At 74.3% G+C, this 113,968-nt stretch carries 94 protein-coding genes and 4 pseudogenes (1 of these 98 cut by a window edge); 50 read left to right on the forward strand and 48 right to left on the reverse strand.

Going from position 1 to position 113,968, the window contains the following annotated elements; genetic code table 11:
• Window positions 1-150 precede the first annotated feature (150 nt).
• On the reverse strand, window positions 151-1,215 hold the full coding sequence (locus tag ACIOFR_RS15780; RefSeq protein ID WP_400996977.1) for a LacI family DNA-binding transcriptional regulator: 1,065 nt from the start codon (window positions 1,213-1,215) through the stop codon (window positions 151-153).
• 261 nt (window positions 1,216-1,476) lie between these two features.
• Here ACIOFR_RS15780 and ACIOFR_RS15785 point away from each other — a divergent pair, with 261 nt between their 5' ends.
• From ACIOFR_RS15785 to ACIOFR_RS15815, 7 genes are all read left to right on the forward strand, one after another.
• Window positions 1,477-2,808: a hypothetical protein gene (locus tag ACIOFR_RS15785; RefSeq protein ID WP_400996979.1), complete on the forward strand. Its 1,332-nt coding sequence runs from the start codon at window positions 1,477-1,479 to the stop codon at window positions 2,806-2,808.
• A gap of 7 nt (window positions 2,809-2,815) precedes the next feature.
• On the forward strand, window positions 2,816-4,207 hold the full coding sequence (locus ACIOFR_RS15790; RefSeq protein WP_400996981.1) for a hypothetical protein: 1,392 nt from the start codon (window positions 2,816-2,818) through the stop codon (window positions 4,205-4,207).
• Window positions 4,204-5,715: a CHAT domain-containing protein gene (locus tag ACIOFR_RS15795; protein WP_400996984.1), complete on the forward strand. Its 1,512-nt coding sequence runs from the start codon at window positions 4,204-4,206 to the stop codon at window positions 5,713-5,715. Before ACIOFR_RS15790 ends, ACIOFR_RS15795 begins: the two co-directional genes overlap by 4 nt.
• Window positions 5,712-7,160, forward strand: coding sequence for a hypothetical protein (locus ACIOFR_RS15800; RefSeq protein ID WP_400996987.1), 1,449 nt, complete (start codon window positions 5,712-5,714; stop codon window positions 7,158-7,160). Before ACIOFR_RS15795 ends, ACIOFR_RS15800 begins: the two co-directional genes overlap by 4 nt.
• A 101-nt stretch (window positions 7,161-7,261) precedes the next feature.
• Complete coding sequence (locus tag ACIOFR_RS15805; protein WP_400996989.1) at window positions 7,262-7,558, forward strand: hypothetical protein; 297 nt, start codon at window positions 7,262-7,264, stop codon at window positions 7,556-7,558.
• A gap of 70 nt (window positions 7,559-7,628) precedes the next feature.
• Window positions 7,629-7,850 carry a hypothetical protein gene (locus tag ACIOFR_RS15810; protein ID WP_400996991.1) on the forward strand — a complete coding sequence of 74 codons (222 nt, stop codon included), beginning with the start codon at window positions 7,629-7,631 and terminating at the stop codon, window positions 7,848-7,850.
• A gap of 98 nt (window positions 7,851-7,948) precedes the next feature.
• Window positions 7,949-8,401: a DUF6234 family protein gene (locus tag ACIOFR_RS15815; protein WP_400996993.1), complete on the forward strand. Its 453-nt coding sequence runs from the start codon at window positions 7,949-7,951 to the stop codon at window positions 8,399-8,401.
• Window positions 8,402-8,486: 85 nt separating this feature from the next.
• On the opposite strand, the gene ACIOFR_RS15820 is transcribed toward ACIOFR_RS15815, so the two are convergent.
• On the reverse strand, window positions 8,487-9,848 hold the full coding sequence (locus ACIOFR_RS15820) for a hypothetical protein (protein WP_400996996.1): 1,362 nt from the start codon (window positions 9,846-9,848) through the stop codon (window positions 8,487-8,489).
• A 666-nt stretch (window positions 9,849-10,514) separates the two neighbouring features.
• Here ACIOFR_RS15820 and ACIOFR_RS15825 point away from each other — a divergent pair.
• A complete protein-coding gene (locus ACIOFR_RS15825; RefSeq protein WP_400996998.1) occupies window positions 10,515-11,459 on the forward strand; it encodes a hypothetical protein in 945 nt (314 codons plus the stop codon).
• A 290-nt stretch (window positions 11,460-11,749) separates the two neighbouring features.
• Here ACIOFR_RS15825 and ACIOFR_RS15830 read toward each other — a convergent pair whose 3' ends face one another.
• The 5 genes from ACIOFR_RS15830 to ACIOFR_RS15850 all read right to left on the reverse strand — a co-directional run bounded on the left by ACIOFR_RS15830 (window position 11,750) and on the right by ACIOFR_RS15850 (window position 17,515).
• Entirely contained in the window at window positions 11,750-13,240 is a 1,491-nt protein-coding gene (locus ACIOFR_RS15830; protein WP_400997000.1) for an NCS1 family nucleobase:cation symporter-1, read from the reverse strand.
• 74 nt (window positions 13,241-13,314) lie between these two features.
• The gene (locus tag ACIOFR_RS15835; RefSeq protein WP_400997002.1) at window positions 13,315-14,331 is read right to left on the reverse strand and encodes a TIGR03842 family LLM class F420-dependent oxidoreductase; all 1,017 of its coding nucleotides are present in this window, start codon (window positions 14,329-14,331) and stop codon (window positions 13,315-13,317) included.
• A gap of 20 nt (window positions 14,332-14,351) precedes the next feature.
• Window positions 14,352-15,752 (reverse strand): dihydropyrimidinase, encoded by a 1,401-nt coding sequence (hydA, locus tag ACIOFR_RS15840; RefSeq protein ID WP_400997004.1) that lies wholly within the window; start codon window positions 15,750-15,752, stop codon window positions 14,352-14,354.
• Between the two features lie 11 nt (window positions 15,753-15,763).
• Window positions 15,764-16,606 carry a nitrilase-related carbon-nitrogen hydrolase gene (locus ACIOFR_RS15845; RefSeq protein WP_400997007.1) on the reverse strand — a complete coding sequence of 281 codons (843 nt, stop codon included), beginning with the start codon at window positions 16,604-16,606 and terminating at the stop codon, window positions 15,764-15,766.
• A gap of 138 nt (window positions 16,607-16,744) precedes the next feature.
• A complete protein-coding gene (locus ACIOFR_RS15850) occupies window positions 16,745-17,515 on the reverse strand; it encodes a hypothetical protein (RefSeq protein ID WP_400997010.1) in 771 nt (256 codons plus the stop codon).
• Between the two features lie 128 nt (window positions 17,516-17,643).
• Here ACIOFR_RS15850 and ACIOFR_RS15855 point away from each other — a divergent pair.
• Together ACIOFR_RS15855 and ACIOFR_RS15860 are read left to right on the forward strand one after the other, a co-directional pair.
• Window positions 17,644-18,027: pseudogene (locus ACIOFR_RS15855) on the forward strand (serine hydrolase); the annotation flags it as partial.
• Between the two features lie 109 nt (window positions 18,028-18,136).
• Window positions 18,137-20,635, forward strand: coding sequence for a DEAD/DEAH box helicase (locus ACIOFR_RS15860; RefSeq protein WP_400997410.1), 2,499 nt, complete (start codon window positions 18,137-18,139; stop codon window positions 20,633-20,635).
• 232 nt (window positions 20,636-20,867) lie between these two features.
• Here ACIOFR_RS15860 and ACIOFR_RS15865 read toward each other — a convergent pair whose 3' ends face one another.
• Window positions 20,868-21,629, reverse strand: a complete 762-nt coding sequence (locus tag ACIOFR_RS15865) for a hypothetical protein (RefSeq protein WP_400997012.1) — start codon at window positions 21,627-21,629, stop codon at window positions 20,868-20,870.
• A gap of 221 nt (window positions 21,630-21,850) precedes the next feature.
• On the opposite strand from ACIOFR_RS15865, the gene bioB reads away from it, so the two are divergent.
• The 6 genes from bioB to ACIOFR_RS15895 all read left to right on the forward strand — a co-directional run bounded on the left by bioB (window position 21,851) and on the right by ACIOFR_RS15895 (window position 28,062).
• Window positions 21,851-23,065, forward strand: a complete 1,215-nt coding sequence (bioB, locus tag ACIOFR_RS15870) for a biotin synthase BioB (protein ID WP_400997014.1) — start codon at window positions 21,851-21,853, stop codon at window positions 23,063-23,065.
• Window positions 23,066-23,076: 11 nt separating this feature from the next.
• On the forward strand, window positions 23,077-24,372 hold the full coding sequence (locus ACIOFR_RS15875) for an adenosylmethionine--8-amino-7-oxononanoate transaminase (RefSeq protein WP_400997016.1): 1,296 nt from the start codon (window positions 23,077-23,079) through the stop codon (window positions 24,370-24,372).
• Complete coding sequence (gene bioD, locus ACIOFR_RS15880) at window positions 24,369-25,103, forward strand: dethiobiotin synthase (RefSeq protein WP_400997018.1); 735 nt, start codon at window positions 24,369-24,371, stop codon at window positions 25,101-25,103. Before ACIOFR_RS15875 ends, bioD begins: the two co-directional genes overlap by 4 nt.
• Window positions 25,104-25,295: 192 nt before the next feature.
• Window positions 25,296-25,775 (forward strand): cupredoxin domain-containing protein, encoded by a 480-nt coding sequence (locus ACIOFR_RS15885; RefSeq protein ID WP_400997021.1) that lies wholly within the window; start codon window positions 25,296-25,298, stop codon window positions 25,773-25,775.
• Between the two features lie 163 nt (window positions 25,776-25,938).
• Complete coding sequence (locus ACIOFR_RS15890) at window positions 25,939-26,595, forward strand: class I SAM-dependent methyltransferase (RefSeq protein ID WP_400997023.1); 657 nt, start codon at window positions 25,939-25,941, stop codon at window positions 26,593-26,595.
• 306 nt (window positions 26,596-26,901) lie between these two features.
• On the forward strand, window positions 26,902-28,062 hold the full coding sequence (locus ACIOFR_RS15895; RefSeq protein ID WP_400997025.1) for an ROK family protein: 1,161 nt from the start codon (window positions 26,902-26,904) through the stop codon (window positions 28,060-28,062).
• A gap of 163 nt (window positions 28,063-28,225) precedes the next feature.
• On the opposite strand, the gene ACIOFR_RS15900 is transcribed toward ACIOFR_RS15895, so the two are convergent.
• Entirely contained in the window at window positions 28,226-29,014 is a 789-nt protein-coding gene (locus ACIOFR_RS15900; protein ID WP_400997028.1) for a GntR family transcriptional regulator, read from the reverse strand.
• A gap of 233 nt (window positions 29,015-29,247) precedes the next feature.
• On the opposite strand from ACIOFR_RS15900, the gene ACIOFR_RS15905 reads away from it, so the two are divergent.
• Window positions 29,248-30,051 carry an exodeoxyribonuclease III gene (locus ACIOFR_RS15905; protein WP_400997031.1) on the forward strand — a complete coding sequence of 268 codons (804 nt, stop codon included), beginning with the start codon at window positions 29,248-29,250 and terminating at the stop codon, window positions 30,049-30,051.
• A gap of 68 nt (window positions 30,052-30,119) precedes the next feature.
• On the opposite strand, the gene ACIOFR_RS15910 is transcribed toward ACIOFR_RS15905, so the two are convergent.
• From ACIOFR_RS15910 to ACIOFR_RS15925, 4 genes are all read right to left on the reverse strand, one after another.
• On the reverse strand, window positions 30,120-30,659 hold the full coding sequence (locus ACIOFR_RS15910) for a DUF6368 family protein (protein WP_400997034.1): 540 nt from the start codon (window positions 30,657-30,659) through the stop codon (window positions 30,120-30,122).
• Window positions 30,660-30,928: 269 nt separating this feature from the next.
• On the reverse strand, window positions 30,929-31,474 hold the full coding sequence (locus ACIOFR_RS15915) for a hypothetical protein (RefSeq protein ID WP_400997037.1): 546 nt from the start codon (window positions 31,472-31,474) through the stop codon (window positions 30,929-30,931).
• A 134-nt stretch (window positions 31,475-31,608) separates the two neighbouring features.
• Window positions 31,609-32,184 carry a DUF6529 family protein gene (locus ACIOFR_RS15920; RefSeq protein ID WP_400997040.1) on the reverse strand — a complete coding sequence of 192 codons (576 nt, stop codon included), beginning with the start codon at window positions 32,182-32,184 and terminating at the stop codon, window positions 31,609-31,611.
• Between the two features lie 355 nt (window positions 32,185-32,539).
• Window positions 32,540-32,761 carry an ATP-binding protein gene (locus tag ACIOFR_RS15925; protein WP_400997043.1) on the reverse strand — a complete coding sequence of 74 codons (222 nt, stop codon included), beginning with the start codon at window positions 32,759-32,761 and terminating at the stop codon, window positions 32,540-32,542.
• Between the two features lie 53 nt (window positions 32,762-32,814).
• On the opposite strand from ACIOFR_RS15925, the gene ACIOFR_RS15930 reads away from it, so the two are divergent.
• A complete protein-coding gene (locus tag ACIOFR_RS15930) occupies window positions 32,815-32,961 on the forward strand; it encodes a response regulator transcription factor (RefSeq protein ID WP_400997046.1) in 147 nt (48 codons plus the stop codon).
• Between the two features lie 404 nt (window positions 32,962-33,365).
• Here ACIOFR_RS15930 and ACIOFR_RS15935 read toward each other — a convergent pair whose 3' ends face one another.
• The gene (locus ACIOFR_RS15935; RefSeq protein ID WP_400997048.1) at window positions 33,366-33,716 is read right to left on the reverse strand and encodes a phosphotransferase; all 351 of its coding nucleotides are present in this window, start codon (window positions 33,714-33,716) and stop codon (window positions 33,366-33,368) included.
• Between the two features lie 266 nt (window positions 33,717-33,982).
• Here ACIOFR_RS15935 and ACIOFR_RS15940 point away from each other — a divergent pair, with 266 nt between their 5' ends.
• Complete coding sequence (locus ACIOFR_RS15940) at window positions 33,983-34,177, forward strand: hypothetical protein (RefSeq protein ID WP_400997050.1); 195 nt, start codon at window positions 33,983-33,985, stop codon at window positions 34,175-34,177.
• A gap of 117 nt (window positions 34,178-34,294) precedes the next feature.
• Here ACIOFR_RS15940 and ACIOFR_RS15945 read toward each other — a convergent pair whose 3' ends face one another.
• From ACIOFR_RS15945 to ACIOFR_RS15955, 3 genes and pseudogenes are all read right to left on the reverse strand, one after another.
• The gene (locus ACIOFR_RS15945) at window positions 34,295-35,518 is read right to left on the reverse strand and encodes a GDSL-type esterase/lipase family protein (RefSeq protein ID WP_400997052.1); all 1,224 of its coding nucleotides are present in this window, start codon (window positions 35,516-35,518) and stop codon (window positions 34,295-34,297) included.
• Between the two features lie 275 nt (window positions 35,519-35,793).
• Window positions 35,794-36,045: pseudogene (locus ACIOFR_RS15950) on the reverse strand (beta-galactosidase); the annotation flags it as partial.
• 283 nt (window positions 36,046-36,328) lie between these two features.
• A pseudogene (locus ACIOFR_RS15955) lies at window positions 36,329-36,825 on the reverse strand (beta-galactosidase); the annotation flags it as partial.
• Here ACIOFR_RS15955 and ACIOFR_RS15960 point away from each other — a divergent pair.
• The 4 genes and pseudogenes from ACIOFR_RS15960 to ACIOFR_RS15975 all read left to right on the forward strand — a co-directional run.
• Window positions 36,748-37,056, forward strand: a pseudogene (locus ACIOFR_RS15960) (alpha-galactosidase); the annotation flags it as partial. The pseudogenes ACIOFR_RS15955 and ACIOFR_RS15960 overlap by 78 nt on opposite strands.
• Before the next feature lie 103 nt (window positions 37,057-37,159).
• Window positions 37,160-37,930 carry a hypothetical protein gene (locus ACIOFR_RS15965; RefSeq protein ID WP_400997054.1) on the forward strand — a complete coding sequence of 257 codons (771 nt, stop codon included), beginning with the start codon at window positions 37,160-37,162 and terminating at the stop codon, window positions 37,928-37,930.
• Window positions 37,931-38,245: 315 nt separating this feature from the next.
• Window positions 38,246-38,659, forward strand: coding sequence for a hypothetical protein (locus ACIOFR_RS15970; protein ID WP_400997056.1), 414 nt, complete (start codon window positions 38,246-38,248; stop codon window positions 38,657-38,659).
• Entirely contained in the window at window positions 38,602-39,693 is a 1,092-nt protein-coding gene (locus ACIOFR_RS15975) for a hypothetical protein (RefSeq protein ID WP_400997058.1), read from the forward strand. Before ACIOFR_RS15970 ends, ACIOFR_RS15975 begins: the two co-directional genes overlap by 58 nt.
• A 116-nt stretch (window positions 39,694-39,809) precedes the next feature.
• On the opposite strand, the gene ACIOFR_RS15980 is transcribed toward ACIOFR_RS15975, so the two are convergent.
• Window positions 39,810-41,696: a copper resistance CopC/CopD family protein gene (locus ACIOFR_RS15980; protein ID WP_400997060.1), complete on the reverse strand. Its 1,887-nt coding sequence runs from the start codon at window positions 41,694-41,696 to the stop codon at window positions 39,810-39,812.
• 319 nt (window positions 41,697-42,015) lie between these two features.
• Here ACIOFR_RS15980 and ACIOFR_RS15985 point away from each other — a divergent pair, with 319 nt between their 5' ends.
• From ACIOFR_RS15985 to ACIOFR_RS15995, 3 genes are all read left to right on the forward strand, one after another.
• Window positions 42,016-42,570 carry a TetR/AcrR family transcriptional regulator gene (locus tag ACIOFR_RS15985; protein ID WP_400997062.1) on the forward strand — a complete coding sequence of 185 codons (555 nt, stop codon included), beginning with the start codon at window positions 42,016-42,018 and terminating at the stop codon, window positions 42,568-42,570.
• Between the two features lie 5 nt (window positions 42,571-42,575).
• On the forward strand, window positions 42,576-43,460 hold the full coding sequence (locus tag ACIOFR_RS15990) for an SDR family oxidoreductase (RefSeq protein ID WP_400997064.1): 885 nt from the start codon (window positions 42,576-42,578) through the stop codon (window positions 43,458-43,460).
• Between the two features lie 145 nt (window positions 43,461-43,605).
• Complete coding sequence (locus tag ACIOFR_RS15995) at window positions 43,606-44,454, forward strand: methionyl-tRNA formyltransferase (RefSeq protein ID WP_400997065.1); 849 nt, start codon at window positions 43,606-43,608, stop codon at window positions 44,452-44,454.
• Window position 44,455: 1 nt separating this feature from the next.
• On the opposite strand, the gene ACIOFR_RS16000 is transcribed toward ACIOFR_RS15995, so the two are convergent.
• Genes ACIOFR_RS16000 through ACIOFR_RS16010 form a run of 3 tightly spaced genes read right to left on the reverse strand, consistent with a single transcriptional unit; the run spans window position 44,456 to window position 47,687 of the window.
• Window positions 44,456-46,801, reverse strand: a complete 2,346-nt coding sequence (locus tag ACIOFR_RS16000) for an ATP-binding protein (protein WP_400997067.1) — start codon at window positions 46,799-46,801, stop codon at window positions 44,456-44,458.
• Between the two features lie 3 nt (window positions 46,802-46,804).
• Window positions 46,805-47,425, reverse strand: coding sequence for a DUF6879 family protein (locus ACIOFR_RS16005; RefSeq protein WP_400997069.1), 621 nt, complete (start codon window positions 47,423-47,425; stop codon window positions 46,805-46,807).
• Window positions 47,418-47,687 carry a hypothetical protein gene (locus tag ACIOFR_RS16010; protein ID WP_400997071.1) on the reverse strand — a complete coding sequence of 90 codons (270 nt, stop codon included), beginning with the start codon at window positions 47,685-47,687 and terminating at the stop codon, window positions 47,418-47,420. The genes ACIOFR_RS16005 and ACIOFR_RS16010 overlap by 8 nt, the downstream gene beginning before the upstream one ends.
• Window positions 47,688-47,897: 210 nt before the next feature.
• Here ACIOFR_RS16010 and ACIOFR_RS16015 point away from each other — a divergent pair, with 210 nt between their 5' ends.
• A complete protein-coding gene (locus tag ACIOFR_RS16015; RefSeq protein ID WP_400997073.1) occupies window positions 47,898-49,016 on the forward strand; it encodes a hypothetical protein in 1,119 nt (372 codons plus the stop codon).
• A 306-nt stretch (window positions 49,017-49,322) separates the two neighbouring features.
• On the opposite strand, the gene ACIOFR_RS16020 is transcribed toward ACIOFR_RS16015, so the two are convergent.
• The 3 genes from ACIOFR_RS16020 to ACIOFR_RS16030 form a co-directional block, all read right to left on the reverse strand.
• Entirely contained in the window at window positions 49,323-51,278 is a 1,956-nt protein-coding gene (locus ACIOFR_RS16020; protein WP_400997075.1) for a glycoside hydrolase family 3 protein, read from the reverse strand.
• A 121-nt stretch (window positions 51,279-51,399) separates the two neighbouring features.
• Entirely contained in the window at window positions 51,400-52,587 is a 1,188-nt protein-coding gene (locus ACIOFR_RS16025; protein ID WP_400997077.1) for an RICIN domain-containing protein, read from the reverse strand.
• Between the two features lie 560 nt (window positions 52,588-53,147).
• Window positions 53,148-56,033 (reverse strand): ATP-binding protein, encoded by a 2,886-nt coding sequence (locus ACIOFR_RS16030; RefSeq protein WP_400997079.1) that lies wholly within the window; start codon window positions 56,031-56,033, stop codon window positions 53,148-53,150.
• A 743-nt stretch (window positions 56,034-56,776) separates the two neighbouring features.
• Here ACIOFR_RS16030 and ACIOFR_RS16035 point away from each other — a divergent pair.
• The 5 genes from ACIOFR_RS16035 (at window position 56,777) to ACIOFR_RS16055 (ending at window position 63,015) form a co-directional block, all read left to right on the forward strand.
• On the forward strand, window positions 56,777-58,021 hold the full coding sequence (locus ACIOFR_RS16035; protein ID WP_400997412.1) for a peptidoglycan DD-metalloendopeptidase family protein: 1,245 nt from the start codon (window positions 56,777-56,779) through the stop codon (window positions 58,019-58,021).
• A gap of 20 nt (window positions 58,022-58,041) precedes the next feature.
• Window positions 58,042-59,502 (forward strand): glycosyl hydrolase family 32, encoded by a 1,461-nt coding sequence (locus ACIOFR_RS16040; RefSeq protein ID WP_400997081.1) that lies wholly within the window; start codon window positions 58,042-58,044, stop codon window positions 59,500-59,502.
• A gap of 144 nt (window positions 59,503-59,646) precedes the next feature.
• Window positions 59,647-60,411: a serine/threonine protein kinase gene (locus ACIOFR_RS16045; protein WP_400997083.1), complete on the forward strand. Its 765-nt coding sequence runs from the start codon at window positions 59,647-59,649 to the stop codon at window positions 60,409-60,411.
• A 12-nt stretch (window positions 60,412-60,423) separates the two neighbouring features.
• Window positions 60,424-61,812 (forward strand): serine/threonine-protein kinase, encoded by a 1,389-nt coding sequence (locus tag ACIOFR_RS16050; RefSeq protein WP_400997085.1) that lies wholly within the window; start codon window positions 60,424-60,426, stop codon window positions 61,810-61,812.
• A 141-nt stretch (window positions 61,813-61,953) separates the two neighbouring features.
• On the forward strand, window positions 61,954-63,015 hold the full coding sequence (locus tag ACIOFR_RS16055) for a BTAD domain-containing putative transcriptional regulator (RefSeq protein WP_400997087.1): 1,062 nt from the start codon (window positions 61,954-61,956) through the stop codon (window positions 63,013-63,015).
• 135 nt (window positions 63,016-63,150) lie between these two features.
• Here ACIOFR_RS16055 and ACIOFR_RS16060 read toward each other — a convergent pair whose 3' ends face one another.
• From ACIOFR_RS16060 to ACIOFR_RS16070, 3 genes are all read right to left on the reverse strand, one after another.
• Entirely contained in the window at window positions 63,151-64,239 is a 1,089-nt protein-coding gene (locus ACIOFR_RS16060) for an alpha/beta hydrolase (protein WP_400997090.1), read from the reverse strand.
• 122 nt (window positions 64,240-64,361) lie between these two features.
• Window positions 64,362-66,872, reverse strand: coding sequence for a penicillin acylase family protein (locus ACIOFR_RS16065; RefSeq protein ID WP_400997092.1), 2,511 nt, complete (start codon window positions 66,870-66,872; stop codon window positions 64,362-64,364).
• A gap of 32 nt (window positions 66,873-66,904) precedes the next feature.
• Entirely contained in the window at window positions 66,905-67,573 is a 669-nt protein-coding gene (locus ACIOFR_RS16070; RefSeq protein ID WP_400997095.1) for a cutinase family protein, read from the reverse strand.
• 228 nt (window positions 67,574-67,801) lie between these two features.
• On the opposite strand from ACIOFR_RS16070, the gene ACIOFR_RS16075 reads away from it, so the two are divergent.
• Window positions 67,802-69,535 carry a SulP family inorganic anion transporter gene (locus ACIOFR_RS16075; protein WP_400997097.1) on the forward strand — a complete coding sequence of 578 codons (1,734 nt, stop codon included), beginning with the start codon at window positions 67,802-67,804 and terminating at the stop codon, window positions 69,533-69,535.
• Window positions 69,536-69,603: 68 nt separating this feature from the next.
• On the opposite strand, the gene ACIOFR_RS16080 is transcribed toward ACIOFR_RS16075, so the two are convergent.
• The 5 genes from ACIOFR_RS16080 to ACIOFR_RS16100 all read right to left on the reverse strand — a co-directional run bounded on the left by ACIOFR_RS16080 (window position 69,604) and on the right by ACIOFR_RS16100 (window position 73,068).
• On the reverse strand, window positions 69,604-70,458 hold the full coding sequence (locus ACIOFR_RS16080) for a universal stress protein (RefSeq protein ID WP_400997100.1): 855 nt from the start codon (window positions 70,456-70,458) through the stop codon (window positions 69,604-69,606).
• Window positions 70,459-70,469: 11 nt separating this feature from the next.
• Window positions 70,470-70,742 carry a DUF1918 domain-containing protein gene (locus ACIOFR_RS16085; RefSeq protein ID WP_400997102.1) on the reverse strand — a complete coding sequence of 91 codons (273 nt, stop codon included), beginning with the start codon at window positions 70,740-70,742 and terminating at the stop codon, window positions 70,470-70,472.
• Between the two features lie 84 nt (window positions 70,743-70,826).
• A complete protein-coding gene (locus ACIOFR_RS16090) occupies window positions 70,827-71,858 on the reverse strand; it encodes an Acg family FMN-binding oxidoreductase (RefSeq protein ID WP_400997104.1) in 1,032 nt (343 codons plus the stop codon).
• Between the two features lie 24 nt (window positions 71,859-71,882).
• Window positions 71,883-72,173 (reverse strand): SHOCT domain-containing protein, encoded by a 291-nt coding sequence (locus ACIOFR_RS16095; protein WP_400997107.1) that lies wholly within the window; start codon window positions 72,171-72,173, stop codon window positions 71,883-71,885.
• A gap of 199 nt (window positions 72,174-72,372) precedes the next feature.
• Window positions 72,373-73,068 carry a CBS domain-containing protein gene (locus tag ACIOFR_RS16100; RefSeq protein ID WP_400997110.1) on the reverse strand — a complete coding sequence of 232 codons (696 nt, stop codon included), beginning with the start codon at window positions 73,066-73,068 and terminating at the stop codon, window positions 72,373-72,375.
• A 391-nt stretch (window positions 73,069-73,459) separates the two neighbouring features.
• On the opposite strand from ACIOFR_RS16100, the gene ACIOFR_RS16105 reads away from it, so the two are divergent.
• Both ACIOFR_RS16105 and ACIOFR_RS16110 read left to right on the forward strand, forming a co-directional pair.
• Window positions 73,460-74,164, forward strand: coding sequence for a helix-turn-helix domain-containing protein (locus ACIOFR_RS16105; RefSeq protein WP_400997112.1), 705 nt, complete (start codon window positions 73,460-73,462; stop codon window positions 74,162-74,164).
• Complete coding sequence (locus ACIOFR_RS16110; protein WP_400997114.1) at window positions 74,161-76,575, forward strand: glycoside hydrolase family 65 protein; 2,415 nt, start codon at window positions 74,161-74,163, stop codon at window positions 76,573-76,575. The genes ACIOFR_RS16105 and ACIOFR_RS16110 overlap by 4 nt, the downstream gene beginning before the upstream one ends.
• Before the next feature lie 26 nt (window positions 76,576-76,601).
• Here the strand turns inward: ACIOFR_RS16110 and ACIOFR_RS16115 are convergent, their stop codons facing one another.
• Complete coding sequence (locus ACIOFR_RS16115; protein WP_400997414.1) at window positions 76,602-76,958, reverse strand: universal stress protein; 357 nt, start codon at window positions 76,956-76,958, stop codon at window positions 76,602-76,604.
• Window positions 76,959-77,244: 286 nt separating this feature from the next.
• Here ACIOFR_RS16115 and ACIOFR_RS16120 point away from each other — a divergent pair, with 286 nt between their 5' ends.
• A complete protein-coding gene (locus tag ACIOFR_RS16120) occupies window positions 77,245-78,123 on the forward strand; it encodes a universal stress protein (RefSeq protein ID WP_400997117.1) in 879 nt (292 codons plus the stop codon).
• Window positions 78,124-78,148: 25 nt separating this feature from the next.
• Here the strand turns inward: ACIOFR_RS16120 and ACIOFR_RS16125 are convergent, their stop codons facing one another.
• From ACIOFR_RS16125 to ACIOFR_RS16145, 5 genes are read right to left on the reverse strand one after another with little or no spacing between them, the layout of a single operon-like run.
• Window positions 78,149-79,528 carry a Ni/Fe hydrogenase subunit alpha gene (locus tag ACIOFR_RS16125; RefSeq protein WP_400997120.1) on the reverse strand — a complete coding sequence of 460 codons (1,380 nt, stop codon included), beginning with the start codon at window positions 79,526-79,528 and terminating at the stop codon, window positions 78,149-78,151.
• Window positions 79,525-80,313: an oxidoreductase gene (locus ACIOFR_RS16130; RefSeq protein WP_400997123.1), complete on the reverse strand. Its 789-nt coding sequence runs from the start codon at window positions 80,311-80,313 to the stop codon at window positions 79,525-79,527. The genes ACIOFR_RS16125 and ACIOFR_RS16130 overlap by 4 nt, the downstream gene beginning before the upstream one ends.
• 1 nt (window position 80,314) lies before the next feature.
• Complete coding sequence (locus tag ACIOFR_RS16135; RefSeq protein ID WP_400997125.1) at window positions 80,315-81,148, reverse strand: FAD/NAD(P)-binding protein; 834 nt, start codon at window positions 81,146-81,148, stop codon at window positions 80,315-80,317.
• Window positions 81,145-81,615, reverse strand: coding sequence for a cyclic nucleotide-binding domain-containing protein (locus tag ACIOFR_RS16140; protein ID WP_400997128.1), 471 nt, complete (start codon window positions 81,613-81,615; stop codon window positions 81,145-81,147). Before ACIOFR_RS16140 ends, ACIOFR_RS16135 begins: the two co-directional genes overlap by 4 nt.
• Window positions 81,612-82,775, reverse strand: coding sequence for a 4Fe-4S dicluster domain-containing protein (locus ACIOFR_RS16145; RefSeq protein WP_400997130.1), 1,164 nt, complete (start codon window positions 82,773-82,775; stop codon window positions 81,612-81,614). Before ACIOFR_RS16145 ends, ACIOFR_RS16140 begins: the two co-directional genes overlap by 4 nt.
• A 169-nt stretch (window positions 82,776-82,944) precedes the next feature.
• Between ACIOFR_RS16145 and ACIOFR_RS16150 the strand changes: the two genes are divergently transcribed.
• Together ACIOFR_RS16150 and ACIOFR_RS16155 are read left to right on the forward strand one after the other, a co-directional pair.
• Window positions 82,945-83,451: a hydrogenase maturation protease gene (locus ACIOFR_RS16150; protein WP_400997132.1), complete on the forward strand. Its 507-nt coding sequence runs from the start codon at window positions 82,945-82,947 to the stop codon at window positions 83,449-83,451.
• Window positions 83,452-83,732: 281 nt separating this feature from the next.
• Window positions 83,733-84,389 carry a CBS domain-containing protein gene (locus ACIOFR_RS16155; protein WP_400997417.1) on the forward strand — a complete coding sequence of 219 codons (657 nt, stop codon included), beginning with the start codon at window positions 83,733-83,735 and terminating at the stop codon, window positions 84,387-84,389.
• A gap of 85 nt (window positions 84,390-84,474) precedes the next feature.
• On the opposite strand, the gene ACIOFR_RS16160 is transcribed toward ACIOFR_RS16155, so the two are convergent.
• Complete coding sequence (locus ACIOFR_RS16160; RefSeq protein WP_400997134.1) at window positions 84,475-84,990, reverse strand: flavodoxin family protein; 516 nt, start codon at window positions 84,988-84,990, stop codon at window positions 84,475-84,477.
• A gap of 337 nt (window positions 84,991-85,327) precedes the next feature.
• The gene (locus ACIOFR_RS16165; protein WP_400997137.1) at window positions 85,328-85,627 is read right to left on the reverse strand and encodes a DUF6069 family protein; all 300 of its coding nucleotides are present in this window, start codon (window positions 85,625-85,627) and stop codon (window positions 85,328-85,330) included.
• On the opposite strand from ACIOFR_RS16165, the gene ACIOFR_RS16170 reads away from it, so the two are divergent.
• The 5 genes from ACIOFR_RS16170 to ACIOFR_RS16190 all read left to right on the forward strand — a co-directional run bounded on the left by ACIOFR_RS16170 (window position 85,514) and on the right by ACIOFR_RS16190 (window position 90,375).
• Window positions 85,514-85,801: a hypothetical protein gene (locus ACIOFR_RS16170; RefSeq protein ID WP_400997140.1), complete on the forward strand. Its 288-nt coding sequence runs from the start codon at window positions 85,514-85,516 to the stop codon at window positions 85,799-85,801. The genes ACIOFR_RS16165 and ACIOFR_RS16170 overlap by 114 nt on opposite strands.
• Before the next feature lie 191 nt (window positions 85,802-85,992).
• On the forward strand, window positions 85,993-87,573 hold the full coding sequence (locus ACIOFR_RS16175; RefSeq protein ID WP_400997143.1) for an MFS transporter: 1,581 nt from the start codon (window positions 85,993-85,995) through the stop codon (window positions 87,571-87,573).
• Window positions 87,574-87,597: 24 nt separating this feature from the next.
• On the forward strand, window positions 87,598-88,038 hold the full coding sequence (locus ACIOFR_RS16180) for an SRPBCC family protein (protein ID WP_400997146.1): 441 nt from the start codon (window positions 87,598-87,600) through the stop codon (window positions 88,036-88,038).
• 61 nt (window positions 88,039-88,099) lie between these two features.
• Window positions 88,100-89,467 carry a carotenoid oxygenase family protein gene (locus ACIOFR_RS16185; RefSeq protein ID WP_400997149.1) on the forward strand — a complete coding sequence of 456 codons (1,368 nt, stop codon included), beginning with the start codon at window positions 88,100-88,102 and terminating at the stop codon, window positions 89,465-89,467.
• Between the two features lie 503 nt (window positions 89,468-89,970).
• Complete coding sequence (locus tag ACIOFR_RS16190) at window positions 89,971-90,375, forward strand: SHOCT domain-containing protein (protein WP_400997152.1); 405 nt, start codon at window positions 89,971-89,973, stop codon at window positions 90,373-90,375.
• Window positions 90,376-90,534: 159 nt separating this feature from the next.
• Here ACIOFR_RS16190 and ACIOFR_RS16195 read toward each other — a convergent pair whose 3' ends face one another.
• Together ACIOFR_RS16195 and ACIOFR_RS16200 are read right to left on the reverse strand one after the other, a co-directional pair.
• A complete protein-coding gene (locus ACIOFR_RS16195) occupies window positions 90,535-92,247 on the reverse strand; it encodes an alpha-galactosidase (protein ID WP_400997155.1) in 1,713 nt (570 codons plus the stop codon).
• A 161-nt stretch (window positions 92,248-92,408) separates the two neighbouring features.
• Window positions 92,409-92,615, reverse strand: coding sequence for a hypothetical protein (locus tag ACIOFR_RS16200; protein ID WP_400997157.1), 207 nt, complete (start codon window positions 92,613-92,615; stop codon window positions 92,409-92,411).
• Window positions 92,616-93,376: 761 nt separating this feature from the next.
• On the opposite strand from ACIOFR_RS16200, the gene ACIOFR_RS16205 reads away from it, so the two are divergent.
• The gene (locus ACIOFR_RS16205) at window positions 93,377-93,985 is read left to right on the forward strand and encodes a hypothetical protein (RefSeq protein WP_400997160.1); all 609 of its coding nucleotides are present in this window, start codon (window positions 93,377-93,379) and stop codon (window positions 93,983-93,985) included.
• A 288-nt stretch (window positions 93,986-94,273) separates the two neighbouring features.
• Window positions 94,274-94,930, forward strand: a complete 657-nt coding sequence (locus tag ACIOFR_RS16210) for a hypothetical protein (RefSeq protein WP_400997163.1) — start codon at window positions 94,274-94,276, stop codon at window positions 94,928-94,930.
• A gap of 630 nt (window positions 94,931-95,560) precedes the next feature.
• On the opposite strand, the gene ACIOFR_RS16215 is transcribed toward ACIOFR_RS16210, so the two are convergent.
• From ACIOFR_RS16215 to ACIOFR_RS16225, 3 genes are all read right to left on the reverse strand, one after another.
• Window positions 95,561-96,109 carry an isochorismatase family protein gene (locus tag ACIOFR_RS16215; RefSeq protein ID WP_400997166.1) on the reverse strand — a complete coding sequence of 183 codons (549 nt, stop codon included), beginning with the start codon at window positions 96,107-96,109 and terminating at the stop codon, window positions 95,561-95,563.
• Window positions 96,110-96,215: 106 nt separating this feature from the next.
• Window positions 96,216-96,821 (reverse strand): TetR family transcriptional regulator, encoded by a 606-nt coding sequence (locus ACIOFR_RS16220; protein WP_400997169.1) that lies wholly within the window; start codon window positions 96,819-96,821, stop codon window positions 96,216-96,218.
• 121 nt (window positions 96,822-96,942) lie between these two features.
• Entirely contained in the window at window positions 96,943-98,349 is a 1,407-nt protein-coding gene (locus tag ACIOFR_RS16225) for an MFS transporter (protein WP_400997171.1), read from the reverse strand.
• Between ACIOFR_RS16225 and ACIOFR_RS16230 the strand changes: the two genes are divergently transcribed.
• The gene (locus ACIOFR_RS16230) at window positions 98,349-99,728 is read left to right on the forward strand and encodes a PLP-dependent aminotransferase family protein (RefSeq protein ID WP_400997173.1); all 1,380 of its coding nucleotides are present in this window, start codon (window positions 98,349-98,351) and stop codon (window positions 99,726-99,728) included. The two genes, ACIOFR_RS16225 and ACIOFR_RS16230, sit on opposite strands and share 1 nt — an antisense overlap.
• Window positions 99,729-99,793: 65 nt before the next feature.
• Here ACIOFR_RS16230 and ACIOFR_RS16235 read toward each other — a convergent pair whose 3' ends face one another.
• Complete coding sequence (locus ACIOFR_RS16235) at window positions 99,794-100,105, reverse strand: NIPSNAP family protein (protein WP_400997175.1); 312 nt, start codon at window positions 100,103-100,105, stop codon at window positions 99,794-99,796.
• Between the two features lie 224 nt (window positions 100,106-100,329).
• Here ACIOFR_RS16235 and ACIOFR_RS16240 point away from each other — a divergent pair, with 224 nt between their 5' ends.
• On the forward strand, window positions 100,330-101,457 hold the full coding sequence (locus ACIOFR_RS16240; protein WP_400997177.1) for a nucleotide disphospho-sugar-binding domain-containing protein: 1,128 nt from the start codon (window positions 100,330-100,332) through the stop codon (window positions 101,455-101,457).
• Window positions 101,458-101,515: 58 nt separating this feature from the next.
• Here the strand turns inward: ACIOFR_RS16240 and ACIOFR_RS16245 are convergent, their stop codons facing one another.
• Window positions 101,516-102,199 carry a macro domain-containing protein gene (locus tag ACIOFR_RS16245; protein ID WP_400997180.1) on the reverse strand — a complete coding sequence of 228 codons (684 nt, stop codon included), beginning with the start codon at window positions 102,197-102,199 and terminating at the stop codon, window positions 101,516-101,518.
• Window positions 102,200-102,396: 197 nt separating this feature from the next.
• Between ACIOFR_RS16245 and ACIOFR_RS16250 the strand changes: the two genes are divergently transcribed.
• On the forward strand, window positions 102,397-104,013 hold the full coding sequence (locus ACIOFR_RS16250) for an ADP-ribosyltransferase domain-containing protein (RefSeq protein WP_400997183.1): 1,617 nt from the start codon (window positions 102,397-102,399) through the stop codon (window positions 104,011-104,013).
• A gap of 138 nt (window positions 104,014-104,151) precedes the next feature.
• Here ACIOFR_RS16250 and ACIOFR_RS16255 read toward each other — a convergent pair whose 3' ends face one another.
• Complete coding sequence (locus ACIOFR_RS16255) at window positions 104,152-104,592, reverse strand: GNAT family N-acetyltransferase (protein WP_400997185.1); 441 nt, start codon at window positions 104,590-104,592, stop codon at window positions 104,152-104,154.
• Window positions 104,593-104,966: 374 nt separating this feature from the next.
• On the opposite strand from ACIOFR_RS16255, the gene ACIOFR_RS16260 reads away from it, so the two are divergent.
• Together ACIOFR_RS16260 and ACIOFR_RS16265 are read left to right on the forward strand one after the other, a co-directional pair.
• Entirely contained in the window at window positions 104,967-111,770 is a 6,804-nt protein-coding gene (locus tag ACIOFR_RS16260) for an SDR family oxidoreductase (RefSeq protein WP_400997187.1), read from the forward strand.
• Window positions 111,767-113,968: the 5' portion of a beta-ketoacyl synthase N-terminal-like domain-containing protein gene (locus ACIOFR_RS16265; RefSeq protein ID WP_400997189.1), read on the forward strand. It continues 2,409 nt past the right edge of the window; only the first 2,202 of its 4,611 coding nucleotides appear in the window; it begins with the start codon at window positions 111,767-111,769; its stop codon lies beyond the right edge, outside the window. Before ACIOFR_RS16260 ends, ACIOFR_RS16265 begins: the two co-directional genes overlap by 4 nt.

Raw genomic sequence — 113,968 nt, forward strand, 5'->3', positions numbered from 1 at the left:
TCTCCCCGGCCCATTCCCCCATTGCCACAAGAAGCAGTCTGGCCCCGCCGCTCACGCGGCGGGGCCAGAACCCAAGATCTTCACGAGCCTTCTAGCACCCCGGTGGGCCTTTCGGCCGCCGACCTGCGGCTCCCGGCACCACCGGACCGGTCAGGCCGACTCGCGGACCACCAGCTCGGTCGCCAGCACCACCTGGCGGTGGGCCCGACCGGGCGCGGCGATCTCCTCCAGCAGCAGCCGGGCCATGGTGCGGCCCATCTCCTCGATCGGCTGCCGGACGCTGGTCATCGGCGGCTCGGTGTGCCGGGCCACGATCGAGTCGTCGAAGCCGATCACCGCGACGTCCTGCGGCACCCACCGGCCCGCGGCCCGCAGCACCTGCATCGCGCCGGCCGCCATCACGTCGGAGGCGCAGAACACCGCGTCCAGCTCCGGGCCCCGCGCCAGCAGCTCCCGCATCGCCACCCGGCCGCCCTCCTCGGTGAAGTCGCCGAGCCCGACCAGGTCGTCCCGGTACGGCCGGCCGGCCTCCTCCAGGGCCGTGCGGTAGCCGCTCAGCCGGGCCCGGGCGCCCTCCATGTCCAGCGGGCCGGTGATCGTCGCGATGGCCCCGCAGCCGCGCCGCAGCAGGTGCCGGACGGCCATCCGGGCGCCGCCGGCGTTGTCCGCGAGCACGTAGCTGAGCGGTTCGCCGTCCTCGCGCCGGCCGGCCAGGACGGAGGGGATCTCCAGGCTCTCCAGCAGGGCCGGCAGGGGGTCGTCCTGATGGACCGACACCAGCAGGACGCCGTCCACCCGCTGGGCGGTCAGATAGGCCGCCAGCCGGTCCCGCTCGCGCTGGTTGCGGACCAGGATCAGCAGCAACTGCATGTCGGTCTCGGCGAGTTCGGCCGAGACGCCGCTGATGATGTCGGAGAAGTACGGTTCCGAGAAGAGCCGGGTCTCCGCCTCGGGGACGACCAGCGCGATCGAGTCGGTCCGCGAGGTGACCAGGGTCCGGGCCGCCCGGTTGGGGACGTAGCCGAGCTCCGCGACGGCCGCCAGCACGGCCTCCCTGGCCTTCTCGCTGACCCGGGGCGAACCGTTGACCACCCGGGACACCGTGCCGCGTCCCACGCCGGCCAGCGCCGCCACCTCCTCCAGGGTCGGGCGCGCCGTCCCCCGGGGGGTGCCACCGGCCGCAGCGCCGTCCGAACCGCCCACCGCCTGTGCCATCGCCTCGCCTCTCCCGCCCGACCCGGTCAGGCAACCTTCCCACACCCCCGCGGGGGGTGTGCCCGGCGCCGTGGCCGCCACCGCCGGTCACCGGGGTGACCCACCGTGACGTGCGGCCCGCTCGCCCCCAGCCGCCACGCCCGGTCACCGATGTGACCCACCGTGAGCGGATCCGGTGCCAGGTCCGGTGCCGATTGCCACGCTCACCCGATCGGCGCAAGCTGGGAGCACAGCCGTCGTCGGTCACCCGAGGTGGTAGAGATGGCGCATGCACCCGAGGTGGTGCCGTGGAGGTCGGACGTGGGCGGGGACGGCACCGATACGGCCGCGTACATCGTCCCCTTCGACCGCGACGGCACCTGCACCGGCCCGCGGACGGCCGACGCGGTGGTCGCCGGGTCCGCCCGGGCCACCGACGTCTTCCTGTTCTCGCACGGCTGGAACAACGACTGGGCCGCCGCCACCGGCCGCTACGACGCCTTCATCCACCACTACCTCGACCTGCGACGACAGTGGTGGAGCCGGCCCGACCGCGACTACCGGCCGCTGCTCGCCGGGGTGTTCTGGCCGAGTACGGTCCTGGTGGCCCCCGGGGAGCGGGCCCCCGCGATCGCCGGGGGCGTCCCCGCGCCGGATCCGCCCGACGGCTCCGACCCGGTGGCGCCGCTCACCGAGCACCTCGCGCCGGACCGGGCCGAGCGGCTGCGCCGGCTCGCCGCGCAGGACCGGCTCGACCGGACGCAGGCCGCCGAGCTCGCCGCCCTGGTGGCGCCCGCCCTCGCCGGCGGGGACGAGCTCCGCCCGGACTCCGGCCCGCCCACCGCCGACCAACTGGTCGAGCTGTGGTCCCGGCTGCCCGACGACCGGGGCCGGGGCCGCGCCCGCGGCCGCCCGGGCGGCTTCGTCGACGAGGCGGCGAGCGCACCCGCCGAGACGGCCGGCGGGCTCGGCCTGTTCGATCCGCGCACGCTCGTCCGCACCGCCACGGTGCTGCTGATGAAGGACCGGGCCGGCCGGGTCGGCGGCCGCGGCGTGGCCCTGCTGCTGCGCGCCCTGCTGGACGCCGCGCCCGGCGTCCGGGTGCACCTGGTCGGCCACTCCTACGGCTGCCGGGTGGTGCTGTCGGCGCTGTGCAACGGCCCGGCGCCCGCGCGGCCGGTCGAGTCGGTGCTGCTGCTGCAGCCCGCCGTGTCGGCCCTGTGCTTCGGCGCGGACGTGGACGGCGCCGGCACGCCGGGCGGCTACCGGCCCGCGCTGACCCGGACCGCCCAGCCAGTCATGACCACCTTCAGCCGGCACGACGTCCCGCTGACCACCGTCTTCCACTGGGCCGTCCGCCGGCCCGCCGACCTCGGTGAGGTGGTGATCGCCGGCGCCCCGCCCTCCCGGTACGCGGCGCTCGGCGGGTACGGCCCGCAGGGCGTCGACGGCCAGACGGTCACCGTCGCCGTCAAGGACCCGCCGGACCGCTACGCGCTGGGCCCCGACGGGCCGCGGATCATGGCCGTCGACGGCGACCGCTCGATCGCCGGTCACGGCGACGTGACCAACCCGGCGACCGGCTGGGCCCTGCTCTGCCAGGTGATGGGGTGAGCCGGCGGTGGCCGTGCACCTGCGTGCCGAGCACGACCTGCCGGCACTGAGAATCCGGCTCGCGGGCGCCGGACGCGCCCGGCCGGCCCGGGTCGGGTTCCAGGCCGTCCGCGGGCTGAAGGCCCCGATCGCGGCTGTCACCTGCACGGCCGCCGAGCTGGGTCTGCCGTCCACCCTGGCCCCGACCGACCAGCTCCCGGACGAGGGGTTCCGGCTCCCCGACACCGTGGTGCACGCCCTGCGGCCGGCCCTCGACGCGCTCGGGCCGGCGGCCGGCCCGCCGCAGAACGCGGTGTGGCTGGAGGTGGCCAACCCGCGCGGCTACCTCCACCTGGCGCCCTGGGAACGGATGCTGGCCCCGCTCGACCGGCCGGTGCTCAGGCTGCCGCACCACGTGCTGCGGGCGCAGCCGCCGTCGGACACCCTGGAGATCGCGATCTGCGCCGGCTCGCCGCCGGCCGGCCACGCCACCTTCCTCACCACCGCGGACCTCCTGGAGCAGCTGACCGGACTGTGGATCAGGCACTCGGGCCACCACGTCCGGATCCACCTCTTCACCGACCTGGCCTGCCACGCGGAGGTGGCCGGGTGGGCGACCTGCATGAGCCCGTACCTGGTGGTGCACGACCCGCACGACGCGGTCCGTTTCATGGGGCCGCGGGGAGCCTCCCTGACCGCGGACCCGGGCGAGCTGGTCAACCCGTGGCTGCGGTGGATCCGGGACGCGCTCCAGCACCGGGCCCTGGACGTGATCCACATCGTGAGCGACGGCTACCTCACCGCCGGCCGCGGGGCGATGGCGATCGCCGGGACCCCGCTGCTCGGCCCGGACCGCGCTCCCTCGACGTTCGTCGGCAGCGCCCAGCTGTGCACGCTGCTGGCGCAGGTCGGCGCATGGTGCCTGGTGGTGAGCGGCGCCCCCGGCAACCCGTCCGGCGCGGGGCTGCGGGAGCTGGCCGACGCGGTCGCGGCGGCGCGTCCGGGCCTGGTGATCGTGGACGAGCACGACCGGGACAGGGACGGCGGCCAGCTGGCGGCGACGGTGGACATGGTGGTCGGCGGCGGTCCCGCGGTCACCGGGGCGATGCCCGGGGTGGTCTGCTGGGCGCACCCCCGGTTCGTCGACTCCCCCGGCTCCCCGGCGCTGCTGCTGACCGAGGACCGGCGGTCGACACTGATCGGCGGCGCCACCCAGAACTCGCTGGTGGGTGACAGCACCCCCGCCTGGGTGGCCTCCGGCACCCGGTACCTGGAGGCGCAGCAGTCCGCCTGGATGCCCGACTCCCCGGACGCCGCCGAGGTCGACCCGGACGCCGCCGCGGCGCTCAAGTCGGTCTCCTCGCTGCTGGAGCGGCACGTACGCCGGCATCTGGACTCCGAACCCGGAGGTGCGACATGAGCCGACTGGTCTTCCAACTCTCCGGCTCGGTCGGGCTCGACAACCTGACGCACGTGCAGATCTCGCTGTCCGAGCCGCCGGTCTTCGGCGTCCCCGCCCACCCGTTCCACTGCACCGGGGACGAGAAGGCGCTCACCGCGCTCCGCGACACCCGGACGCCGGTCGACGACGCGACCAGGAACGCGGGCCTGTTCCTCTACGAGGAGGTGATGCGCCACCCCGGGGTCGCGACGCACCTGCCGGCCGCGCTGAGCACCCAGCGCCCGCAGCGCTACCCGGTGTTCGTGGAGCTGGCCACCGGCGCCGAGATCGAGGCCCTGCCCTGGGAGTCGCTCTGCTCGCCCGACGGCGACTTCCTGGGCCTGGACGAGCGCTGGGCGGTGGGCCGCATCGTCAGCAGTCCGATCGTCGGCGAGCCGTACTGGTACTTCGCCCCGCCGCTGCGGATCGCCGCCGTGCTGTCCTGCCTCGGGATCCCGGCGGCCGACGAGTGGCAGGCCTTCCAGGACGCCCTGGCGGCCGTCCCGGGCGCCGCGGTCGAGCTGCTGGTGGTGGTGAGCGAGCACGCGCTGTACGAGCAGCTGAGCGGCGAGGGCGGCCCCGCGCACCTGGAGATGATGCCGGAGGACCTGGCCGACCTCCAGCGGCTGGTCGCCGGCTTCCGGCCGCACCTGCTGCACTTCTTCTGCCACGGCTCGGTGCGGGGCGGCCCGCACCTGGAGCTCGCCTTCGGCACCGACTGGACCACCGAACGCCCGGAGCGCAGCCTCACCGTCGAGGCCAGGGAGTTCCGGGACTTCGTGGAGGGCGCCTGTGACCCGCCCTGGATGACCGTGCTGAACTGCTGCCAGAGCGCCGCCTGCGGCGACGGCCCGGAGAACCTCCAGTCGATGGCGCTCCAACTGGTCTACGAGGGCGGCCTGCCCGCCGTCATCGGGATGCGCGAGTCCGTCCCCCAGGACGACGCCGTGCTGTTCACCCGGGCCTTCTACGAACGGCTGCTGCGCGAGCTCGAAGGCCGCGCGGACGCCCCGCCCGACACCGACGAACCGATCGACTGGGCGATGCTGCTGGTCGCCGTCCGCACCCGGCTGGCCCACAAGCACAAGGGGATGACCCTCTCGCAGGCCGCCTCCTCCACCAAGGAGTGGACCATCCCCGCCGTGTACCTGCGGCCCACCCCGACCTCCGTACGGCCCGCGCCGCCCGCCCCGCCCGTGCCGCCCGCCCCGCCCACGCCGGCCCCCGAGCCGCAGCCGGCCGACGGGCCGCCCCCCGGTACCTTGTCGGGCACCGGCACCCTGTCGGTCACCGGCGGATCGAGCGTCGGCGGATCGGGCGTCGCCGAGCGGCCCGGGGACGCGCCGCGCTCGCGACGGGCCGCCCGCAAGGAGATCGAGGTGCTGAAGGGGCTGCTCGCACAGCTGCCGGCGAGCATGCCCGCCGCGCTGCGGCAGGACGCCGAGGCCCGGCTGGGCGAACTGACCAGGCTCCTGGAGCGCCGGTGACTCCCCCGGCCACCGGCGCACCCGCCGCGCCCGACCCGGCCGGCCTGCCGGTCGCCACCGACGCGTTCACCGGCGGGGCCCCGGTCACCGGCCGCTTCGCCACCGACCACGCGCGCTGGACACTGGCCTCCGCCACGGTCGGTGAGCACCCCATGCTGGTCCCCGCCGAGGCCGACCCCTGGGAGTGGCGGGACGAGCGGATCGGCTGGGGCGTGGTGCTGCCCGACGTGCCCGGCCTCGACCCGGCGGCCCTGGCCCGGGCCGAGGACGCGCCGGAACCGATCCACCGGCTGGTCCAGGACCGGCACGGCCGGGTGCTGCGCTACCGCGCCGACAGCGGGTACGCGGACTGGACCCTGCGCGACTACGCGGGCGGCGGCGACCTGCTGACGGCCGCCTCGCCACCCGGGTCCGGGCCGCTCCAGCTCCCGATGTACCTGCTGATCTACGGCACGCCCGCCGAGATCCCCTGGCAGATCCAGTACGCGCTCAACCCGGTCCGCCTGGTCGGCCGGCTCGACCTGACCGGCGAGCCGCTCGCCCGGTACGTCGACGCGCTGCTGAACGACTGGGCCGGCTCCGGCGCGCGCTACGAGGCGCCGGTCATCTGGTCCGTCGACCACGGTGGCGGCGAGCAGGACATCACCACCCTGATGCGCGACTCGATCGCCGCGCCGCTCCACGCGCTGTTCACCGAGGAGGGCGAACAGGACATCACGGCACCGGAGTTCGTCGACGGCTCGGCCGTGGAGGCCACCGGCGCCGCACTCGCCGACGCGCTGGCCCGCAACTCGCCCGCGCTGGTCGTCACCACCAGCCACGGCATGACCGGGCCGCTGGACGACCCGGAGAAGCTGCGCGCCGGCCTCGGCCTGCCGGTCGGCCAGGACCTGGCACCGGTGGGCCCCGGCGAACTGCTCGCCCGCTGGCAGCCGGACGGCGCGATCTGGTTCGCGCGGGCCTGCTGCTCGGCCGGCGCGGACAGCCCCAGCGCGTACCACGGGCTGTTCGAGGCCGAGTCCCCGGTGGCCCGGGTGCTGGACGGCGTCGCCGCCGCCGGTGCCGGCGTGGCACCGCTGCCCCGCGCGCTGCTCGGCGCCGACCGCCCGCTGCGCGCCTTCGTCGGCCAGGTCGAGCCGACCTTCAACTGGACGATGTCCTTCCCGCCCAACCGGCAGGAGCTCACCGGCGCCATCGGTACGGCGCTGCGCGACCGGCTCTGCAACGGCCGGCCGGTCGGGCTGGCGATGGCCCCGTACTTCGACCCGATCGGCAGCCTGCTGCTGCGGTACACCCGCGCGGTGGGCACCTACGGCAGCAGCGTCCGGGAGGCCGCCCGGACCGCCCTCGACCTGGCGCTGTACAGCAAGGTGACCGCCTACGACCGGGCCGCGACGGTGATCCTCGGCGACCCGACGGCGGCGGTGCCGCGCCCGGCGCGCTGACCGGACGGGCCGGACGGCCCGGAGCGGGCGGGCCGGAGCGGACCGCCCGTCGGACGCCGTCCGGCGTGGCCGACCGGCCCCGGTCGGCCTAGCCTGGAGCGATGAGCAGCTACCACGGGACGGCGACCGTGATCGCCAGTGGTGTGGCGATCTCCGTCGAGGCCGACCTGCACGCCGACCACCCCGCCGACGGCCTCGCCAGCTGGCGGGGCACCCTCCGGGCGGACCCGAAGACCAGCGGCCGCGCCGCCCCGGACACCGACTTCTGGCAGGTCGCCGGGAACCGCTGGGGCAAGCTGCGGCTCCCGGAGGGCCGGGAGGGCGACTTCGTCACCACCTGCCACGCCGCCGGCGCCCTGCAGATGGAGATCAAGGGCAACGGTTCCGAGCCGTTCTGAGCCCTTTCGAGCCGGTCGCCGCGGGCCGGGTCGGCGCGCGGTGCCGGGCCGTCGGGCGGACGATTGAATCATGGACGCGACAGAGAGATGGTGGCCCTGCCCGGGGTGCCGCAGCAAGGACCGCGAGAAGGTCGTGTGGAGCGACTGGCGGATGATCGAGACCACCACGGCACCCACGGCGGAGCGCCCCGACCCGACCTTCCACCTGCACTTCCAGGAGACGATGGCCTGGCACTGCTCGGCCTGCGGGCTGTCCGGCCGCGAGGTGGTGGCCGTCGGCGCGAAGCGGTGAGCGGCCCGGACGCCGTGCGGCGCCCTGAGCCGATCCGCGGGGCCGGTGAGTACGCGTACTCAGGCGGCGGCCCTCCGGGTTCGGCCAGAGTGTCGGCCATGACACTGGTCTCCACTCCCGCGCCACGCCGTTCCACCGCCGGTTCCGTCCTCGGCGATCTCTCGCTGGCCTTCGCCGTCCTGCTGCTGGAGGCCGTGGTGGTGGCCGCCGTCGGCTTCTCGGCCATCCTGTCGCAGTGGGCGGCGCAGTCCGACCGGTCGGAGCCCCTGCCCGTGCCGGTGGGCCACGCCGTGGTCCTCGGCCTGGTCGCGGCGGGCGCCGCGCTGCTGGCGTTCAGCCTGCTGCGGCGGGCGAGCAGCCCGGTCACCGCATACAGCCAGGTTCTGGTGGCGGTCCTGGTGGGCCTGCTGACGCTGGCCGTCGCCTTCCCGAACACCCCGGCCCGGCAGCCGGCCCCCGCGCCCGGGGTCTCGTCCGAACCGGCCGTCCCCGGTGCCGGGGTGTGCCGCAGCGGCGGCGGCAACGAGGAGTGCCTCCGCTCGGGCGGCTGACCCGGACGCACCGGCCCGGGAAGGGCGCTGCGCCCACCCGGACGGGCGGGCGCAGCGGGCAACGACCGTGTGCGTCGAGCCGGTGTCAGGACACCTTGGCGTCGGCGAGCCGGCCGCTCTTGGTCAGGCAGTCGCGGAACTCGTACCAGGGGGCGGTGCCCGGCCAGCGCAGGAGGCCGCTGGCGCCGGTCCCCGCCGTCACGCTGCTGAACCGGCAGCCGTCGTAGAGCAGCTTGCCCGCCGTGGTGGCGGTGGCCGCCGTCACCTGGTGGGAGCCCATCAGCGCGCAGTCCTGGTAGCGCACCATCGGCCCGCGGGAGGGGTTGACGGCGTCGAAGCGGTACGCGTGGGTGACCGCGTTCGCGCCCCAGGCCTGGAAGGAGAGCGCGGTGTCGTCGCAGGAGACGAAGGTGATCGAGCCCTTGTACCAGGCGGAGTCGATGACCTTGTGGCCCGCGCCGCGCAGCTCGAAGCGGATCCCCTGCGCGTACAGCCGCATCGTCGAGTCGGCGCGGCCGGTGGCGGCGGAGCCGAGCTGGAAGAACGTCCCGGTGGAGGCCGCGTCGGTGAGGATGTACGAGCCGCCGGTGAAGTTCATCGAGCCGCCGCGCTCGTTGCGCACGAACGAGCCGGACTTGAACTCGACTTTGCAGTCACGGAACCAGTAGTTCAGGAACTGGTCCTGCTGCGGCTCCGCCGGCGTCATGCCGATCACCAGGAAGGCGTCGGTGTAGGAGCCGCCGATCTGGCAGTGGTCCCAGCCCATCTCACTGTTGAGGTCGGAGGTGGACGCCGGCCCGTCCAGTCCGATGCCGACCTTCCACGCCCCGCGCCACTCGACGTCCGTGTACCAGGTGTCCTGCACGCCGCCGGAGTCCGAGGAGTACGCGTAGTTGAAGGTGGAGGTGGCGTCCTGGCTGTCGAAGGTGAGGCCGCTGACGCGGATGTTCTTGTACCGCTGGCGGTTGGTCCACAGCGTGGTGTTCCGGGCCGTCGGCGCGTACGTGATGCGGGACAGCCGCTTGCCGTAGCCGGTGATCGAGATGCCGTCGACGATGCCGCCGTGTCCGACGCCGTCCTCCCCCGGCAGCAGCGAGTCCGGCTGCGTGAGCAGGTAGTTGCCGGGCGGGATCAGCAGCACCTTCTTCGGGATGGCGCCCGACACCGGGCCCTGCTGGAAGGAGCCGAGCAGCTCCGCCGCCGCGGCCCGGAACGCGGTGTCGCTGGGCGTCTGGCCCGTCGGGTCGGCGCCCTTGGCGACGACGTCGACGACGTAGGCGTCCGTGCCGGTGGTGGCCGCGGAGGCGCTGCCGCCGCCGAGGACGACGCTGCCCGCGAGGGCGCCCGCCCCGGTGAGGCCGGCGAGCAGGGCGCGGCGCCCGGGCCCGCGGCCGGCGACGCCGTCGGCCGGTCGTGGTGCGCCCGGTCGCTGTGCGTGAGTGGACATCTGTACCCCCGTGGTGTGCAGGCCGGCTCGGCCGGCCCGGATCAGGATGGATCATGGCGATGAGCCGACACGATCTTCATACACACCCTCGCCCCGCCACAAGACTCGATCGCCCACCGCCCGCCGCCGGACCCGTTCCGGCCCCCCGAAGCACCGTGAGTTCGGGTGCCACGACGGGCGGTTGCGGATGGCGTCCCGTCGCACCGGCCGGGCGGGGACCACGCCCCGGGGCTACCGCTTCGGCGACGTCCTGGAGTTGACCCGTCCCGCCCCGGCACCCGGCCGACCCCGGGAGCGGGGGGGCGGAGCGGCCCGCCCGCAACACCTTCCTTCACACTCTTCTGACGGTACGTCAACAAGTGGACGAGCGGCTCCCGGTACGCCGCGACCAGCGGCTCCCCGACCGCCCCACGCCGCATTGACCCCCCTCGGGCCGCTGAGTAGCATCAGCGCGCACCAGCAGCGGACGTCCGGGGCACGGGGCGCACCGGCGTGCCCGCCGTGACGCCCGCACCACCCGGCCGGCACCGTCGCCGACACCCCCCACCACCGAGGTTCCGCCGGCAGTGCCGGCGCCCCCGCCCCGCCCTCCCGCTGCCCCGCGGCGGCGGCCCGCAAGGCCCCGCACCGACGAGTCCGCGCGCCGCCGATCGAGGAGGTCCACGTATGCCGGGACGGTACTGCCCGACCTGCGGCTCGCTCCGGGCCTCCACCGCCTGCCACGAGAACCTGGGCCGCACCGACCCCGCGCCGCCGGCCGACCGGCACCGGCCTCCCCCGCCCTTCACGCCCCTCACCGCCGTCACCGGGCCGAGCCGGGCCCCCGCCCCCGCACCGATCCCCGTCCCGCGCCCGAACCCGCCGACGAGCCCGGCCCCGGACCTGGGCACCTTCACCGTCCGCCCGCACCGCGGCCGCGGCAGCCACCGCCGGATCCGCCACCCGCGGCTGCACCGGGCCCGCCGCGGCGCCCTGCTGGCAGGCACCGGCCTCGCCGTCCTGGGCGGCGGCCTGGTGTTCGCGTTCACCTCCACCCCCGACGGCCAGGTGGACCGCGCGCTCCTCGCGCCACCCGTCGAGCGCGTGGATGTCGCGCCGACCGCCGGCAGCTCCCCGTCACCCGCGCCGACGCGGCCGCGCACCCCGTCCGGAAGACCGTCCGGAGCGGCCGCCTCCGGCTCGCCGGCCACCGGTCCGACCGGCGGCACCACCGGCGATCCGGCCCCCGCCCCGAGCCTGCCGCCGACCACCGACCCGGCACCCACCGGCACCGACGGCACCACCGCCACGACGGGCACCACCTCGACCGACCGGCCGTCGCCCCCGGCCTCGCCCTCGCCACCGGGCCCGACCTCCCCCGCGCCGACCAACAACATCGCGCCGACCGTCCTGCAGCCGGGCGCCCGCGGTCCCGCCGTCCAGCGGATGAAGAAGCTGCTGCAGCGCATCGGCTGCACCCACGTCACCAGCGGCGACAGCTTCGACGCCGCGACCAGGGAGCTGATCGTCAGGTACCAGACGACCCGCAAGGTCAACGACGGCCCGCTGGGCGTCTACGGCCCGCACACCAGGGCGACCCTGGAGTCCGAGGGCGGCTTCGCCTGCGGCTGAGCCCGGGCCCGCGGCGCGGACTTCACGCGGGCAATTGGCAGGCCCGGCAGATTTCGTGGCGGCCCTCGGGCGTGACGACGGTGCCCCAGGCGCGGCACTCCTGGCAGTCACGGGCGGCGATGACGTCGGCACGGGGGGCGGGAGCATGGGGGTGGGCTCCGCAGGTCCTGCTCTGATGCACCTCGGTAGAGTTCTGCATACGTTTGATTATGCCATATTCCGAATAGATATGCACACCTCTCGATCGGCGGGAGCCTCCGGGGAGGAAGCCCCGGAAGCCCCCGCCCGGATCAGCGCCGGGCCGCCTCCCGGACGCCGGGGCTGATCAGCACGTAGAGCAGCGTCGCCGAGCCGAAGCCCACGGCCCAGCCGTAGTCGGCGAGCGGCCGGAGGACGGGGATCAGGCCGTCGGCGGGGAACGGCCCGCCGTACGAGCCGCCGACGGCGAGGAGGCCGCCCACCACCAGGGCCGTGACGGCCCGCCAGTTCCAGCCGGCGGCGTACCAGTAGCGGCCGCCGGGGCGGTAGAGGTCGGCCAGGTCGAGGCGGGTGCGGCGCAGCAGCCAGTAGTCGGCGATCAGGACGCCGGCGACGGTGCCGAGCAGGCCGCCGACGACGCCGAGCCAGGTGAAGATGTAGATCTGCGGATCGGTGATCAGCTTCCACGGCATGATCACGATGCCGACGACGCCGGTGACGAGCGCTCCGGTGCGGAAGTTCACGAACCGCGGCAGCAGGTGGGCGAGGTCGTACGCGGGGCTGACGACGTTGGCGGCGATGTTCACCGAGAGGGTGGCGACCAGCACCACCAGCAGCGCGAAGAGCGTCCCGGTGACGCTGTCCATCTTGGCGGCGAGCGCGATCGGGTCCCAGAGGGGTTCGCCGTAGACGGCCTGCGAGCCGGAGGTGACCAGGACGGAGAGCAGCGCGAACAGGGTCATGGTGGTGGGCAGGCCGAGGGCCTGGCCGCGGATCTGGGCGCGCTGGCTGCCGCCGAAGCGCGTGAAGTCGGGGATGTTGAGGGCGAGCGTCGACCAGAAGCCGATCATGCCCATCAGGGCCGGGAAGAAGACCTTCCAGAACTCGCTGCCCCAGCCGAGCTTCGACGGCTGGTCGAGGAGCGGCCCCAGCCCGCCCGCCTTCGCGGTGATCCAGGCCAGCAGCGCGAGCGCGCCGACGATCACGAACGGCGCGGCCCAGTTCTCGAACCGCCGCAGGGTCTCCATCCCCCGGGCGATGATGGCCATCTCGATCAGCCAGAAGACACCGAACGCCAGCCACTGCGTCCAGGGCTCACCGCCGATCTCCGCGGCCTCCTGCCACCAGGGGCCGAACAGTTTCCCGGCGAGCAGGAAGATCCCCTCGCCGCCGATCCAGGTCTGGATGCCGAACCACGCGCAGGCCACCGCGGCCCGCAGCATCGCCGGCAGGTTGGCGCCCCGCAGCCCGAAGGAGGCGCGGGCGAGGACCGGGAACGGGATGCCGTACTTCGTACCGGCGTGGCCGGTGAGGATCATGGGGATCAGCACCACGAGGTTGCCCAGCGCGATGGTGAGCACCGCCTGCTTCCAGTCCATGCCGAGGGCGACCAGCCCGGAGGCCAGCGTCCAGGACGGGATGTTGTGGGCCATGCCCACCCAGAGCGCGAGGAAGTTGTAGGTGGTCCAGCTCCGCCGGGCGACCGGGACGGGGTTGAGGTCCGGGCTGGCGAACCGGGGGTCGGAGGGGTCCGCGGCGAGTTCGACTCTGCCGTCGGCGTGGGTGGTCTGGTCTATGGACACGGGCGGCCGCCTCCGGATGTGGGGGCGGCGGCCGCCCCCGCATCCGGAGGCGGCCGCCGGGGAGGACGTCGGGGTCAGGTCAGGGTCGGGATGATCTGCTCGCCGTAGGCGTCGATGGTGCTCTCGACGGCGTCGTGCATGGCGTACACGGCGAACTGGTCGACGCCGAGCTCGCGCAGCTGGGCGAGCTTGGCACGCTGGGCCTCGGCCGGTCCGATCAGGCAGAAGCGGTCGACGATCTCGTCGGGGACGAAGGTGGTGTCGGGGTTCCCGGCGCGGCCGTGGTGGCTGTAGTCGTAGCCGTGGCGCTCCTTGATGTAGGCGGTCAGCTCCTCGGGGACCATGCCGGAGTGCTCGCCGTAGCGGGAGACCAGGTCGGCGACGTGGTTGCCGACCATCCCGCCGAACCAGCGGCACTGCTCGCGGGCGTGGGCGAGGGCCTGCGGCGAGTCGTCGGCGGTGACGTACGCGGGGGCGGCGACGCAGATGGTGACCTTCGCCGGGTCGCGTCCCGCCTCGGCCGCGGCGGCGCGGACGGCCTTGACCATCCACTCCGTCAGGAACGGGTCGGCGAGCTGCAGGATGAAGCCGTCCGCCTGCCGGCCGGTGAGGGCGAGCGCCTTGGGTCCGTACGCGCCCATCCAGACGGGCAGTGAGGCACCGGGCTTGACCCACGGGATGTGCATCTCGGTGCCGTCGACCTCGACCGTGCGCCCCTCGGCGAGTTCCTTGATGGCGTGCATCGCCTGGCTGAGCCGGGCCAGGGTGGCGGGGCTGCGGCCGGCGACCCGCATCGCGGAGTCGCCGCGGCCGATGCCGCAGACGGTGCGGTTGCCGTACATGTCGTTGAGGGTGGCGAACAGCGAGGCGGTGACCTCCCAGGTGCGGGTGGAGGGGTTGGTCACCATCGGGCCGACGGTCAGCCGCCGGGTCTCGGCGAGGATGCGGCTGTAGATGACGAAGGGCTCCTGCCAGAGCACCGCCGAGTCGAAGGTCCAGCCGTGGCTGAAGCCCGCCTCCTCGGCGCGTTTCATCCGGTCGATCAGCAGCCGGGCGGGCGGGTCCGTCTGGAGGACGAGTCCGATGTCCACTCTTCTTCTCCTGGGGTTGGTCAGCCGAGGTACTGGCAGGTGGCGCGGGGCTGGAAGCGGCCGTGGCCGGCCCGGCCGAGCCAGACGCCGCCGTCCAGCACGACGGTGCCGCGGGAGAGCACGGTCCGTACCTTCCCGGTGATCTCACGCCCCTCGTACGCCGAGTAGTCGACGTTCATGTGGTGGGTGGCGGCCGAGATGGTCTGGCGGGCGGCCGGGTCGTAGATCACCACGTCGGCGTCGGCGCCGGGGGCGATGGTCCCCTTGCGGGGGTAGAGGCCGAACATCCGGGCGGGGGCGGCGCAGGCGATCTCGATCCAGCGGCGGCGGGTGAGGTGCCCGTCGACGACGGCCTGGTGCAGCAGGTCCATCCGGTTCTCCACGCCGGGCAGGCCGTTGGGGATCTTGGAGAAGTCGCCGCGGCCGAGCTCCTTCTGGCCGACGAAGCAGAACGGGCAGTGGTCGGTGGAGACCACCTGAAGGTCGTCGGTGCGCAGGCCGCGCCAGAGCGCCGCCTGGTGCTCGCGCGGGCGCAGCGGCGTCGAGCAGACGTACTTGGCGCCCTCGAAGTCCGGCTCGGCCAGGTTGTCGGTGGACAGGAACAGGTACTGCGGACAGGTCTCGCCGAAGACCGGCAGGCCCTGGTCGCGGGCGGCGGCGAGTTCGGCGACGGCCGAGGCCGCGGAGACGTGGACCACGTACAGCGGGGAGCCGGCCACCTGGGCCAGCTTGATGGCCCGGTGGGTGGCCTCCGCCTCCAGCAGTTCGCGGCGGACCTCGCCGTGGTAGCGGGGGTCGGTCTTGCCCGCGGCCAGCGCCTGTTCGACCAGGACGTCGATGGCGATGCCGTTCTCCGCGTGCATCATGATCAGGCCGCCGTTGTCGGCGCCGCGCTGCATGGCCCGCAGGATGCGTCCGTCGTCGCTGTAGAAGACGCCGGGGTAGGCCATGAACAGCTTGAAGGAGGTGACGCCCTCCTCGACGAGCAGGTCCATCTCCTTGAGGGTGGACTCGTTGACGTCGGACATGATCATGTGGAACGCGTAGTCGATCGAGCAGCGGCCCTCGGCCTTGTCGTGCCAGGTGTCCAGGCCGGCCCGCAGGGTGGCGCCGACCGACTGGACGGCGAAGTCGACGATGGTGGTGGTGCCGCCCCAGGCCGCGGCGCGGGTGCCGGTCTCGAAGGTGTCGGAGGCGGCGGTGCCGCCGAACGGCAGCTCCATGTGGGTGTGCACGTCGACGCCGCCCGGGATGACGTACATCCCGGCGGCGTCGATGGTGCGGTCGGCGGTCCAGCCGTCGGCGACGGAGCTGCCGGTCGCGGCGAGCGCGACCACCTGCTCGCCCTCGATCAGCACGTCGGCGCGCAGCTCCTCGGCGGCGGTGACCACCAGGCCGCCCTGGATCACGGTGCGGGTCATGGCGCCTCCTCTCAGGCCTCGGTGAGCGGGCCGTACGCGTCGGGACGGCGGTCGCGGTAGAAGGCCCACTGCTGGCGGACCTCCTCGATCAGGTCGAGGTCGAGGTCGCGGACGACCAGCTCCTCGTCCTTGTCGGAGGCCGGCTCGCCGACGAACTGCCCGCGCGGGTCGACGAAGTAGGAGGTGCCGTAGAAGTCGTTGTCCCCGTACTCCTCGACGCCCACCCGGTTGATCGCGGCGATGTAGTACTCGTTGGCGACGGCGGCGGCCGGCTGCTCCAGCTGCCAGAGGTAGGCGGACAGCCCCCGGCTGGTCGCCGAGGGGTTGTAGACGATCTCGGCGCCGCCGAGGCCCAGGGCCCGCCAGCCCTCCGGGAAATGCCGGTCGTAGCAGATGTAGACGCCGACCTTGCCGACGGCGGTGTCGAAGACCGGCCAGCCGACGTTTCCGGGCTTGAAGTAGTACTTCTCCCAGAATCCCTTCACCTGCGGGATGTGGTGCTTGCGGTACTTGCCGAGGTACGAGCCGTCTGCGTCGATCACGGCGGCGGTGTTGTAGTAGAAGCCGGACTGCTCGATCTCGTACACCGGCACGACGATCACCATGTGCAGTTCGCGGGCCAGGTCCTGCATCCGCCGGACGGTCGGCCCGTCCGGTACCGGCTCCGCCCAGGCGTAGTGCTCCGGCTCCTGCACCTGGCAGAAGTACGGCGCGTTGAAGACCTCCTGGAAGCCGATGATCTGCGCCCCGTCGGCGGCCGCCGCCCGGGCGGCCCGCTCGTGGGCCGCGATCATCGTCTCCTTGTCACCCGTCCACGCGGTCTGGAACAGGGCCGCGCGCACCACTCGACTCATCGGTCTTCTCCTTCGACGAAGGCGCTGTAGACCGTCGAGCGTAGAAGTTCCGGGCCGTCCTGTGCAGTGCCACGCTGTAACGCCACGCGGGTCAATTCGTTGCGCGGCGAAATACCGACCGCCCGATGATCGGACAGGTCAGAAGAGCGTCCCCGCCAGCGCCGCCACCCCGCCCAGGACCAGCCCCGCCCGGATCGCCCGGCCGAGCGCCGCCAGGTCGCCCGGTGCGGGCGCGGGTTCCTCGGGCGGGAGCACGGCCAGCAGGACCCGGCGCTCGCCGTGAGCCGCGCGCCGCCAGGGGTACGTGGTCGGGTGCCCGCCGGGGTTGGCCCACCACGGGCCCGCCGGGCCGGCGATCGCGGTGATCCGCCCGTCCGTCGTGTGCACCGTCCAGCCGGGCAGCTCCCGCGCCGGGACCACCCCGGTCAGGTCCAGCGGCACCAGGCCCTCGGTGAAGCGGTCCGCGAGGTGCCCGAGCAGACCGCCCGGGTAGGGCGCCCCCGGGTGGAACAGCAGCGACGGCAGCTCCTCGCCCGGGCCGCCGGACATCCCGGGCTCCAGCCGGTCCGCGCCGCGGGGCCGGTCGTCCGGCCGCCAGGCCGCCGCCTCCGGCAGGCCCAGCCGCACCCGGGCCGCGGCGATCTGGGCCGGCGCCCACACCCGGGACGGTCCGCACCCGGTGTGCGTGCGCACGGCGGTGTGCAGCTCGGCACCCGGCCCGTCGATCCGTACCCCGTCGACCGCCGCCGGGCCGGACGCGTCCACCGGCCGGTCGCACAACGGGCAGGGCGCGCCGTCGGGCCCCGCCGCCGCGCCCGCGAGCAGCCGCCGGACCCCCGGGTTCGCCCCGCCCGCGCCGGGCTCGCTCCACTGCTCGTTCAGGACGGCCTCCTCGGTCGGGCGGGCCACCGCGCCTGGACGGCGTACCGGGGCGGCACACACCTTAGGGCTCGACCGAACCGGCGGGGCCGGAATCGGGTCCCCTCACTCGCCGGGCGGCCGGAAAATGCGGCCGCCCTCGCCGGGCGGTCTCCTAGGTCGCGACCGTGGCCGAGCACGAACCGCGGCTGCCCCGCCCCTGGCGTCCGCTGGCCGAGGTGGACGAGTCCCTGCTGGCCCTCACCGGCCCCTGGTACTGGGGAGCGCAGGCCTTCGCGCTGCGGCTGCGGGAGGGGCGGGCGCTGGAGCTCGCGCCGCTGGGCGCGTCCGCCGGCCGGGTCTCGCGCTTCCGGGCCGAGGCGGACGGCAGCTGGACCGGCCTGGACGGGTACTACGCCGGCGAGAGCCTGCGGGTGGTCCGGACGGACGGCGGCCCGGGCGTCCACCTCGACCTCGGCTCGTTCGTGCTGACCCGGGAGCCGTACGGGCCGGCCGGGGCGGTGCCGGGCGGCGTCGACCCGGGCGGCTGGCGGGCGTTCTGAGCCCGCCGGGCCCCGCCCTCCGCGGGGCGGGGCCCGGCGGCCGCCGTGCACGCCTTTGCCCGCGGTGATCCCGAGCAGGCAAGATAGGCCGGTGACCCTCCTGGACCTGATGCCGAAGCCCGCCACCCCCGACGCCCTCTACGAGACCTTCGCCGAATGGACGGCCGAGCGCGGCATCACGCTGTACCCGGCCCAGGAGGAGGCCCTGATCGAGCTGGTCTCCGGGAACAACGTCATCCTGGCGACCCCCACCGGCTCCGGCAAGAGCCTGGTGGCGGCCGGCGCGCACTTCGCCGCGCTCGCCGAGGGCAAGCGGACCTTCTACACCGCGCCGATCAAGGCCCTGGTCTCGGAGAAGTTCTTCGACCTGTGCAAGATCTTCGGCACCGACCAGGTCGGCATGATGACGGGCGACGCCAGCGTCAACCCGACGGCGCCGATCATCTGCTGCACCGCGGAGGTGCTGGCCAACATCGCGCTGCGCGACGGCGACCGGGCCGACGTCGGCCAGGTGGTGATGGACGAGTTCCACTTCTACGCGGAGCCGGACCGCGGCTGGGCGTGGCAGATCCCGATCCTGGAACTGCCGCACGTGCAGTTCCTGCTGATGTCCGCCACCCTCGGCGACGTCCGCCGCTTCGAGGAGGACCTGACCCGCCGCACCGGCCGCCCGACCACGGTGGTGCGCTCGGCCACCCGCCCGGTGCCGCTGTTCTACGAGTACCGCCGCACCACCATGCACGACACCCTGGAGGAGCTGCTGAAGACCGGCCAGGCTCCGGTCTACGTCGTGCACTTCACGCAGAAGGAGGCGGTGGAGCGGGCGCAGTCGCTGATGAGCATCAACATGTGCTCGAAGGCGGAGAAGGACGCCATCGCCGACCTGATCGGCGGGTTCCGCTTCACCACCAAGTTCGGCCGCAACCTCTCCCGGTACGTGCGGCACGGCATCGGCGTTCACCACGCCGGCATGCTGCCGAAGTACCGGCGGCTGGTCGAGCGGCTCGCCCAGGCCGGACTGCTGAAGGTCATCTGCGGGACGGACACCCTGGGCGTCGGCGTCAACGTGCCGATCCGCACGGTGCTGTTCACCGCGCTGTCCAAGTACGACGGCATCCGGGTGCGCACCCTGCGGGCGCGGGAGTTCCACCAGATCGCCGGGCGCGCGGGCCGGGCCGGCTTCGACACCGTCGGCCAGGTGGTCGCGCAGGCCCCCGAGCACGTGATCGAGAACGAGAAGGCCGTCGCCAAGGCCGGGGACGACCCGAAGAAGAAGCGCAAGGTGGTCCGGAAGAAGGCGCCGGAAGGTTTCGTCGGATGGACGGAGGAGGGCTTCGAGAAGCTCATCGCCGCCGACCCGGAGCCGCTGGTCTCCCGCTTCAAGGTCAGCCACGCGATGCTGCTCTCGGTGATCGGCCGCCCGGGCAACGCCTTCGAGGCGATGCGCAAGCTGCTCACCGACAACCACGAGGAGCGCGCGGCCCAGCGCCGCCACATCCGCAACGCGATCGCGATCTACCGCTCGCTGCTGGACGGCGGCGTGGTCGAGCGGCTGCCGGAGCCGGACGCCGAGGGCCGGATCGTCCGCCTGACCATGGACCTCCAGGAGAACTTCGCGCTCAACCAGGCGCTGTCCACCTTCGCGCTGGCCGCCTTCGAGCTGCTCGACCCGACCTCGCCCTCGTACGCGATGGACGTGGTCTCGGTGGTCGAGGCGACCCTCGACGACCCGCGGCAGATCCTCGCCTCGCAGCAGAACAAGGCCCGCGGGGAGGCCATCGGCGAGATGAAGCGGGACGGCATCGAGTACGAGGAGCGGATGGAACGGCTCCAGGAGATCACCTACCCGAAGCCGCAGGAGGAGCTCCTCTCGCACGCCTACGACGTCTACCGGCGCGCGCACCCGTGGATCGGCGACCACCCGCTGCAGCCGAAGTCCGTGGTCCGCGACCTGTACGAGCGGGCGATGACCTTCAGCGACTACGTCGGCCACTACGACCTGGCGCGCACCGAGGGCATCGTGCTGCGCTACCTGGCCGGCGCGTTCAAGGCGCTGGAGCAGACCGTCCCCGAGGACGTCAAGACGGACGACCTGAAGGACGTCATCGCCTGGCTGGGCGAGCTGGTCCGGCAGGTCGACTCCAGCCTGCTGGACGAGTGGGAGCAACTGGCCAACCCGACCGACCCGCAGGCCCCCGAGGTGCGCCTCGACGACAAGCCGGCGCCGGTCACCGCGAACGCACGGGCCTTCCGGGTGCTGGTGCGCAACGAGATGTTCCGCCGGGTCGAGCTCGCCGCGCTGGAGAACTACCGGGAACTCGGCGAGCTGGACGGCGAGTACGGCTGGGACGCCGACCGCTGGGCGGACGCGATGGACGCGTACTGGGAGGAGTTCGACGACCTGGGCACCGGCCCGGACGCGCGCGGACCGAAGATGCTGCTCATCGAGGAGGACGAGGAGGAGGGCTCCTGGCGGGTCCGGCAGATCTTCCACGACCCCGAGGGGCACCAGGACTGGGGCATCAGCGCGGAGGTCGACCTCTACGGCTCGGACGAGGAGGGCCGCGCGGTGCTGCGGGTCACCGCGGTCAACCGGCTGGACGGCTGAGGACGGGGCCGGGGGGGGGGGGGGGCCCCCCCCCCCCCCCCCCCCCCCCCGGGCCCCCCCCCACCCCCCCCCCCCCCCCCCGCGGGGGGGGCCCCCCCCGCGGGGGGGCCCCCCCCCCCCGGGGGGGGGGGGGGGGGCCCGCGGGGGGGGGGGGCCCCCCGGGGGGGGGGGGGGGGGGGGCCGGGGGGGGGGGGGGGGGGCCCCCCCCCCCCCCCCCCCGGCCCCGGGGCGGTCACATCCAGATGAACGGCAGGCCGGCCGTGTTGGCGACGACCCGGGTGGCGTCGTCGAGACCGTGCTCGGTGTCGGGCGCCGTGCTGCGCAGGTCGGCGAAGCGCGAGACGGTGACGGTCAGGTAGTGACCGACCGCGGCGACCCGGTGGGTGGTCAGCGGCTGCTTGCCGGCCGGCGGCGTGCTCGGGGCGGGGACGCCCTCGGGCTGGACGAACTGCAGGGCGGGCGTGGCCTCGCGCAGCACCTCCTCGGCCTTGAGGGCGGCGGCGTCGTCCGCGAAGCGCAGCACCGTGACGCTGCTCTGGACCTGCTGGTCGAGCCGGGTGAAGGAGACCCCCAGGTAGCCCTGGCAGCCGGCCTCGTGCAGCGGGTCGTGGGCCCGGTCCTGGAGGATCTCGGTGCAGTCCGCGCCCTGGCGGGCGCCGGTGCGGCGTCCCTTGTAGCCGTCCTGGTCGATGCCGCGCTGGGCGGGGAAGTACCGCTCGGCGAGGAACGCCTGGGCCTCGGTCAGCGGTTGGGCCGGGGCCGCGCCGGGCACGGGGGTGCCCACGGCGGGTCTGTCGCTGGTGGGGCCGAGGCCGGGGAGCAGGTCGCCGGGGTTGGGCCGGGTCACCACCCAGCCGACGGCGACGGCCGTCCCGGCCAGTGCCGTCCACAGGGCGAGGCGACCGGCGGTCACCCGGCGTCCCCGGCCGTGCGCGGGCGCCGCGTGGTGCTGGTGGTCGGCCGGTGACGAGGTGCTGTCCCCCTGCGTGGTCATGGCGGAGATTCTAAGCAGCAGGTCATACCGGTCCGATGATGGGCCCGGATTGGCCGCGCGAAGCAGCCGTGCACGCCCTCCGCGTACGCCGTGCGCCGGGAGTGCGTGACCCGCACCACTACCCGCGGCATCCGTACTGTGACAACTCGCACACCCCGGAGCGGATCTTCTGGCGGGTTCCCTCTGGCGAAACGCGAGCTCCCCCAGGCAGGATCAGGCGCATGGATCTGCTCGACACCCTCACCGCCAAGGGCCTGCGCCGGGAACTCCCCACCCGCGAGGAAGCCCTGGCCGTTCTCGCCACCACCGACGACGAGCTGATGGACGTGGTCGCGGCCGCCGGGCGGGTCCGCCGGCAGTGGTTCGGCCGCCGGGTCAAGCTCAACTACCTGGTGAACCTCAAGAGCGGTCTCTGCCCCGAGGACTGTTCCTACTGCTCGCAGCGGCTCGGTTCCAAGGCCGAGATCCTCAAGTACACCTGGCTGAAGCCCGACCAGGCCGCCGAGGCGGCGGCAGCGGGCCTGGCCGGCGGCGCCAAGCGGGTCTGCCTGGTCGCCAGTGGCCGCGGCCCGACCGACCGGGACGTGGAGCGGGTCGCCGACACCATCTCGGCCATCAAGGACGCCCACGAGAACGTCGAGATCTGCGCCTGTCTGGGCCTGCTCTCCGACAACCAGGCCGAGCGGCTGCGCGCGGCCGGCGCCGACGCGTACAACCACAACCTGAACACCTCCGAGGGCACGTACGGCGACATCACCACCACCCACACCTACGCGGACCGGGTGGACACCGTGAACAAGGCGCACGGCGCGGGCCTGTCGGCCTGCTCCGGCCTGATCGCGGGCATGGGCGAGAGCGACGAGGACCTGGTCGACGTGGTCTTCGCGCTGCGCGAGCTGGACCCGGACTCGGTGCCGGTCAACTTCCTGATCCCGTTCGAGGGCACCCCGCTGGCCAAGGAGTGGCACCTCACCCCCCAGCGCTGCCTGCGGATCCTGGCGATGGTCCGGTTCGTCTGCCCGGACATCGAGGTGCGGATCGCCGGCGGCCGCGAGGTGCACCTGCGCACGATGCAGCCGCTCGGCCTGCACATCGCCAACTCGATCTTCCTCGGCGACTACCTGACCAGCGAGGGCCAGGCCGGCCAGGCCGACCTCGAAATGATCAAGGACGCCGGCTTCACCGTCGAGGGCGCCGAGGAGGTGACGCTGCCGCAGCACCGTGCGCACGTCACCGGCGGCTGCGGCTCGGCCCCGGCCGCCGCCGACGCCTGCGGCACGGGCGGCGGCTGCGGCCCCTGCGGCGGCCACGGCGAGCCGGCCGCGGCCACGACGCCGGACCTGACGGCGGAGCCGGCCGACGGCGACGAGCTGCGCAGCGACCTGGTGAAGGTCCGCCGCCGCGGCGCGGGCACCGAGCTGGCCCCGAACGCCTGAGGTCCGTACCCGTGACACACGCACAGCACCTGCTCGGCCTCGACCGCGCGCACGTCTGGCACCCGTACGGCCCGATGCCGGGCACCAGCACCCCGTACCTGGTGGAGTCCGCCTCGGGCGTCCGGCTGCGGCTGGCCGAGGAGGTCTGCGGGCAGCGGGAACTGATCGACGGGATGTCCTCCTGGTGGGCGGCGATCCACGGCTACCGGCACCCGGTGCTGGACGAGGCCGTGCGTGACCAGCTCGGCCGGATGAGCCACGTGATGTTCGGCGGGCTCACCCACGAGCCCGCCGTCCGGCTCGCCGCCCGGCTGGTGGAGATCACCCCGGAGCCGCTGCACCACGTCTTCCTCGCCGACTCCGGCTCGGTGGCGGTCGAGGTCGCCATGAAGATGTGCCTGCAGTACTGGCAGTCGCTCGGCCGCCCGGCCAAGCACCGGCTGCTGACCTGGCGCGGCGGCTACCACGGCGACACCTTCCACCCGATGTCGGTGTGCGACCCCCAGGGCGGGATGCACCACCTGTGGGGCGGGGTGCTGCCCGGCCAGGTCTTCGCGGGCGAGCCGCCGGCCGGTTCCGACGCGCCGCTCGACCAGGCGTACGCCGCCGAACTCGCCGACCTGATCGAGCGCCACGCCGACGAGCTGGCCGCCGTCATCGTCGAGCCGGTGGTGCAGGGCGCCGGCGGGATGCGCTTCCACTCCCCCGCGTACCTGCGACTGCTGCGCGACCTGTGCGACCGGCACGACGTCCTGCTGGTCTTCGACGAGATCGCCACCGGCTTCGGCCGCACCGGCGAACTGTTCGCCGCCGACCACGCGCAGGTCTCCCCGGACGTGCTCTGCCTGGGCAAGGCCCTCACCGGCGGCTACCTGACGATGGCCGCCACGCTGTGCACCGCGCGGGTCGCCGACGGCATCAGCCGCGGCGAGATGCCGGTGCTGGCGCACGGCCCGACCTTCATGGGCAACCCGCTGGCCGCCGCCGTGGCCAACGCCTCGGTCGACCTGCTGCTCGGCCAGGACTGGCGGGTCGAGGTCAAGCGGATCGAGGCCGGCCTGACCGCCGGGCTGGCCGGCGCCGCCGCGGCCCCGGGCGTCCGGGACGTCCGGGTGCTCGGCGCGATCGGCGTCGTCCAGCTCGACCACCCGGTCGACATGCGGGCCGCGACCGAGGCGGCCGCCCGCGAGGGCGTCTGGCTGCGGCCGTTCCGCGACCTGATCTACACCATGCCGCCGTACGTCACGGACGACGCCGACCTGGCCCGGATCACGGCCGCCGTCACGGCCGCGGCGGTGGCCGGATGAGCGTCCTCTTCGTCACCGGTACCGGCACCGAGGTCGGCAAGACCGTCGCCACCGCCGCCGTCGCGGCCCTGGCCGGCCACCGCGTCGCCGTCCTGAAACCCGGCCAGACCGGCGTCGCCGCCGGCGAGCCCGGCGACGCCGCCGAGGTGCTCCGGCTGGCCGGCCCCGCGGTCACCACCCGCGAGCTGGCCCGCTACCCCGAACCGCTGGCGCCCGACACCGCCGCCCACCGCTCGGGCCGGCCGACCCTCGGCCCCGGCCGGGTCGCCGAGGCCGTCGCCGCCCTGGCCGCGGAGCACCACCCCGTCCTGGTCGAAGGCGCCGGCGGCCTGCTGGTCCGCTACGACGAGGCCGGGCACACCCTCGCCGACATGGCCCGAGCCACCGCCGCCCTCGGGCTGGACGTGGAGGTCCTGCTGGTCGCCGCCGCCGGGCTCGGCACCCTCAACACCACCGCGCTCACCGCGGAGGCCCTGCGCGCCCGCGGCCTCACCCTGCGCGGGGTGGTGGTCGGTTCCTGGCCCGCCGAACCGGACCTGGCGGCCCGCTGCAACCTCGCCGACCTGCCGGCCGTGGCCGGTGCCCCCCTGCTCGGTGCCCTGCCGCAGGGCGCGGCGGCCGAGGGCGGCGAGGCCTTCCACGCCCTGGCCCGGGCCTCGCTGGGCCCGGCGCTCGGCGGCGAGTGGGACGCGGCCGCCTTCACCGCCCGGTTCAGCCCGCCGCTGCCGTAGCGCCGGGGCGCGATGCCCTGCGCGGGTCACCGCTCAGGTCACCGCGCGGGTCACCACTCGCGTCCCCGCTCGGCCGTCCCGGTGACCCGCCGGGCCCGCCGGGTGTGTACGGCTGACTCCGGGGCCCGCCCTGGCCGACGCTGGCCGTCTGCCGCCCGTTCCGGTCGGGCGGCCGGACGAGACGAGGCCCTGATGAACGAGGAACTGCTCCCCACCCGGCGGCACGCGCTGCTCGGCACCGCCGGCGCGGCCGTCACGCTGCTGCTGGCCGCCTGTTCCAGCAGCACCAGCGGATCGGTGACCACCACGACGGCGACGCCCTCGGCGAGCCCCTCCCCGTCCGGGAGCGCGGAGTCCCCTTCGGGCTCCGCCTCCGCCTCGGCCTCGGCCTCCGCCTCGGGCTCGGAGTCCGCTGCCGCGACGGCGTCCATCTCCATCAAGGACTTCGCCTTCCACCCGGACACGCTCACCGTCGCCCCCGGCGCCACCGTCACGGTGACCAACCAGGACACCACCGCGCACACCCTGACCTCCTCCACCCCGGGCGCGTTCAACACCGGAACCCTGAACCCCGGCCAGTCCGCCACCATCACCGTTCCGAAGGAGCCGGCCGGCTACCAGTACACCTGCACCATCCACCCCAACATGCAGGGCGTCATCGCCGTGCAGTGACGGCTGCGGCCACGACTGCGGGTGCGGCCACGGGCGCGGGTGCGGCAGCCCGCGCGCCGGGGTGGCCGGGGCGGCCGGGGCGGGTTGCGACTGACGGACCGTCAGGTCGCATAGAGTCTGCTGGACCGGCCCGTCGGGCCGGACGCCCCCGAGGAGGACCACCGTGTCGGCCACCACCGCATCGGTCGCGGAGTTCATCGCATCGCAGACCCGCCTCGCCGCCGTCCCGTTCGTCCCCGAGGTGCGGCTGCACCTGGCCGACGAGGCGATCGCCCTGTGGGAGCGCACCGAGTCCGAGAAGGGCGAGATCGGACTGCCACCGCCGTTCTGGGCGTTCGCCTGGGCCGGCGGGCAGGCCGTCGCCCGCTACGTCCTCGACCAGCCCGGCACGGTGGCCGGCCGCCGGGTCCTCGACCTGGCCGCCGGCTCCGGCCTGGTCTCGATCGCCGCCGCCCTGAGCGGCGCCGCCTCGGTCACCGCCGCCGAGATCGACGAGTACGCCGTCACCGCGATCACCCTCAACGCGGCGGCCAACCGGGTCACCGTCGACGCCCGCTGCGTCGACCTGCTGGACGGCGACGGGGCCCCCGCCGACGTGGTGCTCGCCGGGGACGTGTTCTACGAACGCGGCATGGCGCAGCGCGTCCTGCCGTTCCTCCAGCGGGCCGCCGCGCGCGGCGCCCTGGTGCTCGTCGGGGACCCGGGACGGGCCTACCTGCCGCGCGAACGGTTCACCGAGATCGCCTCCTACCGGGTGCCGGTGGTCGCCGACCTGGAGGACAGCGCGGTCAAGACCTCGGTGGTCTGGCAGCTGGGCTGACCCCGGCCCGCCGGCTCCCGCCCCACCCCGCGCACCGTTCACGCTGAGTCCCGCCGACCTCACGGTGCGATCACGGGATACCTACCGTTTCGATACCGAAGCCGTTATGAGCTGCGGAAACGCTCGCGGGCCACGGCCGCCCCCGAGTAGGCTCCGGCTGAGCCTCCGGGTGTGTCACGCCGCCGTGCGGCGGCACGCGGGGGCGGACTCCGGCGGCAGCCCCGGCAGCGGCACCACCGCGGCGGGGCGGGCCGCGCACTCGGCACCGCGCGCCAGAGCTGTCGCGCGAAGCGGAAGGGCAGCGACTTGGCGGATCGGCTCACCGGAGGGGACTCCTCGCTGCTGCGGCGGATCAACGCGGCGGTCACCCTGAGGGCGTTGCGGGACGGGCGGTCCGTGACCCTCACCCAGCTGGTCGGCGACACCGGGCTGTCCCGGCCGACGGTCGAAGGCGTGATCGAGGGGCTGCTGGAGTCGGGCCTGGTCGCCGAGGTGGACCACAGTCAGGAGAACGGCCGTCAGCGGGGACGCCCGGCCCGCTGGTTCCGGTTCCGGGCCGAGGCCGGACACGTGCTGGGCGTCGAGATCGGCGTGCACGACATCCGGATCGTCCTGGCCGACCTCGCCGGCGAACTGGTCGGCACCCACTCCCGGCCGGTCGACGAGACGCTGGAGGCCGAGGAGCGCCTCGGGCTGGTCCGCTCGATGGTGGCCGAGGTGCTGCGCAAGGCCGGCATCTCGCGCGACAGCCTCTGGGCGGTGGCCGTCGGCACCCCCGGCATCGTCGACCGCGAGGGCACCGTGCAACTCGGCACCGCGATGCCCGGCTGGACCGGCCTGGACATCGGGGCGCGGCTGCGCCGCTCGTTCCGCTGCCCCGTCGTGATCGAGAACGACGCCAACCTGGCCGCCATCGCCGAGCACTGGAAGGGCGCGGCCGTCGGCAAGGGCGACGTGGTCTTCGTGATGGCGGGACTGAGCCCCGGCGCCGGCTCCCTGATCGGCGGCCGGCTGCACCGCGGCTTCGGCGGCGCCGCCGGCGAGATCGGCGCGCTGCACCTGCTCGGCCGTCAGGCGACGCCGGAGCGACTGCTGTCGACCACCGGAAAACCGCTGGACCCGCTGGACGAGGCGGCGGTCGCCCGGGTACTGCGGCTGGCCCGGGAGGGCGACGAGGTGGCCCGGGGGGCCACCGACCGCTTCCTCCAACGGCTGGTGCACGACGTCGCGGCACTGGTCCTGGCCCTGGACCCGCAACTGGTGGTGGTCGGCGGCTGGGCCGCCGGCCTGGACGGCGTGCTGGAGCCGCTGCGCGAGCAGCTGGCGCTGTTCACGCTGCGGGCGCCGGAGGTGGCACCGGCCGCGCTCGGCTCGGAGGTGGTCGCGATGGGCGCCCTGCGGGTGGCGCTGGACCACGTCGAGGAGCAGCTGTTCGCGCTCGACCCGCCGGCGGCGACGGGGCGCTGAGGCGTGCCGTGTCCGGGCGGCGGGCGTGGGCGGGGGGTGACGGTGGCCGGGAACGGCTGACCGGGTGGCAGCCTCCCGGTGGAGGCCGCCACCCGGTCGGCAGCGCGTTCGGTGGTGCGTTCGGTCGTGGGTTCGGTGGTGCGTCGTGTGCGGGTGGCTCGACTCAGGAGGCCGAGCGGGCCGGCGTACCGCCCTGGACGGGGGTGACCTCGACCAGGCCCGTCTCGCCGAAGGTGAGCCTGCAGGTGTCGGCGCGGTAGGTGGAGACCGCGAGCGCGACCAGGCGGCCGGCGGCGGCGTACTGCGCGGTGACGACCAGGACGGGGGTGCCCGGCGGGCGCTCCAACAGGGACGCCTGCTCGGCCTCGGCGACACCCAGCTCGACCGAGCGGGACTCGCCGTCGACCCCGAGCCGCTCCAGCTGGCGCAGCACCGAGCGGGCGCGGTCGGCCTGGCCGTCGGCGCCGACCAGGTGCGGCAGCGCGGGCAGCCGCGGCACCGCGGAGTCCGGGACGTGCAGCGACTCGGTGGCGACGGCCACACCCTGGAGCATCCGAACCCGGCGCACGGTGTGCACGGTGGCGCCCTCGGCGATGCCGAGCGCCCCCGCGAGCTGTGTACCGGCCGGGGCGCTGACGCAGTCGATCACGCGCCAGGCCTGGCTGCGGGCGGTGCCGGGCCAGCCCTCCTCGCGACTGTTGACCGGGACGCCGACGCGCGGGGCGGCGATCAGCGTGCCGATCCCCCGGCGGCGGACCAGCCGGCCCTCCAGCTCCAGCTGGTCGAGCGCCTGGCGCAGGGTCGCCCGGGCCACGCCGAAGCGGGCGGCGAGCTCACGCTCGTTGGGCAGGATCTGGCCGGTGGAGAACTCCGCGTCGATGGTGCGGACCAGCACCGTACGCAGGTGCCAGTACTTCGGCTCCGGCACCGCCGCGAGCTTTTCCTGAGCCACCGCTTGAGTCACCGTGTCCTCCACCCTGAAGGAGTGCCGCCAAGGCCTCCCCGGCGTTTCGGCAGGTGGGGCGGCCGGGCTTTATCCGTCCTTCTTTATTAAAGGTCCTTGCAGTAAGCGACCCTAGGGCTTGCTCCGCGAGATGGTCAAGACCAATGACCGCACCCGGCGGGCGCCCGCCCGCACCCCGGACGCCGCCCGGATCGTTCGCGCCGGTCCGGTACCCTCTCGGGGTGATCGTGGTTTCGACAGTGAACGTGAACGGCATCCGGGCCGCCGCCAAGAAGGGCCTGGTCGAGTGGCTCGCGGCCACCAAGGCGGACGTGGTCTGCCTCCAGGAGGTCCGCGCCGAGCCCGGCCAGATCCCCGCCGAGCTGCTGGAACTCGACGGCTGGCACGCCGTGTGGGCGCCCGCCACCGCCAAGGGCCGGGCCGGGGTCGCCGTGCTGTCCCGTCGGGCACCGGAGCGGACCGTGATCGGCTTCGGCTCCGACGAGTTCGACGATGCGGGCAGATACGTCGAGATCGACCTGCCGGGGCTGACCGTCGCCAGCCTCTACCTCCCGTCCGGCGAGGTCGGCACCGACCGCCAGGACGAGAAGGAACGCTTCATGGCGGAGTTCATCGTCCACCTCGACCGGCTCCGCACCAGCGCCGCCGCCGAGGGCCGCGAGGTCCTGGTCTGCGGCGACTGGAACATCGCCCACCGCCAGGACGACCTCAAGAACTGGAAGTCCAACCAGAAGAACGCCGGCTTCCTCCCCGAGGAGCGCGCCTGGCTGACCCGCGTCCTCGACGAGACCGGCTACGTCGACGTGGTCCGCGGCCAACACCCCGACCAGCCCGGCCCGTACTCCTGGTGGTCCTACCGCGGCCGCGCCTTCGACAACGACGCCGGCTGGCGGATCGACTACCAGATGGCCACCCCGGGGCTCGCGGCCAGGTGCGTCGAGGCGTACGTCGAGCGCGCCGCCACCCACGCCGAGCGCTGGTCCGACCACGCTCCGGTCACCGTGGTGTACGACCAGGGGTACTGACCGCACCTTCCGTGGTCTCCGTGGCCGGCGCGTCGAGGCCGGGTGCGGAGACGGCCGCGCGGCGCGGGCTAGCCCAGGCGGAACCCGGGGTGCAGCGCCCAGGACCGGAGCATCTCCTGCGAGCCGAACACCCGCCCCCACCCGTCCGCGTGGCCGAGGAAGCCCGGCAGAGCCCGGACGGCGGGCAACTGGCGCTCGGAGACCTCGATGTTGACCACCCCTCCCACGATGTCCATCACCGAGGCGGTCAGCATGGCCGCGGTGACGTGGTCGACCTGACGGTTGCAGGTGCCGATGACGTGGAGGTCGTAGGCCGGGGTGAAGCCGATCAGCCCGCCCAGGTCCAGGTCCGGGTAGTCGTGATCGCCTGCGAAGACATCCTCGTAGGCGTAGCCCGGTCCGCCGAACGAGACACAGAACGGCCTGGAGTGGTCCGGATCGTCAGCTGTCGCGATGCCCAGACGCTGCGGCACGACCCCCATGAAGTAACTGTCGGGCCGCTCCTGCGTGAAGTGATCCGACAGCTCCACCAGCAACTCGCGTAGCCGCTCCTCCGTCTCGCCGGGGATCCGTCCGGCCAACTCGATCGAAACCCCTGGTCCACTCATGGTGATGCTCCCCGCGGCTTCGGTGTGATGTCGAGGTCCCGCTGCTCGCCCCCGTCGAGCTCCTCACGGGGTCGGGCAGCGTCAGGACAGTACCGCGACCTCCCGGCCGAGTCCCACCCCCAGCCGACCACCCGGGCCCGGCCCCGCGACCAACCCGCAGACCTGTGACGGGGGCAGCGCCGGCGCCCCCGTCAGCTGACGTATCGTCATGTCGGGTCGCAGCAGAGCTCTTTGGGGCGCCGGAAGGCCGGCTGGCGATCGGCGGCGGCTCAGTCGTTGTCGATCTTGCTGCCGGCGGGGTCGAGAACGTACCAGCCGGCGCCGAAGGCGGTCGAGCCCTCACCGGTCGTGTCACCCGGTTGGTGATCCCCGGCGAAGTAGTAGAGCGGGTGGCCGTGGTACGTGACCTCCAGGCTGTGGTCGGCGCGGGTGATCGTGCCGAGGTCGGCGGCGCTGACCCCCGTACCCGCGTGCGGCGTGCCGGTCGTCGTCAGCGGTGGCCAGGCCGCGGCACAGGCGCCGTCGCAGGCGGACATCGTCGGGCTGTCCTTCTCGAAGAGGTACAGCGTGCGGCCCTGCCCGTCGGTCAGGATCATGCCGAGCTTCGAGCCGTTCGCCGCGACCACGGCCCCGGCCGCCCCTGCCTGGCCGGAGGACTGGGTGCCAGGGGCCTGGGAGGCGGGAGCCGGGGAGGAGGCCGGCGGGGAGGAATAGGCCGGTGCCGGTGCGGCCTTCGAACCGCCACCACCACCGCAGGCCGCTGCTCCCAGCGCGAGGGCGGGCAGCACCGCGGCTGCCCAGGCGAGACGTCGCATGATCGACGCTCCTTCCAGTGGACCGTCGGCCCCGGTGCCGTGGCCTGGCGAGCGGCCCACCCCTCAGTACGTGGAGAACACCCCGACCGTTCATCCGCGCACGCGGAAAGTCCCTGTGTACCGTCCCGGCGCGATCACAGCCCGGGGACCTGGTAGCCGTTCAGGAACCAGAGCGCGCCCGAGTACCACATCAGGCCGATCGCGCAGACCAGCGCCCCGCCCGTGGCCGGAAGCATCCAACCGGGCAGCCGGCGGTGCCGTACCACGATCACCTTGGCCACGAAGGCGCCGTACAGCACGCACCCGGTGACCGAGTGGAGCGCCACCCGGGGGCTGCCGAACTGCACACCGTAGGTGACCAGGCAGTGCTCGGCGATCGGCAGCGAGAGCAGGAAGGCGAGCAGCCCGAGCAGCCGGTGGACGGTCGGCACGGGCCCCGGCGCGGGACGGGGCGCGCCCGGCAGCCGCCCGTACATCCACAACGCCAGCACCAGCTGGACCAGCGCCAGGCCGAACAGGGCGCTGCCCAGCTGGCCCTTCAGCCGGTTGGCGTCATCGCCGCGCTGACCGAAGAGCGCGCTGGTGTAGTCGGGCGTGTGGGCGCGGCCGAACCAGTACAGGCCGAGCGTGACCGCCACCGGCAGGAGCGCCCACAGCAACACCTGCCACGGCCGGATCCGGGGCAGGTCATCGGGAACGGTCGGTCGCATCGGCACTCCTCGGACGATCAGCGTTGCCCTCACCATCTGCCACCGGCGGCGGCCCACGTCCATCAGGCGCGCCGACAACGCCCCCGGCGCGGGGCACCTTCGGTGGCCGCTGAAGTTCTGACCGGCGGGCTTGGCGGCGATCAGGCCCAGGCACCGGCCGTGGGGCCAACCGGCCGGAGGGGTCGGGGTGGAAGGACGCGTCCTCGGTGCCCTGGGTGACGCCGGTCGTCAGGAACCGGGCCCACTCCGCGGGGCGGCGGACGGCGCCCGCGAGGGTGGCCGCGAGGGTGGCCGCCACCCAGCCTTCCCCTGAGAAAGCCGTTGTCGTACCGATCGTGCTGGACCGCGGTTCGGCTCAACTGCTCGACGGGGTGACCTCGCCGGACGGCGTGACGCGCAACGGGTGACAGAAACCGGCCAGCACCGGTCGCCCCTCCCGGGCCAGCACGGCGCTCGCCTCGGCGATCAGCCGGGACTTGCCGATCCCGGCCTCGCCCTCCACCAGTACCACCGCAGGCGGCCGCCGCACCGCGCTGAGCAGCAGATCGAGCTCACGTTCCCGGCCGACGAACCGCAACGGCCCGGCCGACCCGGCGCGAGCTGCAGGTCGCGAAGCTGGTCGCGCGGGGAATGAGCACCAAGGAGATCGCCGCGCACCTGGTGATCTCGCTGCGGGCCGCCGAGAACCACGTCGAGCACCTCCTCGCCAAGCTCGGCTTCTCCTCCCGGACCCAGATCGCGGTGTGGGTGCCGCAACACCCGGCGGGCCGTTCGTAGCACCCGGTGTCCACCGTCGGTGGCGCCTGGCGGGTCGGGTACCACGGCAACGCGGCCGCCCTGCCCCACCAGCCGGAGGCACTCCGACGCTTCGCCGCCCGCCTCGCGTCCCCCCGCCCGTCTTCTACGAAGACCGCATCCGCCCGGACACCGACCCGACCCGGAGCCCGCCCCGCTTCGAGGACCTCACCGTCGCCGTCATGGGCGGCGCCCACCGCCTGCTGCTCGTTCCCGGTCCCTGGGCCCTGGCCGGCACCGAAGCCCGGATCCGCATCGCCGTCGGCCTCCTCACCGCCGCCGGTTGCGCCCGCATCATCACGCTCCCCGCTTCCCTGAGGCCGGTCCGGCGTCGCCCTCCGGTCTGACACACGCCTGGGGGGACGTCGCCCGCCGGGGCGGGATGCTCAGTCCGACAGTTCCCACAGCAGCCGGTAGTAGGTGGTCCGTTCCGGGTCCGGCTCGACTCCGTAGGCTTCGAGCAGTGGCTCCTCCCATCCCGGACCGTAGTTCCACCGCGTGCTCCAGGTGGCGACAGCGAGGTCGGCCCAGCGGTCGACGTGTCCCGTGCACGTACCGTCGTCACCGAGCAGGGTGTTGGGAGCGCAGGCGTCGCCGTGGCAGACGACGAGCCGGTCGACGGGCGGGATGTCGGTGAGCGCACCGAGCGCGCGCTCGACGGTGCCGAAGTGCTGAAGGTCCTGGGCCCGGCGCCCTCGCCGAGTACCCGTGGCACCACGGTGAACCTCGCCGCCCACCGCAGGCGGGCCACCTCGGCCGCAAGGTCGATACCGCTGCCGACCGGCGCCCACTTCACGAACTGCCGTGTCCCGCCCGAGCCGACCTGGAACGTCAACCCGCCGAGCTCGTTCTTCCACACGGCCCGGAGCGGGCGCCCCGCCGCGAGCTCGGCAGCGGCACACGGAGGTTGGACGGGCCCCTGGGGCGAAGCGGCGATCATCCGTTCATTCTCACCGGGGCGGCCGCCGGCCGACCAACCGTTTCGGCGGCGTTCGACGGCGCCGTGGTGACGGTCGAGGTCAGGGACTCGGGGATGTGGCACGGCCGCCGCTCCGCCCGCCGCATCGCGGAGGACGGCGTCACCGGCGGGCGGGGCCTGGCCCTGGTCGAGCGCTCCAGCACCTGGTGGCGCACCTTCCTGTCCCCGGTCGGCACCCGCGTCGTCGCCTGCCTCGCCGTTCACCCGCAGACCGCCTGAGGCGAGGACGGACCCCTGCGGATCACCCGCCCGCCCGCGGGGCTCCGGGCCGCACCGCCGCAGGCGGACGAACGTCCTCCTGCGGCGGTGGGCCGCCCGGCTCGGGGCACCGCCGCGCTACGGCCGGCGCCCTGGGCTCAGCGGGGAGCGTGCTCGATCAGCGGCGGAACCACCCGTCGTGTCAGCCCAGTTCATCGAGGTAGACGCCGGAGGTGTCCTCCCCGGGGTGTTGTGGCAGGTGTAGTTCCGGCCGGCGGGCCGGGCGTTGATCAGGGAGAGGCAGCGGCCGAGTGCCAACTGGCCGTAGTAGTTGGGGTGCATGGACTCCTGACGGGTGCCCTGGCTCAGCCCGGTGGTGAGGAAGCGGGCCCATTCGCTGCCGCTCTCCGAGGGGCCGTGGCTCGACGTGGCCAGGGAGGCGCCCGAGGAGCACACCTCGTGTCCCTGCAGCAGGTCCTGCAGGTCGAGGAACTGGACGCCGCGGTCGGCGGCGACGTCCGCCAGCCGGCCGGACATCTGCGGGACCAGGCTGTCACGGGCCCAGTTCGCATCGCCGTCGCCGACCGGGCAGCCGCCGTCGTTGGTGCGGCGCCAGCCGGACGCCGGGTAGCGGTTCTCGGCGGCCCGCGGGATCGGGGACGGGTACGACTGGAGCACGATCCGGTAGGCGGACCGCCGGTACCCGGCGCGGTCCATGACGGCGCGGATCTCGTCGATGGACTTGCCGACGTTCTCCATCGCGGCGTCGATCCGGGAGTCGACCGCCTCCTGCTGATCGTCCCGACACGAGGACCAGGTCTCGTAGGACTTGACGCAGCCGGCGATGATGTCGGAGAAACCCAGGTCGTTGCCGCCCACGGACAGCACGACGAGGCCGACGGTCCGCTTGGCGGCGACGGCGGCGAGCTGGTCGGCCTGCGGCTTCTCCCCCTTGAAGGCGCGGCCGCCGTGGTCGGCCCGGAAGACGTTGGTGGTCTTCGCGCCGGAACAGGCGAGGTTCACCGCCTTGGCCGTGCCGAACGCGCTGGTCACCTCGGCGGAGTCGGAGCGGTCGCAGCCGCCGGCGTAGCTGGCGCCGTAGACCCGGGCGGCGTCGTACGTACCGGAGGAGTAGGCGCGGTCGGTACCGGCTCTGCTGCCGGTGAACGTGTCGCTGTTGCCCTTACAGCGGCCGCCCTCGCCGGAGACGAAGCTGTCCCCCATGGCAACGGCGCTCTTGGTGTCGGCATGGGCGGGCAGAGCCACGGCGAGCTGACCGGCGGCGGCCAGCGGAAGAGCAAGGGCGGTGGCGATCAGGCGTGCGCGGCGGCGCGATGCGGCCGGGACGCTTGTGCGGTTCATCTGAGCTCCTGAATCGTCCCCGCCTCCGTAGGGGCGGGGAGGCGCAGTGGGTGGGGAGTGAGGGTGGAGCGCTCCCGGCCGAGGAACAGCCGGGACATCAGGTGGGCCGGGTCAGCCGGTCGGCCGGCTGGGGCACGGGGTTGGCTCTCGTCCGGCCGGGATTCCCGGGCTGTGCGACGACGGATGTCGTCAGGTCGGCCACCGCGGGGTGCGGGGCAGGTCGAAGCGGCGCCGCGTGCCGTGCACGCGGCGCCCGCCGGGCGGTGCCACCGGCGTCACTCGTCGAGGGGGCCCAGGTCGGGCCGGCCCCTCAGCTCGACGGTGCGGGTGGCCGTGGCGTGGAGTTCGAGGACGGTGATCTCGTTGCGGCCGGGACGCAGGACCGGCGCTGGGACGTGCAGGGTGGTCTGCGGGCCGCGGGACCAGTAGCGGCCGAGCGGCAAGCCGTTGACCCACACCAGGCCCTTGGTCCAACCGGGCGGGGCGAGGCAGCCGTCGGCGACGTCCACGAGGTGGAGCCGGCCGCGGTGGAAGGCCGGGCCGACCGCGGGTGCGGCGGGGGTGAAGGCGAGGGCGTGCTCGTGGTTCTCGCGTTCCGAGCTGTTCCATGGTCAGCGGGCGGTCGGCGACGACCGCCCGGCCGAACAGGTGCGCCTGGTCGAACCGGCCGGCGCACTCGGTGAGTTCGACGGTGGTGGGGGCGAGCTTGGGAGCAGCGGCGGGCAGCGGCTCGTCGGGGACGGGTGCGTACTCCGCGATGACCACGCGGAAGGCCCGGTGCTTCGGGGTGGGGTCGCCGGCCTCGTCGAGGAGGGAGTCGTGGTCGCAGGAGGTGACGGTGGGCCGGTAGGTGCCCTTGTCGTCGGCGCCGTTGGTGAAGCCGAAGTTGGTGCCGCCGTGGAACATGTGGATGTCGACGGAGGCTCCGGCGGCGAGGAAGCGCGGGTCGCGGCTGCGCGGGTCGACGCCGTCCTCGGCGAGCGACCAGGACGGCAGGCCGCCGCCCTCCCACTCGGCGCAGACGTACGGGCCGGGGCGGAGCAGGACGTGCAGGCCGTCGTCGGCGGCCAGGTCGAGGAAGCGGGGAAGGTCGAGACCTCCGTCCAGCCGGAATTCACCGGGCCTGGGGCGTGGAGGTTCCAGGGGACGTAGGTCTCGACCGTGTCGAGTCCCAGCAGCCGTGCCTTGTGGACCCGGTCGGCCCACTGCTCCGGGTGGACGCGGGAGTAGTGCAGTCCGCCCGAGACGATGCGCAACGGTCGGTCGTCGAGACGGAATCCGTCCGCGGCGATCTCCAGTCGACGCATGGCTGCGGTGCTCCTGGAGGGTGGGGACGGGATCAGTTGACGGGGCGGCAGAGGAGCGCGTCGGGGGCCCCGCCGTGGCTCACCACCGGCCGCACCACACCCCTGCGCTTCCGGTTCCACGTCGCCATGGCCGGAGCCCTCGGCCTCGGCGGCGACCTGACCCACTGGACCGCGGACGAGCTGACCGAGGCCACCGAACTCGTCGCCCGATACAAGGAGATCCGCCCCCTGGTCCAGCACGGCAGCCAGCACCGGCTGTCCGGCCCGGGCGGCGTCCGCCCCGCACCTGGCCGAGGCCACCCGGGGCGAGGTCCGGCTCGGCCTCGGCCTGCTCATGGTCACCCAGGCGGGCGACCGCGCCGGCTTCCGCCAGATCGAGCGGGCCGCGACCGAGCTGGCGAGCCGTCCGGAACGGTCGGCCCGGGCGATGGTGGCGCTCGCCCTGAACGAGTGGGACGGCGGGGCGGACCGCGCCGGGGAGTGGATGGACCGGGCCGAGGCCACGGTCGCCGACAGCCGCGACGACGGCATGCGGGCGGCCGTCCGGGCGTCCCGGATCAGCCTCATGGCCAGAGAGGGCGACCCCCGGCTCTGGTCGCTGCTGGAACAGCTGCCGCAGGAGTCGGACGACGAGGAAGTGGAGCGGCAGACCGCCCGCGCCGTGCACAACGCCGGCACGTTCACCTCCGAACTCGGCCAGGACGCCCGCGCCCGCGAGCTCCTGGCCGGCAACCAGGAACGCGCCGACCGGTCGGGCATCCCGTACCTGGGGGTGTACGGACGGGCCACCCTGCTGAGCCTGGACTTCACGGGCGGCCACTGGGACGGCCTGGAGGAGCGGCTGGCCGGACTCGCCGACGAGTACCCCGACCTCATCCTGGTGAGCGTCGAACGCGCCCTCGTCCTCGGCGGACTGGCCGCGGCCAGAGGCCAGCACAGCCAAGCCGTCGAACACTTCGGCGCCGCGGCGGCGTACGGCGACACCCACTCCGAGGTGAGCGTGGCACTCCGGGCCGCCGCCGGGCTGGTCGGCCTCCGGCTGGCCCAGAAGGCCAGTACGGACTGCTGCGCACCATCGACCGCGCGCTCGGTCTCAAGCCGCTGACCAACAACGACGCCTACGCGGCGACGGTCAACGACGCCTGGACGCACCCGGCCGCCGGATAGCCGACCACTCCGGCAGCGAAGTCCGCCCGTCACCAGGACCAGCCGCCGGTTGCTCCGCGGGCTCCGGACCCTTCCCCGGAGTCCGCGGAGCGTTCCTCGCAGATCTTTTCGTCCGAACTGCTTCGCCTCCCCCACCCTGGAGTGAACCCATGAGCTCGACCGCGCCCAATCGCTTCCTCAGAGCAGCCGTCACCGAGCCCTGCCCGCCACGCTGGTCGCGGGCGCCCTGCTGATCAGCGCGCTCCCCGCCTCGGTGGTCGCGGCGACCCCCGCCGCCGCCGCGTCCTCCGTGCTGACCGGCAAGCAGCTGGCCGCGTCCTGGTCCGGCCCGCTGTCCACCCGCGGTCGCTACATCGTCGACACCAAGGGCAACCGCTTCAAGCTCAAGGCCGGCAACTGGTCCGGCGCCCAGGGCACCTGGGAGGGCAACGGCAGCGAGAGCGATCCGGCCAACCACCAGGCCCACCAGATGTCCAACAACATCCCGCTCGGCCTGGACCGCACCCCGATCAAGCAGATCCTCGCGGACTTCCACGCCCTGGGCCTCAACACCATCCGGCTGCCCTACGCCGACGCGATGATCAACGACGGCAGGGCATCCCGCAGGGCATGTTCTCCCACGGCCGCCCGATGCTCACCCCGGTCCGCAACCTCTCCAACACCCTGATCAACTCCGGCAAGCTGGTCTACTCCGCCCACTTCTACGGCTTCACCGGCCCCAACCACACCGGCTCGTCCGGTGGTTGGCAGAACGGCGAGACCAACGACCCGCGCTACCGCGACCTCAGCCCCCAGGACCTCGAAAAGGTCGTCAACGACCAGGCCCTGTTCGTCCCCCAGTCCGGCCAGCACTTCACCGCACCGGTGTGGGTCAGCGAGTTCGGTACCGGCGGGCGCGGCCAGACCGACCAGAAGGAGAAGGACTGGTTCAACCGCTTCACCGACATCCTGGTCAAGAACGACACCGACTTCGCCGTCTGGCCCGTGACCGGCTGGACCACCGACGGCAAGCCCAACGACAACTGGGCGATGATCTCCTACGACGAGAACGGGAATCGGCAGAGCGTCCTCGACTCCGGCGACTGGCGCACCAACGCCTGGAACAAGCTCGTCAACGCCACCGGCAAGACCGGCCAGGTCGCCAAGGCCGACCGCTGGAACATGATCAACCTCGACCACGACAACCAGAACGCCTCGTCCTGGGTCCGCGCCAACTCCCCGATCACGACCCCCGGCAACCGCCAGGGTTCCCGCCCCGACGGCGAGCGCCTGATCGGCCTCAGCCGCGAGAAGCACCGCGGCCTGTGCACCGACGTCAACGCACCCGCCACCAGGTCCGACAACTGGGAGATCGTCACCAACGCCAAGTACACGACCAAGGACTGGGCCCCGGGCTGGGAGAAGGCCCAGTGCCCGGTGGGCTCCATGGTGGCCGGCTACAGCATGTGGGACACCGCGTTCACCAGCGTGATGTGCCAGCCCGTGGCCAAGCGGCTCGGGACCACGGACCGCGTGGTCTGGTTCGACCGCGGTGACAACCCGGCCCTGAACGCCAAGCAGCTCAGGAGCGACTGGGCGCCCTACGACTACAAGGGCCGGTGCGACACCGACGAGTACCTCGCCGGCGTCGCCTTCAACTGGTCGTCGAGCCAGAAGTACCACGACACCCCCGACGCCCTCCTCTGCCACCCCCTCGACTGACCTGACCCGAGCCGACCGCCCTCCCTGCCGGGAGCACCTCCTCCCACCCGGCGCCCACATCTGCGCCGGGTGGGAGGGCGGTGCGGGTTTCCCCGGGACGGCGGCGGCGGTCGTCGCTACCGCGGTGACGACGTGATCCGAACGGTCTCGTGCACGGTGACCTGGTCGACCTCGGTGGTGCGCACCGTGATGTCCATGGTCCACTCGCCGGGCATGGGCAGCCTGAGGTCGTACGCCGCCCAGTACCCCTTCTGGTCCTTGAGCCTGGCGTCGAGCGGGCCGATGCCCAGGTCGCGCTGGGTGAGCGCGAGTTGGAGTTCGGGGACGGTCACGAAACCGCCGTCCGCGTCGTACACGACGGCTTCGACCGTGTTCTCGCCCACCCGGCCCGGGGTCAGCGTGATCTGCACCTTGCCGTGCTGGTCGGCCGTCCCCGTGTCGAAGGGGACCATGACCACCTTCACCTGCGGCTCCCGCCCGGCGGCGACCGGAGCACTCCCGGCAGCGGCGCGGCTGGGCTGGGTACCGGTGAGCAGGGTCGTGATGGCCAGCACAACGACACCGAGAACGGCTTCGGCCATCACGGTGCGGCGCAGGCTGCGCCGGTACCGTTCGGCCTCGCCGACGGGAGACTCGACGCCGTCGCCCGCCCCGCCTCCGGCGGAGCCCTCGGGCCCGCCGCCGGAGTCCGTCGCCTCCCGGGCACCGCGGGCGCCGACCAGCTGCGCGACGCTCGCCCGCTCGGGCTCGGGCACCCTCGACGTCGCCGCGGGCTGCGGCTCGTGCGTGAGGCGGGCGGTCCAGCGGCGGGAGACGGACGCCACGCACAGGACGAGCAGCACGACGGCGACCTTGACGACGAGGGTCCTGCCGTAGGCCGTGGTGGTCAGTGCCTCCCAGGAGCCGACCTGCCGCCAGGACTGGTACACCCCCGTGCCGACCAGCACGGCGACCGCGCCGAAGGCGAGAGTCGAGAAACGGCCGATCGCGGACGCGGGCACTTCGCGGCGGCCGGGTCCGCGACCCCGCAGGACGATCACCAGCGTGATCAGACCACCCAACCAGCCGCCCATGGCCAGCAGGTGCAGCGCGGCGACCGGAACGGCCAGCGGCACCTGGAGCCCGGCGGAGGCGTGTTCGGCGGAGGCCCAGGTGAACGCCAGGCCCAGCGCGAGCACCACCCCGGCCGGACGGACACCGACACCGACACGAGCGGCAGGGTCCAGCGGCTGCGAGCCGTCGTCCCGACCGGCGGGCCGCAGCAGCGGGCGCCGCAGCACCACCGCGGCGGCGGCGAGCAGGACCAGCCGTGTGATCAGCGCGATCCCGGGCCGTGCGGTCGCGGTTCGGCCCAGGCGGGCCGAGTCGAACGCCGAGGTCAGCTGGTCCGCCGTCTCGTACGGGCCGCGCAGCAGGAAGAGGGCGACGGTGGACAGTGCCACCATCGCCCACCCGGCGATCAGCAACCGCCGCACCGGGCGAACCGCGGCGGCGCCGGGCCAGCACACCAGGACGAACGCGGCAGCTCCGACGAGGAGGGCGAGCCCGCCGTAGGCGACGTAGCGGAAGAAGCCGTACAGGCGGCCGGCCGCCGTGTCGTCCGGTGAGCCGGTCGCCACCACCGCGGCGGTCTCGGAGGGCTTGCCGATGGAGAAGGTGAACGCACCGGAGACCGGATGGCTGTCGGCGGAGACGACCCGCCAGGCCACCGTGTAGGTGCCCTGGGGCAGGTTGTCGGACAGCTCCACCCGGGCCGTGTTCCCCTTGCCGTCGGCATGCTGCGCCGGGCTCGGGTTCACGCGCTCGTTGGCGGGCGACAACACCCTGAGCGAGTCGTCGGAGAAGCTGACCGACTCGGTGAAGGTGAGCGTGACCTGACGGGGCGGCGCGTCGAGGACCGTGCCGTCGGCGGGGTCGGAGCCGCTGAGAGCGGTGTGTGCGAGGGCGGCGCCGGCCCCACCGAGAACCAGGGCGAACACGGCTGCGACCAGCGCCAGGACCATCAGTGTCGTCCTGGCAGGAGGCGATCCGGTGTGCATGAGGGGCGGCCTCCGGGGTAGCGGCCCTCAGCGGCGGCCCGCCACCGGGACTCGATCGTACGGAGCGGTCGTCGGAGCGATGGTCGGAGCAGCAGGTGGACGGTGTTGCCCACCGGGAGCGACATGGCGGACTCCGCCGGGACCGGGGCCCGGTGACCACGTGTGGACCCTAGCGCTTGCCGGACTTCGGACCGAGCTGGTTTAGCAACTTCTGCTAAAAGCGCCTCCGGGTCGGCGTGCCTCTCCGGTTGACAGGTGATTAGTAAGTGGTTACTAATTAACCATGACCGCGAAGAAGAGTGCCCGCGTCAACGCCACCGACCGGCGCGCCGGGATCGTGGACGCGGCGATCGAGGAGTTCGCCGCCTGGGGCCTGGCCGGGGCGTCGATCGAACGGGTCGCCGCCCGGGTCGGCATCTCCCAGCCGTACGTCTACCGGCTCTTCAGCAGCAAGAAGGAGCTCTTCCTCGCCGCGCTCGACGAGATCACCGCACGGATCTCGACGGCCTTCACCGACGCGGTGGACGGCCGCCCGGCCGACGAGGCGCTCACCGCGATGGGCGAGGCCTACCTCGGGCTGCTGGCCCGCCGGTCCGAACCGCTGATGCTGCTCCAGGGGATCGCGACCGGCGCCGACGAGGAGACGCGTGCCCGGGTGCGGGACAACTTCCGCACGCTGACCGAGCAGGTTCGCAACGCCTCCGGGGCGAGCGAGCCCGAGGTCCGGCACTTCTTCGCCTTCGGCATGCTCGCCACCGTCGGCACCGCCATCGACATGCCGGAGCTCGCCGCCCCGGCCGAGACGTTCCGGCCCGACAACGACCACAAGGAGAACTGAACCCGATGGAGCGCATCCTCGTCATCGGCGCGACCGGCCGCAGCGGCGGCCCCGTCGCCCGCCGCCTGCACCGCGACGGCGCCACCGTCCGCATCCTGGCCCGCGACCCCGAGCGGGCCCGAGCCGCGTTCGGCCCCGGCTACGAGATCGCGGCCGGCGACGTCGAGTCGCCCGACAGCGTCCGCGCGGCGCTGACGGACTGCACCGGCGTCCACGTCGGCATCACCGGCGGCCCCCGGCCCCGGGACTACGACCGCATCGAGCACCTGGGAACCGCCACCGTCGCCCGGCTGGCCGCCGAGGCCGGGGTCCGGCTGCTGACCTACGTCTCCGGGTCGACCGTCCGCGCCGAGCACGCCGGTTTCCCCGGCACCGCGGCCAAGCTCGCCGCCGAGGAGGCCATCCGGGCCTCGGGCGTCCCGTTCACCGTCTTCCGGCCCAGCTGGTTCATGGAGTCACTGCCCTCCTTCGTCCGCGGCACCCGGGCCACCGTCCCCGGCCGCCAGCAGATGCCCTACCGCTTCCTCGCCGCCGACGACTTCGCCGGCATGGTCTCCGCGGCCCACCGCACCGGCACCGCCACCGGCCGGACCCTCACCGTGCTCGGCCCGCAGGCCCTGTCCATCCCCGAGGCCCTGGCGGAGTACTGCGCCGTCGCCCACCCCGGCAGCAAGGTCACCGCCGCCCCGCTGGGGCTGCTGCGCGTGGTCGCCGCGCTCACCCGCGACGCCGCCCTGGCCACCGCGGTCGGGAGCATGGCGTACTTCCAGGACGCCACCGAGGCCGGCGACCCGGCCGAGGCCGACGACCTGTTCGGCGCTCCCACCACCACCGTCGCCGAGTGGAGCCACCGCGCGGCCGGACAGCGGGCATCGACCCGGACGGCGTGACCGGTCCCGCCGGACGTTCCGTCAGCGGTGCTGCGGCGCGGGGGTCGACGGCCGGTGCGGCGTGCCGTCGCCGGTCTGTGACAGCGTCTCCGGGAGACCGTGCCTTCGACGGTTGACCCGGTTCACTGATGTGCCAGGAGGAGCAGTGCCCGACCCCTTGCGAATCGTCCTGATGTCGTACGGCACGGAGGGCTTCTCCGACCTCCACGGTCCGTGTGTCGCGGCCGGCCACGAGCCCGTGGCCTACGTGTGCGCCGCCTCCGCGGCGGGTGCGGCGATCGGCGGCGTCCTGGAGCACCTCCCGCCGGGCGCCGACCTGTTGCTCCCTCACAGCGTCTCCGGTCTCACCCGCGCCCTGGCCGGCTACCGGCCGGACCTCGTGGTGTGCAACGGCTTCCCCTGGCGGCTGTCCGCCGAGGCGCTGCGGGTGCCGCGCCTCGGCGTGCTGAACGTCCATCCGTCCCTGCTGCCACGCCATCGGGGTCCGATGCCGATCCACTGGGCGGTGCGCCACGGCGACCCGGAGACAGGGGTGACGGTCCACTGGATGGACGAGTCGTTCGACACCGGACGGATCCTCGTCCGACGCGGCGGTGTCGAACTGCCGGACGACCTGGACGGCGAGGCCGTCTTCGGCCGGATCCGGGACCTCTCCCGCGAGCTGCTGCTGGAGGCACTGGTGCTAGCCGCACAGGGCCACGCCGGCACCGCTCAGAGCCGGGAGGGCGCGACCTACGAGGGGGTCCTGGGGCAGCACGCGGTCGTCGACTGGTCGGCCGGCCGCCGCGACATCCACGATCTCGTCCGGTGCTTCCGGTTCGGGCAGTTCCCGGTGCCCGGTCCACTCGCCCTGGTCGAGGGGCGTTGGGTGGCCGTCCTCGCCTCTCGCACCGAGCCCGGGCCGGGTGTACGGGTGGAGTGCGCGGACGGCCCGCTGTGGGTCGTGGAGTCGGTGCCCGTCCCCGCTCGCGACGCGTGGCTGCCCGCGGGCTGAATCAGCCGTCCGTGCCGAGGGCGGCCGTCAACCGGCCACGCAGGCGGGCCGCGCCCGGGTCGGTGAACACGTCGAGCAGGGTCAGTGCCTCGCGCCGGTGCCGCCGCACCGCCTCCGGCTCCTCGGTGCGCTCCAGCGCGTCGGCGAGATGGCCGAGGGACGTCGCCAGGTGCCACCGGTCGTCCAGGTCACGGTGCACGGCCACGGCACGGCGGTGGAACTCGCCCGCCTCATGGACCCGGCCCAGTTCGAGGTAGGCGCAGCCGGTGCCGTCCCATGCCAGTGCTTCGCGGCTGCGGTCACCGAGGCCGCGTTGCAGGACGGCGGCGCGGTGGAAGGAGACGAGCGCGTCGGCGGGTCGGCCGACGGCCCGCTGGGCGTGCCCGAGCTGCGTCAGCCAGTGGCCCTCCGCGACGGCGCTGTCGAGGTCGAGGGCGAGGTCGACCCCTCGCTGGGCGCTCTCCAGCGCCTCCTCGGGCCGTCCGCCTTCGAGTTGGATCACGCTGAGGATCCGCAGCGCGTTCCCCTCGGCCCAGCGGTCGGTCCGCTGACGGAAGGTCTCCAGGCCGGCGCGGACCATGGCTTCGGCCTCGGCGAGCCGGCCGAGCGCCGCTTCGACCTCGGCCAGGTTGACCGCCGTACGCGGCTCCCAGTAGGTGTCCTGGAGGGCCTGGAACAGCGCCCGGGCCCGTACCAGGACGTCGTGCGCGTCCGGCAGTAGGCGCCGGCGTGACCACAGCAGCCCGAGGCCGTTGAGCGTCAGGGCCTCGCCGGCGCGGTCGTCGAGCTCCCGGCGGAGGACCAGTGCCGCCCGGTACTGCTCGACGGCCCGGTCGAGCCGTCCGGACTGCGTGCAGGCCATGCCCAGACTCTCGTGGAGCTCGGCCTGGGCGTGCCGGTCCCCGTCCCGCCGGGCGGCCTCCAGGCCCAGCCGCGAGGTCTCGAACCAGTCCTGGAAAGGGTTTCGCACCATGTAGAAGGCGCGCAGTACGATCGCCGACTGCCACACGTACGCGTCCATCCCCAGGGCGGCCGCGGTCCGTACGGCCGCCGCGAGGTTCTCCCGCTCCGCCTCGAACCACCGCATCGCCGCCGTCCCGTCGCCGAAGGCCGCCGGTTCGACGTCGGGGGCGAGCGGGGCCAACGGGACCCGCGGCTCGTGCGGGGCGATGCGTGCCTGGGCGGCGTCCGCCGTGTGCAGGTACCACGCCAGGATCCGCCGGAGGACACGCTCGCCCTCCTGGGGATCCTGCTCACCGCGGACCTGGTCGACGGCGTAGGCCCGCAGCAGGTCGTGGAACCCGAAGCGGTCCGCGGCGATCTGCTCGACCATGTGGGTCGCGACGAGCCCGTCCAGCAGGCGGCGTGCCTGCCGGTCACCCGTCGCGAGGAGGGCGGCGGCGGCCGCGGTGCTGAACTCACCGGTGGGGTGGAGGCCGAGCAGGCGGAACAGTCGCGCGGCGTCGGCCGGCAGCGCGCGGTAGGACCAGGCGAAGACCGAGCGGACGGCGTCGGACTCCTCCTCGTCCTCGTTCGAGAGGGCGTCCCACAGGCTGGACTCGTCCCGGAGGTCCTGGATCAGGTCGTTCAGCAGCATCCGCGGCCGCCCGGCCGCGCGTTCGGCCGCGATGCGCAGGGCCAGCGGCAGGCGCGCGCAGAGCCGGGCCAGCTGGACCAGCTCGGCCGGGTCGTCCCCACTGCGGTAGTCCGAGGTCACCTCGCGCAGGAGCTCGACGGCGTCGTGCTCCTCCAGGACCTCCAGGGTCAGGTGCCGGGCGCCCTCCCGCACGCCGAGGCCGGGCAGCCGGTGCCGGCTGGTCACCACGACCAGACAGCCGGCAGCGCCGGGCAGGAGCGGGCGGACCTGGGCGGCGCGCGAGGCGTTGTCGAGCACGATCAGCAACCGCCGGCCGGCCACCAGGGAGCGGTAGGTCGAGGCCAGGGCTTCGAGGTCCACGGGAATCGCCGCGGCGGGGACGCCGAGGGCCCGCAGGAAGCGTTCGAGCACCTGCCCGTCCGGGAAGTCGCCGCGGACGGAGTGCGCCCAGTGCAGCGCCAGGGAGGTCTTGCCGACGCCCGCGGTGCCGGTGAGCACCAGGATCCGTGCCGCCGAGGGGTGTTCGGACAGCAGGTGGCCCATGGCGCCCTGCTCCGCCGAGCGGTTGACGAAGCCGCGGACGTCCGTGGGCAGTTGCCACGGCACGGGCTCCCCGTGGCGGCCGGGCGGCGGCGGGGCGTGGAAGTGCACGGGCCCCCGGATGTCCCGGGCCTGCACGACGTGGCCGGCGGCCCCGGACATGGACGAGCTGGTGCGGCCGGGGGAACCCTCGGGCGTGTCCGGCTCCACGGTTCAGCGCTCCGCCCGCGCCCGTGCCGGCCCTGGCCCGGAAGCCTCGCGGGCCAGGAAGTCGGCGATGTCCTCGCCCCGGTCGTACAGGCCGGCGATGAACTCCGCGACCCGGTCGCGGACCGCGCGGCCCGTGTGGCGGGTCGCGCCGACCAGGATCCCCGCCTCGTCGTAGGCGATGTCGTAGACCGTGTCCGGGCCCAGGGTGACGAGCTCGGGAAGCGGTCCGTGCCGCTCGAACGGCGCGACCTCGCCGGGGCCGACGACGCGGATCTGCTCGCCGCACTCGGCGCGCAGCCGCAGCAGGTACAACTCCCAGGCCAGATAAGGGGTGAACGGGCACTCGACGACGCGCACGCGCAGCAGGCGAGTCCGGTGTTCGACGGCTGTGCGGGAGAGTTCGAGCAGGTCGTCGCGCCTGGCGTCGACGAGTCGACGGGCGAGGGCCCGGTCGCCCCGGGAGTACGCGCGCCAACTCGGGTCCTCGGGCTCCTGGAAGGTCTGGCGGCGTTCCAGCTTCCACGAGTCGTAGCCGTCCACCGCGAAGTCCCGGCGGCGGAAGTCCTGCCGGTACTCGTCGAGGGGCAACCACGCGCCCGGCACGTCTCGGAGGGGCTCAGACATCCGGTAGGTCCGCCTTCGCGGAGAGCAGGGTGGCCCGCGGGACGACCACCAGCCGCTCGCCCGCGCCGACCCGCACGTCCTGCGGGAGCCCGGCCCGGTAGGCCTCGGTCAGGTCGCGGCCGATCACCGCGATGTCACCGTTGTCCAGCTCCCAGATGTCGGGGCAGCCGTCCCGGCCGCCCGTGGTGCCGAGCTCTCCCGGAGATCTGCCCAGGCGTCGGCTCAGCATCGCATCGGGATCGGCGTCCCACGGCTCGCTCATCACGCCCCCAGGCAGTCGCGTGAGTACTCGATCACACACGGTACACAGGCGACTGACGGAGCGTCAATCTTCGGTCGCCGGCCGACCGTCGGGCCACGCCACGACCGGCCGGGCACCAGGGCCCCGGGGCCCGGCCTCCGGGACCTTCGGCCCACGCCCGGACAGCCCGACCCGCGGCAGTCTGGACAGCACCCGAAGGGAGCAGTTCCCATGAACCCACCGATGACCCGGTCCGCCACCGACATCGTGGTGGGGGCCCGCGGCGAGGTTCGCGCCCACGTCGCGGCCGTCACCATGCGGGCGGCCGTCGACCTGCTCCAGGACCGGCTCCGCACCCGCCTCGACCGGGTCCGGCACCACGGCGACGGCCACCTGTTCACCGATGCCAGGACGGGGCTCGACCGTGTCGTCTCCCGCGACCCGGCCTCGGGCGGCCACCGTGTCGACGTCGCCGTCCGGGCCACCGCGCCGGCACCGGTACCCGCACCCGCCGGGGCCGCCCGGTCCGTGCCGGACCTCGCTGTCGCCCAGGCCGTCGAGCGCCTGGAGCCGAGCGGACCACCGTTGGTGTTCGTCACCGACACCGCAACGGCCCGGGGCACCGTCGTGTACCACCGCTACGACGGCCGCTACGGCCTCATCACTCCCGCGCTGTGGCAGGGCGCGGGTACGGCCCGGCCGGCTGTGGGGGTACGGCCGGGGCGAGGAGCAGGTGGGGCCGGGGACGGGTGGGGCCGCCCCCGGCCCCACCGGCCCGCCGCCCCGCACCGGGCCGGGCCGCCGTACTCCTCCACCAAGCGCGTCGACGGCCGGGGCGGACCGGACGGCGAGGTCTCCACGTTGCTGCACGACACGGTGCACGGCGGCGACGAGCTCACGCTGTCCGCCCCGTTCGGTGACGTGGCCCTCGACGACTCGGACGACCCGCTGGTCCTGGTCTCCGCGGGGATCGGCTGCACGCCGTTGGTCGGCATGCTCGAACACCTCGCCGCGACCGGCTCGACCCGCCCGGTCACGGTCCTCCACGCGGACCGCTCGCCCGACGAGCACGCGCTGCGGGCCCGGACCCGGGAGCTCCTGCGGCAACTGCCGGACGCCCGAGCCGAGTTCTGGTACGAGCAGCCCGGCGCCGACGAGCCGGACGCCCACGCCGGCCTGATCGACCTGAGCGGCTCGGTGCTGCCCGAGGACGCCCGGGTCTACCTGTGCGGGCCCCTGCCCTTCATGCGCGAGGCCCGCGCGCAGCTGCTCCGGGCCGGGATCCCGGCCCGGAGCATCCGGTACGAGGTGTTCGGCCCCGACCTGTGGCTGGCGGACGCCACGGCCTGACGGGGCGTGACGGTGGCGCGAGCCGGCGCAGCGGGGACCGGTGGTTCGCCGGTGCGGTGGGTCTGCCCGTCGTTCCCACGGTCTCGGCCGCGCGTCCCCCGCCCCTTCTCATCTGGCCGCCGACGGGTGATCGGTGAAGGTCTCCACCGACGTGGACCCGGCCCGTCCTCCCCCACGGGGTCGGACCGCGTCCTGACGGATCGTTGGCGAGCCGGCACCGGGTCAGGCTCCGGAGCGGTGTCCGATGCCGGGTTCGGTGATCGGGTGGCGGGTCGACTCCGGCGTCCTTCGCCGGGCTCCCGCGGGTCAGCCCCTCGTGGTCAGGCCGAAGCCGTAGGGGAACAGCGGGTCGTCGTGGGCGTCGCCGGTGTTGATCGGTTCCTGAGCCTCGCTGCGCGGCCAGGTGACGGGGAGCTTGCCGGTGAAGGGGCGCTTGCCGAACAGGACGTCGGCGACGCCGTCCCCCTCGCTGCCCGGGAGCCAGGACATCACGAAGGCGTCGGCCTGTGGCAGTTGGCCGGTGACGATCTGGGGGCGGCCGGCGACGTCGAGCACGATGCAGGTGGCGATCGAGGAGCAGACGCGGTCGATGTTCGCCCTGTCGGTGGCGGAGAGTTCGAGGGTGTGGCCGCCGACGCCGACGTCGCCGAGGCCTTCGGCGTAGGGGGTTTCACCGACGACCACGATGCCGACGTCGTGACCGGCGGTGGCGGCGCTGGCGTCGGCGCTGTAGGTGACGTTCCCGGCGACGTGCCGGATGCCCTGGAGGATGGTGGTGCCGGGGAAGGCGGTGTTGCCGGACTGCCCCTGCCAGGTGACCGTCCAGCCGCCGGCCTGGTTGCCGAGGTCGTCGGCGTTGACGCCGGCGACGTAGATCCGCTGGGAGGGCGCGAGCGGCAGGGCGTGGTGGTCGTTCTTCAGGAGCACCTGGGATTCGGCGACCGCGCGGCGGGCGACGGCCCGGTGGGCGGGTGAGCCGATGGTGCCGATGTTGGTGCGGTCCGTGTAGGGGTGCTCGAACAGGCCGAGGTCGAACTTGGCCCGCAGGATGCGGGAGACGGCGTCGTCGATGCGCGACATCGGTACCCGGCCGGCCCGGACCTCCGCCGAGAGGGCCTGCTCGAACTGCGGCGCGTCGTACGGCTGCATGAACATGTCCATACCGGCGTTGACGGAGGTCCGGACCTGGGTGGCGAAGTCTCCCGGGAGTTCGGTGATGGCGTCCCAGTCGCTGATCAGGAAGCCGTCGAAGCCGATCCTGCGCTTCAGGACGTCGGTGAGCAGTTCCTTGCTGGCACTCATCCTGACCGGCAGGCTGCCGGGGACGTCGGTCCACTGCACGGACGAGTAGGACGGCATGATGCTGCCGACGTGGTGGACCTGGACGGCCGTGACGTACGGCGCGAGGTCGACGGCGTCGAAGCGCCGGTGGCTGGTGACGGTGACGCCGCGGTCGATGGTGTAGTCGCCCGTGGTGGACGTGCCGTACGTGGTGTCGCCGTCCCCGGCGAAGTGCTTGACGGTGGCCAGCACCCGGTCGGGCCGGGCCAGGTCGCCCCTGCGGGTTCCCTGGAAACCGTCGACGGCGGTCGTCATCTGCCGTACCAGCGAGGGGTCTTCGCCGAAGCTCTCGTAGGCCCGGCCCCAGCGCTCGTCCCTGGTGACGCACACGCAGGGGGCGAAGACCCACTGCGGGCCGGTGGCCCGGGTCTCGGTGGCGGTGATGTGTTCCTCCTCGGCCACCAGCCGGGGATCGCGGGTGGCGCCCATGCCGATGTTGTGGGGGAAGATCGTCGCACCGGCGAGGTTGCCGTGCCCGTGCACGGAGTCGACGCCGTACAGCAGGGGGATGTGCAGGCGGGTCGTCAGCGCCTGCCGCTGGTAGCCGTCGACCATGTCCGCCCAGGCCGTGGGTGTGTTGGGGGTCGGGGTGGAGCCGCCGCCGGACAGCAGCGAGCCGAGGCCGAGGGCGGCGATCCGGGTCGGGTCGGCGTCGACGGAGCCGCGTTCGGCCTGGGTCATCTGGCCGATCTTCTCCTCCGGGGTCATCCGGCCGAGCAGGTCGGACACCCGTACCGCCGCGGGCAGTTCGGGGTTGAGGTACGGCGGCGTTCGACCGGCGGAGGCGGCCGCGGCGCCGGGTCCGGACTCGGCGAGCGCCGAGGACGACGGGACGGCTGCGGCGATCAGGGTGGCCGCGGCCAGCAGGACGCCTGCGGCGCGCCGGCCGGTGCGGGGTCCGGGTACGAGTGGGTGCCTCACGTCGGTGCTCCTTCGGGTGGGGTCGAGCCGGGGGTACCGGGTCGGTACCGCGATCGGTGTGGCGCCCCGCGGCGTGGTCGCCGCCGCGGGGCGCCGGGCAGGGCGGTGGCGGTCGGACGGGCTACCTCGACGTCCAGACCTGGTTGGGCTGGGTCCCGCCGCCGTAGCAGTCCCAGATCTGCAGGAGGGCGCCGTTGCCGGACCCGCCGGCGTCCAGGCACTTCCCGGACGCGGGGTTGACGACGGTGCCGTCGGCGTTGAACCGCCACTGCTGGGCGCCGGTGCCGTTGCACGACCAGAGCTGCACCTTGGCGCCGTTGACCGTGGAACCACCGGCCACGTCGAGGCACTTGCCGGACTGCGGGTTGACGACGGTGGCACCGGTCCGGGTCCACTTCTGGTTCCAGCCGGTCCCGCAGTCCCACAGCTGGACCGGGGTGCCGTCGGCCGTGCCCCAGTCCTTGAGGTCCAGGCAGCGGCCGCTCGCCCGACCGGCGACCGTGCCGGACGCGCCGCCGGAGCCGTTGGACTCGTAGGAGAAGGAGTTCACGGCCAGGCCGGGGCCGCCGACCCAGGGCTCGAAGCCGAACTGGACGCTGGTCATGTACCACGCCGGCGACAGGTAGCCGCGGCTGATCGAGTCGTCGGTGAAGTCCTTGATGTTCACCGTGATCGTGTTGGTGGGCTGCTGGCGGACGTAGGAGACGGTGTTCCAGGCGACGCCGTTGTTCTGGCGGCCGTACCACACGTCCCAGTCGGCACCCTCGATCCAGACGGTGGCGACCTTCGAGCCGAACGGCGAGGGCGGCCCGGAGTGGTTGGCCCAGATCATCATCTCCTCGCCGTTGTTCTGGCCCGACGGGTTGGCGCCGGTGTCGAACCAGAGGTCGTACGCGGCGTCCCACTGCCCGTCGGCGGTCGAGAAGTCGACGCTGGACTGCGGGTTGCCGAAGGCGGAGACCTGCAGCGGAAGGCCGTTGCCGCTGGAACAGTTGCCGTAGTGGCAACCGGCGTAGATCGACGGGTACGACGCGGGCGCGCCGCCGGTGGAGACGTTGTGCCAGCCCTTGGTGATCTTGAAGCCGTTGTCGTTCACGTCGATGCACTGCTCGATCGAGTCGCCCCACTCGTTGTTCTGGACGACGTACTTTCCGCCCGAGACCTTCGTGCTGTCGGTCCGGCCGCAGAGGCTGGTGCTCGCGGACGCCGGCGAGGCGCCGGCCAAGGAGAGGGCGGCCATCAGCAGCGCGGCCACGAGGGCCGCGAGGGTCGCGGCGCCGGGGTGGGGCCGGGGACGGGATCCGGGCATGGGAGTCCTTTCGATCGCCGGGCGGGTCGGTGACGCACCCGGATGATGGGGGACGTGCGACGGGCGGACGGGCGGACGGGCAGCGTGGGAGCGCTCCCGCGAGCGGCGGTGCGGACGCCTGCTCCTTCCGGAAGCGACCCGCGGGACACGTGCGGCACGCGGGGCGGGACGACTCCGGCGGGGCCGGCTCGGGTGGTGGAACCAGTGCGCGTCAGGCGAGCCGAGTGACTCACCGCACTGCGACACATGAAGCCAGCGGGGCTGACGGGCTGTCAAGGAGTCCGTCTGCCTTCAAGTTGTGAAGCCAATGCGACATGTCCCTGACGAGGGGAAATCGATTTCGCCGCACCGAAGTCGACACCGGACGCGGCCCGCCGACCCGGGCCGGGCGATCTTCAGTCGCCCAGCCGAACCCGATCCGACCTGTTGGCCGACGGCACTTCGAGCTCACACCACCGACCGCCGGACACCAAAGGGCCGACCGTCACCCCGGACGGCGCGCGCCCGGCGAGGGACGCAGCCGCCCGAGTGTCATGGACCCGTCAGTTCACCAGTCAACGTCACGAATGCGCCGGGTCCTCACCCCTCGGCGCCGATCCGTCGAGCACGGCGGCGACGGTCTTGCGGGTGGCGTCGAGCTTCTTGAGGACGTTGGCGACGTGGTGCTCGACGGTGCGGCGGGAGAGGAAGAGCGTGTCGGCGATCTCCTGGTTGGTGGCGCTCCGGGCGAGCAGGTCCGCCACCTCCTTCTCCCGCGGTGAGAGCTGGTCGCCGTAGCCCCGGCGGCCGGGTGCCGGGGCCCGGGTGAGGCCGAGCTCCTGGGCGAGCCTGCGGCTCCGGGCGAGGTCCGCCGTGGCCGCCAGGTCCGTGTACACCTCGGTGGCCCGGACCAGCAGCGCGGCGGCCTCCTCCGGGCGCGGCCGGGCCAGCGCCCGGGCCCGCAGTTCGACGGCCCGGGCCGCGGGGTACGGGCGGCCGATCTCCTGCCACAGCCGGAACGCCTCGGCGAACTCCGCCGCCGCCCGCTCCGGGTCGCCGTGCTCGGCGAGGAATCCGCGGGCGGTGTGCAGCTCCGCCGTCGCCGCCGGCGCGCAGCGGCCGCGGGTTCCGGCCTCGGCCTCGGCGACGAGGTCGGCGGCGGTCCGGTACGCGCCGCTCGCCAGCGCCGCCTCCACGGCGACCTCGACCAGGCCCTGCACCCTCGGCCAGGCGTCGGCCCGGCGCACGGCGGCGAGGCCGTCCCGGGTGACGGACCAGGCGCCCCGCGGGTCGCGCTGGGCGAGCCGGACCGCGGCCGTGCCGGCGACCGCCCGCGCGGTGACGCTCAGCGCCGGCTGCCCCGGCCGCATGGTCCGCGCGAAGTGTTCCGCGGCGCGATCGCGCCGGCCCTGGGCCAGGCCGAGCACGCCCAGGAAGAGGTCACGCTCGTCGCCCACCAGCGCGACGTCCGGGTAGGTGGCGCTCAGGCTCTCGAAGCGGTGCTCCAGCCCGTCCCAACGGCCGGCCAGTCCGGCGAGGCGCAGCCGGTCCACACCCACGTAGAGATCGAGGACCGAGAATCCGCTGACCCGCGCCAGCTCCAGACTCCGGTCGAGGAGGGTGGCGGCACGGCGGTCCTCGCCGAGGTCGATGGCGATGTCGCCGACGTTGAACATCGCGCGCACGTTCTGCCGCAGCACCATCACGTCCTCCCCCACCCCGGGGAGTTCCTCGACGGCGGCCCACACCCCGGGATCGCCCGCCCAGGACCGCAAGGACAGCCGTGTCGCGCGGACGTGGGCGACCAGGGCGGCGTCCTCGTGGTCGCGCACCGCGGCCTCGGCCCGCGCCAGCCACCGTTCGGCCTGCTCCGGACCGGCGTACTCGTCCATGCCGAGCGCGAGCAGGGCGGGCACCGCCTTCGGCGAGGTGTCGCCGAGTTCGTCCACGGCCCGGGCCAGCTCGTCGTTCCCCACCAGGTCCGCCCCCTGGTTGAGCAGGAGCAGCCCGAGGCCCACCCTGATCTCCCCGCGGGTGGCCCGCGGCAGGCGGTGGTCGGCCAGGATGGTGCGCAGGGCCCTGGCGTTGGTGTCGACGTCGACGCCCAGACCGGCGATCGGCGCCAGCCCGAGGGCCACCCGCGAGCGGGTGCGCTCGTCGAGGTCAGGCTGCTGGAGCAGCTGCCGCAGCAGGGTGGCGGCCGTTCCGTGGTCGCCGAGGGCGGTGGCCCGGTCGGCGGCGCCCTCCGCGCGGCGGATCCAGGCCTGCCGGTCGCCGAGCGCGAGGGTGTGGTGGGCGACCTGCACCACGGGCGGCGGCGTCCGCGCCTCCAGGACCCGGACGGCGTTCGCGTGCAGGCGCAGGCGGCTCGGTTCGGGCAGCCGGCGGTAGGCCACCAGCCGGGAGAGCACGTGCCGGAACGCGTAGCGGTCACGGTCCGTCTCGCGCAGGACCGACGCCCGCAGCGCCTCCACCAGGCCGGCCGCGCCCTGCTCGGGGTCGAGCCCGGCCACCTCGTACAGCAGCCCTTCCGTGGACGGCACCTCCAGCACCGCCGCCGCCTCCACGACCGCGATCGCCGGCTCCGAGAGCCGTACCAGCCGGTCGGTGACGGCCTCCCGCAGCCCGTGCGGGACGTCCACGTCCCGTAGCGGCACGTCGTCGGCCCGGGTGGAGGCCGAGCGGTTGTCGCGCAGGGTGATCAGGTGCTCCTCCGCCACCAGCGGCAGCCCCTCGCTGCGCCGGAAGAGGGAGGCGCCCAGGTCCACGTCGACCGGGCCGCCGAGGGCCGCGGAGGCGAGGTCGCGGACGTCGGCCTCGCCCAGCGGGGTCAGCTGCAGCACCGTTCCGCTGGTACCGGGCGGCCTTCGGTAGGCGGCACCGAGCACCGGCGTGTCCAGCGGCAGGTCCTCCGCCCGGTAGGTGAGGACCAGGCACAGGTCCTCGGAGAGGTCCCGGGCCAGGAGCAGCAGCAGTTCCCGGGTGGCCTCGTCGGCCCAGTGCGCGTCCTCGACGATCAGGACGGTCGGCCCGAGCGCCGCCAGGAACGCGCGGACCGCCTGGACCACCTGCATCCGTTCCGCGCCCGGGTCCGGGGCGCGCCCGGCGGCGGGCGGCATCCGGTCCGCGAGCCCGGGCAGCAGGTGGACCAGGCCGCCGGCCGCCGCCGGCAGTCCGCCGGCGGGCAGCGCGGGCCCGGCCTTCTGCAGGGCCTCCACCAACGGGCCGTACGGCAGCGGCTCGCGCAGCGGGTGGCAGAACCCGGTCAGGACGCAGCGCTGCTCGCCGGCCAGTCGGGCGGCCGCCTCCCGGACCAGCCGGGACTTGCCGATCCCGGCCTCCCCCTCCACCAGCACGACCGCCGGCGGGTGCCGGGCCGCCGCCAGCAGCAGGTCCAGTTCCCGGGCCCGGCCGACGAACGGGAAGCCCGTGGCGGGCCCCCCGGTCTGGTCCGACGCGTCACTCACGATGATCACCTGTCCTGTTCCACCTCACCGTAGCCCGGCCGCCGGGCCCGCCGCACCGCGCGTCCGCTGCGGGCCCGCCCGGGTGGCGTCGCCGCGGGCGCCCGGGCCCGGTCCGGCCGATCGAGCCGGGCCCGCGGCACCGGTCGTCCGCCCGGACGCACGCCCTTGTCGCCCGAGTACGTCCGGTACGAGCACGTCGTCCCGGTCGCCCGGTCCGTCCGGGCCCCGAGCGGCGGGCGGCCGGTGGCCGCCGGAGCGGCGACGGTGGCCGGCAGCGCCGTACCGGAACACGTCCTCGGGCGGCCGCGCGGCCGGTCCGGCCCAGGTGTTCGCCACCGCACCGGTCACCCCCGGGCGCCGGGCCGGGCGGTGGCCGGTGTCCGGCTGCCCCGCGACGCCGGTACCGGGGGCGGGCGCGTCCGCGTCATCGGCTTCCCCGGCCCCGGTCCCGCCCGGGGTCGTGATCGGCCCGACCGGCACCTGCGGCTCTCGGCGGCAGCCGGAAGCCGGAAGGGGACAGTCTCGTCGGCCCGTCGGATCCCGTCAGTCCGTATGGTTCCGGGTTCTGCGCCGCGCGGCGCGTGGCTACCGTCCCAACCGCTCCCCCATGCGGCGGTTCGGACCGGCCGCCGTCACCCGCGTCCCCAGGAGGTCACGTTGGCCGCGCACCACCCCACCCGTAGGAGCGTCCTGCGTACGCACGGCGTCGTCGACCGCCCCCGCACGTCATGAGGGGCACTGCGGTGTTCTGCTCCCTCTCCCGCCGTGCCTCGCGCCTCGCCCTGGCCGCCGTCGCCCTGCTGCTGCCGGTCACCGTGCCGGCCGCTCCCGCCTCGGCCACCGCGTTCACGGCGTCCTGCCCGACCTCCGGCTACATCTCCCAGGGCTACACCCCGGAGCACAACGGCATCGACATCGCCAACGACTACGGCACCCCGATCTACGCGGTCGGCGACGGCGAGGTGCTGGTCTCCGGCCCGGCGCAGGGCTACGGCCAGTGGATCCGCGTGCTGCACCCGGACGGGACCATCACCGAGTACGGGCACATGCGCGAGCGGGACGTCGCCACCGGCGACCACGTGACGGCCGGTCAGCTGATCGCGCGGATGGGCAGTGAGGGCACGTCCGACGGCCCGCACCTGCACCTGCGGGTCTGGGCCGACCCGGACGCGACCGTGCGAACCGACCCGGTCCCGTACCTGGCGCAGCGCGGCATCGCCGTGCCCTGCACCCCGGGGGCCGGTCCGCACCCCACCCCGCTGGTGCATCCGGCGCAGTCGGGGCGGGTGGTGTCGGCGCGGTCGGCGGACGGCCGGCTGGAGGTGTTCGCGGCCGGCGCGAACGGCGTCTCGCACGCCTGGCAGACCGCGGTGAGCGGCGCATGGTCCGACTGGGAACCGCTCGGCGGCCCCGGCGACGCCGAACTCGCCATCGGCCCCGACCCCGACGGACGCCTGGAGATGTTCGCCCTCAGCGGCACCACCCTCCAACACCGCTACCAACTCCAACCCTCCGGCGCCTGGTCGAACTGGGAGACCTTCGGCGGCGGCGGCCACGCCATCGCCGCAGGCTCCAACCACGACGGCCGCCTCGAAGTCTTCGCCTCCGGCCCCGTCGGCGTCTTCCACAAGTACCAGACCGCCCCCAACGGCGGCTGGTCCGACTGGGAACCCACCGGCGGCCCCGCCGACTCCCGACTGACCAGTGAGCGTTCGCCGGACGGACGGGTGGAGGTGTTCGCCATCAACGGCAGCACCGCGCAGCACAGTTGGCAGACCGGCGTGAACGCCCCGTACGGCCAGTGGGAGACCTTCGGCGGCGCCGGGACGGAGATCGTCGCGACGGCCAACGCCGACGGCCGGATCGAGGTCTTCGGCACCAGCAGCACCGGAGTCCACCACCGCTGGCAGACCGGATTCGCCACCTGGTCCGACTGGACCTGGCTCAACACCACCGCCGGCCCCGCCGTCGACCGAGCACGGCGGTAGACCACCTGGAGCAGACAGACATGTCCCCGATCAGCAGGCGCGGCCTGCTGCGGGCGGCCGGAGCGGGAGCACTCGTGCTCCCGCTCGCGGGCCGTACCGCCACGACGGTGTCCGCCACCGGCGCCGCGGCGTCCCGTCCGTGGGTCGGCGCGGGCCCGTTCGGCCAGGTCTACGACCCGTCCACGGCACGCCGCCGCTACCTCAACGACCACACCCTGATCCGGGCCGGCGGGCGCTGGCACCTGTTCAGCATCGTCGGCGACGGTGCGCCGCCCGGGCAGGCCCCCGACAGTTCGGCGGAGGTCTCGCTCGCGCACGCCTCGGCTCCGGACCCGTCCGGGCCGTGGACCGGCCACCCGGACGCGCTGACCGTCGACCCCTCCTACTTCGGGGAGGAACACCTGTGGGCCCCGCACGTCGTCGAGTCGGACGGCGTCCACTGGATGTTCTACGCGGCGGGCGGGCGTACCGGGGCGGCGATCAACGCCGCCACCTCCACCGACCTGTTCACCTGGACCAGGCTGCCGTCCGGGCCGCTGTTCCGCGGGAACGCCGCCCGTGACCCGATGGTGCTGCGGATCGGTGGCGAGTGGGTGATGTACTACACCGAGCTGTCCGCCGACGGCCGGCACCAGGTCTGCCACCGGCGCTCCACCGACCTGCTGACCTGGGGCGAGCCCGGCACGGCGTTCACCGACCAGGCCACCTCCGCGGACGGCGTCTCGGTCACCGAGTCGCCCTTCGTGGTGGCCCGGGACGGCTGGTACCACCTGTTCATCGGGCCTCGGAACGGCTACGAGGGCACCGACGTGCTCGCCTCGCGGGACCCGTTCCGCTTCACCCTCGACGGGTACGCCGGCCATGTGCCGGGCCACGCGGTGGAGGTGGTCACCGACGGGCGGCAGTGGTGGGCGAGCGCCGCCGGCTGGTTCCGGCACGGCCTGTACCTGGCCCCGCTGAGCTGGCAGTCCACCCCGCCGCCCTGGCAGAGCCCGGACAACCCGGTCGCCGGTCCGGACGCGGAGGGCCGGCTGAAGGTGTTCGCCCTCGACGCTGCCGACCGGTCGGTGCTGCGCCGCGTCCAGCTCGACCCGGACACCGACAGCTGGTCGGAGTGGGAGGTCTTCGGTGGCCCGGCCGGCGCGGTGCCCGTACTGGGCCGCGACGCCGACGGCCGGCTGGAGGCGCTCACCCTCGCGCCCGGCGGCGACCGGCTCGCTCACCGCTGGCAGTCGGCGCCCGCCGGAGCCTGGGCGCCGGCCGGCGTGCTCGGCGAGGACTTCGGCGAACCGGGCCTGGTGCTCGCCGCGCCGCCCTCGGCCGCGGCCGATCCCACCGGACGGCTGCACGTCTTCGCGGTGGCGGAGGACGGCCGGCTCCGCACCCGCGTCCAGGACCGGCCCGGCGGTGGCTGGCGGCCGTGGGCCGCCTTCGGCGACCGCCCGGTGGCGCCGCTGCGCTCGGGGGCGCCGATGCTCTGACGTCCCGTCCGCCCGTTCTCCGATCCCCCGTCACGTGGCTTGCGCCACGCTACGGTTTACCGTCGTGCGCGGAGAGGTAGCGTTCGTGCGTCCGGCAACGGTCGGCACACGAAACGGGGGAGCAGTGCACGGGACGGAGGAGCGGTGAGCGGGGTTCTCGTCCATCTGCCGGAGGGGAACGGCGAGCAGGCGGTGACCCTGCGGCTCGGTCCGGGAGAGCGGGCGCGCTTCGGCCGCGGCTCGGCCGGCAGCCCGGTGGAACTGCGGATCGGCGACGAGACGGTCTCCCGGCTCGCCGGCGAGATCCACGCGATCGACGACCACTGGCAGTTGAGCAACCTCAGCAACACCCACGCCTACCTGGTGGAGAACCCGGAGGGCGCCGGTGAGTACCTGCGGGTGCCGCCGCGGCGGATCGGCGCGCCGATCCCGTTCGAGTTCTCCCGGGTGGTGCTGCCCTCGCGGCGGGAGACCCCGCTGTCCTTCCAGGTGTTCGCACCCGACCACGTCTTCCTGGACCCGCACGCCCAGGGCGGCTCCCGGGAGAGCCGCACCATGACGGCGTACTCGCTGGACGAGACCGCCACCTACTTCCTGGTGCTGGTCGCGCTCTGCGAACCGTGGCTGCGCGACCGCTCCCCCGCCGCCGTGCCCACCACCCCCCAGGTGGTCGCACGGCTGCGCGGCCACCCCGCCTGCACCCGGCTCACCGCCCGCGCGGTCAGCTCCCACCTGGACTACCTCGCCGACGAGAAGCTCCGCATCGACATGCCCGACGACGCGGGCCGCGCGGACCGCCGCAGCGGCAAGCGCGAGGCGGTCGTGGGGCTCGCCCTGAAGTTCGGCATCGTCCGGGAGGAGCACCTCGCGCTCCTGCCGCGCCCCGAGGCCGTCGGGCCCGGACGGTAGGGAGGGGCACCGATGGTGCACGACCCGGCCTCCTGTGCGGATCGCGAGGAGTTGCTGCCGTCCGGCCACCGGATCGGCGGGTGGATCGTCACCGGGCCGATCGGCGAGGGCGGCTGGGCGACCGTCTACGCCGCCCGGCGGGCCGGGGACGGCACCGGTCCGGAAGGCCCGAAGGGTCCGGACGACGCGGACGACGCGGACGGCACGGACGACGCGGTCGCCCTGAAGGTGCTGCCGACCGCCGGGCTCGCCCCGCGCCAGGCCCGCCTGGTCGCCGAATCCGCCCGCCGCGAGGTCGAGTTGGCCCGGTCCGCCCCGCACCCCCGGCTGGTCCGGCTGATCGACACGTTCACCCTGACCGCCCCCGACCGTCCGGCGCTCGACGGTGCGATCGTCCTGGTGATGGAACGCGCCCGGTGCACCCTGCGCGACCTGCTCGCGGCCGGCGTCGACGAGGAACGGGGCGGCCGGATCGTCGCCGGCATCTGCGAGGGTCTGGCCCACCTGCACCGTTCCGGCTGGGTCCACACCGACCTCAAACCGGAGAACGTCCTCATCGGCCGGGACGGCGAGGTCCGCCTCGCCGACTTCGGCCTCGCCATCGAGCTCACCGGCACCCACGGCCACTCCGCCCCCATGGGCACCCCCGACTACCTCCCGCCGGAACGCTGGAAGGCCCCGCTCGGCGAACACGGCGTCAAGGTCCGTACCACGGCGGACATCTGGGCGCTCGGCACGGTGATCCACGAGGTGTTCGCCGGCGGCGTGCCGCCCTTCCCCGGCGCCACCCCCGCAGCGCGCAGCGCCGCCGCGCAGCAGTACGCCGAGGGCCGCGCCGCCCTGCGCCTCGCCCCCGCCGTCCCCGCGTTCTGGCGCGCCATCGCCACCGACTGCCTCGCTCCCACGCACGCCGCCCGCGCCCCCCACACCGCCGAGAGCCTGCTCGCGCGCATCCACGCCCACCGGGCGGGCCGTCGCCCGCGCCGCCCGCGACCGCGCACCGCCCTGCTCGCCGTCACCCTCGCCCTCTGCGCCGTGGCCGCCGTTGCCGCCGTCACCGTGCTCCGGACGCACCTCGGCGCAGCCGCCCACCCCGCCCGCATCCGGGTCTTCAACGCCGAACGCAGCTGTCAGGAGCGCACCGACCGCGACCCGCGGTGCAGCCTCGGTCTCGCCGTCGACCCCCTGCGTCCCTACACCGCCGGCAACGTCGTCCCCGTCCGGGTCTGGCACGACGACACCCTGGAGGCCGACTGCCAACTCCCCTCCGGTCTCCCGGTCATCGACGAGGAGGACCGCACCTCCACCGTCTGGTACCGGGTCCGCCTCCCGGGCGCCGTCACCGCCTGGCTCCCCGCCGTCCGCACCAGGGACCGCCCCACCCTGACGGACTGCCACTGACCGTCCGGGAGGTCCGTGGCGGGCCGGGTGCGGTGCGCCGCACGTACTCCGGATCGTTCCGGATTCCCGGCCCGGGGCTCCCCCTCCTACCGTGTCGACGGCGTCCGCCGGACCGGCCGGACCAGAGCCAGGGGAGCAGCGATGCCGACGACCGCCACCACCGGCCGGCCGAGCGCCGTGCTCGGACACCAGGAACGCACGGTGTTGCACGCGGTCGGCTGCGGGCTGCGGGACGACGAGATCGCCGCCGCCCTGGCCATCTCCGAGGACGCCGTGACCGGGCACCTCGCGCGGATCCTGCGGAAGCTCGGGCTGCGCGACCGGGCCGCCGCCATCGTCCACGCCTTCGACTGCGGGCTGGTCGCCCCCGGCTGCGGCCCGCGCACGCAGCCGGTGGTGCCGCGCGGCGCCACCGGCACCGCGGCCGGACCGAGGGTGCGGATCTCCGTGCTCGGACCGCTGCGGGCCTGGCAGGACGGCCGGCCGGTGGAGCTGGGGCACCTGCGCCAGCAGGCGGTGCTGGCGGCGCTGGCGTTGCGCGGGGGACGTGCGGTCAGCCGGCAGGACCTGTTGGACGGGGTGTGGGGGTCGGAGCCGCCGGTCACCAACGTGGTGCCGGTCCACATCTACCGGCTGCGCAAGACCCTGCGCATCGGGGACAGCCCGGACTCGGTGATCGAGTACGACCGGTACGGCTACCGGCTGGTCCCCGGTGCGGCGGAGGTGGACCTGGTGCGCATGGAGCGCCTGGTCGCGGATGCCGGGGCGGCCCATCGGGCGGGCGATCCGGCCGAGGCGGTCCGGCTGTGTTCCCGGGCTCTGGGGCTGTTCCGCGGCGAGCTCCTGGCCGGACTGCCCGGCCCGCTCGCCGAGTCGGAGCGGCTGCGGCTGGCCGAGCGCAGGATCACCGTCGCGCAGCGGAAGTCGGAGTGGCAGCTGCGGCTGGGCCAGTGCGGCGAGGCGATCGCCGAGCTGTTCGCGCTGTCCGCGGAGCATCCGCTGAACGAGTCGGTGGCCGCGATGCTGATGCGGGCGCTGCACCGCGGCGGCCGCCGGGCCGACGCGCTGGCCGTCTTCGACCGCGCCCGCCGCCGGCTGGCCGCCGACCTGGGGGTTGCGCCGAGCCGGATGCTGCGGCAGACGCACCGGATGGTCCTGTGCGGGGACGAGACGGGCCCGGACCTCACCGGGGCCGCGCGCTGACCCCGTCCGGCGGGCCGGGGGTGCCGGGGCGGTGGCGCGCGGGTGGTGGCGCGCGGGTGGTGGTGCCCGGGTGGTGCGGCGGGCGGCACCGGGTGTCACGGTCGGCACGTGACACCCGCCGGCGGCTCCGCGCGGTCAGGAGGCGAAGGCCCGCTCCAGCCGGGGGATCAGGTCGCGGAGGTCCTGCTCCCAGCAGCCGCCGTTGTGGCCGCCGTTGCACTGGGTGCCCCAGGCGGAGCCGTCGCCGTAGTCGACGTAGTAGTAGGGCATGCCCAGGGCGTCCATGCGGTCCTTGACGTGTTTGGACGCACCTTCGAGCCAGAACTCGGCCTCGGTGGCCGACCCGCGCCCGTTGCCCACGTAGATGGAGACGCCGACTCCGGCGAGTCGGTCCATGTGCTGTGACGGGTCGGCCGCGTTCCACCGCCGGTCGGCGTTGAAGACGGGGTAGGGCGAACCGAACAGGGCGTCGCTGTCCACGCCGGGCCGGTACGGGTCGTTGGTGGGGTCGCAGGCGCCGGACGACGAGCCGCAGATCACGCCCTGCGCGTCGATGAGGGAGGCGACGACGGCGAACCGCAGGTCCATGGAGTCGGCCGACAGGTCGATGTCCCCCGACAGGGAGGCGGTCTGGCTGAACAGGTCGGGGCGGTCCTGGGCGTAGTGGAGGGCTCCGAAGCCGCCCATGGAGACGCCGGCGACGGCCCTGGCCTTCCTGGTGGCGGTGGTCCGCAGGTTCGCGTCGATGAACGGGATCACCTGGTCGAGGTGGAAGTTCTCCCAGTTCTGGGCGCCGGCCTGGGTCCTCTGGTCGAGCCAGTTGGCGTACCAGCCCCGGGCGCCGCCGTCCGGGATGACGGTGATCATCGAGTTCGAGGTGGTCAGCGCCGGATAGGTCTGCCGGACGGGGTCGTCGGGTGAGCCGTGCAGGAAGTACAGCACCGGGTAGCGCCTGGCCGGGTCGTCGTAGTAGCCGCTCGGGAGGATGATCTTGATGTGGTGCCTGCCCGTGACCTCCGGTGTGGTCACGGTGATGAAGAAGTCGGTGGGACCGCCCACGGCCGTGTCGACCTGGGTCAGACCGAAGCCGTCCGCCATCCGCGGCGGCGACCCGCTGCCGCCGGCGGCCCGGGCCGGGCCGGCGGTCGTGGCCGTCGTGGCCATGGCGACGACGGCGGCCAGCAGGGCCACCACCGTTCGCCAGCGGTGCACTGTCCTCGTCACGGTGTTCCCCCTCGTGAGTCCTGCTGTCTGCGCGGCGCGACGCCTGTCGACGGGCCGCGGATCCGCGGTGGAGCGGCACGCCGGCGACCGGTGTCGGTGGCCGGCGTGCCCGAACGCCGGTGTCAGGTGAGGACCTTGACCTCCAGGGCCGGCGAGGCGGCGATCTGGTCCTCGGTGTACCGCTCGGTCACCCACCGGCCCGCCGAGAACAGCCTGGTCTGGTCGGCGTAGTGCGGTGAGGCCGGGTCGGCCGACTGGGAGTAGGCCAGCACCGACGCGGCCTGCGGCGGGCCGTCGGCGGTGAACCGCACCTGCTGGACGAAGCTCGACCCGAAGACGACGTCCAGCTTGCCGTCGACCGCCCCGGGGGTGACCACGTTCAGCACCCCCAGTTCGTGGATCGACCCGTGGATCGGGATCTGCTCGCCGTTGCGGGTGACCTTCTGGACGTCCGACAGCCGCGCGTCGAGCGGGACGCCCGCGTTGCGCAGCGCGAGGACCGCCCGGCCGAACGCGTCACGGACGGCGGAGCTCCCGGGGTCCAGCGAGTTGGGCGTGTGCACCGGGTCCTTGGGGTCGAACGGAACCCGCCACGGCAGTCTCTCGACCGACTGCCCGTCGGTCAGGAAGGCCCAGTAGTTCTCGAACAGCCAGGACCCCCGGCTGTCCGCGGTGTACGCGTGGTCCTTCCAGGCGGCCAGGACCGGGCACGCCTCGCTGACGTCGACCAGGTTGCCGTCCACCAGGATCAGTCCGAAGGGCGCGCTGCGACACATGCTCACCGTGGCGTCCAGGGCCAGGTCGGCCGCCCTGCTGCGGTCGGCGAACAGCACCTGCTGCATGGTCTCCGGGGTGAAGCCCCGGCCCGGTAGTCCGTCGGTGCCGTTGATCCGGTTCTGCGCGGTCAGGATCAGCTGCTGGGTGCGCAGCGACCGTGGCGCCGCCGTGTCGCCCATCACCCTCGGGAAGGACAGCGGCTGTTCGGGGTTGGCCAGCCAGGCGCTGTCGTTGGCGTTGCCGACGAAGTCGGACCGGATCAGGCGGGGCTGCCGGTGCGGGTCCAGCAGCCCGGGTGCGACCGCGTTCGGGTCGTTCGGCCAGTCGCACGCGCTGCGCTTGCCGTCGAAGACGGAGATCGGCGGCACGTTGGGCAGCCGCAGCGCCTGGTAGAACAGCTGCTGGCCGGTCAGGGTGAGGCACGACCGGGCGTGCTCGTCGGTGATGTTCGGGGCGGCCTGGATGTCCGCGTACAGTGCGTTGCCCTTGCGGTCGGCGGCGACCGTGTTGAAGAAGGGCACGCCCTGGGTGGTCTCCAGGGCGGTGACCACGTCGTGGACGTCCTTGGCCTGGTCGAGGTGGAACCAGGTGTTCAGCGCCCGCAGGTTGTCCGTGTTCACGTCGCGCACCGCGTGCGCGCTCACCACCCAGGGCAGCGGGACGCCCTGCATCGACGTGGTGACCGGGCCGTAGCGGGTGGACCACAGCGTCCTGGTGACCCGGCCGAGCGAGCCGTCCGGGTTCAGCACGTCGACGCCGACCTGCTGCGAGGTCATCTGCTGCCAGGCGCCGTCCACCAGGTAGTTGGTCGGGTGCAGCGGGTCCACCTGCACGTCGAACAGCCCGAACGGGGAGACCGTGGCGACGGTGTGGCTCCAGGCGACGTCGTCGGTGTGCCCGATGTTGACCGCGGGGAGTCCGAGCAGGCTGGCCCCGGAGACGTTGATCCTGCCCGGGATCGTCAGCTGGCTCTGCCACATCCGGTTCTTGCCCTGCCACGGGAAATGCGGGTTGGCCAGCAGCATGCCGGTGCCCCCGGACACGCCCTGCGACCCGACCGCCAGGGCGTTGCTGCCCATGCTGCCCTGCCGGCGGGCCGCGGCCATCGCGTCCCGGATCCTCGCCGCTGTCTCCTCGGCCGAGGGCAGCGGCCGTTGCGGGGCCTCGGCCGAGGGCAGCGGCTGTTGCGGGGCCGCGGCCGAGGGCGCGGCGGCCGAGGCCCCCGGCGGGGCGGCGTTCACCTCACCGTCCAGCAGCGGGTCGGCGCTGCCCATGATGATCTCGGCGTGCGCGTGCCGGTAGACGTCCAGTTCCGTGATCGGGCGCACCCAGGCGGCGCCGCGGCAGGCCGGGTCGGACAGGTTGTTCACGCCGGTCTCGGCCAGGTACCGGTTGTACCCGCCGACGTAGCCGCGGATGGCCTCCCGGACCTCCGGTTCCGGCCCGTTGGGGGCCGGTTGCCCGATCAGCCGCTCCACCACCCGGTTGTCGTTGATCCGCTGGAAGTACAGGTCGCTGTTGAGATTGGTGGTGGTGTTCTGCCCCTCGCCGGGGCTCGCCCTGCCTGCGGGCCCGAGGTAGCGGGATCGCTGGGCATCGACCATCAGGTAGGTGTCGGCCAGGGTGCAGATGTTGTCCTTGGCCGCGGCGTACCCGTACCCCGTCCCCAGCCCCTCCCAGTCGGAGGCGATGATGTGCGGGATCCCGTACTCGGTGTACCGGATCGTCGGCCTGTCCGGCCCCTGAGCGGCGGCCGCCGGCCCCGCGGCCGGTGACCCGGCCGCCGCCGTGCCCGTCAACGCCACCACGGCCACGATCGCCAGCGGCAGCCCCGCCCGTCGTCCCCTGCGCGCCATCGCGCCGTCCTCTCCCCTCCGTCCGGGCCGGCCTACCAGGGGTACCAGGCGCCGTTGTACCACTGCTCGCTGGCGCTGTCGTTGTGGTGGTCCATGTTGAAGTCCTCGGGGTAGTTCCTGACGTGGTTGTTCGGGTAGGTCCAGATGCCGGCGGACTCGTCGCAGACGTAGTCCCAGTGGCAGATCGTCTTGACGGGCACGTTGCCGAAGAACCTGTCCGCCCCGGCGAGCGGAGCGCCGATGATGCCGCCGAACGGCACGGCCCCGCCGTTGGCGCCGGGAGGGCCCTGGCGCTTGGGGTCGGCGATCAGGATGGCGTTGACGTTGCCGAACGTCTGCCAGTTCTCGGTGACCCAGGTGTGCACCACCCCGGCTCCCAGGGAGTACCCGGCCATCTTCACGTGCTGGCCCGGGCAGGCGGCGCGCTGGTCGCGGACCAGCCGGTTGAGCTCGTTGACGCCCGCCCGCGCGCTCGCCCCGTTGGGGATCTGGGTGGGATACCCGACGTGCTGCTGGATGTTGCCGTAGAAACCGTCGTTGTTCCACGAACTGCCGGTCCCGCCGACGACGATCGTGTAGGTGCCCTCACAGGGGGCTGCCACCCGCGCGGCGGCCCCCTGCGCCGTGGCACCCTGTGCCGCGGTGAGCCCCACCGTCAGCAGGAGCCCGGCCGACGCGGCCGCGATCCGTCGTGCTCGCATGCGAATCCTCCCCACACAGAGGGCCTGCGCGTCCGCTCTGCTGTGCGGTACGCGTCCGGCCCAGGTCACCCGACGACAGTGGCAGCGGCCGATGACAACCCGATGAAGTCCCGTTCCGGAGCCCCGGCGGGCGCGAGCGGTGGTGGCCACGGCGGACACGCCGGCCGTACGTCGCGCGGCCGTGCGCCGTCCGGCGGCATGCTGAGCCCCGACGGTGAAAGGAGCGCCATGGCACGGCACACCGACGTCCCCGGCCCGCGAGGACACCGCTTCGTACCGGCGGTACCCGGCCTGACCGTGCTCAGGGGCTACCGGCGCGACCGGCTGCGCGGCGACCTGGTGGCCGGCGTGACGGTCGCGGCCTACCTGGTGCCGCAGGTGATGGCGTACGCCGGTGTCGCGGGGCTGCCGCCGGTGGCAGGCCTGTGGGCGATCCTGCCGGCGATCCCGCTGTACGCCTTCCTCGGCTCGTCCCGGCTGCTCTCGGTCGGACCCGAGTCGACCACCGCGCTGATGACGGCCACCGTGGTCGGCCCGCTCGCGGGTGGTGACGCCGGGCGCTACGCCGTACTTGCCGCGACACTCGCCGTCGTGGTCGGCGGGCTGTGCCTCCTCTCGTGGGCGGCACGGCTCGGCTTCGTCGCCGACCTGCTCTCGAAGCCCGTTCTGATCGGCTACCTGGCAGGCGTCGCCCTGAGCATGATGGCCGATCAGCTGCCGAAGCTCACCGGCGTACCGGTGGAGGGCGATCGATTCCTCCCGCAGGTCGGTTCCTTCCTCCGGCACCTGCCCGAGGGGAGCACGGCGACCGTGGTGGTCAGCGCCGCCGCCCTGGTCCTGCTGTTCGCCGTGGCGCACTTCCTGCCGCGGGCGCCCGGCCCTCTCCTGGTCGTGGTGCTCGGCATCGCCGTGGTGGCGGCTCTCGGCCTGGAACAGCACGGCATCGACACGATCGGGGCGATCCCCGGGGGACTACCCGCCTTCTCCCCTCCGGACCCGAGTGAGCTGGGCCGGCTGGCAGCGCCCGCCGCCGGAGTCCTCCTGGTCGGCTACACCGACATGGTCCTCACCGCGCGCGCCTTCACGTCCGGCCGCAGCGACGATCAGCTCGACGCCGACCAGGAGCTGTTCGCGCTGGGCGCCGCGAACCTCGGCGCCGGCCTGCTGTCCGGCTTCCCGGTGAGCAGCAGTGCCAGCCGTACCGCTCTCGCCCGGTCGGCCGGCGGTCGCACCCAGGTCTACGGGCTCGCCGCCGGTGCGTGCGTCCTGGCGGTCCTGCTCTTCCTCGGCCCGTTGCTGGAACACCTCCCGGTGGCCGTGCTCGGCGCCCTGGTCCTGTTCGCCGCCGTCCGGTTGATCGACGTGTCGGGCTTCCGCCGGCTGGCGTCCTTCCGCCGCCGTGAGCTGCTCCTGGCGATCGCCTGCCTGGTCGGTGTCCTCGCCCTGGACATCCTGTACGGGGTGCTGGTGGCCGTGGGGCTGTCGGTGGCCGAGCTGCTGAGCCGGGTGGCAAGGCCGCACGACGCGGTCCAGGGGCTGGTACCCGGCCTGGCCGGCATGCACGACGTCGACGACCACCCCCGGGCCCGTACCGTCCCCGGGCTGGTGGTGTACCGCTACGACTCACCGCTGTTCTTCGCCAACGCCGAGAACTTCCGCAGCCGGGCCCTGGCGGCCGTCGCCGACGAGACCAGCTCGGTGCGGTGGTTCGTCCTCAACACCGAGGCCAACGTCGAGGTCGACATCACCGCGCTGGACTCGGTCGAGACCCTGCGCCGTGAACTGGTCCGCCGCGGGATCGTCTTCGCCCTGGCACGGGTGAAGCAGGACCTGCGCGCCGACCTGGACGCGTACGGCCTGACCGACACCATCGGCCCCGAGCGGATCTACCCCACCCTGCCCACCGCGGTGGAGGCGTACCACGCCTGGCGAGCCGCCCGCGGAGACGGCACGGACCCCTGACCGCCGGAGCGGTCCCCCTCCCCGCCGATCGGCGAACCTCCCTGCCGTACCGCCGCGGTGGCCGGTGATCAGACGGAGGGGACGACGGCGACCGGGCAGTGGCCGTGCTGGACGACGGCCTGGCTGACGGACCCCAGGCGGCCGATGGGGCCCTCCGGCTTGCCGTGACGGCCCACGACGACGAGTCGATGCGTCCTCGACAGGGCCACGAGGTGATGCGCGGGCCCGGACCGCACGGCGTCCTCCTCGACCGGGACCTCGGGGTACTTCTGCTGCCAACCGGCCATGATCTCGGCGAGGAGCCGCTGCTCCTCCGCGGCGACGTGACCCGACTCGTACACGGGCGGGAGCGCGTGGCCGGGCCCGAGGACGAGCGGGTAGCTCCAGGCGTGGACCGCACGGAGCGGCAGGCCGTTCCTGCGGGCGCTGTCGAAGGCGAATTCGAGCAGTCCCTCGGACGGCTCCCGCCCCTCCACGCCGACGGCGACGCCGTCCGTCCTCCCGCCGCCGTTCGCCGGTACGACGACGACCGGGCAGGCGGCGTGCGCGGCGACGTGCAGACTCGTGGAACCGACCAGCAGCCCCGTGAACCCGCCGGATCCCCGTGAGCCCACCACGAGCAGGCCGGCCGCCGCGCTGAGGGCGACGAGCGCTTCGCGTGGACTCGCGTCCACGACCCCGCTGCTGACCTCCATGCCCGGGTGCCGCGCGGCGGCCCGCCCGGCCAGCACCCGCAGGGCCTCCTCGCCCGCCAGTCTGGCGGCCGTCGCGTCCAACACGTCCGGTGCCTGGTCCGGCTCCCAGAGCCACGCGTGGACGAGGTGCAGGCGTATCCCCCGGGAGTGGGCCTCGTCGGCCGCCCAGTCGACGGCCGCACCTGCGCTCGCGGGCTCGTCGACCCCCACGATCACTGGATGTGCCATGACGTTCTCCTTCACTGGACACGGGATGGACGGGCGGGACGCCCGGCACGTCCCGGACGTCGTCCGGCGGTCGGCCCCGTCCGCGGGTGCTCGGTGTGCCGGACGTGGTGGGCGCGGGCACCGGGCCCGGGGACCACCGGGGTGATCCGTCCGGTGTCGGACCGGCGGACGTCGTGGGTCGGAGTGCCGACCTCGTGGTGCAGGGCGACGACCGCACCGTCCCGGCGGGGCGCGCCGGCGGTCGGGCCTTCGACGAGCAGACGGCCGCCGATGTCCCCTTTCATCCTGCGCTCCTTCCCGTCCGGCCACGACCGGGTGCTTCCAGGCTCCCCCGCGCGACCGGCCGGGGCACGGCCCGGAGCACCACTTCACGGCCGGCGCGGGTCCCCGTCGTCGGGGTCGAGGACATCGGGGTCGAGGACATCGGGGTCGAGGACATCGGAGACGGCGAGTCGGGGGGTCGGCGCGCCTTCCGGGCCGTAGCCGAGGCGGATGAGCACCTGTGGGTGGCTCGGGCCCCGTTGCGGATCCCGGGCGACCCGGCGCAGCTCCGGCCACTCCATGGCCTGGTGGAGGAGCGACGCCCGGACCCCGTGCACGGTCGCGACCAGCAGGAGGTGCTGCAGGGCGATCCCGGCGCGGAGCCAGTCCACCGGCGCGTCGCCCCGGGTGGAGAGGAGGGCGATGCACGGCCGGGTCTCGAACAGCGCCGGCGCCAGGGGCTCCTGGGGGTGGATGGCGGTGAAGTCCCGCATCGGCATCCGGCCGTCGCTGTCCTGCGGACCGAGCGCGGCAGCGGGGATCCCGTACGCCGGAGCGCCCGGTCCCCGGATCCAACGACGGCTCTCCGAGCTGCGCACGGGGTCCGTGGTGTTGCGGCGCTCGGCCTCCGCGGTCAGCTCCAGCAGCCGCGCGCGCTCGTCACCGGTCGGGAAGTGCAACAGTGCTTCTTCCGCCTGTGCGGTCTCGGCGAGCCGGTCGAGCACCTCGGCGGGGATCGGTGGCCCGGTGAACGGGGTCCGGACGGTGTGGCGTCGCCAGATCGCGTCGTACAGCTCACCGGTGCTGGCGAGTCGGGCGTGGGAGCGGTCGGTCAGCTCCACCTCGGCCAGCAGGTCGGGTTCGGCCGAGTCGGGAAGCAGCCGGACCGCGGGCGCCCAGCCCGCGCGGCGGGCGGCGATCCGAAGGTTGAGGACCGCCGCCCCCACCGAGATGTGCAGCGCCCGGTCGTCCGGGTCGGTCGCCGGCAGTGAGCGTTCGGGGAGCGCCCGCACCTCGATCGTGGAGGTGTCCGGATCCAGCCGGAAGCGCCAGGGCTGGCTGTTGTGGATGGAGGGCGCCGCGACCGCGGCGGCGATCAGACGCTCCACCGCGGCGGCGTCGAGGACGAGGATGTCCATGGTGTGCTCCCTGGATCGCCGGATTCAGCCGGACACCGGCCCGGTGGCACCCGATCTCAGGGTGTCCAGGCGGTGGCGGTACTCGTCGGCGTCGATCTCACCGCGGGCGAAGCGCTCGGCGAGCAGCTGTTCGGGCGACGGCAACGGCGGCGACGACGACGGGCGCGCGTCGGGCGGGCGTGGTCGGGGCGTCTGACCGAGGTAGCGGCCGAGGGCGACGGCCAGGACGACCAGCAGGCCCAGGAACAGCAGCATGCCGATGGCCATCAGGCCGAAACCCCAACCGCCCATGTCGTGGTCGTTCCAGTACATCATCACGGGCTCCCGGTCGAGGGGGGGGGAAGGCTGGTGCCTCACCTCCCACGGTCCGCCCGCGCACGGGACCACCGCTTGGGCCGATCGGCTCGATTCCCGGGCCGGTCGGGCTCGGTGCGGCCGGGCCGGTGGGTACCGGTGGGTCGGCGGCGGCCCACGGCTGTGGTCGCCGTCGCCCCGCCGACGCTTCCCGCCGCGTTCACCCGCTCGCGTGGTAGGCCCGGGGGTGCTCCACCCGGACGTCGGTGTCGTCCTCGGACCAGTCGAGGGTCGGGTGCACCGCGACCACGCCGTCCACGGCACGGCACAGCTGCTCCGCGATCGGGACCATGCTCCGGCGCGGCAACCGCCCGGTGAGGGTCACCACACCGTCCCGTACCGTCACCCGGACGTCGCCGGGGGCCAGCCAGAGGGTCTGGCCGAGCACGTCGTGGGTGATCTCCTCGCGGATCGCCGCGTCGTGTCGCAGGAAGACCTGGAGCAGGTCACGACGGCTGACGATGCCGACCAGCCGGCCCACCTCGTCGACGACGGGCAGCCGCTTCACGTGGTGCCGGTCCATCGCGCGGGCGGCCTCGGGGATCGACCACGTCGCCCGTGCGGTGACGGCCGGGCTGGTCATCAGGCCGCCCGCCGTCTCGGCCTCCGCCCGGGCCCGGTCGTTCGCGTCCAGCCAGCGGCCGGGCGCCGACCCCTCGGTGTCGGGCAGGACGGCCTCCTTGCGGATCAGATCCGCCTCGGAGACCATGCCGATCGGGCGCCTGCGGTCGTCGACGACCGGGACCGCCGTGATGTCGTTGCGGTGGAAGAGCGCGGCCACCTCCTTGAACGGCGTGTCGGGCCCGGCGGTGACCACCTCCTGGGTCATCACGTCGTGGACGCTGCGGTGGTGCATGCCCTCACCCCTTCGCTGGTGGTGCCGTACCCCAACTGTCCGCCGGTACAAGGGGGTCGACACAGGGCCGTTCGGTACCGCCCACGGGCCGAACCGGCCCGGGACACCGCGCCGGGTGGCCCGGGCGCGGCCCGACGGCAGCGGGGGCCGCGCAGTTCGGTCACCACGGTGGTGAGGTCGCGTTCGGTCAGCGGTGCGAGCCCGGGTGGGGCGGTCGCCGAGCACGTCGGTGGCGGACCCGCCGATGAACCGCCGTTCCCGTACGGGGCCCGTCGCCGGTCCACCTGGTCCGGTCGGCCCTGGCGGCCGGGTCCGGCCGGACGGACCATGAGAAGGGAGGAGGCCCCGGCGGCCGGCCGGGCCCGGGTGACGGTGGAGAGGAACGATCTTCATGAGCACGACGAGCGGCGGCCGTCCCCGGAGCCGCCCCGCGGAGCCCGGTGAGGTCGGCCGCCGTGTCGCCCACCGCCGTGAACAGCTGGGCCTCACCCGCGAGCAGGTGGCGGAGCGGGCCGGGATGACGGTCAACTTCATCGAGTACCTGGAGTCCCGTCCGGCGACCGTCGAGCCGGGGACGGTCACCGTGCTCGCGGGTACGCTCGGCACCTCGGTCGGGTACCTCCTCGGCGGCGGCCTCGACCGGCCGCCCGGACAGGCGGGGCCGTCCTCGCGCCCGGTGGTGGAGGAGCTGGCGCCGTCGGAGTGCTGGGCGCGGATGGCACCGGGTGGAGTCGGCCGGGTCGCGCTGTCCACGCCCGACGGTCCGCAGGTCCTGCCGGTCAACTACCGCGTTCTGGACGGCACCGTGCTGTACCGCACCACGGCGGCGAGCACCGCCGCCACCGCGGTGGGCGAACGTGTCGCCTTCGAGGTCGACCGGCTCGACGAGGCCCTCGGCACCGGCTGGAGCGTCCTCGTCACCGGACCGGCGCACCGGGTCGCCGAGGCGGACGCCGTGAGGTGGCTCGGCGAGCACGCGGACCCCCGGCCATGGGTCGGCGGTGAGCGCGACGTCTGGGTACGGATCGAACCGGGGCGGATCACCGGACGCGCCGTCCGCGCCGCCGGGACGACGCCCCCGGACGACACCCCGTGAGGGAGGGGCGGCCGGGACGCCGGGCCTCCGGGCGCTGCGGTCCCTGGCGACTCGGCTACCAGGGCTTCGACCCGGCCGACGAAGGCGTCCGGGAGGTGCTCTGCGCGGTGGGGAACGGCTACCTGGTCAGCCGCGCGGCCGCTCCCGAGAGCCGGGCGGACGGCGTCCACTACCCCGGCACGTACCTGGCCGGGTGCTACGACCGCGCGCGCTCCACGGTCGGTGGCCGGGTCGTCGAGAACGAGGACCTGATCAACTGCCCCAACTGGCTCCCGCTCACCTTCCGGCCGGAGGGCGGCGAGTGGTTCGCGGGGCCCGCCACGGCCGAGCGGCTGGACCTGGACCTGCGTCACGGCGTGCTGACCCGGCGCGCCCTGGTGGTGGACGGCTCCGGCCGCCGGACCAGGCTCACGCAGCGCCGGATCGCCAGCCAGGCCCAGCCGCACCTGGTCGCGCTGGAGACCGAGTTGGTCCCCGAGAACTGGTCCGGCCGGCTGGAGGTCCGCTCGGGGATCGACGCCCGGCTGTCCAACTCCGGCGTCGTGCGCTACCGCGGACTGACCGGCCGCCACCTGCTGCCGGACGGGCAGGGCACGGACGCCGACGGAACGCTGTGGCTCCAGGCGGCCGCGACCGGGTCGCCGTTGCGGATCGCGCTCGCCGCCCGAACCCGCCCGCACCGGGCGGGAACCCCTCTCCCGGCGACCCGGACCGAGGAGCTGCGGGACGGCTGGGCGGCGCAGGTCCTCGTGCTGGACGTGACGCGGGGATCGCCGGTGACGGTGGAGAAGACGGTCGCCGTGTACACCTCCCGCGACCCGGCGATCGGCGCTCCGCTGCGGGCCGCCCGGGCGCTGGCGGCGCAGGCGCCGGCCTTCGGCGTCCTGGCCCGCGACCACGCGCTGCGCTGGGCGGAACTGTGGCGCCGCTGCCGGATCGACACGGACTTCGACGGCGTCGGCGCCGTGCGCCTGCACCTGTTCCACCTCCTGCAGACCTACTCCGAGCACTCCGTCGACCTCGATGTCGGCATCCCCGCCCGTGGCCTGCACGGCGAGGCCTACCGCGGCCACGTCTTCTGGGACGAGCTGTTCGTCCTCCAACTGCTCAACCTGCGCTTCCCCGAGCTCGCCAGGGCCGTGCTGCGCTACCGTCACCGCCGTCTGGACGCCGCCCGGCAGGCCGCCCGGGCAGCCGGCCTGCGCGGCGCGATGTACCCCTGGCAGAGCGCCTCGGACGGCCGGGAGGAGTCGCAGCGGCTGCATCTCAACCCGCTGTCCGGCCGCTGGCTGCCCGACCACAGCCACCTCCAGCGGCACGTCGGCTCGGCGGTGGCGTACAACGTCTGGCAGCACTACGAGGCCACCGGTGACGTGGACTTCCTGGCCGCCACCGGCGCCGAGACGCTGCTGGAGGTCGCCCGCTTCTGGTCGTCCGCGGCTTCGTACGACCCACGGCGCGGGCGGTACTCGATCCGCGGCGTGCTCGGGCCGGACGAGTACCACGACGCCTACCCCTGGTCGGAGCGGCCCGGGCTCGACGACAACACGTACACCAACGTGCTCGCTTCCTGGGTGCTCGCCCGCGGCCTCGACGCGGTCGAACTGCTGCCCGGCTACCGGCGCGCGGAACTTCTGGAGAGGCTGGCCCTGGACCGCGACGAGCTCGACCGCTGGCAGGAGGTGAGCCGCCGCCTCCACGTGCCGTTCCACGACGGCGTGCTCAGCCAGTTCGAGGGCTACGAGCGGCTGGCGGAACTCGACTGGCAGGCCTACCGGCGGCGGTACCCGGACCTGCGCCGCCTGGACCGGATCCTGGAGGCCGAGGGCGACACGGTCAACCGCTACAAGGCGTCCAAGCAGGCGGACGTCCTGATGCTCTTCTACCTGTTCTCGGCGCGCGAGGTCCGCGGCCTGCTGCGCCGGCTCGGGTACCCGGCCGGCCACGAACTGCTGCACCGGACGACCGACCACTACCTGCGGCGCACCGTGCACGGCTCGACGCTCAGCGCCGTGGTGCACGCCTGGGTCCTCACCAGGACCGACCGCCTCGCCTCCTGGCGGTTCTTCCGCGACGCCCTCGACGGTGACCTGACCGACGTGCAGGGAGGTACCACCGCCGAGGGCATCCACCTCGGCGCGATGGCCGGTACCGTCGACCTGCTGCAGCGCTGCTACACCGGCCTGGAGATCCGTCAGGACACGCTCTGGCTGGCCCCCCGGCTGCCGTCGGCGATCGGCCGGATCGAGCTGGACCTCCGCTACCGCGGCCACTGGGGCATCACGGTCTCCGTCGACCGGCACACCGTCACGGTCCGCCTTCCCGAGGGCCCCGAGGATCCCGTGCGGATCGGCTTCCGGGGTTCGACGACGACCGTCCGGCCCGGCGAGAGCCACCGCTTCTCGCTCTGATCCCGGCGCCGGTGGCGGTCCCGCGGTCAGCCGGGCGGGCGGACGATCACCACGGGGCAGGGCGCGTGCATCGCGCACCGCGCGCTCACCGAGCCCAGCAGGGCCCGGGCGAAGGTTCCGTGACCACGGCTGCCGACGACCAGGATCTCGGCACCGGCGGCCGCTTCCAGCAGGACGTCGGCCGGGTTGCCGCGCACCAGCCTCTCGCGCACCTCGACCGGCCGCGTGTCCCCCAGCACCTCGTCGATCTCCTGGTCGAACCGGCGACGAGCCGTCTCCGCCTCCAGCGTGGGGTCGACGACGGTGGGCCCGGCGAAGAGCGGGGTGGCCTCCCACGCACCCACCGCGTCCACCGTCGCGCCGATCAGGGCCGCCTGCCGCATCGCCCAGCGCAGCGCCGCCTGTGACGAGGGCGAGCCGTCGACGCCGACCACGACACGGGGGGTCGAACCGTTCCCGGTCACGAGCAACCACCTCATTTCCATCCGGTCACCTCCCACGCTGCACTCCCGGCGCCCGGTCCGCCAGTGAAGTTCGGCAGCGCCGGGCCGGAATCCGGCCCGGCGTGGTGGGGCCACTCGGCCCTCCCGCCCGGGACGGGCCGCTGCCTACGGTTCGTACGGGCCCGGGACGCGACGGGCCGCCGCCGCGACCACCGGTGGAGGAGCCATGGCATCCGTCAGCACACGCCGCCCGATCGTTCTCGGCGTCGACGCCGAGGGCCCGGGCCGGCTCGCCACCTCCTGGGCCGCGGACGAGGCGGACCGCCGGGGACTGCCGCTGCTGCTGGTCCACGCCGTACCGCGGCCCTCCGCCGGTCCGCACCGCGCCGAGCGGCGTCCCCACGGGGAACTCCACCGCGACGGCGCCCGGGCGCTCGACCGGGCCACGGCCTTGGCGGGCGAGCGGCGTCCCGGGCTGGCGGCGACCACCGCCCTGGTGGACGGCAACCCGGGCCAGGTGCTGTGCCAGGAGTCGCGGCACGCCGAGCTCGTGGTGGTCGGGTCGCGCCGGCTCTCCCGGGCGGAGGAGTACCTCAGCGCCTTCTCGGTGGCCGTCCCGGTCAGTGCGCAGGCCTCCTGCCCGGTGGTGGTCGTACGCGAGCCCGAACACATCGGCGAAGGCCCTCCCCACCTCGTGGTGGGCGTGGACGGCAGTCCGTCGTCGGCCACGGCGACCGGCTTCGCCTTCGACCTGGCGGCCCGGCGGGGCGCCGCCCTGCACGCCGTCTGGGTGTGGCAGTCGCAGCTGATCGCCCGGGTCGACGAGGAATCGGCCCTCCGGACGCTGCGGCTGCTGCTGGCCGAGACCACCGCCGGCCACGCCGACCGCTACCCCGACGTGTCCCTGACCCACGAGGTGATCCGGGGCCACCCCGTGGAGGAACTGGCCGGGGCCTCGGACCACGCCCTCGCCGTCGTGGTCGGACGCCGGGGGCACGGCGGTTTCACCGGCATGCGGCTCGGCTCGGTCCCGCACGGCCTGCTGCACCGCGCCCGCTGTCCGGTCGTCACCGTGCCCCGACCGGCCGGGCCCGCGGACGCCTGAGCCCCCGGCCGCACGGCCGGCGCCCTCAGCCGGCGCTGCCGTCCCGGTCCACGGTGAGGTCGAGGAAGTGGGTGGAGCAGGAGATGCACGGATCGTGGTTGCGGATGGCCCGTTCGCACCGGACGGTCAGCTCGGCGTCGGTGGGCCTGCCCGTCCTCAGACCGTCCTCGACGGTGCGGCGCAGGTCCTCCTCGATCGCGTCCTGGTTCTGGGCGGTCGGCGGGACCAGCACCGCCTCGGTGACGTCCCCCCGCGCGTCCAGACGGTAACGGTGGTAGAGCAGGCCGCGCGGCGCCTCGGTGGCACCGTGGCCGGTGCCGGCACGCGGGGGCACCTCGACGTGGGGGTGCGGCGGCGGCTCGTAGGCGTCGATGAGGCGCAGGGCCTCGTCCACGGCGTACAGCACCTCGACCGCCCGGACGACGATGCTGCGGTAGGGGTTCCGGCAGACCGCGCCCTGCCGGGGGTCGCCGAGTCCGGCGTCCTGAGCGGCCTGGATGGCCAGCGGGGAGAGCCGGTGTCCGCTGATGGCGTACCGGGCCAGCGGGCCGGTCAGGTGGCGGCGGCCGTCCAGCCGGGCGTGCAGCGCGGTGGAGTGCGGGACCTGGGTCTCCACCACGTGGTCGCCGAACTCGCGGACGCCGAACGTGCGGGTGGGCAGCGCGTGCGGGCTCGCCGCGGGCAGTCCGGCGGTGTGCGGGGCCGCCATCACCGTCGGTGTGCCCGACTCGATGGCGTAGGTGCCGGGTTCGGCCAGTGCGAGCAGGTCGTGGTCCGATCCGGCGTCGGGGAAGTCGAATCCGGCCACCCACCGCACGGTCTGCGCGGCGTCGTCCCTCGCCCGGCGCAGCAGCTCTGCCAGCGGCCGCAGTTCGGCTCTGGTCGGCACCCGGTGGAAGCCACCGAGGCGGACGTTGACCGGGTGGACCGCCCGGCCGCCGAGCAGCTCGATGATCGCGTTCCCGGCCTGCTTGAGCCGCAGCCCGCGCTCCACGTCCGCGCGCCGGGAGCGGGCCAGTTCCACGACGCCGTCACAGCCGTGGAAGTCGGGGGCGTGCAGCAGGTGGACGTGCAGGGTGTGGCTCTCGATCCACTCGCCGCAGTAGATCAGGCGGCGCAGCGCGGCCAGTTGACCGTCCACCACGGCTCCGCAGGCGTCCTCGACGGCCCGGCAGGCGCTCAGCTGGTAGGCGATCGGGCAGATCCCGCAGATCCGGGAGGTGATGTCGGGCGGTTCGGTGTACGAGCGGCCCCGCAGGAACGCCTCGAAGAACCGCGGGGGTTCGTAGACGGCCAGTCGCGCCTCGGCGACCTCGTCGCCCCGGACCCGCAGGTACAGCGAGCCCTCGCCCTCGACCCGGGAGAGCGAGCCGACGTGCAGCACTCGGGAGCCGCGGTGGGTCACCGTCGCTCTTCCTTCCGGGAGGCGGCCTCGAATTCGGGGGCCGCGGTGTTGAAGGTCCGTAGGACCCGCACCACGTCGAGGGTGTCCATGCCGTCGCGGTGCAGCAGCGGGACGAAGGCGGGGAAGTTGGTGGAGTCGGACGGCCCGAAGCAGCCGTAGCAGCCGCGTCGGAAGGTGGGGCAGATGGCACCGCAGCCCGCGTGGGTGACCGGTCCGAGGCAGGGAGTGCCGTGAGCGACCGTCACGCAGACCGTGCCCCGCTGCTTGCACTCGAAGCAGACACTGTGCGCGGGGACGTCCGGCCGCCGTCCGGCGAGGTGGGCGGTGATCACCTCCAGGAGCTGGCGCCGGTCGATCGGGCAGCCGTGCAACTCGAAGTCGACGGGGACGTGGGCGCTGATCGGGGTGGAGGTGGCCAGTGTGGCGACGTAGTCGGGGCGGGCGTAGACGGCGGCCTGGAACTCGGCGACGTCGGCGTAGTTGCGCAGCGCCTGGACGCCGCCTGCGGTGGCGCAGGCGCCGATGGTGACCAGCCGCCGGGACACGGCGCGGACGTGGTGGATGCGCTCGACGTCCTGCGCGGTGGTCACCGAGCCCTCGACGAGCGACAGATCGTAGGGGCCCGGCGCGTCGGCGCTGGAGGCCTCCAGGAAGTGGGCGATCTCCACCTGCTCGGCGAGGCCGAGGAGTTCGTCCTCGCAGTCCAGCAGGGTGAGCTGGCAGCCGTCGCAGGAGGCGAACTTCCAGACCGCGAGCCTCGGACGCCGGCGGGGTTCCCCGCTCACGTCACAACTCCCTGACGAGCAGGAGGGGCCGGGCGGTCGTCCAGCTGACCACGGGGCCGTCGCGGCACAGCAGGAGGGGGCCGAGCTGGCAGTGCCCGCAGTGGCCGGTGGCGCAGTGCATGGTCCGCTCCAGGGAGACCGCGATCCGGTCGGGACGGGTACCGCGGCGGGTGAGCTCCGCAGCGGTGGCGCGGATCATCGGCTCGGGCCCGCAGATGAACGCCGCCGCCGATGACGGGTCGAAGGCGGCGCGGTCGAGCAGGGTCGTCACGACGCCGACCTCCCCGTCCCACCGCCCGTCGGGGCGGTCGACGGTGACCAGCACCCGGGCCCGTTCCGCCCAGGCGCGGACCTCCGGGCCGTAGAGCAGGTCGCGCGGTGTGCGGGAGCCGACCAGGACGTTCAGCCGCCCGTACTCCCCCGGTGCGGCGAGAGCCGCGCGTACCAGCGGGCGCAGCGGCGCCAGACCGATGCCGCCGGCGACGACCAGAAGGTCCCGGCCGGCCGCGGCGGGCAGCTCCCAGCCGGTGCCGAACGGACCGCGCACCGCCACCGTGTCGCCGGCCGCCAGCCCGTGCAGGGCCGCGGAGACCGCACCGACGCTGCGGACGGTGTGCGTCAGCCGGTCGCCGTCGATGCCGCTGACCGACAGCGGGACGTCGCCGACGCCGAACGCGTACACCATCGCGAACTGCCCCGGCGCGAAGGGCGGCAGAGCCGCTCGAACGGGTTCCAGCACGATCGTGGCGGTGTCCGGTGCCTCTGCCGTACGGACGGCGACCCGGTACGGCACCGGGAGCGCGGCCGGGCGCGACACCGCCGCGGGCGCCGTCATCCCGCTGCTCCGCCGGTCGCCGCGCCGGGCAGTCCGTAGAGGTCCAGCAGGCGGGTCCTGGTCGCCTGCAGCCGGTGGGCGATCACCTCGGCGACGAGGGCGGTCACCGCCAGGCCGAACGCCGGGTCCTGCGCGCAGGCGGCACGGACGCGTCCGGCGTCGAACTCCGCGGCCCGTACCTCACCGCGTGCCCGGGCGCCCAGGTGCCACCGGTAGGGCGCAAACAGCCAGGACCAGCCGAGCAGGTCGCCCTCGCCGAGGGTCTCCACGACGGCCGGCGGCCGGCCCGGGATGTGGACGTCCAGTGCAACGCCTCCGGAGCGGACGATCCAGAACCGGTCGGCCGGGCCGCCCTCCTCGAAGATCCGGGCGCCCGCGGGGATCGGGACCTCGCGGGCGAGCGCGGCCAGCCGGTCGCGGTGGGCCGGTGCCAGGGCGGTGAGGAAGCCGTGCTGCGGTGCGGTCACGACGGGTCCGCCTCCCCGGCCGTCCGGGGCCCGCCGGCCCTCTCCCGGTCGAGCGCGTGGGCCTCCTCGGTGATGTCGATGCCGACGGGGCACCACACGATGCAGCGGCCGCAGCCGACGCATCCCGAGCTGCCGAACTGGTCGAACCAGGTGCCGAGCTTGTGGGTGGCCCACTGGCGGTAGCGACTGCGCGGCGACTGCCGGACCGGGCCGGGTGGCAGGTGGGTGAAGTCGAGGTCGAAGCAGGACTCCCAGCGCCGCCAGCGCTCGGCGTGGTCGCCGGTCAGGTCCGTGACGTCCTCCGCCGAGGTGCAGAAGCAGGTCGGGCAGACCATGGTGCAGTTGCCGCAGGTCAGGCAGCGGGCGGCGACGTCGTCCCAGCGCTCGGCGGTGAGGGTCTCGCGCATCAGCGCCCGCAGGTCCACCGGTGGCATGCTGCGGCCCATCCGGTCCGCGGCGTCCGCGACCCGGTCGCGGGCGGCGGCCTCGGTCCCGGCATCGGCGGGGCGCCGCGGGAGCTCGGCCAGCACCGACGCGCCCTCCTCGCTCCCCGCGCGGACCAGGAAGCGATGGCCACCGGCGTCCACCACCTCGGTCAGCGCCAGGTCGTACCCCGGTCCCGCGGCCGGCCCGGTCCCCATGGACACGCAGAAGCAGGTGGCACCGGGGTCGGTGCACTCCACCGCCACCAGGAAGGCCCGTTCGCGGCGTCCCCGGTAGGACGGGTCGGTGTACCGGCCGCCGGTGAGCACCCGGTCCTGGATCGCGATGGCCCGCAGGTCGCAGGGGCGCACCCCGAGGAACGCGTACGACGGGGGCGTGCTGTCGTCCTCGGTCACCACCAGGTCACCGTCGGCGGTGCGGTCGGCGCTCCACTCCCGGACCCGCGGCGGATGCAGGAAGGTCTTCCAGGACTGGGGCCCCGCGCTGTGCGCGAAGGCGGCGCCGTCCTCGCGGGCCCGCAGCCGGTACGTACCGGCTTCCAGCTCGACCCCCCAGCCGTAGGGCAGGTCCGCTCCGCCGGAGAGCTCGGCCAGCACGATCGCCCCGTCGCGGACGGTCGGGCCGACGACCGTCCGGCCCCGGCCGGCCAGGACCGCGACCAGGGCGTCCAGGCCGTCCTTGTCGAGCACCGCCCGACCGCTGTCGTCCGTCGCCATCACACCTCCCCGGCCGATGCCACCGTGCTGCCCAGTATGGGGAGCCCGGCGGCAGCGGGCGCGGCGCGGCGGCCCGGGGTGGTCCAGGTGGCCCCGTCCCCCGCCTCGAACGGGCCGGTACGGCGCCCGGCGGGGATGGCGGGCCGTGCGGGCGGGAAGGGCAGGCGGGGTGGACAGCACCGCGCGCGTCACCGTGATCGGCGTCGGCAACGAGTACCGGCGTGACGACGGCGCCGGCTGGGCCGTGGTCGCCCTGCTGGCGGAACGGGCCGGGCGCATGCCGTTGCCGGGCCGGCCCGCCCTCGTGGTGTGCGACGGCGACCCCGCCCGGCTGATCTCCCACTGGGACGGGGCGGAGCTCGCCGTCGTCGTGGACGCGGCGCACGCCCACCCCGGGCAGCCCGGCCGGGTGCACCGCCTGGAACTGTCCGGCGGGCCCCTCGCGCGCTCCGAGGGCGCGGCCAGCTCCCACGGGCTGGGCCTCGGCGACGCCGTCGAGCTCGCCCGCGAACTGGACCGGCTGCCGCGCAGACTGGTCGTCTACGCGGTGGAGGGGGCCGACTGCTCCCCCGGCACGGGCCTGTCGGCCCCGGTCCGGGCTGCCGTGGAGCGGCTGGCCGAGCGGATCGTGGCCCGGCTCGCGCAGCACCAGGGCGCTGCCGACGGCGCGAGCTGACCGATCGGGCCGTCCGGCCCGCGGTCAGGGCCGGTGGGCCCACTCCCCGGCCCCCGGGCGGGGAGCACGATGGGGGCGGGGGCCGGAACGACGAGACGGCTCCGACGAGACGGCTCCGGAGAACGCACCTCAGGGAACGGAGCTGGCCATGACCGGCACCAGCGGCACCGGGACGCACCCGCGCACGGCGCACGTCGGGCGGGCACCCCGCGCCCGCGGTCCGGCACCCGTGACCCGCCGGCCGCGCCCGATCGGCGCCCGCGCGGGACGTCGCCGTGCTGATGCACCGCACCGTGGGTGACGTGATGACCCACGACGTCGTACGGGTGGCACCGGGCACGGGTTTCCGGGAGATCGTCGGCCTGCTGGCCGAGTTCGGCATCTCCGCCGTCCCGGTGGTGGACGGCGACGACCGGCCGGTGGGCATCGTCTCGGAGGCGGACCTGCTGCGCACGCAGTCCGCCCAGGAGGACCCGTCACGTCTCTTCCCCCCGCCGCCGGCCGGAGGACCGGACCACACCGGGGCGTCCACCGCCGAGCAGTTGATGGCCCGCCCCGCCCTCTGCGCCACACCCGGTACGAGCGTGGTGGCCGCGGCCCGCCTGATGTCCGGTCACCGCGTCAAGCGGCTGCCCGTGGTGGACGCGGAAGGGCGGCTCGTCGGTGTGGTCAGCCGCAGCGACCTCCTCCGGGTCTTCCTCCGCGACGACCGGGCGATCCGGCGGGACGTCGTCGAGGAGGTCCTCGACCGGATCGAGGGGGTGAGCCCGGCCACCACCGGGGTGGAGGTCGAGCAGGGCCGGGTCGTCCTCAGCGGCTCGATCGGGCCCCCGCACATCGCGGCGATCGTGCTGCGGCTGTGCCGGTCGGTGGACGGCGTCGTGTCGGTCACCGACCGCACCGGGCACGCGGCAGAGCCGCCGGCCGCAGGCGGGTGACCGGTGATCCGGTGACCGGTGATCCCCCGGCCGGGGGTGAGGTCCCGGCCGGGGTGAGGTCCTCGGCCCGGCGTGGACCTCCCGGTCAGACGAGGCTCGCTCCCCAGGCCTTGGCCCGGTCGATCTCACCGGCGCGGAGCGGGCCCTCGGCGTCCTCGACGACGAAGCCCTCGGGCTCCGCCACCACGTCGTAGTGGTGCTGGGAGAGCCGGTGGGCGATCCCGTTGGCGGCGCCGCCGCTCATCCGGGTGTCGGCGCGGGTGTCGAAGGCTGCGGCGTGGGTTCCGGGTTCGGTCCTGGGCAGGTCGTGGAACCAGGAACGCAGCCCCGGCCCTTCGGTGCCCGCCGCGGCCTCGGGCGAGGACTGCGCCTGGTGCGACTGCGCGAGCCTGCGGCTCAGACCCGAGGACATCCCGTGCATGTGGGTCGGGCCTCCGACCACGAGCAGGTCGGCCGCCCCGGTCACGTCCGTTCCCGCCTCGGCGGCGGTGAGGCAGCTCACCGACGCCTCCGGCTCCGCCTCGTGGACACCTTCGGCGATGGCCTCGGCGATCGCTCCGGTGTTGCCGTACATGCTCTCGTAGACGATCACTGCCTGCATGGCCTCTCACCTGTCTCCCGTTCCACCGGGTGCCTTCGTCGGCCGGTCACTGCGGGGGCGCGGCACCACGGGCACCGGGCACCGGCGACACGGCGGGCCGACCAAGGCCGGGGGCCGGCAGGTCGCCGGTCACCTTCATCCACCTTCATCGTCCCGCGCTCGTGGCCGGCGGCACGAGGGCCGCACGGTCCCCACGGGCCGGGCCGGTCGGCCCGTAGGAACCGCCCCGGTGGCCGGGTCTCCGGCGTTCCGACCCACAGGAGCGCCTCGCCCCGGAGGAGGAACACCCCGTCATCGCGGGTGTGGAGGTGGAAGGGTGGCGCCGGCGGGCCGGGGTTCAGGAGCGGCGGCGCCGTGAGGTGATCACGAAGGCGGGGATCACGGCGGCGCCGGCGATCAGGTGCATCCCGGCCGGCAGGAACTGGTCCGTGGTGGTGACGCCGGTTCCGTCGTAGGGAAGGCCGGCGACCAGCACGAGGATCGCGAGCCCGGTCCAGATGGCGGTGGCCCGGCGCGGGAGAAGGTGTTCCAGCAGCTCCGGACTCCCCCAGCCCACCAGGGCGGGGAGCCGGCCGGCGGCGGGTCGGACGGTGCCGGTGGGGGCGGCGCGGCGGTCAAGGGAGGCTGCTCCGTTCATTCGCCGAGAACGCGCGACACGGCCGTCGCCGCCGCTGCCGAACGCAACCTGCGGGCCGGCCTCGTCGCGACCCAGATCGTCGGCATGGTCATGAGCCGCTACATCTGGCAGGTCGGCAACATCGCCACCCTCCTCGCCGACCCCCTCCCCACCGGGCTCGGCGACGGCGGGTGAGGGCGGACCGCATCGTGACCGGTGAGCGCCGCGCACCTCGTTCGCGAAGCACGCTCCCCACGACGTGGGAACCGCCCGAGCCGGGCAGCCGACGCGCCCGCGTGTGATGGACCGGAGCGGACAGGAGCGGACAGGCCCGGGCGGCTGTCCGGTCTGGAAAGTGGACAGCGTCCGGCAGCAATCTGTGCGTCATGAACCTCCAACGACGTACCGGGACCGGCCCGTTGCCGCGCACCGCTCGGCCGGGTGCCGTGCTCGCGGCGCTCGCCGCGGGTCAGTTCACCGTCATGGTCGCCACGTCGATCGTGAACGTGGCGCTGCCCCAGATCCGTTCCGGGGTGGGGCTGTCGGACAGCGGGACCACCTGGGTGGTCAACGCCTACAGCCTGGCCTTCGGCGCACTGCTGCTGGCCGGTGGCCGGGCGGCGGACCTGCTCGGGCGCCGGCCGGTGCTGCTGAGCGGTCTCGCCGTGTTCGCGGCGGCCTCGGTGGCCGCCGGGCTGGCCGGCTCGGCCGGTGCGCTGATCGCCGCCCGGACCGTCCAGGGCTTCGGTGCCGCCGCCGTCGCCCCGGCCGCGCTCGCACTGACCATGGACCTGTTCCCCGCCGGCCCCCGGCGCGGCCGGGCGCTGGGGGTGTGGGGCGCGGTCTCCGGCGCGGGCGGGGCGTGCGGTGTCCTGCTCGGCGGCGTGCTCACCCAGGCGTGGGGCTGGCCCTGGATCTTCCACGCCGTCGCGATCGGAACGGTGCTGGTGCTGGTCGCCGTGGCGGTGCTCGTGCCGCGGGCCGCCGGCCGCTCGGCGGGACGGTTCGACCTGCTCGGTACCGTCGCGATCACCCTCTCCCTGACCGGCCTGGCCTGGGGCCTGACCACCGCACGCGGCGCAGGCTGGACCGACGCCCGGGTGCTGGGCGCCCTCCTCGGTGCGGCGGTGCTGTTCGTCGCCTTCGTGGCGATCGAACGCAGCCGGCCGAACGCACTGGTGCCGCCACGGCTGTTCGGTACCGGCCGGGTCGTCGCGGGCAACCTGCTGATGGCGCTGCTGGGCTCGGTGTGGATCGCGCTGTTCGTCTTCCTGTCGCTCTACCAGCAGCAGGTCCTGGGCATGGATCCGCTGCCCACGGGCGTGGGTCAACTCGCCTTCGCCGCGGCCAACATGATCGGCGCCACCGTGGCGCCGCGGGTCGCCGCGCGGATCGGCGCACGGACCACCGTCACCGCCGCCCTGCTCACCGAGGCCGCCGGCATGCTGTGGCTGTCCCGGATCGACGCCCACGGCAGCTACCTCACCGACCTCCTCGGCCCGATCAGCCTGATCGGCCTGGGCCTGGGCGTCGCCTTCGTCCAGCTGACCGCCCTGTCCGTCGAGGGCGTCCCCCCGCAGGACGCCGGGCTGGCCGGCGGGCTGGTGAACACCACCCGCCAGGTCGGCGGCGTGATCGGTCTCGCCGCGCTGACCACCCTGGCCGGCTCCGTCACCGCGCACGCCGACGGGCGCACACCCCACCTGGAGGCCCTGACCTCCGGATACCGGGCCGCCTTCGCCGTGTCGGGCGCGATCCTCCTCACCACCGCGGTCCTCGCGCCGCTGCTCACCCGCGGCTCCGGACGCCGACCGGCCCCGGCCTCGGCCCCGGCCGCCGAAACCACCCACACCACCGAGACCACCCCTACCACCGAGACCACCAGCACTACCGAGACCACCAACACCAGCACCACCGGCACGACCACCGCCGAACCGGTCTCTCCCCTGCAGACCACCGGCACCTGACCCAGCAGAAGAGGAAGCACCCCCATGGTCACCATCGACGAGACCGCCCCCGCCGTCGTCCGCCTGAGCACCAGGATCGAGGCCCCGCTCGACACGGTGTGGGCGCTGCACACCGACATCGAGGCCTGGCCCACCTGGAACGCCGACATCGAGCAGACCGGACCGGTCGGCCCGCTGGGGCTCGGCAGCTCCTTCAGCTGGCGCACCCACGGGCTGGACATCACCTCCACCGTCGTCGAGCTGATCCCCGGCGAGCGGATCGTGTGGGGCGGCCCCGCCGCGGGCATCACCGGCATCCACGTCTGGACCTTCGAGCAGAGCGGCGACCACGTCATCGTCCGCACCGAGGAGTCCTGGAGCGGCGCACCGGTCGAGGCCGCGGCAGAGGACCTGCGCACGGCGCTCCACGCCTCCCTGGAGAGCTGGCTCGGTCAGCTCAAGTCCCGCTCTGAGCAGTCGGCCTGACGACATCTCAGTTGAACCAGTTCAGATCCGTCGAAGAGAACGCACAGAACGGAAGACCGTCATGACCCCTGAGCAGAAGCCCTACCTGACCGGCCACTACGCCCCCGTCGCCGACGAGATCACCGCCACCGGGCTCACCGTCGAGGGCACCCTGCCCGCGGAGCTCAACGGCCGGCTGCTCCGCAACGGCCACAACCCGAAGCCCGGCGTCACCCCGACGCACTGGTTCAAGGGCAGCGGCATGGTGCACGGCGTCCGACTGCGCGAGGGCCGCGCCGAGTGGTACCGCAACCGCTGGGTGCACACCCCCGCCCTGGACGGCGCGCCGTACATGACCGAGCGCGGCCCCGACCTGAGCGCCTCCACCGCCGGCACGCACATCATCGAGCACGGCGGCCGGCTGCTCGCCCTGTGCGAGGCGAACCTGCCGTTCGAGCTCGACCGGGACCTCGGCACCGTCGGTGCCTTCGACTTCGACGGCAAGCTGCGCACCGCGATGACCGCGCACCCCAAGGAGGACCCGGTCACCGGTGAGCTGCACTTCTTCGGCTCCTCGCCGTTCCCGCCGTTCCTGACCTACCACGTCGCGGACGCCAAGGGGCAGATCGTGCACAGCGCCGAGATCCCCGGCGCCACCGCCTCGCTCAAGCACGACTTCGCGATCACCCGCCGGCACGTGGTCTTCGTCGAGGGCAACGTCACCTTCGACCCGAACGAGCACTCCGGCATCCCGTACGGCTGGAGCGACACCCAGCCCTCCCGGATCGGCGTCATGCCGCGCGGCGCCGACGGCACCGGGCGGGTGCGGTGGTTCGCGATCGAGCCGGGCAACATGCTGCACGTCTCGAACGCCTACGAGGACAACCAGGGCCGGATCGTCCTGGAGGGCCCGACCGTGGACCGCGAGGGCTTCCGGCTGTCCTGGAACTGGTGGGTCGGCGCTCCGGGCCGCGGCTCCGAGCCCAACACCCGCTCCTACACCCGTCGCTGGGTGGTCGACCTGGCGGCCGGCAGTGTCGACGAGCAGATCATCGACGACCTCGCGGTGGAGTTCCCGACCCTCAACGAGCAGTACCTCGGCTCCGAGAACCGCTACCAGTACGCCATCTCCTTCCCGGACGAGAAGGGCTTCGGCGGCTACGGCGTCGTGAAGTACGACCGCGCCACCGGCGCCCGCCGGATCAACCAGGTCGGCGACGCCCGGCTGCCCGGCGAGGCCGTGTTCGTCCCCGCCGCCGGGGGCACCGCCGAGGACGACGGCTACCTGCTCACCGTCGTCTCCGACCTCAAGCAGGACGCCTCGCAGCTGCTGGTGCTGAACGCGTCCGACCTCGACACGGTCGCCACCGTCCACCTGCCCCGGCGGGTGACGGCCGGCATCCACGGCTCGTGGGTCCCGGACTCCGAGCTGGACGGCCCCGCGGCCTGAGCACCGTCCCCCCGATGAGCCCGGTGGGCGGCGCGGTCCTGTACCGCGCCGCCCACCGGGCCGGGTGCCGTCCGGGGCTCGACGCTCAGGGCTCCCGGGTCCCAGCCGGGGCGGACGGGCGGGCGGAACGCGGGCGCGGGACCCTGCTCCATCACCCGGACGGCCGTATGCACGGGAGGCGCCCCGACCCCCTCCCGCCCTTCTGCGGCCCGGGATCCCGCACCGCTGTCCGGCCCGGCGAGCCGGCCCGCGGCCTGCGGCGGGCGGCGTTCGGATGCGTGTGCGGGGTGGCGCGCGCAGCATGAGGGCATGAGTGAGCGCATACCGGCGCCGCCCTCGGTGACGATGCCGGATCGGCCGTCCCGTCGACAGGACCGGGCGCCGTGGGCGAGGTCGGGCACCCCGTCGGGTGCCGGTGCCTCCTGCCGCGCAGTCGCCCGCCGCCCCAACCGGACCATCGACTCGGGGCGGCCCCGGCCGTGCCGGGACAGGAGAGCAGAGCCATGAACCTCGCGGCCGACTACCCGCTGCTGAACGTCTTCTGGACCATGTGCTGGTTCTTCCTGTGGATCCTCTGGTTCATGCTGCTGTTCCGGATCCTCATCGACCTCTTCCACGACGACTCGCTGAGCGGCTGGGCGAAGGCCGGCTGGGCCCTGTTCCTGATCCTGTTGCCCTTCCTGGGCGTCTTCGTGTACCTCATCGCCCGCGGACGCGGCATGGGCGAACGCGAGATGCGCAAGGCGCAGAAGAACGAGGAGCAGTTCCGCGCGTACGTCCGCGAGACGGCGACCGGCTCGGACCAGGCCTCCACCGCCGATCAGCTCGCCAAGCTCACCGAACTGCGGACGAGCGGCCAGATCACGGAGGAGGAGTTCGCGCAGGCCAAGGCCAAGATCCTGACCTGAGCCGGCCGTTCCCCCTCCGCTCCCCCGTCTCGTCGTCCGGCAGCCGCACTTCGGGCTCCGCAAGGGTCACCTCCCGGTGTCGGTCCGGGTGGCCGTCGCGGAGCCCGTTGCGGCGGCCCGCAGGGGCCGGGGCGGTCGTGGCGGTGCGCGGACCCGGCCTCAGTTGGTGCGGGTGAAAGTCCAGGGCCGGGCCGCGGTGAGGGGCTGCTGGGTGAGGGCGGAGTTGTCGGTGGTGCCGGAGGGGGTGACCGCGAGGCCGCTGTTGCGGGCGACCAGGTTGTAACCGGCGGCGCCGGCCGGCGTCAGGCCGAACCTCTGGTTGGACTTGCCGGCGTCACAGGTCCACTGGATGACGGCCGTACCGGCCGTCGTGTCGCCGTTGTAGACGTCGAGGCACAGGCCGGAGGCCTTGTTCCGGAGGGCGTACGTCCCGTCGGCGCCGGCGGTGAGGATCCAGCGCTGGTTGGCGGCCCGGTTGCGGCTCCAGGTGATCATCTGCTTGCCGGACGCCGTGGACGAGCCGGGGTCGTCCATCACCTGCCCGGGCCCGGTCGCGGCGATCTCGTAGGTGCCGTCGGCCGGTGCCGGCTGGACGGTGCCGACCGCACCGTTCGGGGTGATCCGGAACATCGCGGTCGCGTGCGGGGCGAGGGTGGCGGAGAGGGCGCCGGTGGTGGTCGTGGACGCCCCGGTCCACAGGTCGGTGACGGCGTAGGAGGGTGCCCCGGCGATGCCGAGCTCGGCGGCACCGGTGGTCACCGTGGCGGTGCCGGCGCCCGTGTTGGTGAGTGTCACCGACCGGTCCCCGCCCGCCAGTTCGCGGACGGTCACCAGTTCGGTGTCGGAGTCGGCCACGATCCGGGCCGCCCGGCCCAGAGCGTCCTGGTCGACCCGGATCACCGCGCGGTTGGTGAGGATGTCCCGGACGGCGGGGGTCATCGAGGCGAGCTTGTTGCCCGCGATCAGCGGAGCGGCCATCTGCGCCCACAGGCTGAAGTGCGAGCGGTACTCGCCCTCGGTCATGCCGGGCACCCCGACCTCCATCATGTCCGGGTCGTTCCAGTGGCCCGGGCCCGCCTGACGTCCGAGGAAGCCGTTGAAGTGGACGATGTCCATGACGCCCATGCTGTAGCTGTTGGTCGTCTTGTGCTTGTCCCAGCTGGAGGAGATGTCCTCGGTGGTGCGCCACAGGTTGGCGACGGCCGACCAGTCGTAGGTGGCCCCGGTCTTGGCCGGGTGGTAGCTGTTGGGGTTGATGCTGTAGACGATCGGGCGGCCGGTGTCGTGCAGGGCGTCGCGCATCGCCGTGAAGGCGGCGATCTGCTCGTCGAGGGTGCCCGCCGGGGAACACCAGTCGTACTTCAAGTAGTCGACGCCCCAGGCGGCGAAGCTGTTCGCGTCCTGCCGCTCGTGTCCCCGGCTGCCGGTGGACCCGGGGTAGGCGTTGTTGCGCTGCGCGCAGGTGCGGTCGGTGGGCACCTGGTAGATGCCGAACTTCAGACCCTTGCCGTGCAGGTGGTCGCCGAGGGCCTTCATTCCGCTCGGGAAGCGGGTGGCGTCGCCGCGCAGGTTGCCCTGGGCGTCGCGCTGTGGGTCGAACCAGCAGTCGTCGACCACCACGGTGTCGTAGCCCGCGTCCTTCATCCCGGAGGTGACGAGGGCGTCGGCGGAGCTGCGGATGAGCTGCTCGCTGATGTCGCAGCCGAACGAGTTCCAGGTGTTCCAGCCCATCGGCGGGGTGAGGGCCACCCCGTTGTCCAGGGCGGACGCCTGCTGGGTGCCGACCGTCGCGAGGGGGGCGACGGCCAGCACCAGCACGGTGGCCAGCAGGGCGGCGATCCGGCTTCGGGGGGCGCGGACGGGAGACGGCATGGGGGTTCTCCTCGGGGCGTGCGGGGGTGGGGGCTCAGGACGGCGCAGCACCGTCAGGAGCGGGACACGGCACCAAAGCACGTGCCAACGCGCGAATGTGACGTCACATCATCGTCGGATCTCGCCCGGCTCGCGGGCAGGGGGCCGCACGGGCCGCACCCTCAGCCCGCTTCGCGACCGGGACCTCGGCCGACCACCCAGGTGCCCGCACGGACCCGGACCGGCCGGTCGGTGCCGTCCCAGCGGACGAACCAGTCCCGGCTGCCGGGCGGGAACCACCGGCGGCGCACAGCGACCAGGGTGCCGACCCGGCTCACGTCGCGGTAGTGCACCACCCGGGCGCCGATCTCGAAGTCTGCGAAGAGCATGAGGGCCTTTCCGGCGGTACGGGCGAGGGGGAACGGCGGGGAGGTGGGGGCGCTGGTCCGTGTCGCTCCTTGAGCGGTATCCGGGCCAAGGGATGCCTCCAAGGATTGATCGGCACATGAAGTCACGGAATCCAACGGAATCGATCAGGTGAGAGCATCCAGCCGAAGTGACTACCCGTCAAGGCACCCAGCCGCCCTCCGGTGCAACCGGGGCGTTGGCATGGAATCCGCATGTGCGCCTACCGGAGTGATTACTGACCGGTAATCACCCGAAGGAGAGACTACGCCCCGGCCGGACACGCCCCGGCGGCGGGACGGCTCGACAGCGAGGGAGAGGCGACACCGAAGGGTCCTCGCGTGTTGGTTTCTGGGACCTTCCCGGCGACCGGCCCGCCGACCCTCCGACGCGGCCGCCCACGGCCGGGGTCCGACACCCCGACACCCCGACACCCCGGAACCACCAGGTCCAGCCCGCCCGGGACGGGCGCCCGACCCCCGAGCGTCGAGCGGGCGACCCCTGGGCGGGGAGTCGAACGGCAGCACACGCGGGGCGGGACCGTTCACTCGGACGACCGCGATCCATCCACGCCAGCTCTGCGATGATGGCTTGAATTCATTCTGGTTTGCATGCTTCTCATCTGACAGTGTGTCGGTCACACCGCCGTTGATCTTCCCGTCCCGCCGTCCCGGGACGGGCTGCGCATCGCGGTGCTCTGCCGTCGGGGGCCGTCGCACGACCGTGCCGAAAGGACAGGTGTGGAATGAAGAACCGGATCAGCCGACTGTGGAGCGGAGCAACGGCGGGAGCCGTCCGCGGCCGGATCGCCGCCATGGCGGGAGTGGTGGCGCTGATCGCCTCCATGGTGCTCGCCGGCACCTCCGTCGGCACCGCCGGCGCCGCCACCGCCGGACAGCAGCGCTGGCCCGCCGGCCAGTGGTCCTGCTCGGGGGCGCCGGTGCCGGCCGGGTGGGTCATCACCGCCCACAACACCGGCGGCTGCAACGGCGCCGGCTCCTGGTACCAGCAGCCCGTCCAGGACGGCATCTGGACCTGCTCCGGCTCGCCGATCGTGACCGGGTACGTCATCACCAACTACGACAGCCGGGGCTGCGACGGCCTCGGCGGCTGGTACCACCAGATCGTCCACAACAAGATGTGGACGTGTTCGGGCTCGCCGGTCGTGGCCGGATACGTCTCGACCCGGCACACCATCGCCGGGTGCAACGGCATCGGCAGCTGGCTGCACGAGCAGGTCTACCCCGGGATCTGGGCCTGCTCGGGATCTCCCATCCCGCCCGGCTACCGGATCACCGTCTTCAGCTCCGCCGCGTGCGACTTCGTCGGCGCCTGGCAGATGGCCCGCGCCTGACCGCAGCCGCCCGAGGCACCGCGACGACCGTCGCGGTGCCTCCGCCGTGCGGCCGGCCGTCGGACACCCGTCGAGGCCCTTCCCGTAAGGGAGTTCACGGCCCGTCCGGTCGTCGGGCGCTCCGGCGTGGTCGCCGCACCACCCCGGTGATCTTCGCCCCTCCGAACCGGAGTACGGTCGGTCCGAGACCCGGTGGAACCGGGCGAGCACCACGCCGGTTCGCGGCGCGCGGCTGCGGCCGACCACCCGCGCGGTGAGCCGGCCCGACCCTGCGGAGGGGACCGACCGATGTCCGAGCAGCCACACGCGGACCACCTTGCCGCCGTCCATGCCGCGCTGACCGCCGAGGGCCTGCCCACGCACCGCCCCTGGATCACCGACCTCACCCGCCGCCCCTCGGACCAGGAGACCGAGTTCCCGCGCGACGCCGACGGCGGTTTCTGGTTCGAGGCGGGCCTGTTCCACGGCCAGCACTGGGACGAGCCGGACTCGATCTGGCTGGGCTGGGAGCACCACCGGGGCTGGTTCCTGATGGACCAGGACAGCGGCCTGATGCCGATCCGGTTCTCCCTCCACCCCCTGCCGCTGTCAGAGCTGTTCGCCGAGCCCACCGCCGTCGCCGCCGCCGTCCGCCGGTGGCTGCCCGGTTGGCAGCACAACGCCCCCGTGCAGCCCGGGCGCTGGTCCGGAGCCGACGCCGCCGAAGCGGCCGTCCGGGCCTGGCACGATCAGCAGGGCACCTGTCTCGGCAAGCAGGACCGGCACCTGCGCCACAACGACGAGGTCGAGCGGGTCGCCGGCTGCCGGTGCCCGTACCAGCCGTGCGGCGCCGTCGCCCTTCGCGACATGCGGGAGGACTGCCCGTGGCACGCCGTCCTGCACCACTTCGAGGACTGGTCCTCGCACACCCCCGAGTCCTGCCCCGGCGCGGCCTCCACCACCTGACCGCCGCCCGGCCCCGGCCGGGGACCCGCGCCGCGATCCCCGTCGGCGCGGGTCGGCGACGGGACGGGGCGGCCGGCGGCGTACAGCGGGAGCCCCGTCAGCCCTCCGAGCGGACACCCGGGTCCTGCCCGGGGCCCGCCCGATCAGCCGGGTGGGCGCCGCCCCGGATCCGCAGGGCCGATCACGCCGACCGCCGCCTCGCCCCGCTCGGACGGAGCGCCACCTTCGACGCCGGAGACCGGCAGTCCGCACCGTCGGACGATCGGCACCGGCACGACGTCACCCCGCTCGGGGCCTCGTCCGTCCAGGACCCGACGGAAGTGGTCGCGGAACGCGGCCGGATGCCCCCGCAGACGCTGCTCGGTCCGCAACGTGCTCGCGCGTCGGTGTGACACCGCGACCCCCGTCCGGGAAGGTCACGGCGTCGACTGCGCAGGGACGGCGTGTGCCACCCCGGTCCGGGAGTCGGCGCCACGGCCTGTGCTGCGAACGACCTCCGCCCCCGGGCCCGTCCCCGTCCCCCGCCGCCGGTGGTCACCGGGCGCACGGCGTCCCGTCGAGCGAGGCGGCGAAGGCCGCGGCGTCCGTCTCGTCGCCGAAGTGGTGGATCACGTGCTCGCGGACGTGATCCTACTGGGCCCGGGTGAAGGCCGCGCAGGCGTCGTGGATGACGTGGGTGGTGTAGCCACGGTCGTGGGCCTCGCGCAGGGTGGATTCGACGCACACGTGGGTGGCGAAGCCGGCCAGGTACAGGTCGGTGACGCCGAGTCGGCGCAGGATCAGGTCGAAGTCGGAGAGGCCGGCGAAGGCGCTGGCGCCGGCGCGGCCGCGCACGACCGGTTCGCCGGGAGCGGGCCGGAAGTCCTCGGCGAACTCGACACCCGCACTGCCCCGGATCCAGGTGCCGGCCTCGGGGATCGCCGCGCGCAGACCGAGCAGGGCCGGGGTCCAGCTCGCAAGCTCCGGCGCGCCGGGGGTGAGGACGAGCGGCACGTGGACGACGGGAACACCGTGCGTGCGGGCGGCGGCCAGCGCGGCGGCCGCGCCGCGGACGGCGGTGTCGAGCGGGCCGCGATCCTCGACGAGGTGGTTGAGCCGGCCCTGCGAGGGGTCGAGCCACTCGCGCTGGAACTCGATCAGGACGAGGGCGGCGTTCGGGCGTGCGGACATGACCGTCATGGTCGGGCTCCTTGTCCGGGATATCTCCAACTGACGAGTTGGACATTAGCGCGAGCACACCCACATCTCCAACCGTCCAGTTGGAGATGTGGGCCCCTCAAGCGGATCAGCGCGTGAGCCTGCGCACCATGTCGACGACGGCAGCGCGCCTGGCAGCGGGATCCGCACCGGCCGCTCCGCCGATGATCATGCGGGCGAGCTGCGGCGCGGCGAACTGCCAGCCGGCGAGCGCCACCACGGCGTACAGCAGGTCCGCGGGCGGGAGCGGCACCTCGGCGGGCACGGAGCCCGCGCCGCCCCGGCGGGCACGGGACACCGCGGCGACCTTCTCGGCGTAGTGGGCGGCCCGCCGCTCCTCGCCCGCGACCGGGGCGGAGGCATCACCGCAGAGGGCCTCCCACTGGAGCAGGCGCAGCAGGTGCGGATGGGCGAGGTGGTAGTCGAACACCCGGCCCGCATACTCCGGAAGGTCCACCGTCCGCCCGTCCGGTTCCTCCAGGGGCACGGCGGCGGCGAGCTGTTCCAGCTCCCGTTGGACCACCGCGCCGAACAACGGCCGCTTACCCCCGAAGTAGGGGTAGATCCGCTCCTTGTTGACCCCGGCCGCGGCCGCGATGCGGTCGATCCGCGCGCCCTCGGGCCCGTGCGCGGCGAACTCGTCCACGGCCGCGTCGAGCAGCAGCCGCCTGGTCCTCTCGGTGTCCCATGCCATGCGCCCAGCATACGAAGGCTCCAACCTGCCGGTTGGAATCGGGCCGCGGGCGGCCGGGAACCTCTCCCGCGCCGCTCCCGGCCGGCCGACGGCTCCCGCCGACGACACCGCATCCCGGTGATCATCGAGACCCGGAGAGCTCCTTGCCCGACCCGTGCCGCGCGCGCCCTCCGGCAGCGGTCCGCAGGAGCGCCACTCGACGGGTCCGGGCGGGACCGGCCGCCAGGTTCGCCGCCGCCAGGACGAGACCGAGGCCGAACACACCGGCCCACAGCGTGCTCGTGCCGAGGTGTTCGGCGACGAGACCTCCGAGGGCCGGGCCGAGGAACATCGCGCCTGGCGGGCCGAATCCGAAGACGCCCTGGTACCGGCCCCGGGCGTCGGACGGCGACAACTGGACGATCACCGCGGAGTTCGCCAGCGTCATCAGCATCTCGCCGAGAGTCCAGACGGCGACCGTCAGCGCGTACGCCCACAGCGTGTCGGCGAGCGCGACCAGCCCGAAGCCGACCCCGGCGAACACGACCGAGGCGGCCAGGACGTGCTCGTGCCGGAACCGTGCCACGAGTCCCGGCAGGACGAGCTGACCGGCGACGATCAGCACCATGTTGACCACGATGACCTGCCCGTACGAGGTCACGTCCAGCCCGTCGGCGACGAGGGAGGCCGGCAGCACCTTGTTGGTCTCGATCATCGTCCAGCCGAGCAGGGTCAGACCGACGAAGACCATGAAGGTCCGGTCCCGGAAGACGGGGCCGAGCCCGACCGGGCCGGTCCTGGCCGCCGGGGCGGCGGGACGGGTCTCCGGGACCTTCAGCGCCAGCAGCAGCGTCGAACACAGCAGGACGCCGGCGTTCGTGGCGAACAGCAGCATGGGCTCGATCCTGGCCAGCAGGCCGGCGAGCAACGCCGCGGCCCCCGAACCCAGGTTGAAAGCCCAGTAGTTCAGGTTCAGGGCGCGGACCCGGTCGGCGTCCGCGACCACGTCGATGATCGACGCGGTGAACGCCGGCCGGACGATGCCGAGGAACACCCCGAGCAGCAACGCCAGGACCAGGACCGCCGCCTGACTGTCGGTGCAGCCGAGGGCCAGCATGGTCAGCGCTGCCGGGATGGATGCGCCGAGCATCGCCGGGCGCCGCCCCCACCGGTCGGCGATGATCCCGCCCGGCAGCGCGCCCAGGGCCGTACCGATGCCCCCCAGACCGATGACCAGCCCGGTGTAGGAGACGTCGAAGTGTCGGACCGAGAGCAGGTACACGCCGAGGTAGATCTGCGCCACCGCGCCCGTCCGGTTGATCAGCGACGCCGTCCACAGGTACCAGAACGCGGCCGGGAGCCCACCGGCCGTCCGCCGGAACCAGCGACTCGTTCGCAGCGGATCGAGGGGACGCGGGGGACGCGGGGAATGCGGGGGACGCGGGGAATGCAAGGGTCGGCTCCTCTGCGCACGTTCACGGATCGGTGCCTGCGACGCTACGGACCGCCGACGTTCGAGTCCTGGTCCACATTCGGCAAACTGGACCAATGATCGAGATCCGCGGTTCCGGCATCGCCTCCGCCCTGGGTAGCTGGCGGCAGGAGCCGGGACCGCTCACGCAGGCCCTGGCCGCGGCGATCCGGGACGCCGTCGTCGACGGGCGGATCCCGGTCGGCACCCGGCTGCCGTCCGAGCGCGCCCTGGCCACAGCCCTCCAGGTCAGCCGCGGCACCGTGGTCACCACCCTGGCCGCGCTCCGCGACACCGGCTGGCTGCGCACGCACCACGGCAGCGGCAGCGACGTCCGGCTCCCACCGGAGATCACCGAGCGCACCGCACCCTGGTCGGTGGACCACGGGGACGGCCTCGACTTCACCCGCGCGGTGCCCGCCGCCCCCCACGCCGCCTACCTGGAGGCCTCCCGGCGAGCGGTGGAGCGGTCGGCTGCCCTGCTCATGGACTCGGCCGAGCCCGACGCGGGGCTCCCACGGCTGCGGGAACTGCTGGCCGACCGTTACACCCGCGACGGCCTGCCGACCCGCCCGGATCAGATCCTGGTCACCTCGGGCACCCGGGCCGCCTTCACCCTCCTGGCCGACCACCTGCACGACCGCACCCGCCCCGTCCTGGTGGAGAGCCCCACCTACCACGGCGCGCTGGCCGTACTGCGGCGCCGCCGCGCCCGACTGGCCGCGTCACCCGTCACCGCCGACGGCTGGGATCCCGACCACCTCGCCCACACCATCAGGACCGTACGGCCGGGACTGGCCTACCTGACACCCGACTTCCACAACCCCACGGGCGCCCTCATGCCCGCCGCCCAACGCGACCAGGTGGCCGAACTGGCGGCACGCAACGGCATGACGGTCATCGCCGACGAAACCCTGCGCGACCTGGACCTGCGCAACCCGCCGGAGCCCGTCCCGCACCTGACCGGCAAGGCCGTCGTCGCCGTCGGCTCGCTGGGCAAGCTCGTCTGGGGCGGCCTGCGCGTCGGCTGGCTGCGCACCGACGCCGCCCGCATCCGCGAACTCCTGCACGACCCGCTCCAGGCACGACTGTCACCGCCGCCGCTCGAACAGCTCATCGCCTGCGAAATCCTGGCCGACCCGCAGGACCTGCTGCGCGACCGGCGCGACCGGCTCCGCGCCCAGCGCGACCACCTCGCGGCCCTGTTGGAGGGGTCGGGCGGGTGGAGCTTCACGCTCCCGCCGGGCGGCCTCTGCCTGTGGCTGCGGCTGCACGGCACGACCGCCACCGCCCTGGCCACCCGCGCGGCCCGCCAGGGCCTGAAGCTCTCCCCCGGGCCGACCTTCTCCGCCGACCGCACCCTCACCCACTACCTGCGGCTCCCCTACACGGCCACCCCCGAGACCCTGACCCGCGCGGTCGCCGTCCTGACCGGACTGGAGACCACCCGCCGGTAGACGGCCCGTACGACCGGCACCGGCCTCAACTCCGTAGCCGGCCGCAGGACTTCGCGGGCGGGCGGTCAGGACAGGCCGTCGAGGGGCCGCAGGAAGCGGCGCTCGTACCGCTTGATGCAGCCGGTGCGTCGGGCCAGCTCGAACGCCTCCTGGCACTCCGGGTCGGACGCGCTGTCCGTGCGGTACTGCTCGTACCCGGCGAAGCTGGGGAAGGAGAAGAGGGCGTACGCGATGTCGCTGTCGCCCTCGCTCGGCAGGAAGTAGCCGTGGTGCGTCCCGCCGAACCGGTTGACGAGCCGGACCCAGCGGCGGCCGTACTCCTCGAAGTCGGCGAGCTTGTCGGCGTCGATCTCGTACTTCAGATGAATGGTGATCACGCCGTCATGATGCCGCACGGCGCCGCACCTCCCGAGCGGGCGCGGCGGCCGCGCGGGGCCGGAGCGAGGAGCACACCGGGCCGCCTCCGGCAAGGTCCGTACGAGAACGTCCGATTATCGATCACCCCGGGAAGCGAACTGATCGTCCGTCAGTTGAATGGACACGGCGGGCCCCACCCGCCGAGCCCGTTGACGACCAGCTGACGAACGACCAGGAGAACACCGTGCGCATACTCTTCACCGGCCCGGCCGCGCCGAGCCACCTGTTCCCGATGGTGCCGACCGCGCAGGCGCTGCGGGCCGCCGGACACGAGGTGCTGTTCGCCAGCCCGCAGCCCACGGAGCAGCTCAGGGCGGCCGGCTTCCCGATCGTCGAGATCGGCGACGGCCGGCCCCTGAGCGACTCGTTCGAGGCCGTCAGCGGCGAGCAGACCCGCTACGCCAGGCCGGACCTGGACCAGGACCAGATCCTCGACCTGGCCGCCGCGGCCTTCGCCCACGCCTCCCGCGCGACCGTGGACGGCCTGCTGACCACCGCCGGCGAATGGGACGCCGACCTGCTGGTCCACGACTCCTGCCTGGCCTCCGCCCAACTGGTCGCGGCGAAGCTCAAGATCCCGGCGGCGCTGCAGAACTTCGGCCTCACCTCCGGCCTCGACCTGGCGGCGCGGCTCGCCGGTCACTTCACCGACGTCTACGAGGCGTACGGGGTGGCGGGCCCGGCCGAGACCACTCCGCTGAACATCGTCCCGGCCTCGCTCGGCGGCGACCCCGGCGGCCTGCGGATGCGCTACCTCCCGTACAACGGAGGCGGCGTCGTCCCGGCCGACCTGCTGCGGCGCGGCACCCGGCCGCGGGTCGCCGTCACCCTCGGCACCGTGGTCACCCAGGTGGACGGGGTGCACGCCATCACCCGCCTGATCGAGGCCGCCGCCTCGGTCGACGCCGAGTTCCTGCTCGCCGTCGGCGACGCCGACCTCACCCAGCTCGGCCCCCTCCCCGCCAACGTCCGCCCGCTGCCGTGGGTCCCGCTGGCGGAGCTGCTGCGGGTCTGCGACGCGGTCGTCCACCACGGCGGTTCCGGCAGCACGCTCACCGGTCTGCAGGCCGGCGTGCCGCAGCTGCTGCTCCCCCAGGGCGCCGACAACTTCGCCGTCGCCGACGCCCTCTGCGCCACCGGCGCGGCCCTGCGTTCGGCCTCCGGCGACGTGGACACCCCGCTGCTGGCCCGGCTCGTCACCGACCCGGCGCTCCGCGAGGCCGCCGCCCGACTCAAGGCCGAGAACGACGCCCTCCCCACGCCCGCCGCCCTCGTCCCCGCCATCGAGGCCCTCGCGGCCGGCCCCCGCTGACCCGGGCGGCTGCGGGGCACCCCGACGGCGCGGGGCGCGACGGTCCGGGGCCCACCGGTCAGCGCCGGGAGGCCCGGCGTGCGGGCGCGGGCGGCGCGATCCGGACCCGCTCGGTGTCGGGCGCCTTGTCGATGTCGTCGAGCTGCGCGGTGATGGTGCTGCGCAGCTCGTCGTCGTCCTCGAAGGAGTACTCGTTGAACAGCGTGTAGCCGGTCCACATCAGGTTGGCGCACACCCGGGCCGGCACCCGGCCCGTCCGGGCGCCCATGCCGACCAGGGCGACCGACCCGATGCTGCCCGGCACCCGGGCGTTCTGCCGGTGGATCGCCTGGAAGGCGGCGGCGCACGCCAGCGCCACGTTGAGGGTCTCGCTCACGTTCTGCGCGGACTCCTCCATCGTCGGCGCCGAGATCAGGAACCTCGGGGTGACCGCCCCGGACGGGACGCACACCGCGCTGCCCACCGGGAGGGTGCCGCCGTAGCCGCTCCGGATCGCGCGCTGCACCCGCAGCTGGATGCCCGCCCCGAGGTGCCTCTTGACGACGGCGTCGACGCCACCGTCCATCCGTCCGCGGGAGTTGGTGGGGCTGACCCAGGCATCGACGTCCTGGTCGAGGATCGACCCCTTGCGGATCTCGATCCCGGGGGTGTCGGCGAACGCGGCCCGCCACGCCGCCACCACCGTCGCGTTGGTGTCGGTCAACACCACGGCGAGCGAGGACTGCACACGGTTTTCGGTCAAGGTCGACTCCGATCGGGACGCTGTCCGCTTGATGATCGCGAAGCTATCGCGCGGCACCGACAGTGCGGGCCGGGGCCCGTCGGACCCGGGCGCGGTTGTCACACGCGGCCGGTAGGACTGTGGCATCGACCGGGGACGGACCGACCGTCAGTCCCGGCCGCCGTCAGCACCGTTCGACCACTCGGAGACCCTCCACCATGAGCGACGCCCAGGCCCCCGCCACGCCCCACCCGAACGACCCGCTGGCCCTCGCGGAACTCTTCGCCGGCGGCGGCGAACCGTGGCTCCCGCTGCTGAAGCCGGTCATCGAGGCGCAACCCGGCGCGGCCGCCTTCATCGGCCCGGACCGCGGCCAGGACGTCGTCCCCGTCCGCGAACTGACCTTCCAGGCGCTCAAGCCCCACGCGCCGCACAGGTGGAAGGTGGTGGTCTTCGGCCAGAACCCCTATCCCCGGCCGGAGAGCGCCACCGGCATCGCGATGTTCGACAACACCTTCCACGACTGGAAGGACAGCCAGTTCGGCCGGGTCGTCAGCATCCGCTGCATCATCAAGGCCGCGGCGATGTGGAAGTACAAGATCCCCAAGAGGACCCCGATCGCCGAGGTCAGGGCGCTGCTGCGCGAGCAGGACACCGTCCAGCCGCCGGAGTGGTTCCAGGCGATGCTGACGCAGGGCGTCCTGCTCCTGAACGCGGCCCTGACCGCCAGCAGCGACGGGACGACGGCGACCGACCGGCACACCGCGTTCTGGCGGCCGGCCGCCGAGCGGATCGTCGAGGAGATCCTCCGGGCCAAGCAGGACGCCGACGAGGAGGACCGCGGCGTGGTCTTCGCCTGGTGGGGGGCGCACGCGCGCAACCTGAAGAAGGTCGTCGTCGCGCTCCAGAAGAAGTACCCCGGGGTCGAGGTGCGCCACATCGACCACCCCAATCCCGCGGCGCAGGGTGACGTCTTCTGCGACGGCGACCACTTCGGGACGGTGAACGAGGCACTGCGCTCACTGGGCGCCGACGAGGTCGACTGGCTGCCCAGCAGGGGCTGGAACGCGACCGGCACCGGGGCGGGCGGGGCGGACGGCGACGTCTCCGAGCGCATGGGCGCGTTCATCGCGTCCACGATGGAGCTGCACCAGCTGTACCTGGACCGCCTCGCCGGGGTGAAGGACGAGGGGCTCGTCCTCCCCGCGATCTCCGGGGTGTTCGACACTCCGCTGATGGGTTTCCGGGACGCCGTCGGCCCGGTCGCCGAGTTGCTCTCCGGCCTGGACCGGCACGTCACGCTGTCGCACGAGTTCGGCAGGCGACGGGCGGACGAGGCGGTCTCCGGCCTGTCCGCCGACGCGATCGCCGCCCTCTACCTGTACACCTGCGAGTCCGCGTTCTACCGGGAGATCAACGCCATCCTGCGCTCCCCGGACCGGAGCCGGCTCGTCCCCTACCTCCCGTACCTGCGGCTGCTGTTCGCGGCGGTCTCGCAGCTTCCCGCCCGCACCGAGCCGCTGTGGCGCGGTGTCGCCCTGGACCTGCGGGCGCAGTACCCGCTCGGCCGGACGGTCACCTGGTGGGGCGTGTCCTCGTGCACCTCCAAGCCCGGCGTGGCGCGGTCCTTCCTCGGCAGCCGCGGCAAGCGGACCCTCTTCGAGGTGCGGCCGCTCCGGGCCACCGGCATCCAGAACTTCTCCGCCTTCACCGGCGAGGAGGAGTTCATCCTGCTGCCGGGCACGCAGTTGGAGGTGACGGACGTCAGGAGCGAGCGCGGTGGCCTGTGCACGGTGACGCTCACGGAGCTCGCGGAGCAGAGCCTGGTGTCCTGAGACGGCACCGGACCGGGACGGACCCGGGCCGACACCGGTCCGGCACGCCCGGCGATCGTTCGACCGGGAATCGATCGACCTGATCGACGGCGGACGGACCGCGCGCGGCGGTGGTGCCCTGCCAGGCCCCGTCCGGGGCTAGGGCTTGGACACCGGCAACGGCTTGACCCAGCGGGACCACCGGGGTTGCGGGCCGTATCCGACGGCCGTCCAGGTGCGGTGGCCGACGGCGTTGTCGTCGAGCACCATCGCGTCGGCCCGGCGTCCGCCGAGGGCGGCGAAGCGCCGCTCGGCGGCGGCCAGCAGCGCGCGGCCGACCCCGCGGCGGCGGTGGTCCGGGTGGACGGCGAGGCGGTAGAGATGGCAGCGCCAGCCGTCCCAGCCGGCGATCACCGTGCCCGCCAGGGTGCCGTCCGCCAGTTCGGCGACGATCAGCGCCTCCGGGTCGCGGGCGAGCAGCGCCGCCACCCCGTCGGCGTCGTCCGTGATGCTGGTGCCGGTGGCCGCGAGCGCCCAGAAGTCCAGCAGGGCGGGGATCTCCCCGGGGGCTGCGGCGCGCAGCCCGATCTCTTCGTTCATGGGAGCTGTCTAGCAGCACCGCCGCCCCGCCCACCGGGAATTCCGGCAGGCGGGCGGGGCACGGCGGGGCCGGTCCGGAGCCGATCGTTCGGTCGACCGGCTTGATCACATGACCCGTTCGATCCGGTGCGATCAGGCCGCGCCGGGCCTGCCCGGTCGAGCGGCGGCCCGCACTCGGACCCGCACGTGCCATTGACATGGACCTGCAACGGGGACTTAACCTAACGTGCGCTACCGATCGGTAGCTTCGGTACCGAACCGGATCGAGGAACCGCACGGCCCCTCCGCGCCCCGGCGGCAGGGACGACCCGCCGTGCTCGGTCCGGGAGTCGCACATGCCCCCAACTGCGTCGTGACTCAACCTCGGAGAGCCCATGAGGCCTATCCTTTCGCCGGCCGAGATCGTCATCGGGATCACCCCCTTCCATGAACCCGACGCCGGACTCGCGGAGGCCGTCTGCCGCGCCGGCGCACTCGGCGTGCTGGACCTCGGTCGCGGCGACCGCCGATCACGCGAGGAACTCGCCAGGCTGCGCGAGAGCGCACCGGGCCGGTTCGGCGTCCGCGTGGGACCGGACTGCCGGCTCTCGCCCGACGACCTCCATGCGTCGGGCGGGGCCGGCCCCCACACCCTCGTCCTGGCCCCGGACACGCCCGGCTGGGACATCGGGGCGCTCCGCGCCGACCACCGCCTGCTGGTCGAGGTCACCGACCTGACCCAGGCCCTGGCCGCCGTCCGGGCCGGCGCCCACGGGCTGATCGTACGCGGCGCCGAAAGCGGCGGTCCGGTCGGCGAGTTGAGCACGTTCGTGCTGCTCCAACAGGTGCTCGCGGCGCCGGAGGTCGCACTGCCGGTGTGGGCCTGCGGCGGCATCGGTCCGCGGACCGCCGCGGCGGCGGTGGCCGGCGGGGCAGCCGGCGTGGTGCTGGACAGCCAGCTCGCCCTGCTGGCCGAGTCCTCCGCGCCCGAGGAGGCCGTGGCGGCCGTACGCGGCATGGACGGGTCCGAGACGGTGGTCGTCGACGGAAGGCGAGTCCTGCGCCACGGCGGACCGACCGGCATCCGCGACGACCTGACGGTCGGTCAGGACGGTTTCCTGGCAACGCGTTTCGCCGACCGCTGGAGAACGGCCGGGCAGGCCGTCCGGGCGGTACGGGAGAGCGTCCAGGACGTGGTGCGGACCGCGGCCGCCGCGCGGGAACAGCTCGGGCCCCGCAGCGCGCTCGGCACCGCGCTCGGCACCGGACTGCCGGTGGCCCAGGGGCCGATGACCCGGGTCAGCGACCGGCCGGGCTTCGCGGCGGCGGTGGCCGCCGCGGGCGCCCTGCCGTTCGTCGCCCTGGCCCTCGCCGGGCCCGGGCAGACCCGTGAGCTGCTCGCCCGCACGCGGGACGCCCTCGGTGAACTCCCCTGGGGCGTGGGCGTGCTGGGCTTCGCTCCGGAGGAGGTGCGCAGCGCCCAGCTGGCCGAGGTGCTGGCGGCCCGGCCCAGCCACGCCGTGATCGCCGGCGGCCGCCCGTCGCAGGCGCGGGTGCTGGAGGAGGCGGGGATCAGCGCCTTCCTGCACGTGCCCTCCCCCGGGTTGCTGCGGCAGTTCCTGGAGGACGGGGCGCGCAGGTTCGTCTTCGAGGGCTCGGAATGCGGCGGCCATGTCGGCCCCCGGCACAGCTTCCCGCTCTGGGAGGCGCAGTTGGCGGTGCTGGAGGACTTCCTCGGCACGGCGCGGGACGCCGGGCCGGTGGAGGTGCTGTTCGCGGGCGGCGTGCACGACGAGCGGTCGGCGGCGATGGTGGCGGCGATGACGGCGCCGCTGGCCGGGCGGGGCCTGGCGGCCGGTGTGCTGATGGGGACGGCGTACCTGTTCACCGAGGAGGCGGTGGCGCACGGTGCGGTGCAGCCGGAGTTCCAGCGGCAGGTGGTGGCGGCGCGCGGCACCGAACTGCTGCAGACGGCTCCGGGGCACGCCACGCGGTGCGTGCCGAGCCCCTTCACGGCGGAGTTCCTGGAGGTGCGGGACCGGCTGCGGGCCGAGGGCGTACCGGACCGGGAGGCCTGGGAGCGGCTGGAGCGGCTGAACGTCGGGCGGCTGCGGATCGCCGGCAAGGGGGTCGACCGGGTGGGGGGCGAGCTCACCCCCGTCGACGAGCGGGGCCAGCTGGCGCGCGGGATGTTCATGGCCGGGCAGGTCGCCGTGGTGCGGTCGGCCACCACCACGCTGGCCGAGCTGCACACCGCGGTCAGTGCGGGGGCGGCGGCCTTCCTGGCGGCCCGTACCGAGGAGTTGCGGGAGCTGCTGGAGCCCTCCCCGGCCGCCGACCGGCCGGAGCCTGCGCCGCTGCGGATCGCGGTGATCGGCATGGCGGGGATGTTCCCGCAGGCACCGGACCTGCCCGCGTTCTGGGCGAACGTGCTGGCGGGCGTGGACGCGGTGACCGACGTACCGGCCGAGCGCTGGGACCCGGAGCTGTACCACTCGGCGGACGGCGGGCCGGGCACCACACCGTCCAAGTGGGGCGGCTTCCTGCCGCCGATCCCCTTCGACGCGCTGGGCTACGGCATCCCGCCGGCCGCGCTGGGCAGCATCGAGCCGGTCCAGCTGCTGGCCCTGGAGGCCGCGCGCCGGGCCCTGGTGGACGCCGGGTACGACGGCGGCGGCGGGGAGGGCGGCCGGGCCTTCGACCGCTCGCGCACCAGCGTGGTGTTCGGCGCCGAGGCGGGCAGCGACCTGTCGAACGCGGGCGTGCTGGGGGCGGTGCTGCCGTCCTACCTGGGGAAGGTGCCGGCGGGGGTCGCCGAGCAGCTGCCGGCCCTGACCGAGGACTCCTTCCCCGGCATGCTGGCCAACGTCATCGCCGGGCGGATCGCCAACCGGCTCGACCTGGGCGGCGCCAACTACACCGTGGACGCGGCCTGCGCGTCCTCGCTGGCCGCGCTGGACGTGGCCTGCAAGGAGCTGGTGACGGGCGCAGCCGATCTGGCCCTGTGCGGCGGCGCGGACCTGCACAACGGCATCAACGACTACCTGCTCTTCGCGTCGGTGCACGCGCTGTCGCCGACCGGCCGCTCCCGCCCGTTCGACGCCTCGGCCGACGGGATCGCGCTCGGCGAGGGCGTGGGCTGCCTGGTCCTGAAGCGGCTGGCGGACGCGGAACGGGACGGCGACCGGGTGTACGCCGTGGTCCAGGCCGTCGGCAGCGCGAGCGACGGCCGGTCGCTGGGCCTGACCGCGCCCCGGCCCGAGGGGCAGCGGGCGGCGCTGGAGCGGGCGTACCGCGGCGCCGGGATCGCCCCGGCCGCGGTCGGCCTGGTGGAGGCGCACGGCACCGGAACGGTGGTCGGCGACCGTACCGAACTCGCCACGCTGAACGAGGTGTTCACCGCCGCCGGCGCGGCGCCCGGGAGCTGCGCGCTGGGATCGGTGAAGTCGCAGATCGGGCACACCAAGTGCGCGGCGGGCCTGGCGGGCCTGATCAAGGCGTCGCTGGCGCTGCACACCGGGGTGAAGCCGCCGACGCTGAACCTGACCCGGCCGAATCCGGCGTGGCAGGCGGGGACGAGCCCGTTCGCCTTCCACACCGAGGCCCGGCCATGGGCCGCACCGGCGGCGGAACGGGTGGCCGGCGTCAGCGCGTTCGGCTTCGGTGGCACCAACTTCCATGCGGTGCTGACCGGTTACGACGGCGTGCCGCCCGTGCACGGCCTCCAGCAGTGGCCGGCCGAGCTGTTCACCTTCCGCGGCGGCGACCGGGAGCGGGCGCTGCGCGGGGTGGCCGAGCTGCTGCGGCTGGCGGAGGCGGACGGTTCGCCGTGGCGGCTGCGCGACCTCGCGCTGGCGGCCTCCCGTCGGGCGGAGTCCGGGCACGGCCCGGTGCAGGTCGCGGTGGTGGCCTCGGACGTCGCCGAACTGGCCGGGCTGCTCCGCCGGGCCCTGAACGGGGAGCACGATCCGGCGGCCGGGCTGCGGCTGGCCGGCGAGGGCGGCCCGGCGAGCGGCGGGACGGGCGCAGAGGTGGCGTTCCTCTTCCCCGGGCAGGGCAGCCAGCGCCCGGGCATGATGGCCGAGTTGTTCACGGCCTTCCCCCGCTTGCAGCGCCACCTGCGGCTGGGCCGGGCCTACGCGGACGCCCTGTACCCGCCGGCGGCGTTCACCCCCGAGGACCGGGACGGGCAGCGCGCCGCGGTGACCGACACCAGGGTGGCCCAGCCCGTCCTGGGCATGGCCGGACTGGCCGCCCACGAGCTGCTGGGCCTGGCCGGGGTCCGTCCGCACCTGGCCGCGGGCCACAGCTACGGCGAGCTGGTCGCGCTCTGCGCGGCCGGGGCGCTGGCCGCCGAGGACCTGCCGGAGATCAGTGCGCGGCGCGCGCTCGCCATCCTGGACGCGGTCGGCGCGGGCGCGGACCCCGGGTCGATGGCGGCGGTCACGGCGGGCGCCGATCAGGTCGAGCAGGTCCTGTCCGCCCTCGGTCCGGCCGCCCGGGTGGTGGCGGCCAACCACAACGCGCCCCGGCAGACCGTGATCTCCGGTGGGACGCCCGAGGTGGCGGCGGCGGCGGAGCGGCTGCGCGAGGCCGGGTACGCGGTCAAGCAGCTGCGGGTCGCCTGCGCCTTCCACAGCCCGCTGGTCGCGGGAGCCGGCGAACGGTTCGCCGACGCGCTGGCCGACCGGGCGGTGCGGGGACCGGAGTTCCCGGTCTACGCGAACCGGACGGCGACCGTCTACCCGACCGAACCCGACGCCGTACGGGCCGAGTTGGCCGCGCAGATCGGGTCGCCGGTGCGGTTCACGGCGCAGATCGAGGCGATGTACGCGGCCGGCGCCCGGGTGTTCGTCGAGGCCGGCCCCGGCTCGGTGCTGACCGGGCTGGTGTCGGCGGTGCTCGGCGACCGGCCGCACCACGCGGTGGCGGTCGAGGGCCGGCGCGGCGGACTGCCCGGATTCCTGGACGCCCTGGCCGAACTCGCCGTCGCCGGCGTCCCGGTACGCACCGGCCCCCTGCTGCACGGCCGGGACGCGGTGGACGCGGGCCGGGCGCGGGCCCCGCGCCGGCCCGGCTGGACGGTGGACGGGCAGCTGGTGCGCACCGCCGCCGGAGAGCTGCTCCCCGGCGCGCTCGCACCGGCCCGACCCGTACCGGAGGCACCGCCGGCACCGCAGGAGGCGCAGCCCGGCACCCGCCGGGCCGACGGGGACGCCCTGGTGGCGGACTTCCTCAGCAGCAGCCGGGCGATGATCGCGGCCCAACGCGACGTGCTGCTGAGCTACTTCGGGGCGGCGGGCGCCGCCGAGGGGCAGGTGCCGGACGTCACCCGTCCGCGGCCGCGTGCCGAAGCGGCGGCGGTGGCGGCGGTGCCCGAGGCGGTGGCTCCCGAGCCCGCCACGCACCCCGAGCCCGGGCCCGCCGACCTGATGGCCGTCGTCGTGGAAGTGATCAGCGAACGCACCGGCTACCCCGCCGACATGATCGAACCCGACCTCGACCTCGAAGCCGACCTCAGCATCGACTCCATCAAACGCACCGAGATCATCGGCCAACTCGCCCGCCGCCTCACCACCACCGACCTCACCACCCTCAGCGACGACCACCTCGAAGAACTCTCCCGAGCCCGCACCACCACAGCCATCACCCACTGGCTCACCACCCACCTCACCCCACCCACCCCCACCACCACCCCCGAGCCCGCCACGCACCCGGACACGGTCGCGGGACACGAGCCCGCCCGGCTGCGGCTGGTACCCGTGCCGCTGCCGGAACCCGCCGGGGCGCCGAGCGTGCTGGCCGGCCGCCGCTTCGCCCTGCTCGGCTCGGACGGCCACGGCGTCGCCGAGGCGCTGACGGCGCGGCTGACCGCGCACGGCGCCCGGGTACTGGCCGTGGACGCCGAGCACCTGCTGTCCGCCGGGGACGGCCCGGTCGACGGCGTCCTGCTGCTGGACCCGCTCGCCGAACACGGCGCGCCGGTGCTGCCGGGCTGCGTACCGGCGTGGCAGGCGGCGCTCGCCGGCCGGCCCCGCTGGCTGCTGGCCGCCCGCACCTCCCCCGGCGCCGGCCGCGGCCGGGCGGACGGCCTGCGCGGGCTGCTGCGCTCGCTCGCCCGGGAGTACCCCGACGCCGCGGTCCGGCTCGCCGAGTTCGCGGCCCCGGTGGAGCCCGCCGAGGTGGCCGACGCCCTGCTCGGCGAGCTGCTGGCCGAGGACCGCGAGCCGGTGGTGCTGCACGGGCCCGACGGTCGGCAGGGCCTCGCCCTGGTGGAGTCCGGCCTCGGGGTGCTGGGCAGCACCGGGGCCGGGCCCGCCGGCGACGGCGTGGCGGAGGCCGCCGCGCTGGGACTGGACCGGGACGCGGTGGTGCTGCTGGTCGGCGGGGCGCGCGGGATCACCGCGCGGTTCGCCGCGGCACTCGCGGCGGCTTCGCGGTGCAGGCTGGAGCTGCTGGGCCGGACCGCCCCGCCGGAGGGCCCCGAGGACCCGGTGACGGCGGCCGCTCCCGACCGGGCGGCGCTGCGGGCGGTGCTGGCCCGGCAGGGCGTACCGCTGCCGGAGGTCGACCGCGAGGCGTCGCGGCTGCTGGCCGGACGCGAGGTGGCGGCCACCCTCGACGAACTCGCCGCGCTGGACGCGACGGCGCACTACCAGGCCGTCGACGTGGCCGACCCGGCGGCGCTCCGGCAGGCGGTCAAGGAGGCGTACGCCGCGTACGGCCGGCTGGACGGCGTGGTCTACGCGGCGGGCGTCATCGAGGACCGGGTGTTCGCGGACAAGGATCCGGAGTCCTTCCGGCGGGTGTTCGCCACCAAGGCCGACGGTGCCCGGGCGCTGCTCGACGCGCTGGCCGAGCTGCCGTCGGGGCCGCGCTTCACGGTGCTGTTCGGCAGCGTCGCCGCCGCGCTGGGCAACCGCGGCCAGGCCGACTACGCGGCGGCCAACGACGCGCTGGAGGAGCTGGGCGCCCGCTGGGCCGCCGGTACCGGCCGGCGCGCGCTGACCGTGCACTGGGGGCCGTGGGCACCGTCCGAGGGGCACGGCGGCATGGTCTCGCCGGAGCTGGCGCGGGACTACGCGCGGCGGGGTGTCCGGCTGGTCGACCCGGGCGCGGGTACGTTGGCGCTGCTGCGCGAACTGGCCTGGGGCGACGAGTCGGTGCGGTCCGTGGTCTACACGGCGTCGGGCTGGTGACGGCCGTGGAGAGGGGCTCTCGGGCCGTACCGGTGGCCGTGGTGGGCATGGCCGTCCTGCTGCCCGGCGCGCCGGACCTGGCGACGTACTGGGCGAACCTGCTGGGCGGCGTCGACGCGATCACCGACGTCCCCGAGGGCCGCTGGGACGCCGACTACTACGACCCGGCGGCGGCCACCGCCGGGACCGCCGCCCCGGACCGGCTGTACGCCCGACGCGGCGGCTTCGTGGACGCGCTGGCCGAGGTGCAGCCCACCCGGTTCGGCATCATGCCGAGCTCGGTGCCCGGGACCGAACCCGACCAGCTGATCGCACTCCAGGTCGCGGCCGCCGCGATCGCGGACGCCGGTGGCCCGGAGCGGCTGCCGGACCGCGACCGGGTCGGCGTGGTGCTGGGCCGGGGCGGGTACCTGACGCCGGGCCTGGTCCGGCTCGACCAGCGGGTCCGCACCGCGCACCAGCTGGTCCGCACCCTCGGCGAGCTGCTGCCGGATCTGACGCCCGGTCAGTTGAGCTCCGTACGGGACGCTTTCACCGACCGGCTCGGGCCGGACCACCCCGAGTCGGCGATCGGGCTGGTGCCCAACCTGGCCGCCTCCCGGGTGGCCAACCGGCTCGACCTGCGCGGCCCGGCGTACACCGTGGACGCCGCCTGCGCCTCCTCGCTGGTCGCCGTGGACCAGGCGGTCGGCGAGCTGGCCACCGGGCGCTGCGACGCGGTGCTGGCCGGCGGGGTGCACCACTGCCACGACGTCACCCTGTGGAGCGTGTTCGCGCAGTTGCGGGCGCTCTCCGCGAGCGGGCGGATCCGTCCGTTCCACCGGGGCGCCGACGGCATCCTGATCGGCGAGGGCACCGGTGTGGTGGTGCTCAAGCGGCTCGCCGACGCCCGGCGCGACGGCGACCGGGTGTACGCGGTGGTCCGCGGCACCGGTGTCGCCGGCGACGGGCGGACGGCCGCCCTGGCCAACCCCGACCCGGGCGGTCAGAGCCGGGCGGTGCGAGGGGCCTGGCGGGCGGCCGGGCTCGACCCGGCGGCGCCCGGTGCGCTGGGACTGCTGGAGGCCCACGGCACCGCCACCCCGGCCGGGGACGCCGCCGAACTGACCACGCTGGCCGAGGTGTTCGGCCCGGCCGGGGCCGACGGGGAGCGGGCCGCGCTCGGCTCGGTCAAGTCGCAGATCGGCCACCTGATGCCCGCCGCGGGCGTCGCCGGACTGGTCAAGGCGGCACTCGCGGTGCACCACGGGGTGCTGCTCCCGACCCTGCACTGCGAGGACCCGCACCCGGCGCTGGCCCGGACCCGCTTCCGGACCGTCGACACCGCGCGGCCCTGGGAGACCCAGGCCGGCGGACCGCGCCGGGCCGGGGTGAACGCCTTCGGCTTCGGCGGCATCAACGCGCACGTGGTGCTGGAGCAGGCCCCGGCTCCGGCACGCAGGTCCGCGCCCGTCCGGGCGGCAGCGGCGGCGGCAGCGCCGGCGGTGGTGCCCGCGGTGGCGTCGGCCGTGGTGTCGGAGCCCGAACGGGTCCTGCGGCTCGCCGCCGACGACCCCGAGCAGCTGGCGCGGCTGCTGGCCGGCGAGGACCGTGCCGTCCTGGCCGCCGGGCGGCCCGAGCACGACGCCGGGCCCGCGCCGCGCTGCCGGCTGGCGGTCGTCGACCCGACCGCCAAACGGCTGGCGGTGGCCCGCCGCGCGGTCTCCCGGGAGCGGCCCTGGCGCGGCCGCAACGACGTCTGGTTCGCCCCGCGGCCGCTGCTGGAAGCGGGCCGGATGGCGTTCCTCTTCCCGGGCCTGGAGGGCGAGTTCGCACCCCGGGTGGACGACGTCGCCGACCACTTCGGGCTGCCGCGGGCGACCTCCCCGGACGCCGCCGCCCGGGTGGGCGACATCGGGCGGCACGGCGTCGGCGTGGTCGCGGTGGGACGGCTGCTGGACACGGCCCTGCGCCGGATGGGCGTGCGGCCCGACGCCGTGGCCGGGCACAGCGTCGGCGAGTGGACGGCGATGATCAGCGGCGGCCTGTACTCCGGCGCCTCCGTCGACTCCTTCCTGGAGTCCTTCGACCCGGACTCCCTGATCGTCCCCGGTCTGTCGTTCGCCGCGCTCGGCACCTCCGCCGAGCGGGTGGCCGAGGCGCTGACGGGCACCGAAGGGATGGAGCAGGTCGTGCTCTCGCACGACAACGCGCCGCAG

Origin of the sequence: Kitasatospora sp. NPDC088346, from assembly GCF_044740765.1 — a bacterium.
Classification (GTDB): Bacteria; Actinomycetota; Actinomycetes; order Streptomycetales; family Streptomycetaceae; genus Kitasatospora.

Excerpts from the sequence above, each read along its gene's own strand:
- ACIOFR_RS15780 (WP_400996977.1), bottom strand. The coding sequence starts at position 1,215 with ATGGCACAGGCGGTGGGCGGTTCGGACGGCGCTGCGGCCGGTGGCACC.
- ACIOFR_RS15785 (WP_400996979.1), top strand. The coding sequence starts at position 1,477 with ATGGCGCATGCACCCGAGGTGGTGCCGTGGAGGTCGGACGTGGGCGGG.
- ACIOFR_RS15795 (WP_400996984.1), top strand. The coding sequence starts at position 4,204 with ATGAGCCGACTGGTCTTCCAACTCTCCGGCTCGGTCGGGCTCGACAAC.
- ACIOFR_RS15805 (WP_400996989.1), top strand. The coding sequence starts at position 7,262 with ATGAGCAGCTACCACGGGACGGCGACCGTGATCGCCAGTGGTGTGGCG.
- ACIOFR_RS15810 (WP_400996991.1), top strand. The coding sequence starts at position 7,629 with ATGGACGCGACAGAGAGATGGTGGCCCTGCCCGGGGTGCCGCAGCAAG.
- ACIOFR_RS15815 (WP_400996993.1), top strand. The coding sequence starts at position 7,949 with ATGACACTGGTCTCCACTCCCGCGCCACGCCGTTCCACCGCCGGTTCC.
- ACIOFR_RS15820 (WP_400996996.1), bottom strand. The coding sequence starts at position 9,848 with ATGTCCACTCACGCACAGCGACCGGGCGCACCACGACCGGCCGACGGC.
- ACIOFR_RS15825 (WP_400996998.1), top strand. The coding sequence starts at position 10,515 with ATGCCGGGACGGTACTGCCCGACCTGCGGCTCGCTCCGGGCCTCCACC.
- hydA (WP_400997004.1), bottom strand. The coding sequence starts at position 15,752 with ATGACCCGCACCGTGATCCAGGGCGGCCTGGTGGTCACCGCCGCCGAG.
- ACIOFR_RS15845 (WP_400997007.1), bottom strand. The coding sequence starts at position 16,606 with ATGAGTCGAGTGGTGCGCGCGGCCCTGTTCCAGACCGCGTGGACGGGT.
- ACIOFR_RS15860 (WP_400997410.1), top strand. The coding sequence starts at position 18,137 with ATGCCGAAGCCCGCCACCCCCGACGCCCTCTACGAGACCTTCGCCGAA.
- ACIOFR_RS15865 (WP_400997012.1), bottom strand. The coding sequence starts at position 21,629 with ATGACCACGCAGGGGGACAGCACCTCGTCACCGGCCGACCACCAGCAC.
- bioB (WP_400997014.1), top strand. The coding sequence starts at position 21,851 with ATGGATCTGCTCGACACCCTCACCGCCAAGGGCCTGCGCCGGGAACTC.
- bioD (WP_400997018.1), top strand. The coding sequence starts at position 24,369 with ATGAGCGTCCTCTTCGTCACCGGTACCGGCACCGAGGTCGGCAAGACC.
- ACIOFR_RS15885 (WP_400997021.1), top strand. The coding sequence starts at position 25,296 with ATGAACGAGGAACTGCTCCCCACCCGGCGGCACGCGCTGCTCGGCACC.
- ACIOFR_RS15910 (WP_400997034.1), bottom strand. The coding sequence starts at position 30,659 with ATGAGTGGACCAGGGGTTTCGATCGAGTTGGCCGGACGGATCCCCGGC.
- ACIOFR_RS15915 (WP_400997037.1), bottom strand. The coding sequence starts at position 31,474 with ATGCGACGTCTCGCCTGGGCAGCCGCGGTGCTGCCCGCCCTCGCGCTG.
- ACIOFR_RS15920 (WP_400997040.1), bottom strand. The coding sequence starts at position 32,184 with ATGCGACCGACCGTTCCCGATGACCTGCCCCGGATCCGGCCGTGGCAG.
- ACIOFR_RS15930 (WP_400997046.1), top strand. The coding sequence starts at position 32,815 with ATGAGCACCAAGGAGATCGCCGCGCACCTGGTGATCTCGCTGCGGGCC.
- ACIOFR_RS15945 (WP_400997052.1), bottom strand. The coding sequence starts at position 35,518 with ATGAACCGCACAAGCGTCCCGGCCGCATCGCGCCGCCGCGCACGCCTG.
- ACIOFR_RS15965 (WP_400997054.1), top strand. The coding sequence starts at position 37,160 with ATGGTCACCCAGGCGGGCGACCGCGCCGGCTTCCGCCAGATCGAGCGG.
- ACIOFR_RS15975 (WP_400997058.1), top strand. The coding sequence starts at position 38,602 with ATGTTCTCCCACGGCCGCCCGATGCTCACCCCGGTCCGCAACCTCTCC.
- ACIOFR_RS15980 (WP_400997060.1), bottom strand. The coding sequence starts at position 41,696 with ATGGTCCTGGCGCTGGTCGCAGCCGTGTTCGCCCTGGTTCTCGGTGGG.
- ACIOFR_RS15985 (WP_400997062.1), top strand. The coding sequence starts at position 42,016 with ATGACCGCGAAGAAGAGTGCCCGCGTCAACGCCACCGACCGGCGCGCC.
- ACIOFR_RS15990 (WP_400997064.1), top strand. The coding sequence starts at position 42,576 with ATGGAGCGCATCCTCGTCATCGGCGCGACCGGCCGCAGCGGCGGCCCC.
- ACIOFR_RS16005 (WP_400997069.1), bottom strand. The coding sequence starts at position 47,425 with ATGTCTGAGCCCCTCCGAGACGTGCCGGGCGCGTGGTTGCCCCTCGAC.
- ACIOFR_RS16010 (WP_400997071.1), bottom strand. The coding sequence starts at position 47,687 with ATGAGCGAGCCGTGGGACGCCGATCCCGATGCGATGCTGAGCCGACGC.
- ACIOFR_RS16015 (WP_400997073.1), top strand. The coding sequence starts at position 47,898 with ATGAACCCACCGATGACCCGGTCCGCCACCGACATCGTGGTGGGGGCC.
- ACIOFR_RS16025 (WP_400997077.1), bottom strand. The coding sequence starts at position 52,587 with ATGCCCGGATCCCGTCCCCGGCCCCACCCCGGCGCCGCGACCCTCGCG.
- ACIOFR_RS16040 (WP_400997081.1), top strand. The coding sequence starts at position 58,042 with ATGTCCCCGATCAGCAGGCGCGGCCTGCTGCGGGCGGCCGGAGCGGGA.
- ACIOFR_RS16050 (WP_400997085.1), top strand. The coding sequence starts at position 60,424 with ATGGTGCACGACCCGGCCTCCTGTGCGGATCGCGAGGAGTTGCTGCCG.
- ACIOFR_RS16055 (WP_400997087.1), top strand. The coding sequence starts at position 61,954 with ATGCCGACGACCGCCACCACCGGCCGGCCGAGCGCCGTGCTCGGACAC.
- ACIOFR_RS16065 (WP_400997092.1), bottom strand. The coding sequence starts at position 66,872 with ATGGCGCGCAGGGGACGACGGGCGGGGCTGCCGCTGGCGATCGTGGCC.
- ACIOFR_RS16070 (WP_400997095.1), bottom strand. The coding sequence starts at position 67,573 with ATGCGAGCACGACGGATCGCGGCCGCGTCGGCCGGGCTCCTGCTGACG.
- ACIOFR_RS16075 (WP_400997097.1), top strand. The coding sequence starts at position 67,802 with ATGGCACGGCACACCGACGTCCCCGGCCCGCGAGGACACCGCTTCGTA.
- ACIOFR_RS16080 (WP_400997100.1), bottom strand. The coding sequence starts at position 70,458 with ATGGCACATCCAGTGATCGTGGGGGTCGACGAGCCCGCGAGCGCAGGT.
- ACIOFR_RS16085 (WP_400997102.1), bottom strand. The coding sequence starts at position 70,742 with ATGAAAGGGGACATCGGCGGCCGTCTGCTCGTCGAAGGCCCGACCGCC.
- ACIOFR_RS16090 (WP_400997104.1), bottom strand. The coding sequence starts at position 71,858 with ATGGACATCCTCGTCCTCGACGCCGCCGCGGTGGAGCGTCTGATCGCC.
- ACIOFR_RS16095 (WP_400997107.1), bottom strand. The coding sequence starts at position 72,173 with ATGATGTACTGGAACGACCACGACATGGGCGGTTGGGGTTTCGGCCTG.
- ACIOFR_RS16100 (WP_400997110.1), bottom strand. The coding sequence starts at position 73,068 with ATGCACCACCGCAGCGTCCACGACGTGATGACCCAGGAGGTGGTCACC.
- ACIOFR_RS16105 (WP_400997112.1), top strand. The coding sequence starts at position 73,460 with ATGAGCACGACGAGCGGCGGCCGTCCCCGGAGCCGCCCCGCGGAGCCC.
- ACIOFR_RS16115 (WP_400997414.1), bottom strand. The coding sequence starts at position 76,958 with ATGCGGCAGGCGGCCCTGATCGGCGCGACGGTGGACGCGGTGGGTGCG.
- ACIOFR_RS16120 (WP_400997117.1), top strand. The coding sequence starts at position 77,245 with ATGGCATCCGTCAGCACACGCCGCCCGATCGTTCTCGGCGTCGACGCC.
- ACIOFR_RS16135 (WP_400997125.1), bottom strand. The coding sequence starts at position 81,148 with ATGACGGCGCCCGCGGCGGTGTCGCGCCCGGCCGCGCTCCCGGTGCCG.
- ACIOFR_RS16145 (WP_400997130.1), bottom strand. The coding sequence starts at position 82,775 with ATGGCGACGGACGACAGCGGTCGGGCGGTGCTCGACAAGGACGGCCTG.
- ACIOFR_RS16155 (WP_400997417.1), top strand. The coding sequence starts at position 83,733 with ATGCACCGCACCGTGGGTGACGTGATGACCCACGACGTCGTACGGGTG.
- ACIOFR_RS16160 (WP_400997134.1), bottom strand. The coding sequence starts at position 84,990 with ATGCAGGCAGTGATCGTCTACGAGAGCATGTACGGCAACACCGGAGCG.
- ACIOFR_RS16165 (WP_400997137.1), bottom strand. The coding sequence starts at position 85,627 with ATGAACGGAGCAGCCTCCCTTGACCGCCGCGCCGCCCCCACCGGCACC.
- ACIOFR_RS16175 (WP_400997143.1), top strand. The coding sequence starts at position 85,993 with ATGAACCTCCAACGACGTACCGGGACCGGCCCGTTGCCGCGCACCGCT.
- ACIOFR_RS16180 (WP_400997146.1), top strand. The coding sequence starts at position 87,598 with ATGGTCACCATCGACGAGACCGCCCCCGCCGTCGTCCGCCTGAGCACC.
- ACIOFR_RS16185 (WP_400997149.1), top strand. The coding sequence starts at position 88,100 with ATGACCCCTGAGCAGAAGCCCTACCTGACCGGCCACTACGCCCCCGTC.
- ACIOFR_RS16190 (WP_400997152.1), top strand. The coding sequence starts at position 89,971 with ATGAACCTCGCGGCCGACTACCCGCTGCTGAACGTCTTCTGGACCATG.
- ACIOFR_RS16195 (WP_400997155.1), bottom strand. The coding sequence starts at position 92,247 with ATGCCGTCTCCCGTCCGCGCCCCCCGAAGCCGGATCGCCGCCCTGCTG.
- ACIOFR_RS16200 (WP_400997157.1), bottom strand. The coding sequence starts at position 92,615 with ATGCTCTTCGCAGACTTCGAGATCGGCGCCCGGGTGGTGCACTACCGC.
- ACIOFR_RS16205 (WP_400997160.1), top strand. The coding sequence starts at position 93,377 with ATGAAGAACCGGATCAGCCGACTGTGGAGCGGAGCAACGGCGGGAGCC.
- ACIOFR_RS16210 (WP_400997163.1), top strand. The coding sequence starts at position 94,274 with ATGTCCGAGCAGCCACACGCGGACCACCTTGCCGCCGTCCATGCCGCG.
- ACIOFR_RS16215 (WP_400997166.1), bottom strand. The coding sequence starts at position 96,109 with ATGACGGTCATGTCCGCACGCCCGAACGCCGCCCTCGTCCTGATCGAG.
- ACIOFR_RS16220 (WP_400997169.1), bottom strand. The coding sequence starts at position 96,821 with ATGGCATGGGACACCGAGAGGACCAGGCGGCTGCTGCTCGACGCGGCC.
- ACIOFR_RS16230 (WP_400997173.1), top strand. The coding sequence starts at position 98,349 with ATGATCGAGATCCGCGGTTCCGGCATCGCCTCCGCCCTGGGTAGCTGG.
- ACIOFR_RS16250 (WP_400997183.1), top strand. The coding sequence starts at position 102,397 with ATGAGCGACGCCCAGGCCCCCGCCACGCCCCACCCGAACGACCCGCTG.
- ACIOFR_RS16255 (WP_400997185.1), bottom strand. The coding sequence starts at position 104,592 with ATGAACGAAGAGATCGGGCTGCGCGCCGCAGCCCCCGGGGAGATCCCC.
- ACIOFR_RS16260 (WP_400997187.1), top strand. The coding sequence starts at position 104,967 with ATGAGGCCTATCCTTTCGCCGGCCGAGATCGTCATCGGGATCACCCCC.